Raw genomic sequence first — 115,343 nt, 5'->3', positions numbered from 1 at the left:
TAAAATCAAACGTGAGAACATTAATAATGTTGTAGTCGTAGACGGTACGATCGAGAAAATCCCTTATGAGGATAATTCCTTCGATATTGTGATGTCGGGGCATGTAGTCGGCGACAATTATGACGTTGAGATTGCTGAACTGTCTAGGATTGTTAAAAACGGTGGTTACATTATTGATTGCATCGGGGAAGATAATAGGAAAAGGGAACCCGATGAAGAATTAATAAAAAGAGGTTTTGAGTCGTTTTATCATGTTAGTAAATCTGGTGGCGATATATACAGGTATCGTAAGCTAGTTCGTAAATAAATGCGTGTCATTGATAACGTGTTAGCAGGCTCTGTATTTACTGACAGAGCCTTTTTACTTTTCAATCATTCCGAAAATTATAGAGCTTTCCTTGCATGAAAAAAAGGACTCGCGTTAAGCCAAGTCCTTATGACCTTCCAATCTGCTACTCCCGCATCAAAAACGTCCGCGTCCGCTCCAGCTTTGGACTGCCGAAGATCTCCTCCGGGGTGCCGGATTCGGCAATGTCCCCGTTGTCCATGAAGAAGACGCGGTCCGCGACATCGCGGGCGAAGCTCATTTCATGGGTGACGATCATCATCGTCATGTTCTCCTCAGCCAGCTGGCGGATGACGCGCAGCACCTCGCCGGTCAATTCAGGATCGAGCGCCGAGGTAGGCTCATCGAACAGAAGAATATCCGGGCTGAGCATCATCGCTCTGGCGATGGCGACCCGCTGCTTTTGCCCGCCTGACAGCGTGGAGGGGTAGACATCTGCTTTGTCAGCCAGACCTACCTTGGCGAGCAGCTCCCGGCTCTTGGCCGTGATCTGCTGGACACTTTCCCGCTTCAGTGTGCGCGGGGCAAGCTCCAGGTTGTCCCGCACACTGAGATGCGGAAACAGATTGAAATGCTGGAACACCATCCCCATGCTTGAGGTGATGTCTCTAATCGCCGCCGTACTGGCGTAGCGTCCGTCCTCAACCAGCGTTTTGCCGCAGATAGCGATGCTGCCCCCGGTGACCTCCTCCAGATGCACGAGACTGCGCAGCATGGTGCTTTTGCCGGAGCCAGAGGGTCCGATCACCGCAACGACTTCGCCAGGCTTCACGTCAAAGCTTATCTGGTTCAGCACGCTGAGGCTGCCGAAGTCCTTCTTCAATTGCCGTACTTCAATCATGCTACTCATAGCCATACAGCCCTTCTACTCAAATTTGAAACGTTTCTCCAGCAGCTTGAAGAACAAGGTCAGCACCAGGGTCATCAGCAGATAAATGACGCCCGCTACGACAAAAGGAGTGACCGTGAAATCACGGTTCACCGCCGTCTTGGCGAAATTCAGCAGCTCCGGCACGGCCACGGCATACAGCAGAGCGGTATCCTTGACCAGTGTAATAGACTCATTGGCAACCGCAGGCAGCGCCACGCGGAACATCTGAGCGAGAATAACCTTGCGCAGCGTCTGCCACCGGCTTAAGCCCAGAACCTTGGCCGCCTCATGCTGGCCTTTATCGATCGAGAGCAGCCCGCCCCGGAAAATCTCGGCGAAATAAGCGCCGTAATTCAGGATAAAGCCCAGGCTGGCCGCTACAAAACGGTCCATGACCAGATATTGCCCGATCACGGGAATCTGCGGCAGCCCGAAACAGAAGAAGAACAATTGCAGTAAGAGCGGCGTTCCGCGCATGACGTAGATATAAGTGTGTGCGATCCAAGCCAGCGGCTTGAGTGTGCTTTTGGCCATCAGCGTGACCACCATCCCGAGCGGAATGGACAGCACGATCACGATCAGGAACAGCAGCACCGTAGTCCGGGCGCCTTCCAGCATCGGTCCGGAAATTCTAATAATATAATCAATATCCATGGCTTAACCGGCTCCTAGTTCAATACTTTATTCTCTCCGAACCACTTGGTTGAGATCTCGGCGGCTGTTCCGTCACTGCTCAGTTCATCCAGCGCCTTCTGCAGCTCATCGAGCAGTGCTTCATTGCCTTTCTTAATTCCGATGCCATATTGCTCAGGGGCCAGCGATTCTTCCATCAGCTTGTACGTATCCGGTTCCTTAGCTATGTAATATCTGGCAACAACCTCATCGATGACTACCCCGTCCAGACGGCCCGACTTCAGGTCGGTCAGTGCCAGTACATTATCGGTGAATTCAGACACGCCGCTAAGTTCGGCCTTGATCGGATTCGCATCCAGGGCATCGGCGGCAGAGGAGAGGCTCTGCAGTCCGACCTCTTTGTCTGCCAGATCCTGAAGCTTCGTAAGCGCTGAGCCCGCCAGCACGACAACCACCTGGCTGTTCTCCAGATAAGGCTTCGTGAATAACACCTTGTCCTTGCGCTCGTCCGTGATCGTGTATCCGTTCCAGATCATATCGATCCGTCCGCTGTTCAGCTCAGACTCCTTGGCGGACCAGTCAATCGGCTGGAAGGTAACCTCCCGGCCCATCTTCGCGGCAGCCGCCTTCGCATAATCAATATCGAAGCCGACAATGTCATTGTTATCATCCCGGAAGCCCATCGGAGCGAACTTGTCGTCGATGCCGATCACCAGCTTCCCGTCCTTACCGCCTGAACTGGAGCAGCCAGTGACCACTGCAAGTGCCATAATTACGAGTAGAACCCATATTCCCTGTCTCTTCATCTCTCTAATCCCCCTAGTAGATTGCCTGCCGCATCCGTTGCTTTAGTTCGTTAATACGTTATCAGTGTATCATAATAACATATCATGTGAGTTCATGTCGATAGAGTTGAGAGAGGCAGATGTGTCCAAAATAAATCTAACTTCTCCTTCCCGGAGCTGATCGTGTTCATGTGTGCTTGGCTATCCGTTTGAACGGCCAACCGCCTCCATCCCGGCAGTGCCGGAATGAAGGCGGTTTCAGATAACAGCTATATGCGGTAAGGCTCAGACTGCCGTATTTACACCAGCTTCTCTACCTGTTGCTTCAGTATTGCGTGTTGCCTGATTGGCTGGTCTTGCCTGAGGCAAAGCCTTTGAACAGGGTGGGGACACTGCGGTAGCGGGTGTTGGTAATTTTGGCAGAGCTGCTGCTGCTGTCTGTGCGGAAGATGGAATCCTTGACGTTCGAGATGTCAGAGTTATCCAGAGTGAAGTTCACCGTGTACGAGGTTCCGCCATTCTGGCGGGCCAGCTTGCCGATGTCATTCGCTTTGAAATTCTTGATGTTGATCGTGCCCGCAGCGTTCGCCTGGAACACTTTATCGTAGGCTTTGTACGCACCCCCGCCTGTAATATTGACGGTGCCGGAGGCCTTCAGGGTCAGGGCATCCTCGCCGACATCCTGCCAGGTCACATTGGAGATGGTAGCATTCCCGTAACAGTGAACCCCGTCTGCGCCGGGAGCGCCGATAATTACATTTTTGAGTGTAGCATTCTTTTCCAGCCGGAAGATGGGCTTCTGGTTCTCTGCCTGACTGCCGTCTCCTAGCGTGCTCGGATTGGCGACAAACGTCTGGCCGCTGCCGTCATACGTCTGCCCGGCCGGTACGACAATCGTCGAATTCACCACAATCGGCGTTGCGGCAGATACCTCGGGGGGACTGGCAACATAGAACGAAGACAACAGTGCAACCGACAGGAGCAAGCCAACTACCTTTTTCAAAAACATTCCGCCCTTCAGCTGTAGAATTAGGTCCGGCGCACCGGTCCCTTGTGGCATACCAGCCAGATGTGCACCTCTGACGGCACCCGATATCTAGCCTATTCAGAACACGTGTGCATAGAACAAAATCCTTTTAATGAGAATGATTTACATATTTCAGACACAATTAGGCAAGGGTTGCAAGCTGAGAGATAAAGGATAACAATAGTAGAATAATAGAGCCGTAGAAACGGGGGAATTGAGAATGACTGAGGAAGAGCTTGACGCAATGTGGGAGAAGCAGATGCAAGAGGAGAAAGAAGAGAAGGTGAAGAAGTACAGCATTCTGAACACCTTGGCGCTACAAGGGCAGACTGTACTGGCGGGCTCCTCGCTGATGGAGTTTTTTCCGGTGAATGAATTGCAGCAGACGCTGGAGAAGCGGACCATCATCTATAACCGCGGGATTGCGGGCTATGTGACCAGGGAATTGCTCGATTCGCTGGAGGTATGTGTGCTGGCGCTTGCGCCTTCGCGGCTGTTCATTAATATCGGCACGAACGATATCAGTTCAGCGGACGGGGAGTATGAGCTAGGGAAGCTGCTTGCGAATTACAATGAAATTCTGGCCCGGATCGGGGCCAGGCTGCCGGAGTGCAAGGTGTACGTCATGGCCTACTACCCGGTCAACGCCAAGGCCGACTTTCCCGGCATGGATGAGGAGCTGCGGGCGAGCTACTTCCGGACGAGAACCAATGCGGCACTGCTGGAAGCGAACCGGGCCGTGGAGGAACTGGCGGTCAGGCACGGCTATGAGTTCATCAATGTGAATGAGGGACTGATGGACACCGAAGGAAATCTGAAGGAAGAGTACACGATGGATGGCGTTCATATGTATGCTAACGGGTATGCGGTGGTGCTGAATAATCTTAAGGGGTATTTGTAAAAGGCAGGCACAGAGACGTAAAAATAGCGCTGTCAGGTTGAAGTGCCATGCCTGTTTTGTCTACTTCTTTTTTTATGTCTTCATCGGTCATTGTTATTTTTAATATTTGCCTTTATTAAGGTTTTCTTTGTCTGTTGGGGATCGATAATAATCGATTTTTTATCTAAAGAAGTTTCATTCAGATCAATCCCTACATCAATAACCTTAATATCTCTCTGATCAACTACTTTGCCGGAACCATAGGAAGTTTGATAATGAGTAGTTTTTACAAATGAAAAATAGAGTTCCTTGTATAGTTACTGATGCTCCAATTTCAGAGCCGTCGCTGCCATCAGGTGTTCCGCATTGGCAGGTATTACTCCAATTGTTAATGCCAATAGTGCAGTGGAGAGTAAAGCAGCTATTCTTTTCATTGCATAGAATAGTACCTTGGCCAATGCATAGTCTATACCTTACATTAAATCCCTTAATAGCCCCGTCCCTCAAATCAACTCCCGCCGCCGCTTCAAATACACATACAGCACGATGCCCGACAGGGAGCAGACGGCGGCGCATAAGCCGATGAATCCGTACCCTGCCTGGAGTCCGCGGAGCAGGCCAAGCTCGGTAGTGGAGCCGTAGAATGCTTTTACGGCTTCAATCACCCAGCCGATAATGTAGTTGCCGATGACGCTGCCGAGACCCATCAGAGTCACGACGAAGGTAATTGCGGTGTCGCTCCCGTTCGGGTACCTGCGGGCAATGAAGGCCATAACGGTAGGATAGATAATAGCAATTCCGGCCCCGGAGAGGGCGAACAGAAAGGCGAGACGCTCCCCGCCGGCCAGGGCGGCGAAGGTGCAGACCGCTGAGAAGCAGGAGAAGATAATCAGCGAGAGTACGAAGCCGATCCGGTCTGTCAAAGCGCCGAGCAAGAGCCGGCCTAGAGAGAACACCAGGAAGAAAGCAGAGAGCAGGCCGGAAGCCCGGACGGTGTCCCAGGCATAGGCTTTTTCCAGAAAGTTAACCAGCCAGCCGCCCACTGCCAGCTCCGAGACCACGCCGAAGGACAGGATCATCACCATCATCCAGAGCGCGGGATCACGCGTCAGCGTGCGGAAGGAGGTGCGGTCCTCCTGCGGCAGATCATCCCCGGGATACGTGCTGCGCAGCGCCGAGAGTATCGGCAGCAGACAGAGCGACAGCATGACCAGATACATCCCCCGCCAGTCCAGCAGATGTCCGAACACGCTCAGCGACATCACTCCGGTTGCGAGCAGCGGCGCCACAGTTGAGCTTAATCCATAGAAGAAGTGGGATAGGTTCATCATCATCCCCGTGTTTTTGACGAAAATACGTGCCCCCAGAATCGCCAGTCCGATCTCCAGCATCCCGTTCCCGATATACATCAGGAAGTAGGAGGAAGCAAACAGCGGATAGCTGTGCGACAGGTAGATCAGCACCCCCGAGAGGACCATGGAAGCGAATGAAATGATAGTGACGGCCTTGATGCCCCATTTGCGGACAAGCACAGCGGTGAAGGAGCAGGCGATCAGATATCCCAGCGCATTCAGTGAGAGCAGGGTGCCGAGCTGGCCTTCGTCCAGATTGAACGACAGCTGAATCCGCGGAATGGCGGGCCCTTTAATATTCTCCGAGATGCCAAAGACGACAAAGCCCAGAAAGATTGTTACGAGCTGCATGATATAGACGGTGTTACGTTTACTGCGTGGTGCGCTGGCGGAATTGCCGGATTGAGCTTTCACAGTAAATAGCCTCCTGGATGATTCAAAATAGTTGTGCCTTACTTACGTTCAACCAGGCGGAAGCGGTAATTCAGGCTTTCCGTGGTTGTGGTAATTAGTCCGCTCATGTATTCCTGCCGGGTGTCCCGCTGAATCATAAGCTCAGGCATATGCTCAGGCGGAATAATGTCCAGGCATCCGCTGCGCAGATCCTCCAGCATCTCCGGCGAGATATTATCACCCGTGATAACGATGGTGGCCGGGTTGATGATGCTGATGATCGATACCAGTGCGTGCACAGCCAGCTTGCGGGGATCCCCCATTCCTTGGAGCAGCCGGAGCTGTTCTTCTCTGGGTATGCCGTAAGGCAGATAAGACACCTCACCGCTAAAAAAGCTGTTGCCGTTCAGCAAACGTCCGTTCACCATGAAGCCGGCCCCCGGATAATGATTCTTGGGGAAGGTCAGCACGGCAAAATGACTCTCTTCATCCAGCAGCAGCTTCTGGTACAAGCCATACACCGTCAGATTCATATCATTCTCAATAATGATCTCAACCTCTTCATATCGTTCCTTCAGGAAAAGTCCGAGCGGCTGCTCTGCAAGCGCAGGGACATCGCAGATGCCTATGCGGTCATGCTGCACTACCCCAGGAATGCCTATGCCGATCGCCTGCACATTCGGATGGTCCGCAATCATCTCATCCAGCCAGTCTCTAAGGGTATCTGGAGTAATCTCTTCACATTCCTTGACAGCTTCCTCTTTGATTTCACCGTTCAGATTGGCAAGCGCACAGGTAATGGATTGACGGCCGCCCTCCGAACGCACAATCATACAGATAATAGAAGAGTAATCTGCGTTGTACTGATATTTTCTCGCCGGTCTGCCGCCACTGGATTCTTCCCAGCCCAGCTCCAGAATTTCACCGGTCTGAACCAGTTCATTCAGAATGGTGCCGCAGGTAGCCACGCTCAGCCGCGTCTGCCCAGCGACAGAGGCTTTGGTGCCGGTACCGGAGGTGCGCAGCGCATTTTTCACCAGCTCTACGTTTATTTTCTTGACCAGTTGTGTATTATGAGACGGCTGTGTCATAGCGGATTTCCCCTCCCGGATGATTCTACCGATGTTATTAAAAGAGTTATAATAAGTGTATTGTAGTCAGTTTCCGGTGAAAGGGCAAGATATAATTGGTGGAGCAGATTGCTGCATTGTTTCATAACAAAAAAGCCTACTCCGCATGGAGTAAGGCTTCTTACCGAGTATTACCAATAATATAACCTGAAGCCCCTATGCCACTGTACCAGGAGGGCCGCTGATTCCAGGCCTCCTTGAAGTGGGGTTCTTCTATCATATTCCTGGAAAATCCGCGCTGAGACGGTAACAACCTAGGCGTATCCAATATTTCGCCAATCCTCTGTACAAGAGGCAGCACAGTACTAACGCAGCTCACTCGGTGTCCGCAGCTTGACCTGCTTGAACACCCGGTTGAAGGTGCGGATATTGGTGAAGCCGCATTCCAGGGCGATATCCAGAATGCTTTTATCGGTGCCCAGCAGCAGTCGTTCAGCCTGGTTGATACGGATGCTGTTCAGGTAGGCGATGTAGCTCATACCTGAGATGCTTTTGAAGAAGCGGGAGAAGTAGAACAGACTCATATTGGCATGCCGGGCGGCATCGGCCAGGGTGATAGGGTGCATGTAATGGACATCCAGGTACTCCAGCACCTCCTGCATAATCTTCATATTCGTAATGCGCCGCTTATCCTTATGCGGATTCACGACATCCAGCGGCATCTGCCGCAGAATCAGCGCACACAGCTCGTGCAGCAGGCCGGTCACCAGCTGTTCATGATGCGGGGGCTTCTCCAGATGCTCCTCCAGCAGCTCCTGCATAATTGCAGGCAGGCGGGGGTTAATCTGTTCTGAAGCAGACTGGCTCTGGTCCAGAAAAGGAGACATCAGCCGCTTATTCAGGAGCCAGCCTGCCGGATATCCGATCAGTGAAGGATTGAAAATAATCATCAGCAGCTTGGACTCGCTGTTCCTGCTGTCATAATAATGGATATCTCCGCTGCTGCATACGGCCAGATCCCCGGCGGTCAACACCCGTGTCTCGGAGTTGATCCCCATCCTTATCGACCCCTCCAGACAATAGACAATCTCCAGATCATTGTGCCAGTGGGCCAGGAAATTAATATTCCGGCTCACAAAGGCCGTGAAGGGAAACGCGTAGCCGTACGTCCGGTTCTCATGAAACGCTCTCATGGTTACTCCTGTTCTCGTCCTCCCGGCAGTTCGTCAGGAAGCGGTTTCAGTGATTAGATGCTTATCGCATCCTGCAGTCTTAAATTTAGCAAAAATTGACCATTCTCACAAGCAAAATGACGAGCAGAAACGCCAGCAATGGATTACAATTTCTTCAGGAAGACCTGATATTAATCGATCTATAACCCGAACTTGGATAAATAGGACAAAAAGGAGAGCTTGATATGGCAAAGAAGGCATTGATTGTAAAAGGTGGATGGGACGGGCATGAACCGAATGAGGTAGCGGCGATTTTTGCAGATATCCTTACGAATGAAGGCTTCAAGGTTGAAGTCTCGGATACGCTGGACAGCTTTAATGACGCGGAGGCGCTGAAGGCGCTGAACCTGATTGTACCGGTCTGGACCATGGGTGAAATCAAGGGTGAGCAGTGCTCGGCGGTTCTGGCGGCTGTGGCTTCCGGCGTAGGGATCGCGGGCTGTCACGGCGGGATGTGCGACTCCTTCCGTAACAATACGGAATGGCAATTTTTGACCGGATCGCAATGGGTGGCGCATCCCTTCAATGACGGGGTGGATTATGAAGTGAACATCGTGAAATCCGGCTCCAGCCCGATTGTGGAAGGCATGCAGGACTTCATGGTGAAGTCAGAGCAGTATTATCTGCATGTCGATCCGGCGGTGAATGTACTGGCTACCACCACTTTTGTCATGAGTGAAGGGGAGCATTCGGCTAATGGCGTCATCACGATGCCGGTGGTCTATACGAAGAAATGGGGCCAAGGCAAGGTATTCTATAATGCGCTTGGACATCATGCGGATGTGTTCGATATCCCGGAGGCCAAGGAACTGATGCGCCGGGGCTTCTTGTGGGCAGCCAAATAAACGAAGGACAAGGTGGGAAACAGCGTGCGTAAAGTAAAAATCGGGATTGTCGGCTGCGGGAATATCAGCGGCATTTATTTTGAGAATTTGACGGGAACCTTCAAGAATACTGAGGTCTACGCTTGCTCGGATCTGAATCTGGAGCGGGCGCAGCAGGCTGCAGAGCAGTACGGGGTTCCGAATGTATGGACGACAGCGGAGCTGCTGGCTTCGGAGGAGATTGAGATTGTCGTGAATCTGACGACGCCGAATTACCACTTCGAGGTGTGTAAGCAGGCGCTGCTGTCAGGCAAGCATGTATATGTAGAGAAGCCGCTGTCGCTGTCGCTTGAGCATGGGACTGAGCTGGTGGAGCTGGCTAAGGAAAAAGGATTGTTCATCGGCTGTGCGCCGGACACCTTCCTCGGAGCGGGCCTGCAGACCTGCGCGAAGCTGATCGCGGACGGGTATATCGGTGAGCCGGTAGCGGCGACAGCCTTCATGCTCTGCCACGGGCATGAGAGCTGGCACCCGGACCCTGAGTTCTATTACCAGGCCGGCGGCGGCCCGATGTTCGATATGGGACCTTATTATCTGACGGCTCTGGTATCCTTGCTGGGCCCGGCGGCTACGGTATGCGGCATGACCAAGACCTCGTTCCCTACCCGGACCATCACCAGTGAGAAGAAGTTCGGCAAAGTGGTGGAGGTCGAGGTGCCTACACATGTGGCCGGAACGATCCAGTTCGCCAGCGGTGCTGTTGCAACGATGATTACCAGCTTCGATGTCTGGCACAGCACACTGCCGCGCATCGAGATCTACGGCTCGCTGGGCACCCTGATTGTGCCGGACCCGAACACCTTCGGCGGCCCGATCCTCTTGCGCCCGGCGCATAGCGCAGAGTTCAAGGAGATTCCGGTGGTGCACAGCTATGAGGGCAACAGCCGGGGAATTGGCGTGGCAGACATGGCCCGCTGCACCCAGACCGGAGAGACCCCGCGCGCTAACGGTGAGCTGGCCAATCATGTACTGGAGATCATGCACGCCTTCCACACCAGCTCCGATTCGAAGCGTTATGCCGAGCTGACCACCACCTGCGAGCAGCCGAAGCCGCTGGCTCCGGGACTGATTAAGGGATATTTGGAGTAGCGGAAACATTTCAACAGGCAGCGTTCTGTCCCCGGTTGCGGGGAGGGGCGCTGTTTTTTTGTGAGGTTCCACTTTGTTTGAACTTGTATATACAAGTGTAATGTATGTCAACAAGTTCTTCATGGAGGTGCTTCAATTGAATCAAGAGAGTAAGGCCCGGCCAGCGGAATGGTGGCGGCGGTCCACCGTGTATCAGGTATATCCGAAGAGCTTCAAGGATACGACGGGGAATGGAACAGGCGATATCAGAGGTCTGACGGAGAAGCTGGATTATTTGCAGGAGCTGGGGATTGATATTGTCTGGCTCCAGCCGGTCTATGTCTCGCCCGGACATGATAACGGTTACGACGTGGCGGATTATGAGCGGATCAACCCGGAATTCGGTACGATGGAGGATTTCGACGAGCTGGTAGCGGAGCTGCACGGGCGCGGAATGAAGCTGATGACAGATATCGTAGTCAACCATACCTCGACAGAGCATGAGTGGTTCAAGCAGGCGATCTCCAGCCGGGACAATCCGTACCGTGATTATTATATCTGGAAGGACCCGGCGCCAGGCGGGGGAGTACCGAACAATTGGCAGTCGAAGTTCGGAGGTCCGGCCTGGCAGTTCGATGAGGCGTCAGGCCAATATTATCTTACTCTGTTTGACAAGACACAGGCGGATCTGAATTGGGAGAATGAACAGGTCCGCGGCGCGGTGAACGAGATGATGCTGTTCTGGGCCCGCAAGGGTGTAGATGGATTTCGGATGGACGTCATTAACCTGATCTCCAAGGACCAGCGCTTCCCGGATGATGACGGGAGTGTGCCGCCGGGAGACGGGCGGAAGTATTATACAGACGGTCCACGGGTCCACGAATACATCCGGGCGATGTACGATGAGGTGTTCGGCCCGCATGAGCTGATTACGGTCGGTGAGATGTCCTCTACGACACTTGAGCAATGCGTCCGTTATTCTAGTCCCGAGCGGCGGGAATTCTCAATGACCTTCAACTTCCATCATCTGAAGGTGGATTATCCGAACGGCCGGAAGTGGGAGCTCATGCCTTACGATTTCGAAGCGCTTAAGCGGCTGTTCAGCGAGTGGCAGACCGGGATGCAGGAGGGCGGGGGCTGGAACGCTTTATTTTTCAATAATCACGATCAGCCTCGCGCGCTCTCCCGGTTCACAGACGACACGGCGTACCGCGAGGAGAGCGCCAAGCTGCTGGCGACTACACTGCACGGATTACAGGGCACACCCTATGTCTATCAGGGAGAAGAGATCGGGATGCCGAATCCCAAATGGCGGGGAATTGAAGAATTCCGCGATATCGAGTCGCTCAATATGTACCGGATTCTGTGTGAGCAGGGAGCAAGCTCCGGGGAGGCGCTCGCGATCCTGCAGGAACGTTCAAGGGACAACTCCCGGACGCCGATGCAGTGGGATGACAGCGCGAATGCAGGCTTCACCACCGGAACGCCTTGGCTAAAAGTGGATGAGCGGTACCCGGACATCAATGTGCGTCAGGCGCTGGAACAGCCGGATTCGATCTTCCATCACTACCGCAAGCTGATCGCTCTGCGCAAATCGCACGCTATTTTCGTGGACGGATTATACCGCAGGCTGGACGAAGGACATCCCGAGGTGTTCGCTTATGCACGGACGGGGGATAATGAGGCGCTTGTCGTGGTCTCGAACTTCAGCAGCAAAGAGATTATGTTCCGGCTTCCGGATGATCACTGGGCGAACTTAAGCGCTAAGGGGAAGGGTAAGCTCCTGCTTGGCAATACCGGAGAGCATCCTGCACTTACGGAGGAGCTTCAGCTCCGTCCGTATGCTTCATATCTGTGGCTAGTCAGCCGGGACTAGAAGAGACCGAAATTGCGTGAATGTACGTTGAAATCGGAAAGGCTACTAGGCATTCATCAACTATGCGAGGAGTGACAATATGGCTATAGACCGCAAAAATGTTGAAGACATCGTCCGGGCGGTGGGAGGCAAGGAGAATATTGAGGTGGCTACGCATTGTGTAACGCGCCTGAGATTCTCGCTCTATGACGAGAGTAAGGTGGACGCGGCGGCGCTGGACCGCAATGACCTGGTGAAGGGTCAATTCTCTTCCCAGGGGCAGTTCCAGATTGTCATCGGACCGGGAACGGTAGATAAAGTCTATGATGAGATGATTCAGCTGACCGGCGGTGCCCGTTCCTCCAAGGATCAGGTGAAATCAGCCGCAGCCCGGAACCTGAATCCGCTTCAGCGGATCATCAAGACACTGGCGGATATCTTCATTCCCATTCTTCCGGCCATCGTTACTGCGGGTCTGCTTCTGGGGATCAATAACCTGCTGACCGGCCCGGGGATCTTCTTCAGCGATTCGCTGGTGGATGTCTATCCGCAGTGGAAGGACATTGCTGCTATCATTAATACGATTGCCAGTACGGCATTTACATTCTTGCCCGCACTGATAGGCTGGGCAGCCGTGACCCGCTTCGGGGGCAGCCCGCTGCTCGGGATTGTGCTGGGTCTGATTCTGGTGCATCCAGACTTATTAAGTGCTTACAGCTATGCTAACGCTTCTACGGAAGGTACAGTTCCAACCTGGAATCTGTTCGGCTGGCATCTGGAGCGGATCGGTTATCAGGGACAGGTGCTGCCGGTCCTGGTATCGGCCTATATCCTTGCCAGAATTGAGAAGTTCCTGGACAAGCGCGTCCATGATTCCGTCAAGCTGCTGGTGGTGGCACCGGTGACGCTGCTGATTACAGGCTTCCTGGCCTTCACAATTATCGGACCGGTTACGTTCGGCATTGCCAATGGCATCACCTCCGGCCTGGTGTATATCTTCGATCATTTTGCCATACTCGGCGGATTAATCTACGGCGGATTCTACTCGCTCCTGGTCATTACAGGCATGCATCACACCTTCCTGGCCGTTGACGTTCAACTGATCGGCAGCGAGAAAAGCACCTTCCTCTGGCCAATGCTGGCACTCTCCAATATTGCCCAGGGTGCGGCAGCACTGGCGATGATGTTCGTGGTCAGAGAGCAGAAGACCAAGGGTCTGGCTGCGACCTCCTCCGTCTCGGCCTTCCTCGGAGTTACCGAGCCGGCCATCTTCGGGGTGAATATCCGCTACCGCTATCCGTTCATCTTCGGGATGATCGGCTCCGCGATAGGCGGTGTGCTGCTCACTATGAATCAGATCCGGGCTACATCCATTGGGGTAGGGGGAATTCCCGGCTTCCTGTCGATCTTCCCTAACCAGTGGGGTGTGTTCTTCATCGGGATGGCGATCGTCCTGATTGTGCCTTTTGCCTCCACTGTACTGTATGGCCGGGCGATTGCGCAGCGTGCACTGAACAAATCGGAAGCAACAGCAGGCATAACAGCAGCCGATTCTTCCGTTACAGCCCCTGAGCTAAGCAGCCGCAGCTCCGTTCAAGGCTCGCAGGAGCAGGAACCGGTGAATATCCTGGAACTGGCGTCACCGCTTAACGGAACGGCGGTACCGCTTGCGCAGGTCCCTGATCCCGCTTTTGCTGAGCGGCAGATGGGGGATGGGATTGCCATTGAACCTTCCGAAGGCAAGGTATATGCTCCCTTCGATGCTACGGTAGCTCACGTGATTAAGAGCAAGCACGCGCTGATTCTGGAGCATGCCAGCGGAGTCCAGGTGCTGATCCATGTCGGAATTAACACTGTGTCGCTCAAAGGCGAAGGGTTCACGACAACTAAGCAGATCGGCGATAAGGTGCGTGCTGGCGAGCTTCTGCTGGAATTCGATATGGAGGCCATCCGTGCCGCCGGGTATCCATTAATTACACCTATTATCATCCCTGCCGGGCAGGAGATGGTGGAGCGGATCGAGGAGCAGAGCGGACCGTCCACGGCGAAGCAGACCCGTATTCTAACCGTTCATCTTAAGGGTTGACCCGTGCGGATCAGACATGCAATATAAGGAATGGAGGACAGCCCTGCGGGGCTGTTTTTCTACAATTTAGGGCGGCGGTGATGATCGATGAGAGAGAATATATTTTTGCAGATCTATACGGAATACAGCAGCCGTATCCAGGCTGGCCAGCTCGCGCCTGGAACCAAGCTGCCCTCTGAGAGTGAGCTGGCGGATGCTTATAAGACATCGCGGGAGACGGTGCGCAAGGCGCTGAATCTTTTGTTCCGCGACGGCTATATCAACAAAATCAAAGGCAGGGGCTCGTTCGTGCTGGACCTGACGCGGATGGATTTTCCCGTAACCGGACTAATCTCATTCCAGGAGCTGACCGGGACACTTGGGGTTCCCTCGCGGACACTGGTAGAAGAGACGGTCCTGGAGCCGGCAGGCTCCCTGCTGGCCCGGCAACTGCATATCACTGAAGAGATGCCGGTATGGAAGGTCATCCGCGCCAGAGAGATTGAAGCCGAGCGGATTATTCTGGATAAGGACTATTTCCGGTCAGATATCGTTCCCTTCCTCAGTAAGGAGATCGCAGCAGGCTCTATTTATGAATATCTGGAGGCTGAGCTGGGTCTGAAGATCAGTTATGCCAAAAAGCTGATCTCCATTGAGCCCGCGACTGAGGAGGATCAGCACCTGCTGGACCTGAAGCAATATCAGCACATTGTTGTGGTGCGGAACTATGTGTATCTGGAGAATACCGTGCTGTTCCAATACACCGAATCCCGGCACCGGCTGGACAAGTTTCAGTTTGTGGATTTTGCCAGAAGGGTTAGGCGGTGAACAGTCAGGATCGGGCTGCCAGAAGAGCATTCCTGACCTAGCTGAATATGAAGCACCATAAAGCAGGGCGTTCACGTATAATCGTGCGCTCTGCTTCTTTTTTTGGCTTTTTGCCTGTGTTATCGACATTTTTCGATCATTTGTGAGTATTTTGTGAGAATGATTTGCTTTTATTAGGGATAGGCTTGCATTTCTATGATGAAGAATGGAGTGAGACAATGAAGCGTAACAAGCTGCTTGCACTGCTAATGGTGCCCACAATGCTCCTGTCTATGTTTCCTGCACCCCTTGCTGTACATGCAGATTCAGCAGATTGGGGAGCACGGGCTGCCTATGGCGGAGAAGGTGGGACAGAGCTTTTCCTGGGAGGCAAATTCATTGAACTCGGGATAAGCAACTGGGGAAATTTCGGTACGAAGGGCGATAAGCCCGCTAACTTCCGTGGTACGAATTCAAGAACGAATCTGGGAATGAGTGCCGATCATGACGGTTATGGCACAGGCAAGAATCTGCCGGTCGATTATTATTTGCCGGGCAGACCGGAAGAACGTTTCGCGGTAGGCTACCAGATCGGCGGAAATACATATGCCAAGTCTAATTCGGCGTTGATGAATGTCATGGATATGCCGACCACCGTTGTAAATACCTCGCAGACCGATAAAGGCATTCTAAGTGCGGCTACGGTATCTACTTGGGCGGGCACGATGGAGATTAAGCAGATCATCAGCTTTGGGGAGAACCAGAAATTCTACCGCAATGATGTGACTATTACCAATCTTACCGATAAGAATTGGGACGGGGCGCGGTATATGAGATCGATGGACCCGGACAATACGGTGGATCAAGGAGGAGAATATGTCACTTCTAATATCGTGACCCACACCTTCGAAGAAGACCGCGTTGCAGTCGTGAAGGCAAGTACCTTTAGTGATAATGATCCGCTGTACAAGGCCTTTGGTTCTAGAGCCCCAATCTTCTTCTATTCCAGCGATCCACGGGCTAAGGCTTCCGTCTTCGGGTTCAGCAACAATAACCCCTATGCTCTGGAGGCTTACAACAGTCCGAAAGCGAAGAACGTGGAAGTCAAGGATGATGCGGGGATTACCATGACCTGGGATTCCGGTAAGCTGGCTCCGCATGCAAGCAAGACATTCACCTATTACACGAGTCTCGATGAGCGGGATTTCAGTGAAGTCATCTCAGACATTGAGCTGGATGAAGGCGCCAGCACCGAGCTGGTGGAAGCCAAGGCGAATAATGGGACAGTTGCCGGCAACCAGAAGGTGAATATAGTCGGTGCGACTCTTGCTAAGCCAATTGATCCAAGTCATATCCGCATCAATAATCTGCCGGAAGGACTTGGGTTCGCCGTAACCCGGCTGAGTGATACGGAGCTTAACTTCACGCTGACTGGTGCAGCCGTTGATCATGCTAAGGATGCGACCACGAAGAACCTGTCCGTTACCGTCGATAAAGAGAATCTGCTGGGGATCTCCTCCGGTCTGACGACCAAGACCTTCAGTGTAACGTTCAGAGACCCTGCCACGCTTAGTGTGAACAAAGGGATTGTATCCGAAGCCGTCTACGGCACAGGTGAGATCACCGAGACGCTTGGCGTAACGCTGACTGGCGGCAAGTTCGCCGAAACGGTTGGTGCAGAGGATGTGTTGATTCATGGTCTTCCAGCCGGTCTTGGCACGGAAGTGACCCGAGTTTCCGATACGGAGCTGGAGCTCAAATTCACCGGTGTAGCTACCGTGACCAGCGATGTCTATGGAGCTTATGTGAGCGTGGCTTCCGGGAAGCTTGAGGGAAGTCCGGCGGACTTAAGCACGAACACCTTCAAGTTCGACTTCATGGACAAAGAACCTTATCTCGTAGTCCGGACACCAGTGCTCTACGAATCTGAGGGGAACGACGGCACGATCGGGGATTCCCTTATCCTTGAGCTGAAAAACGGTTCCTTCGATGAATCGGTTATGGATGCCATTGATGCGGCGAATTGGCCGCCGGGCCTTATGCCGGGTAAGATTACCGTGGACAGCCCCACCCAGATTACTGTAGCGATTGCCGGACAGGCAGCCAGCCATAAATCTGCGGACAGCGTGGACCGGGCAGCGGTTACGGTAGCAGGCATTCCTTCAGGAACCTTCGCTATTCTATTCCGCTCTCCGCCTGCAGCGATTACGGCGTCTCCTGATGTGATTCACGATGCAGGTGACGGCTCGGCGGCAGAGACGCTGACGGTAACCCTGCGCAACGGCGCATTTACAGAAGAGGTTGAAGGCGGCGTAAGCGTTAATAATATGCCTGAAGGCTTAAGCTTCAACGTGGTGCGGGTTAGCGGCACGGTACTGGAGATTCATTTTACCGGTCAGGCGGCTGGAAAATACGAGGCTTCTGCTTTTGCTTCAGTCACAGTTGATCCTTCTATTATTGTTGACGGGGTTAAGCCGATGACCTCCAATAACGTTGATCTGCAGTTACCGGGTGCTGGCGCACTGGTGAAACGCGATATGGAAGCATTAACCTGGGATTTGATCCGTAAGGACAATATCGTGCAGAGCTCTGTGCTCAGCGGATTAGATTTACCGCGAACCGGAGCGAGCGGCAGCACGATCACCTGGACATCGACCAATGGAACGGCTGTTGCTACTGACGGCACGGTGACAAGACCGCCGTTCAAAACAGGCGATCAGCCGGTTACATTGACAGCGGTGCTGAAGAATGGGGCATCCGAGCTAACGAAGACCTTCGAGCTGATTGTCAAAAAACAGAACGGAACCAATGAGCAGTCGGTAGCAGAAGATACAGAACTGCTTATCTGGAATACGATCCGTGAGGAGAATATAAAGCAGGAATCCGTAACCTCTGCTGTGTATTTGCCGAAGAATGGCACAAATGGCAGTATAATTACCTGGACTTCCTCCGATGAAGGGGTTATCGGCACAGACGGTACCGTAACGGCACCATCCTATTCAAAGGGAGACCAGACGGTAACCCTGACAGCGGTCATCCGCAAGGGGGATAAGGTACAGAACAAAACCTTCGTGCTCACAGTTATCAAGCGTCCGATAACAGACGAAGAGGCTGTAAATGAGACCTTGGCTAAACTTAACTGGAACATGATTCGGAAAGATAACGAGAAGCAGGAGCAGGTCCTGACGAATCTGGACTTGATTACCGAGGACACGAGCGGCAGCACGATCACCTGGAGCTCCTCGAAGGAATCAGTTATTACTCCAGCCGGTGTTGTGAAGCGTCCTGCTTATACTGCTGGAGATCAGACGGTAACCCTGACAGCGGTCATCCGCAAGGGGGATAAGGTACAGAACAAAACCTTCGTGCTCACAGTTATCAAGCGTCCGATAACAGACGAAGAGGCTGTAAATGAGACCTTGGCTAAACTTAACTGGAACATGATTCGGAAAGATAACGAGAAGCAGGAGCAGGTCCTGACGAATCTGGACTTGATTACCGAAGACACGAGCGGCAGCACGATCACCTGGAGCTCTTCGGAGGAATCAGTTATTACTCCAGCCGGAGTTGTGAAGCGCCCTGCTTATACTGCTGGAGACCAGACGGTAACCCTGACAGCGGTCATCCGCAAGGGGGATAAGGTACAGACGAAAACCTTCGTGCTCACAGTTATCAAGCGTCCGATAACAGACGAAGAGGCTGTAAATGAGACCTTGGCTAAACTTAACTGGAACATGATTCGGAAAGATAACGAGAAGCAGGAGCAGGTCCTGACGAATCTGGACTTGATTACCGAAGACGCGAGCGGCAGCACGATCACCTGGAGCTCCTCGGAGGAATCAGTTATTACTCCGGATGGTAGCGTGAAGCGTCCCGCTCATGGTGATGGAGACCAGAAGGTTACTCTAACCGCTACAGTGACCAAAGGCGGTGTGTCCTATCAGAAAGAGTTCGTAGTGACCGTTAAAGCCCAGCAGGAGAGTATCAATGATCAGCTTGATGAAGCTATGAAACTGCTGAGAATCGGCTACAAAGGACAGGATACAGCCAAGAGCGTAACGCAGGACGTTGAGTTGATCTCGAAGGGCTACTATGACTCCGAGGTCGTATGGACAAGCCATCGCAGCGATATTGTCAGCAGCACCGGCGAGGTTCAGCGTCCGCTGAAGGATACGGTGGTAAGATTGACGGCTCGTGTTGCCAAGGAAGGCTTCTTCCGGGAGCAGGACTTCTACATTACGGTCAAAGGAACGGCCACAGTTGACCTTCCTCAGGATGAAGTCAATGTCAAGATCGGTTATGCTCCTGGAGATTCAGAGGAGTCAGTGACCCGCAATCTCTTCTTGCCGAAGACTGGTGACACCGGCTCAGTCCTGACCTGGACTTCGAGTAAACCGGAGGTTCTCACGAACACTGGCCGGATTAAGAGACCGGGACCCGATGAAGAGGAAGTGACGGTAGAGCTTACCGTGCAGCTGGCAGACCCGGACCATCCGGGCGAGATTTTAATCAAGAAGTTTACTGTAGTGATCAAAAAACTCAGTGACCAGGAAGCAGCAGAGGAAGCTGCAAGAACTACGGGAATCCATCCCGCTGCAACCTTCGCTGAGGGAGATACCTGGGAGAGTGTCACTGAAGCCTTCGTATTGCTTCAGACCGGCAAATACGACACGAAGATTACCTGGACCTCAAGCCTGCCTTCGGTGATTGCTGTCCAGCAGGATGCGGACCAGGCCAAGGGCAATGTAACGCCTCCGGCCCAGGATACGAATGTCATTCTGACCGCAACCTTTACACGGAATGGCAAGAGTGCTGTGAAGCAATATCTGCTGATTGTGAAGGCGAAGGGCGTAGTTAAGGAAGGCGCCGTCCGTGAGGCAACGTCCAGACAAGCCGGACTGTCTACCCCTAATGATGGTAATCCGCTAGAGCAGGGCGTGACCATTCTTAGAACGAACCTGTCGAACGGAACGAAGATTGACACTATTGTGATTGATGAGAATGAAGTGTACAACCTTGTGGAAGGCGTGAATCCGGACGACCCGGATGCAGCCAACCGGAGTGTAACGATCACCCACGTGGACGATCCTGCTGCACATGCGGATGAGATTGCAGTTGAAATTCCATCCACCGCCGTTTCAATTCTGGCCGGGCGCAAAGCTTCACTGGACATTGTAACTGCGCTGGGCTCGATCCATCTGGATGCTGCCAGCCTGGCACAGCTCGATGCCACCACTACCGACCTGTATTTCCGGATTGTACCCGTGAAGAACGCGCAGGCGAAAGCGAATGTCCAGAGCAATGCCATTCTGAACGGTACGTCCAAGCTGTCACTGGCCAGTGACAAGACGCTTCAGAATCTGGGGGCGCCACGCGAGATTGAGACGAACTATAGCAAGATCAATACCATGGTTCAGCTGCCGTTATCCGAGTTCGCGGATCAGATTCCGCTGCAAAGCTCCGGGGTGCGTGATGCTTTCCTGAACAGCTTAAGAGTATATGTTGAGCATAGCGATGGAGAGATTGCAATCTACACTCCAGAAATTGTGTATCATTCCAGCGGTGAACCTGTAGCGCTGGCGATCCAGATTAACAAATTCAGTACGTTCCAGATTGTGCGGATTACGGACAAGGCTCCTGAGCCGGTAAAACCAGCCGAACCCGCATCAACACCAGCACCAGCACCAACCTCTGCCCCTTCCGTCAAAGGTGAGGCGGTGCCATCAAGCACTGTTGAACTGACTGCGGAGCAAGTGAAGGACTTACAGAATAAGGGTGGAGAGATCGTAGTGGAGTCTGGCCTGGGAACAGTTAGACTAGATGCCGCTGCTATTGATCTGACAGAGGTCAGTAAGCAGTTTGGCCTTGCGGATGTGAAGACAGAAAACATTATCTTCTATGCTGAGCTGAGAGCTTCTGCTCCGGGCAACCTGGAGGCCTTCAAGCTTGCAGCCGCGAAGCAGAAGGTGCAGCCTGGTAATACTCTGGTGAACTTCTCCATTAAAGCGAAGTATCAGGGACAGACAGTACAGGTAACCAGCCACGGCTGGGCGAAGTACGAGCTTCAAGTACCGGCAGAGATGAAGATTACCACTGGGGTACTATACCGGGATGGTAGAATCTATCATCAGCCAACCTATGTAACCATCCAAGACGGATGTTATTACGCTACGATTAACAGTCTGGAGAACGGCGATTTCGGTCTGATCTGGAATCCGCTCGAATTCCATGATGTGGCGAAGCACTGGAGCAAGCCGGATGTGAATGACATGGGCTCAAGACTGGTGTCGAGCGGCACGAAGGAAGCGGTATTTGAACCGCAGCGGGCGATCACACGGGCTGAATTCACAGCTATGCTGGCAAGAGCGCTCGGTATTGTTACCCATGGGGAGCAGCCAGTCACGTTCAGTGATGTCTCTACAGGCGGATGGTACGGGCTGGAGCTTCAGGTTGCGACCCAGAACGGCCTGATCTCCGGCTATCCGGACGGAACCTTCAGACCGGACAATAACATCTCCAGACAGGAAGCTATGGCGATTGTCAGCAGAGCCTTAAGTATCACTGAGCTGAAGTCTTCACGCAGCGAAGAGCAGACTCAGCAGCTGCTGAAGTCCTTCGCCGATTCTGCATCCGTAGCCAAATGGGCAATTGCTAATGTGAAGGAGAATCTCTCAGCGGGCATTATTCTGGGCAGAGACGAGCAGCGTCTTGCGCCGAACGAGAATATTACGCGGGCCGAGGCATCGGCAGCGATCCGCAGACTGCTGATCCAATCGGATCTGATTAATCCGTAAGTACAAGCATCGCATAAGTACCATATAAGCAAGATCAGGGTCGTCCCTCAAGCCAGATTATGGCTGGGGGGCGGCTTTTTGCTGTGCGGAGAAGGACTGATATAAAAATCCGCAAAAAATGACCATTAACTCAAGCAAAATGACGAGCAAACGGTGTATTTTTCCAGTACAATCGGATGTAGGCGGGAATAATACATTTTTTCGGGGGAAATTCTTTAGTCTGCGCATAGGAAAGTTCAATTAGGGCTTGTACAATAACACTAGCGATTGTAAACGCTTGCTTTCATTCCAGAGGAGGGTATGATGCATTCTATGAATGTGCGGAATCCCGTAATTGCCGGGTATTATCCGGACCCCAGTGTGGTCCGTGTGAATGAAGATTTCTATCTGATTAACAGTACCTTTGAATATTTTCCGGGTGTGCCTATCTTCCATAGCAGGGACCTGATCGACTGGACCCCGATAGGGCATGTCCTTACCCGCCAGTCCCAGCTGGATCTGCGGACTACGAAGAGCTCGTCCGGCATCTATGCCGCCACGATCCGGTATCACGCCGGGCGTTTCTACATGATTACTACTGATGTGCGGGGCATCGGCAATTTCTACGTGACTGCGGATAAGCCCGAGGGTCCCTGGTCTGATCCGATTCTGCTGCCGCACGGGGGCATTGATCCTTCCCTGTTCTTCGATGATGACGGGCGTGCCTATGTCACGGTGCAGAACGGTGCAGGCTATGAATCGCATATTATCCAGTATGAGATTGATCCATTGTCCGGCGAAGTGCTGTCGGATCCGGTTAATATCTGGAGCGGCGATGACGGCCCTTGGGTCGAAGGCCCGCATCTGTACAAGATCAAGGGCGTCTACTACCTGATGACCGCCTCCGGCGGCACGGCGGGCGATCACCGGGAGATTATTGCCCGCAGCAGCAGCCCTTACGGCCCGTTCGAGGACAAGCCTGAGCCGATCCTGACCCACCGGGGACTGAAGGAGCATCCGGTACAATGCCTTGGACATGCCGATCTGGTGGAGGATACGTCTGGCCAGTGGTGGGCGGTCTTCCTGGGTATGCGTCCCGTGGAAGGCCGGTATTCCCCGCTGGGCCGGGAGACCTTCCTGGCTCCTGTCACCTGGACGGAGGACGGCTGGCCGATGATTGACAATAATGAAGGCACCGTTATTGCTGAGGGCGAGTCCAGCCTGGATGACCAGGTGCTGCACTTTACGCCGGAGGACGGCTTCGGGCCGGAGTGGGCCTTCCTCCGCGCCTATGAAGCGGAGCGTTATTCCTGGACTGAGCGCGCAGGAAGCCTCACCGTGCGCGGGAACAGCTACACGCTGGACGATGAGGCGCCCGCCGTGTTCGCATGCCTCCGCCAGCAGCATCACCGGATGGAGCTGGGCGTCAGCCTTGACTTCACGCCAGTGACCGAAGGCGAGCATGCCGGACTGGCTGCGCGGCTGAACAACCGTGGATATCTTTGCTGGGGACTTACTTGCCGCAGCGGCCGCCGGGTGATGGAGCTTGTAGTGAAGAACGGTGAGGAGCGGCAGGTTCACCAGTATGAGGTAAGCGGTCAAGGTCCCGTTCAGCTTCGCCTCCGTTGCGACGGCAGTTCCTACCTCTGCTCCTATTCGGCAGATGGCGTGTCTTGGAATGAAGTCCCGGAGACGGTTCATGTGTCGGTCCTGTCCCCGGAGGTCAACGGCGGCTTCACCGGTGTCTGCCTCGGCGTACATGCCTCGGGCAACGGTACAGAGGATACCAGCCCTGCTTACTATGAAGGATTCTATTATTCCAATATCAAAGGAGATGCCTTATGAATCAGCAACAACCCCCTAAGCCTAACCAACCGATCGTAACTCACATCTATACAGCGGACCCGTCCGCCCATGTCTATGAAGGCAAAATCTATATCTATCCTTCCCACGATCTAGATCATGATGAGCCTAGCAATGACAACGGCGACCAGTATAAAATGGAAGATTACCATGTTCTCTCGATGGACAGCATCGATTCCCCGGTGGTCGATCACGGCGAAGCGCTGCATGTGAGAGATATTCCATGGGCTTCCAAGCAGCTCTGGGCTCCAGATGCAGCTTATAAGAATAACACCTACTATCTGTTCTTCCCGGCCCGCGATCATGACGGAATCTTCCGCCTGGGTGTGGCAACGTCGGAATCTCCGGCAGGCCCGTTCACCCCGCAGCCGAATTATATGGAAGGCAGCTTCAGTATTGACCCGGCCGTACTAGTGGATGAAGACAACCAGGCGTATATCTATTTCGGCGGACTTTGGGGCGGCCAGCTGGAGAAATGGCAGACTGGCAGCTTCGTAGCGGATGCAGAAGGACCGGCACTTGATCAGCCTGCACTTGGACCGCAAGTTGCGCTGCTTAGCGACGACATGCTGTCCTTCCAGGGTAAGCCAGCCGAGATCTCCATTGTGGATGAAGAGGGGAATCCGATCCTCGCTGGAGATGAAGAACGCAGATATTTTGAAGGCCCGTGGATGCATAAATATAACGGAAATTACTACCTGTCCTACTCTACAGGAACCACGCATAAGCTCGTGTATGCGGTCGGCAAGAACCCGATGGGACCGTTCACGTTCAAGGGCGAGATCCTCTCACCCGTTATCGGCTGGACAACTCATCACTCCATTGTGCAAGTGGAAGACAAATGGTATCTGTTCTATCACGACAGCTCTTTGTCGGAAGGCGTCAACCACAAGCGCTGCGTGAAGTACACCGAACTGAAGTACAACGCCGACGGCACGATCCAGAGTATTAATCCTTATCCGGACGCGGAGTAAGCTGGCGGATAGATTGGCAAAGTAAATAGTGTTACGAGAATAGGCGTGAATAAGGAACATAGGTTGAAACATGAGGCAGCTCTTAACGGGGCTGCTTTTTGGCGTGGCAAGGGTGCGTGGACCGGATGTAATTGGAAACCGATCACAATTGGACTGGGGGCGCCGTGTAGGCCAAATATAATCGAAAAACCGATCACAATTGGACCGGATACGCTGCGTCGGCCAGTTGGAAAGTAGCAGATTGAGCAGACAGCAGGGGAAGAGGCACAGAATGTCCGCCATCTGAGTAACTGTCCAGCATAGCCTGCCGCCACCAGAATGAGCATCCCATCGAATAAGCACGCAGAAACAAATCCGTATCACCGTCCCGGGTCTATCTCACAGGACTTTTCTTTAATTTGACCAGCGAATCTTTAATTTCGCTTCTATCAGTCCCCGCAGGTGCTGCTATATAGTAACCTTGATCACTATCATCCAGTAGGAAGATTCATCCAGTTATTATGAATGCGTTCTCATCAATCTGAAGAATGAGGAGAGTGAACAATGGTAGCTACATCCCGGACACACAGAATTCGTAAGCTGACTTCAGCGGTATTAGGTACAGCGCTGCTGGTGACCCTGCTGCCGCAGACAGTGATGGCTGGAGACACCTGGCCGTTCAAAGGGGAAAGCGCACACGGTGCGAATCAGCCTAGCGTACACGGCTATACCAGCCAGCACATTGCGGACTGGAGTCCGCAGAGAGATCAGGACGCGGCACTGCTGCGCTCCCGGGTTCCCTTGCAGCAGCGGATTGCACCTTTCCAGCAGACTCAGGCCAATCCGGCGCTGAATCCGGCGGTGCAGATGATGAATGTTGCGGGCGATTACGGCAATGCTTTTATTGAGAATGCCCCGTACACTAACAAGTTCGCCCAATACCACTTCAACTTCTGGCAGTACATTGACTATTACTCCTACTGGCATGGAACGGCGACAGCTTATACACCGCCGGAATATTACGACGATCTGGCCCAGTCTGACTGGCAGCAGAAATGGTTCGAGTTCGGCATGCTGAATATTCCCAATCCGACCTATACCGATGCCGCCCACAAGAATGGGGTTATGTCACTGGCCGGGGTGTTCTTCTCGAACAATGACCGGGGACAGCAGACGTATAAGCAGATGATTGTGAAGGACGCGAACGGCAAGTTCCCGGTGGCTGAGAAAATGATTGAAATGGCCGAATACTTCGGGTATGACGGGTATTTCCTGAATCAGGAGGAGCAGAATCCGAATGTGGCGACGGCGGATCTTCCTGACTATATTGCTTTTATGAAAGCGCTACAGGATGGCGGGCTGTATGTGCAGTGGTATGATTCTCTGAATACCGCCACCGGAGCCAATGTCTTCGCCAGAACCTTCAATAACAACAATATCTCCATGCTCTACGATAAAACAGCTCACAAGCAGGTATCGAATTCGTTTTTCTTCGATTATGGCATGGGTAGCTCGCAGATTACCTCAGCAGCGAATTACTTGAATAGCCTCAACGCAGCTCAGGGGACGAGCTACAATCTCTTTGAGACTGGCTTCGCAGGACTGGAAGCAGGGCGCGACCGCTTCAAGAGCGTGCAGGGCTCAGCGCTGAGCAGCAAGCTGTCCGGGGGAATTCCCCGGACCAGCCTGGCGACACTGGGAGCGGACTTTGTACATGCCGGCCTGGATGAGGACATGAATAAGTCCTGGCCCGTCTCGAACCGTACGGATAACCAATACCAATGGATGACGAACCTGCGCGAGCAGCTATGGTGGTCAGGACCGCAGGTCAATCCGAAGAACACAGCGGTATCCTCAGTCAATACGGCAGCCGATGTATACGCCGATACCCGCTACTGGCCGGGGATCGCTTCGGTCATTGCTGAGCGCTCGGTGGTGAAGGATTCTAACTTCTATACCAGCTTCAATACCGGCCACGGCCTCTCCTATTACAAGGATGGAGCGGTATCCAGCGCAGCGGAGTGGTCGAACATGAGTCTTCAGGATGTTCCGGTCACCTGGCAATGGTGGCAGGATACTACCGGTAACCGCCTGAAAGTGGACTTCGATTATGGTCCGGGTTATGACCAGACCGCCAATTCGCGCATGAACTATCAGCAGCTCGGCGGTTACAACGGCGGCAGCTCGCTGGCAGTTAGCGGGAATCTGAACAGCGAGAACTTCCTGCGTCTCTACAAGAGCGATCTTGCCGTTAAGGCTGGTTCCAAGCTGTCCATCGTATACAATAAGCCGTCGGCAGACGACACCTCTGTGCTTAGCGCAGGACTCATCTTCCGCGACAACCCGAATCAAGTGGTGAAGGTGCCGGTTGCGAATAGCGGGAAGCATACCACGGGCTGGACTACGGCAGAGCTTAATCTTGGCGCGTATGCCGGACGGGAGATCGCGGCCTTCGGCCTGGTGTTCGCCCCTGGAGCCACTACAGCAGCCAATTACCAGATGAACATCGGCCAGCTGCGGATTCATGACGGCTCGGCGGTAAGACCATCGGCTCCTGCCGGTCTCTCCATTGTCCAGGCGCTGTCGGGCACGGATGAGATGATCGTGAAGTGGAGCATGGACACCGATTACTCCAAGGTAAAGCAATATAATGTCTACGTGAACGATATCTATATGGGCGGAAAATATGATGAGACCTTCTATATTAAGAAGCTTCCGGCCAAATCCGGCGTGCTGAAGGTGGCGGCAGTAGGTGCAGACGGGCTGGAGGGCGATGCGGCAACGCTGTCCTTCGACCTGAATGCGGCGGTATCCAAGGTGACTGCCGAATCCGCTGCGAATGGAGACTTCCTGGTGAAGTGGACGAATCCCGCCGCCGCTCAGGGCAGCATCAAGGTTACGGTCAAGTCGGTGAACTGGACGACCACGCCGCAGCCGGTATCCAGGGAAATGACCGTGCCGCAGGGGGCGGCCTCAGCGCTGTTCCAGAATATGCCCGTTAACGGAGATGAGTATACGGTTACCGTTCAAGCCGGAAATACCGATAAAATAACCTATAACGGAACGTTCACCGACAAGGTGTCCGAGCCTTATGCAGAGAACTGGTCCTGGAACAGCAATACGCTGAACCTGCCGATGCCAAGCTCCCGGGACTGGCGGTATATGTACATTAATGAAGACGGCCAGAACCGGTCGTTCCCGGTCACCTATCTGTCCGGTGCTGCGGGCATGAAGCCGATGATTATCCGCGGCCGCACGACCAAAGCCGCACTGAGCTTCACCTCTACCGCAGCAGTAGTTACCGTGGTCATGGAAGATTACAGCGGCAACAAGTCGCAGCCTGTATACCTTAAAGGCCAACCAACGCCGTAAGGCGCGGGTAGGGAATAAGTACCGCCCATTCTGCACAACATACACAAAGCGCTCACCCTCTGGCAAAATTAGCAGGGGGGAGCGCTTCTTGTGTATCCCGGCTAGCCGTGCCTGCAAGGCTAGCAACTATGTTAGGAGGTGAATGATGCGAAGCCTTTCGCTGTACCGCAAGTATTTTAAAGACAATATGTTCCTGCGCTTCACGCTGATCGTGTCCTGTATCTTCATAGCCACCATTATCGCCTTCTCCATTCTGGTGCTGATGCTAATCTCGGATTCGGCAGTGCAGCGCCAGATGGATATCCAGCGCAAGAGCATGGAGAGCGTCAGCAATTATGTGGAGAACAAATATCAATCTGTTCAGGACATGCTCCGTGATGTGTACAGGGACGCGAGTCTGGCCAGTAATACGACCTTCCTGCTGGAGAATCCCTTAAGGGATTATATCGAGCACCGGCTGGACCGCTTTCTGCTGGGGGAACAGTCCACCTCGAACGCCATCCAGTATTTCCAGAACAAGATTGACGATGATCCCGATATCCGCGGCCTGATCCTGTACAGCGCCAACCAGCAGGTGATGTATTATTACGACAACCGCCGGCAGTTCGAGCGGATCTCGACCAATGCGGCGCATTCTTTTGTGCCCGATTCGATGGTGCTGGGTGAGGAGAGTGTCGTCTCTGTTCCGAATATCTGGGTGCTGAAAAGTATAGGGATGCCGGCAGCCCCGCTGTTCTCGGTAAAGCTGCCGATCAATAATAAGTCCTCGCTGCTCAATATCGGTCAGCTGCTGGTCTACTTCGATTCTGAGGCTATCTGGCAGGCCATGAATAATTATAAGCAGGACTTCAAAGGCGACCTCCTCGTACTCTCGGCCCAGAATGAAGTCATCTTCGATTCCTCAGGGAAGGGATACGGCCGGAAGCAGCCGAAGCTGCAGGGAATGAACGCTGGCGAGGAGGTTACCGTGGATGGAATGGTTGTCACCAGCCAGACGCAGAGTCAGGCGGGGTATACGGTGGTCAGCCTGATCTCGAAGAAGGAGCTGGCTGAGACTTACAGCAGTGCGCGGAGCACCATTGTGTCCATCGCCCTCGTCTGTATTCTATTTGCCGTGCTGCTGCCGGCGATGTTCATTTCTAATTTTGCCAAACGGACCCACCGCATTATCCGCTTCACCCGCAAAGTCAAGAACGGGGATCTGAACACCCGGATTGTGGACGGCAAGGAAGATGAGTTAGGCCAGATTGCCAAGAGCTTCAACAGCATGCTGGATGAACTGAACCAATATATCGACCAGGTCTATAAGGCGGAAATCAAACAGAAGCATACGGAGATCGCTACGCTGGAGGCCAGGGTGAATCCGCATTTTCTGTATAATACATTAGAGGTTATCCGGATGCGGGCGATTTCGAGCGGGGCGAAGGATGTGGGGGAAATGATCTACAGCCTGTCCATGCTGTTCAAGTCGTACGTCCGTCCGAAGCTGAAATATACGTTCAAGGATGAGCTGGAGGCCTGCCGCCTGTATCTGGAATTATTCCGTATCCGGTACAAGGACAGGTTCGCGTATACCATCGAATGCAGCCCGGAGCTGGAAGAGCTCCCTGTACTCAAAATGTCGCTGCAGCCGGTCATCGAGAACTATGTTCTGCACGGCATGCGGACAGGGCAGACTGATAATGTGATCCGTATTGTGATCACAGCGGAGCTGGAGAATATCCGGGTCAAGGTTACGGATAACGGCAAGGGGATTGCGGAAGAGCGGCTGGCCCGGCTCCGCGAGGTGCTGGAGGATCACGGCGAATTGTCCGGGTCCGAGTCGTTCGGGCTGCGCAGTATTCATGAGCGGCTGAGACTGATGTACGGGAAGCCCTACGGCGTAGAGCTGGAGAGTGAGGAGGGGACTGGAACAGTGGTTACGATTACTTTTCCATACCCGCTGAAGGAGGAGAGCGCAGATGTATAAGGTGTTTATTGTGGATGATGAGCCGTTCATTCTGAGCGGTCTGCAGGATATACTCAATTGGGAGGAGCTGGGCCTCACAATTGCGGGGCAGGCGGAGAACGGGCAGGAAGCGCTGGAGCAGCTGCGGGAGATTCCCGCCGATATTCTGATTACCGATATCTCCATGCCGGTGATGACCGGTCTTGAGCTGATCCGTGCCGTCCGGGAATTCCGCCCGGATCTGAAGGTGGTGGTGCTGAGCGGCTTCGATGAATTCATGTATGTGAAGGAAGGCCTGTCGCTCGGGATCGAGAACTATCTGCTGAAGCCGATTAATCTGGAGGAGTTCCAGCAGACGCTGGAGACGATTGTGGAGAAGCTGAACGTCTCCAGGCTGGATATGCAGTGGTGGGAATATACGAATTCTGTGCTGAAGGATAATGTGCTGCTGCGCTGGCTGCGGGGGCAGATTGATCCGCAGGAGCGCTCCGAACGGCTGAATCTGATCGGCCTGCCGCTCACCAGCCGTTATGTGCAGGTTGCCCTGCTGCAGGTAGAGCCGGCAACGGATGCCTTCAGGAAGAGGGTGTCCGATCTGGCCGGGGCAGAGGCTTCGTTCTTCATGTTCTGGGATTCGGATAATGATCTGGTGCTGATACATAACTATGAAGAAGCCTCTGCCGGTGCGGCGGAGATGGCGTTCATGCTGGAGGAGATTAACGGCTTATGCACCAGCAGTGAGAAGCTGCGCTCGGCAGTGGGCTCGCCTGTGTACGGGGTGGACGCCGCTCCCGCAAGCTACGAACAGGCGAAGCAGGCACAGGAGTTCCTGGAGATTCACCCGGAGCGCAGCAGTATCTATTATGAGCAGCTGAGGGACCGGAAGGAGGATCTGCAATCGGTCCTGCCCGAAGACTGGAGCGATTACGCCAAGCTCATTATGTCTAAGAATGTGGCGGGGCTGTCGGAGCAACTGGATCTATATTTTGCAGCCCCAAGTATGGACGGGTTAACGCCAGCGATGCTGGAGGAGATCTCGCTGGAATGGATTCTTTTCTTCCGGGTGCTGATCAAGGATATCCGCAGTGAAACGGAGCGGGAATGTATTGCCGAGGCCTTGACGGCGATCCGCCGGGCGAACTCGCTGCCTGCACTGTCCGCTGCACTCCGGCAGACCTCAGAGAGTATCATCGAACTGCTGGACCGGGAGCTGAAGAGTCCGGTGGTGAACCAGGTGCTGAATTATATCGCGAAATCGTACAGTGAGGATCTGTCGCTGAAGAAGCTGGGCTTCATGTTCAACATTCATCCGGTGTATCTGGGACAGCTGTTCCATAAGATGACTGGCGAATCGTTTGCGGAGTATATGAACCGCTACCGGATCGATAAGGCCAAGGAGCAGCTCCGTTCGACGAACCTGAAGGTTCAGGAGATCGCCAGGAATGTGGGATACTGGGAAATGGGCTATTTCTACAAGCAATTCAAGAAATATGTCGGCATCTCGCCGACGGAATTCAAGGGGCTGCTGTGAGGCAGCCCTCTTGTGCGTTACAGGAAAGAAGAGTATTCACGTTGATAACGTATTCATTGATTTCTCGCCAGAACATTACAGCCCTTGTAAAAGATCAATAACCTGCCTTTGCAGGTAAGCTTATTTTCTTTATTTCATACCTGAAAAACTATAGTTTCTCTTCTATTTGAAACTGCTTTCATCTTATAAAGTTAAGGTATAGCTCAAGGAAAGCAGCAGCCGGAAAGATCCGGTAAGCCTGAAAGACCAGACAGCTAATTAAAAGGGGGTACGGCAAATGAGTAAGAAAAAGAAACACTTCTCCTTGTTGTTGACAACGCTTTTAACCGTTTCACTGGCGCTAACGGCGTGCGGGGGAAACAGTAAGAACAATGCAGGCGGAGAAGCAGCTTCAGGCGGCAACAAAGCCTCGGAGGCTACAGAGAAACCTGTGGAACTGATCTGGTACACGATCGGGCCACCGCAGAAAGATATGGACAAGGTGCTCACAGAAGTCAATAAATACACACTTGAGAAAATCAACGCAACACTGGATATCAAAATGCTCGACTTCGGCGACTATACGCAAAAAATGCAGGTTATGGCAGCTTCCGGTGAGCCGATGGATATCCTGTTCACCTCCTCCTGGGCCTTCGATTATGTGCAGAATGCACGTAAGGGTGCCTTCCTGCAGCTCGATGATCTGCTGAAGAATCAGGGCAAGGGCATTGTGGATACGATTGACCCGGCCTTCCTGGAAGGCTCCAAGGTAGACGGCCACAATTATGCGATTCCTGCGAACAAAGAGCTTCCGGCTCAAGAGGTCTTCCGCTTCAATAAAGAGCTGCTCGACAAATACAAGCTGGATCTGACCAGCGTGAAGACGATGGCGGATCTGGAGCCGCTGCTCAAAACGATCAAAGAAAACGAGCCTGGAGTCACTCCTTACGCGATGGTCAAGGACTTCATGCCAGTTATGCCTTTTGACTATGTGATTGAGAAGATGCCGATGGCTGTCTATATGGACACCAAGGACTACAAAGTGGTTAACATCCTGGAAACTCCAGACATCAAGGAAGCGCTTAAGACGGTCCGCAAATTCTATCAGGCGGGTTATATCTCCCCTGAAGTAGCGACTACCTCGTCGGTAGATGACTTGTACAAAGCCGGCAAATGGTTCACTGACCGTGCATCCACCCAGCCGATGGCTGACAATCTGTGGTCCGCAAGCTACGGGTATCCGGTCGTGTCCACACCAGCCAGCCAGCCTTATATCTACAACTGGTCCGTAATGGGCTCCATGCAGGCCATCTCCGCTAACTCCGCGTATCCTGAGAAAGCGATGGAGTTCCTGAACCTGCTGAACACAGATCCTAAGCTGCGCAACATGATTGACTCCGGGATCGAAGGCGTGCATTACGAGAAGATCAGCGACAACATGATCAAGAACCTCCCGGATGCGAAGAACTACGATATGCCTACCTTCTCCCTGGGTAACATCATGATCAACTATCTGAATGAAGGCGACCCTGAGAACAAATGGGAAGAATTCAAGAAATTCAATGATGCTGGTATCAACGCACCGCTGCTCGGCTTCAACTTCGATACGTCCAAGGTGACGAATGAAATCGCCGCTGTTCAGAACGTGAAGGAAGAATTCTGGGCACCGCTGATGACCGGATCTGTAGATTCGGAAGAGTACCTGACCAAGGCTAACGAGAAATTAAAGGCTGCTGGTCTGGATAAAATTATTGCCGAAGCTCAAACACAGATCGACGCCTGGAAAGCAGCGAATAATAAGTAGCATTCTATTCAAGATCGGGCGGGTTGATTTAGACTTGGCCCGATCTTTTTGTGAATATAAGAATTTTCCGGCATAGGAGGAACTAGAAGTATGGGGAAAATAGGAAAGTCCGCCAAGGATATATTGAGAAATAAAGTGCTGCTGTTTATGGTTTTGCCGGGCACACTGTGGTTTTTGTTCTTCTCCTACCTGCCGATGGTGGGTACGGTCATTGCTTTTAAGGAGTACCGCTTCAGCCGGGATGGCTTCTGGGCCAGCATCATCAACAGCAAATGGGTCGGCTGGGATAATTTCAAATTCCTGTTCAGCACCAATGATGCCTATCTGATCACACGTAATACTCTTTTGTATAACATAGCCTTCATTGGCCTGGGCCTGATTCTGTCAGTGCTGATGGCGGTGGTGCTGTCCGAGATTGCTAATAAGAAGCTGGCCAAGTTCTATCAGACAGGCATGTTCCTGCCGTACTTCCTGTCCTGGGTCGTTGTGGGATATTTCGCATTCAGCTTCCTGAGCTCGGAGCGGGGACTGCTTAACGCCATGTTCGGCAGCAATATCTCCTGGTATTCGGAATCGAAATATTGGCCGTTCATTATTATATTTGTATTCCTATGGAAGGCCGTCGGCTATAACAGCGTGGTCTATCTAGCCGCAATTATGGGTATCGACAAGTCCCTCTACGAAGCGGCGATGATCGACGGAGCCAGCAAGCTCCAGCAGATCCGCAGTATCACACTGCCGATGCTGAAGCCGATCATTATCATTATGACGCTGCTTGCGATCGGGAAGATTTTCTATGCGGACTTCGGGCTGTTCTATCAGGTGCCGAGAGATTCGGGGACGCTCTACAGCGTGACCAACGTTATCGATACGTATGTATACCGTGGACTCAAGACTACCGGCGAGATCGGAATGAGTACGGCTGCGGGCTTGTATCAATCAGTGGTCGGGTTCGTGCTGGTTCTTACCTCCAATTACATCGTGCGCAAATTCGATAAGGACAGTGCATTATTCTAGGGAAAAAGAAGGAAAGTGAGGTCATCCAAATGTCTGCTAACGCTGCGAAATCGCGCGATTTCCATCGGCTGTCGCCGGTGCTCAATACCATCTTCAACTGTATCGCCGGGGGCTTTGCCATCCTGTGTATCTTCCCGTTCCTGTTCGTTGTTCTCATCTCGTTCACGGACGAAGGGGCGCTTGCGCGGGACGGCTATCGGTTAATCCCGGCCAAATGGAGTCTTGAAGCCTACAAATATGTATTTAGCTCAGGGGACACGCTGCTCCGTTCCTACGGGGTGACGATTGCTGTAACAGTCATCGGTACGATTGTCAGCCTGCTTATTATTTCACTTTACGCCTATGCCATTTCACGTAAAAGCTTCAAATACCGTAATTTCTTCGCGTTTTTTTCCTTTTTCACCATGCTGTTTAACGGCGGGCTGGTTCCGACCTATATTGTCGTGACACAGATGCTGGGCCTGAAGGACAGCATTTGGGCGCTGGTGCTGCCGCTGGCGGTGAATGCTTTTTACATTATGATTCTGCGAACCTTCTATATCACAAGTGTGCCGGATGCGCTGATCGAGTCGGCCAAAATCGACGGCGCCGGAGAGTTCCGAACCTTCCTCGGAATTGTGCTGCCGCTGTCCTTACCGGGTCTCGCTACAATTGGCCTGTTCAGCACCCTGGGGTACTGGAATGACTGGTTCAACGCGCTGCTCTATATTGATAATCCGAACCTGGTGCCGCTGCAGTCGATGCTGATGCGGATCGAGACCAGCATGCAGTTCATTCTGCAGAACTCGCAGAACAGCTCGCTAAGTCTGGAAGCGCTCCGCTCCATGCCGCAGGATACCTCGCGTATGGCGATGGTGGTGCTGGCAACCGGACCGATTATCTTCGCATATCCGTTCTTCCAGCGTTACTTCATTCAGGGTCTTACTGTTGGGGCGGTTAAGGAGTAAGAGATATATAGATTAAGATCAAAGGAGAGGGTGGAGCCAGGATGTTATATAGAGACCGTACACAGCCCGTCAAGGAGCGGACAAAGCATCTGCTCGGGCTGATGACGCCGGAAGAGAAGGTCGGCCAGCTGGTGCAGCTGTTCGGATGGCAGACCTATAATCATACAGATGGAACGATAGAGCTGACCGAAGACTTCAAGCGCCAGATCCGCGAAGGCGGCGTTGGCGCATTATACGGAACCCTGCGGGCCGATCCCTGGACAGGAGTTACACTGGAGAGCGGGCTGGATGCGCGGGCCGGAGCAGAGGCTGTGAATTCGATTCAGCGTTATGTGCTGGAGCATTCGAGACTGGGTATTCCTCTCCTGATCGGTGAGGAATGCTCGCATGGACACATGGCCATCGGGGCCACGGTATTCCCGGTTCCGCTGCTGATCGGCAGCACCTGGAATGTGGACCTCTACCGGGAGATGTCCCGGGCAGTAGCGCGTGAGACCCGGGCGCAGGGCGGAGCCGTGACCTATTCCCCTGTGCTGGATGTGGTACGTGATCCGCGCTGGGGCCGGACCGAGGAATGCTTCGGGGAAGACCCGTATCTCATCGGCGAATATGCCGTAGCTTCTGTAGAAGGACTACAGGGCGAGCGGCTGGACAGCGCGTCCAGTGTGGGCGCAACCCTCAAGCACTTCGTAGCCTATGGCAGCTCAGAGGGCGGCCGGAATGCCGGTCCGGCGCATATCGGCAAGCGCGAGCTGCTGGAAGTCGATATGTACCCGTTCCGCAAAGCGGTGGAAGCGGGAGCGGTCTCCATTATGCCAGCCTATAACGAGATTGACGGCGTGCCTTGTACCACGAACCGGGAGCTGCTTGAAGAGATTCTGCGCGGCGAATGGGGCTTCAAGGGCATGGTCATTACCGATTGCGGTGCCATCGATATGCTGGCCTCGGGTCATGATACAGCGGACAGCGGAGAGGATGCTGCGGTGCAGGCGCTTACTGCCGGAATTGATATGGAGATGTCCGGCGTCATGTTCGGCGGATATCTGCTGGAGGCGCTGCGCTCCGGGCGGCTGGACGAGCAGCTCGTGGATCAGGCGGCGGCGCGTGTGCTGGAGCTGAAGTTCCGGCTGGGCCTGTTTGAACAGCCGTATGCCGATCCCGATGTGGCAGAGCAGGTGATTGGCAGCGCAGAGCATGCAGAGCTGGCGCGCAGTGTGGCGGCAGAGGGAATTGTACTGCTGAAGAATAACGGAGTGCTTCCGTTGTCTAAGGACAAGGGGACAGTTGCGGTTATCGGGCCAAATGCGGATATTGGCTACAATCAGCTTGGCGATTACACCTCTCCGCAGCCGCGAGACCGTGTGGTTACAGTGTTGGCCGGAATACGGGCCAAGCTTGCCGCGCAGCCGGAGCGGGTAGGTTATGCGCCGGGCTGCCGGATCAAGGACAGCTCCACAGAGGGCTTTGAGCTTGCACGTAAGGTAGCTGCCGAAGCAGATATCGTTGTACTGGCTCTGGGCGGGTCAAGCGCCCGTGACTTCGGTGAAGGCAGCATCGATCTGCGGACCGGAGCCTCGAAGGTGACAGAGAATGCGCTTAGCGATATGGACTGCGGCGAAGGCATCGACCGCATGTCGCTTCATTTGTCCGGTGTTCAGCTGGAGCTGATGAAGGAGCTGAAGGCACTCGGTAAGCCGGTAGTCGTCGTGTATATCAACGGGCGTCCCATTGCTGAACCTTGGATCGATGAGCAGGCAGATGCCATTCTCGAAGCCTGGTATCCAGGGCAGGAAGGCGGCCACGCCATTGCGGATATTCTGTTCGGCGATGTCAATCCGTCCGGCAGGCTGACTCTCTCTCTCCCTGAGGATGTAGGACAATTGCCAGTGTATTACTTAGGCAAACGTTCCCGGGGAGTCCGCTATCTGGAAGGGAATTCGCAGCCGCGTTATCCGTTCGGCTTTGGACTCAGCTACACCGAATTCAGCTATAGCGGACTACAGGTCGAGCCTGCGGTGATCGGGACTGACGGAACGGCTGAGGTTACAGTGGAAGTGGAGAATACAGGCTCCCGCAGCGGTGCGGAGGTCGTGCAGTTATATATTTCCGATCTGGTCAGCAAGGTGACTAGACCGGCCAAGGAACTCAAGGGCTTCCGCAAAATCGTACTGGAGCCGGGAGAGAAGCAGAAGGTGAGCTTCACACTGAATGCAGAGCATCTGAGCTATATCGGGACAGACTACAAGCTGGTGGACGAGCCGGGAACCTTCCGCATCGGTGTCGGCAGGAATGTGAATGACACGCTGAATATAGATCTTACGGTTACGGAGGACTAAAGATGGAGCAGATAAACATCGAACGGATTAACCGGTTCATTCGTGAATGCTCGCAGCAGCAGTGGCTGGAATACCGGGTGCTTGATGACTGGAAGGTCTTCTCCACCATCTACCGGCAGCCGGGACACTATGACGAAGCACAGCCTTATTCGGGCAGCGAGTCGTTCGGATTGTTTCCGAGCGTGCAAGGCACCACCTATTACTTCCGCACCACCCTGGATATCCCGGCGGACTGGACCGATAAGGATACCGGGCTGATCTTCCACTCCGGCGGCGAAGGGCTGCTGCGTGTGAACGGAGCCTCCCAGCAGGGGATTGACCGCAATCATACCTATGCTTCCCTGAATCCGGAGACGGGCGGCAGACACCCGGAGATTGAGATTGAGCTCTATGATCCGATCCCTGAGCCGGATGACCCATTGAATAAACAAGCGGTCATTCAGCCGCCGGTCCGGTCGATTACCGCAGCGCTGGTCAGAGTGAACCTGCCTGTACAATCGCTGATGTACACAGTTACCGTCGTCCGGGATTCGATGCTGCTATTGCCGGAGCAGGACTTCCGGCGCGTTCGCATGCTGGAGGCACTGCATCAGGCGATGGATGCTTATGTGAATTTGGGGACTGACGTTTCGCAGGCTGGCAAGGGGATAGAGGCGATTGAGCAGGAGCTGGTGGCAAAAGTGAAGGCCATCGGCGGCAACAGCGAAGGATTCATTCATATGATCGGGCAGTCGCATATCGACATCGCCTGGTTATGGCCTGCCCGGGAGACGGTGCGCAAGACCAGCCGGACCTTCTCGAGCGTACATGCGCTGATGGAGGAGTACCCGGAATACCGCTATGCCCAGAGCCAGCCGCAGCTGTTCGCTTATCTGAAGGACAATGATCCTGAGCTGTACGCGAAGGTGAAGGCACGGATTCAGGAAGGCCGCTGGGAGCTGGTCGGGGGCATGTGGGTCGAGCCGGATCTGAATATCCCGAGCGGGGAATCGCTGATGCGGCAGATGCTGTACGGACAGCGCTTCTACCAGGAGGAGTTCGGCCAGCAGTCCGAGATTGAATGGCTGCCGGACACCTTCGGTTATTGCGCCTCCCTGCCGCAGATTCTGAAGCACGGCAAGGTCCGTTACTTCATGACCACGAAGCTTGGATGGAATGACACGAACCTGTTCCCGTATGATCTGTTCCACTGGGTCGGAATCGACGGGACAGCGCTATTATCCTATATGAACCATGGCGTGAATGAGAATACGCTGCCGAAGGATATCCATGAGCACTGGCAGTCCTACCGCCAAAAAGCCGTTCACAGCGAGCAAATGCTGCTCTACGGACACGGCGACGGCGGTGGCGGCGTGACGCGGGAGATGCTGGAATACCTGTCGCGTTCAGAGCTGATGGTAGGTCAACCTGCCTCTAGCTACAGCACGGCGGCAGATTTCTTCGCAGGCATCGAGCAGGCTGCACCTGAGCTGCCGGTCTGGCAGGGCGATCTATACCTTGAGCTGCACCGGGGGACCTATACGACCCATGCACGGAACAAGCGCAATAACCGCAAGGCCGAGATTCTGTACCGGGAAGCTGAGCTATGGCAGACGCTGGCTGGACACGGGCTGACACCGCAGCGGAGGGAAGAGGTAGGGGAAGCCCTGCATGAAGGCTGGAAGATGATTTTGCTGAACCAGTTCCATGATATTATCCCCGGCTCGTCGATTCCTGAGGTCTATGAGACTTCGGACAAGGAATACAAGAATATCTTCATCCTTGGGGAGAGCTGCCTGAAGTCCGTCATGGAGGCTGCCGTATCGGCTATTGATACCCGTGGAGAGGGACAGCCTTATGTCATCCTGAACGGTCTGGGCTGGACCCGGGATATGGTAACCGAGCTTGCGGTTGGCTCTGAAGTGGTGCCTGCTACTGTCGCCGTCTATGACGGAAACGGAACACGGCTTCCGGCAGAGCTGACTACAGAAGGCAAGCAAACGGTCCTGCGTGTGCGGGTGCCGGAGGTTCCGGCATTCGGGTATGCAACCGTGTGGCTGCGGGAAGAGGCGCAGGGGGCAGACGCATCGGATGCAGGCAATAACTCAATCTCTGCGGCGAACTCCGATACGTTCGAAGATCGTTGGGAGACCGGTTACTACCAGCTCCAGTTCAACGAGCTGGGCGAGATCATCAGCCTGTATGACAAAGAAGCCGGGCGCGAGATTGTGAAGTCCGGGGAAGCGCTGAACCGGCTGCATTTCTTCCATGACCGTCCGATTCTCTGGGATGCCTGGGATATCGACAGCCGTTATGAGGAGCAACCTGCCGGAGCAGCGGTACTGCTGGAGAAGCGGCTGCTGTCCACAGGTCCTGTCTGCGATGTATTGTTCTTCCGCTGGAGTCTAGGCCAATCGGAAATCCAGCAGGAGCTGATCCTGTACCACACCGACAAGCGGATTGACTTCAAGACGAAGGTCGAGTGGCACGAAGCCCACAAGCTGCTGAAGGTTGGCTTCCCGATTGATGTAGTGACCAGCAAGGCTACGTATGAGATTCCGTTCGGCGCACTGGAGCGGACTACGCACCGTAACACCAGCTGGGAGCAGGCGCAGTATGAGGTCTGCGGGCACCGCTATGCCGATGTGTCGGAGCATGATTACGGTGTCAGCCTGCTGAACGACTGCAAATACGGCTATGACACGCAGGGTAGCACCATCCGTTTGTCCCTGCTGCGCGCACCGCGCTGGCCGGATCATTCGGCCGATCAGGGAGAGCATGAATTCACCTATTCGCTCTACCCGCATACCGGAGACTGGCGTTCGGCGCATACCCAGCGCAAGGCCGCTGAGTTGAATCATGCTTCCTACGCGGTAGCCTGCGAGGCGAGTGCGGGACAGCATCCGTCCACCGGCTCCTTCCTTCCCTATGAAGGGAAGCAGGTGGTGCTGGATACCGTCAAGCTGGCGGAAGATGGTAAGGGCAGTATCCTGCGGCTGTATGAATCAGCCGGGGGACGCGAGACCGTTCGGATCAGCTGGCCGCTGCCGCACTCCGCTATCTATCTGTCCAATGCACTGGAGGAAGAGACAGAGTTGCTGCCGGATGAAGACGGCGTGCTGACGCTAGACTTCCATCCATTCGAGATTAAGACGATTAAGATTATTCATCCTACTATAGATTAAGCGAGAAGGAGACTACTACCTTGGAACAATTCAGACTTCCCCGCATTGAGATGCCGGAGCTTACGCTGCCGTCATCCATTCAGGCCGTGCTGGCCGACGCCGAAGCGAAGCTGGCCCACCGGCCTAAGCTGCAGCGCCTGTTCCGCAACTGCTTCCCGAATACACTGGAGACCACTACCAAGCTGCTTGATGACGGAACTACCTTTGTCATTACGGGGGACATTCCTGCTTGCTGGCTGCGCGATTCGGTGGAGCAGGTCATTCATTATGTGCCTTTTGCCGCAGAAGATACTGATCTGCAGCGGATTATCGGCGGGCTGATCAAGCGCCATACGGAGTATGTGCTGATCGATCCTTACGCCAACGCGTTCAATGAATCGGCCAATGACTGGCACTGGAATGCCGCCGATGTGACCGAGATGTCGCCCTGGGTGTGGGAGCGCAAATTCGAGATCGACTCGCTGTGCTTCGTCATCCGCCTGGCCCATGCTTATTGGGAAGAGACGAAGCAGACTGATTTCTTCACCGCCGATTTCAAAAAAATGCTGCGCGTCATCACCGACCTGTTCAAGCGCGAGCAGCATCATGCCGAAGAGTCCCCGTACCGTTTCACGCGGAATAACGGGATTATAGAGGATTCCATCCGTAACGGCGGCCTTGGGATGCCTGTGAATTACACCGGCATGATCTGGTCCGGCTTCCGCTCCAGCGATGACGCCTGCGATTTCCACTACAACATTCCGGGGAACATGTTCGCTGTGGTGGCGCTGCGGCAGATGCAGGATTTTGCCGAATGGGTCTTCCGGGATCTGGATTTCCTCGCCGAATTGAAGGAATTGGAGCTGGAGGTCGATCACGGCATCAAGCTGTACGGCACCTACCGCCATCCGGAATTCGGACCGATCTACGCGTACGAGACAGACGGTTATGGCAATTACAGCCTGATGGATGATGCCGGAACACCGGGCCTAATGTCCATTCCGTACCTGGGTTATTTGAACAATGACGATCCGGTCTACCAGAATACGAGACGCTTCGCGCTGAGCAAGGAGAATCCGTTCTACTTCGAGGGCAAGGCCGCCAAGGGAATCGGCAGTCCTCATACCCCTGCGGGCTACATCTGGCATATGGCACTGTCGATGCAGGGCATTACTGCAAACAGCAAGGAAGAGCGGCTGGCGGTCATCGCCATGCTGGAAGCAACCGATGCCGATACCGGCTATATGCATGAGGGCTTCCACGCTGACGATCCGTCCGTGTTCACCCGCAAGTGGTTCGCCTGGTCGAACAGCTTGTTCTCGCAGTTGATCCTGCGGGCGCTGAAGGAAGGCATTCTCTAACACAAACATACTTTTACACAGATAAAGGAGACCAGATCATGAGTACAATTATTGGAGAAGCACTACCGAACATCCCTTGGCAGGAGAAGCCTGAGGGCACGAATTCCCCAGTATGGAGATATTCCGCCAACCCGATCATTCCGCGCAACGCCATTCCGAACTCGAACAGTGTGTTCAACTCGGCAGTCATTCCGTTTGAAGGCGGCTTCGCAGGGGTGTTCCGCTGTGACTCGCGGTCGGTCAGCATGGATATCTTCGCGGGCTTCAGTGAAGACGGCGTGAATTGGAAAATCAACCATGAGCCAATCGTATTCGAGGGTGATGAAGAGATCACCAAGCGCGAGTACCGCTATGATCCACGCGTCTGCAAGATTGACGACCGTTATTATGTGTCCTGGTGCAACGGGTATCACGGGCCGACGATTGGCCTGGCGTATACATTCGATTTCAAAACCTTCCACCAGCTGGAGAATGCCTTCCTGCCGTACAACCGCAACGGGGTGCTGCTTCCGCGCAAGATCGGCGGCAACTATGCGATGCTTAGCCGTCCTAGTGATACGGGGCATACGCCGTTTGGCGATATTTTTTACAGTGAGAGTCCTGACCTGACCTTCTGGGGTAAGCACCGCTATGTGATGGGTACGGTTGACGGTGATGCTTCCGCGTGGCAGTCCAAGAAGATTGGTCCTGGACCGATTCCGATTGAAACGGACAAGGGCTGGCTGCTGATCTATCACGGCGTTATCAACACCTGCAACGGGTTCGTCTACCGCATGGGGGTAGCGCTGCTGGATCTGGAACAGCCTTGGAAGGTAAAAGCGCGTTCGCGCAACTACATCCTCGGCCCGGAAGAGCTATATGAATGTGTGGGCGATGTGCCGAACGTGACGTTCCCTTGCGCGGCACTGACCGATGCGGCTACCGGACGGATTGCCATCTACTACGGCTGTGCGGATACGGTGACGGGTCTGGCGTTCACAACCGTGGATGAGCTGATCAGCTATATGGATGAATATCCGCTGGAGATTGAGGGGTAACCGGTTATGACCAAACAACAGACGGCACATATTATCTCGCATACGCACTGGGACCGGGAATGGTATCTGCCTTATGAGCGCCATCACATCCGGCTGATTCAGCTCGTGGATACGCTGCTGGACACGCTGGAGCAGAACCCGGACTTCCGCAGCTTTTTCTTCGACGGGCAGACGATTATCATCGAGGATTATCTGCAGGTCCGCCCGGAGAACCGGGAGCGGCTGATACGGCATATCCGGGAGGGCCGGATATTTATCGGACCTTGGTACATTCTTCAGGATGCGTTCCTGACCAGCCCGGAAGCCAATGTGCGTAACTTACAGCTGGGACATCAGGATGCGGCAGTCTATGGTGAAGTGTCCAAAATTGGTTATTTCCCGGACACCTTCGGCCTGACCGGACAGATTCCGCAGCTTATGCAGCAGGCCGGCATTACCAACGCGTTCTTCGGACGCGGCGTGAAGCCGACGGGCTTCAACAATATGGTCTCGGATGACGGCTATGAATCCTCGTTCTCGGAGCTGGTCTGGGAAGGGCCGGACGGCTCGCAGGTGCTGGGCATCCTGTTCGCCAACTGGTATTCCAACGGGAATGAGGTTCCGGTGGAGCTTGAGGAGGCCCGCCGCTTCTGGGAGCGTAAGCTGGGCGATGCCCGGCAGTATGCAGCGACCGATCAGCTGCTGTTCATGAACGGCTGCGATCACCAGCCGCTGCAGACTGACCTGCCGGAGGCGATCCGCACAGCAGAGAAGCTGCACCCGGAGGTCGCCTTCGTTCACTCGAACTTCCCGGACTATATCAAGGCAGTGGAAGCTTCATTGGCTGGCCGCAGCCTGTCTACAGTGAAGGGAGAACTTCGGAGCCAGCGCACGGACGGCTGGGGAACGCTGGTTAATACCGCTTCTGCCCGCGTGTACCTGAAGCAGCTCAACCAGCGCGGTCAGGCCATGCTGGAAAAGGTGGCTGAGCCGCTGGCAGTTATCGCTAAGCTGCATGGCGGGGAGTATCCGCAGCATCTGCTGGATTATGCGTGGAAGACGCTGCTGCAGAACCATCCGCATGATTCCATCTGCGGCTGCAGCGTGGATGAGGTGCACCGCGAGATGGTCACCCGCTTCGACAAGAGCTATCACACGGCCGAAGGCATCGTAGCGGATAGTATGCAGGCGATCACCGCAGCGGTCGACACCACCGGATTCGCCGCTTACGGCGAAGAGGCGCTTCCGCTCGTGGTGACGAATACCAGCGGCTGGAGCCGCACCGGTACGGTTACCGTTGAGCTGGACGCAGCCCGCCAATATCTGCGCGATGGGCTGCCTCTTGAAGAGAATGCCCGGTTGATGAAAGCCGTGGACCTGGCCGGACGGGTTCTGGTCGATGAACAAGGCCAGCCGGTTCCTTGTACAGTAGAGGATCTCGGCCTGTCCTTCGGCTACGACCTGCCGGATGACCGCTTCCGCCAGCCGTATAGCTGCCGCAAGGTGCGGCTGACCTTCGAGGCGGCGGATGTGCCTGCCCTGGGGCTGCGCACCTATGCCTGGGTTCGCCCTGTTGGGGCGGCTGCCGCGGAAGCCGATGCTGCCAGAAGCGCTTCGGAGGGGAACCTGCAAGCTGTGGCTTCCGTCACGGCATCGCTGATTCAAGGCGCGCGCGTATTGGAGAACGACACGCTGCGGGTCGAGGTTATGGCTGACGGTTCCTTCACGCTGGAGCATAAGCCTAGCGGCAAAGTCTACCGAGACCTCGGTGTCTACGAGAATACTGGTGACATAGGAAATGAGTATATGTACAGACAGCCTACGGGTGAAGTACCGCTGACGACTCTGGGGCTTGACGCGCAGATCGCTGTCATTGAAGATACGCCATACCGCGCTTCCATCGAAATCACCCATGCCTGGGAGATCCCGGCTTCGGCCGATGCCTTGCTGGAAGAAGAGCAACGGGCACTGGTCTATTACCCGGAACGGCAGGCTAAACGTAGTGCCGCTACAGTAACCCTTAAGCTGCGGACGGTCTTGAGACTGGAGCGTAGCGGCAAGGGATTGGAAGTAAAGAGCTTCATAGATAACACGGCTAAAGACCACCGTCTGCGGATGCTGTTCCCTGCGGATCTGGCCGCAGCCTCGCACCGCGTGGATTCGATGTTCGAGCTGGCGGAACGTCCGAATGAGCCGGCACCGGAATGGCAGAACCCGAGCAATGCCCAGCATCAGCAGTGCTTCGTGGATGTTGCCGGGGACAATGCAGGCCTGACAGTCGCTAATCTCGGATTACACGAATACGAGATTCTGCGGGATGGCCGTGGTACAATCGCCGTGACGCTGCTCCGCAGTGTCGGCGAGATGGGCGACTGGGGCTGGTTCCCTACACCGGAAGCCCAGTGTCTGGGAGAGCAAACAGCAGATCTGCTGCTCCTGCCACATAGCGGGGATGCCGTAACTTCCGGTACCGCTGCGGCTGCATACCAATTCCAGATTCCTTGGACCTTTGCGCAGGCAGAGGTTCATGCGGGGACAATTCCCGCTGTGTATTCGGCTGTTCGCTGGAGTAGCAAGACCGCTGCCTTCTCCTCTATGAAGCTGAACAAGGAACGCGGCGATGTGTTGCTCCGCTGGTTCAACCTGACGGCTGAGCCTTGCGAGCTGGAGCTGGAATCCGCGCTGCCGGTTGCTGCCTTCTATACTTCGAATGTGCTGGAAGCAGAAGGTGAAGAGCTTCAGACTGAAGGAGATGCTTCGCTCAAGCTGCCGCTTGGCGGACATCAGATTACAACGGTCGGCCTCCGGCTGCGCTGATCCACGCGAAGAAGGGAGAGTTGGGAGGTATGGATATGGATAAGAATGAACCATTAGAGCGGCGCACCTCCAATAACGGCCCGCTCACCAGTGTACAGCAGCAGATTGCGGCAGCATCCGGGGGACAATGGCGGCTGTCTGCCGGGTCCAAAACCCGGATTGTGGACAATGCCAGATCGGATAATAACAGTGTTCTGAACGAAACGGTCTTCATTGTTCTGGGGGAATACGCGGGTATTCTGACACCTGCTGACAGGATCATGACGGTTGCTTACGGGCAAATGGAGGACATGGCTCCCGGGGATATCGTCATTGAGCTGTTGGAGCATGAAGCAGCGGAAGAGATGAATAGCAACGAAGCTTATGTCATTGAGGTCGGGAGTGTGGCTAAGCTCACCGCGCCAAGTGAACGGGCTGTGATGTATGGCCTGCGGACGCTGCTGCAGAGGCTGGCGAATGACGGCTCCTTGCCGTACGGAACCATCACGGATGAGCCGGTCATTGGAGAGCGGGCGCTGCATATTGACATCGGCCGCAAGTTCTACAGCGAAGATTGGCTCCTGGAGCGGATCAGAGAGATGTCCCGGCTGCGGCTGAATACGCTGCAGCTGCATTTCTCCGAGAACGAGGGCTTCCGGCTGATGAGCGAGAGCCATCCTGAGGTGGTATCGGAGCAGGCTTTGACCAAGCAGGAGATAAAGGCGATTATTCTTGAGGCACAGCGTTATCATGTGGATATCATCCCTTCATTGGATTCACCGGGGCATCTGGGACAGGCCCTCCGGATGCATCCGGAGTGGCTGCTCAAGGATGCAGCGGGCAACCCGGCCCCGGGTGCGCTGGATATTACGAATCCGGCAGCCCGCCGGTTCGTGCTGGAACTGATCGACGAATATGCCGAGTTATTTGCCGGCAGCCGCTTTTTTCATATCGGCGGGGATGAATTCATCAACTTCGCGGAGTTCGATAAGTATCCGCAGCTCGCGGAGTATGCCCGGAATGTGTTGAACATCAGCGGCGGCACGGGTGTGGACACGTATATTGATTACCTTAATGAAGTCGCTGAACATTTGGAGTCGATGGGCTGGACGGTCCGCGCCTGGAATGATGGCCTGTACCGTGCGGATCAGACCCAGCGGGTCGCGCCCAAGCCGTCTATTCAGATCACATATTGGACGAAGTGGCACCCGATGATGGCCCCGGTGGAAGACATTCTGGCCAAGGGACATCAGGTGATCAACTACAACGACGGCTACTTGTATTACGTGCTGGGCGAACATGCGGGCTACACTTATCCGACAGCTGAGAAAATCCGCGCCTCCTGGCATCCCGGACTGTTCCCGAACCGTACCGGGGAAGCCAAACAGGAATACACGGGAGCCTATCCGCATGAAATCATCGGCACCACCTTCTCCATCTGGAGCGACAAGCCGGAAGCACAGACCGAAGCGGAAGTGGCCGCAGGCATCCGCGGCCCGCTGCGGGCGATGGCGGAGTTAGCTTGGCTGGGGAAGCAAGATGCGGCTGAGTAGATGGCTGAATAAGCAGCAGAGTAGACAAATCGTATATTCTTGATGATTGCAGCAACGGATACCGTCCGCTTAGGGGGAGGTCCGTTGCTGTTTTTTTTGTATGTAATCGAAAAACCGACCACATTGGGCACGCATAGCATCCATGCACCGGGTGTATGCGTTTTGATTAAGGTAGCATAAATTGAACATGCCATCACGATGTGTAATGATAATGGCGGGTGATAAATGATGGAGGATAACCAAGTGTCAACCGGCGTGAATAAGGTAAGCAAACAGGGCGGGGCACGCAGAGGTGCCGGCCGCAAACCAATCGGTGTTACGCGCAAAATCTCGCTGACGTTGCCGCAGGAAGTTTGGAATGAAATTGACCGTAGCTGCGGCAGAGGTGACTATTCCGTCTCTGAGGTGCTGCGTTCCATCATTGAAGATAATTTGCAGAAGGCAGATCTCCTATAAGGAAGGAGTGGAAGCAATTGTTCAAACCGGGATACATAGAGGTAGAAGGCGGAGCTCTGTTTCATGAGAGAAAAGGTAGCGGCGAGCCTGTTGTTTTCATCCATGGCAATTATAATGACCACCGGATATGGGAGGAGCAGATGGAGAGGTTCTGCACCAGCCACGATGTTATCGGCTATGATCTGCGGGGCTACGGACATTCGGACACTCCCCGCGCTTCGTTCTCTCATGTAGAGGACCTGAAGCTGCTGCTGGACACCCTTGGCCTCACAAAAGTAACTCTAGTTGGTTCATCCCTGGGCGGCAGCGTAGCCACCGATTTCACGCTGGTCTATCCAGGCTATGTGGACCGCCTCATTCTGGCAGCCCCTTCGGTCAGCGGCCGCAGCTATCCCGCCAGGATGCTATGGCAGGGGATCAAACAGCATATTCAGGTCAGGCTGAAGGGTGCTGAACAAGCTATTGACCATTTTATCGCTAATTCTTATTGGGACTATTACTTCCCTGCGGCAACAAAAGAAAAGGCCAGACAGAAAACGATAGACAATGTGCGGAATCCCGGCAACTTCTGTCGGTTCCCTCCAAGCCTATCGCGCGTCCCCAAGCCTTATGCCATTCATAGATTAGCGGAGATTGCTCAACCAGTTCTTATCCTCATTGGCGCATTGGACCACCCATACAATAGAGAGACCGCAGAAATTCTGCACAAAGGCATCAGACGTTCCACGAAAATAATATTCCCGGACGGCCGCCACCTGCCTTTTATAGAAGAACCTGAGAAGTTCTCTGCGCTGACTGTAGAATTTCTGCGGGATAATCATAATGCCTAAATATCTTAAATTCACATTCTATTAATTTATGCTAACATAATACTCAAAAAAGACAGGCGGTGCAGGTGTGCAGAACATCAAAGTCTATCATTACGATGCATTCAGCAGTATTCCGAACAAAGGGAACCCGGCAGGGGTTGTCCTGGACAGCGAGGGTCTTACAGAGCAGCAAATGCAGGAGATTACAGCGAAGGTGGGTTTCAATGAGACGGCGTTTCCGTTAAAATCCAACCAGGCGGATCTCAGAATCCGTTATTTCACGCCGGGGCATGAGATTAATCTCTGCGGTCACGGGACCATGGCGTTGTTGTATGCCCTGAAGACCAAGGGGATGCTGGGGGACAAAAAAGAGTTAACCATCGAGACCAAGGCAGGAGTTTTGCCTATCCGCATCACAGAAGATAGCGGCGAACTCTATATGACGATGAGGCAGGCCAGTCCGCAGTTTGAAGCTTTTAAAGGATCACTTGAGGACTTGGCCCGCTCGATCGGCCTTGAGCCCGGTGATATTGATCAGACCCTGCCGACCATGTACGGCAGCACTGGAACGTGGACCTTACTGGTCCCGATTACAAGCCTTGATGCCTTCACCCGGATGCAGCCTGACAACAAGCGGTTTCCAGAGGTGCTGAAGGAGATGCCCCGCTCGTCCATTCACCCGTTCTGCCTGGAGACGAATGATCCTGAGGCGCATATGCATGCCCGCCATTTCTCCTCCCCCTTCTCAGGGACTATTGAGGACCCGGTTACAGGCACAGCCTCTGGGGTGATGGGGGCTTATTATTCCAGGTACATCGGCGGACAAGCCCCCTCCTTCGAGCTGCTGATCGAGCAGGGCCAAGAGATCGGCAGGGACGGCAGAGTCAGAGTGTCCGTGTCGGACAACGGCAATACTATAGAAGTGACGGGCAACGCCGTTTATGTGAATGAATTTGATGTGACTCTGTGATCTCCCTTATTCCTGCGATTTGTCAGTTTTCCCCTTGCCATAATGTAATCCCGCCTGATAGGCCTGTTCGAGCAATGCCTCACGATGTCCGGGTGCGGAACTAGCAGTATCGTAGAGGAATTCTACTCTGGAGTCCGTGATTCCGCAATAATCGGCAATTCCCACGTTAAGCAGACGGGCGGTTGCTTCATCATAGCTGCGCTTTTTCATCTGCGCCTCTGTTACGCCTGCCAGCGCCAGCCACAGTGCACGATAACCATGCAGATTATTTGTACCGTAGGCAACCCTGTTGTTCACCACCCGGTCGATATACCCCTTCAGCATGGCCGGCAGATGCCACCACCACAGTGGAAACACAAATGCCAGACCGTCATGCTGCCGCACCCGCTCCATTTCCCGCTCTAGTTCAGGTGAATAGGGTTGTTCCTGTTCACCTGCGGTCATATGGAGTTCTTCCCTTCCCTGCAGGACAGGGTCAAACCCTATCCCATGCAAATCCAATATTTCATAGCCGTGTCCGGCTGCGGTAAGTCCCTCTGCGAAACGGCGGGCGACCTGGAAGGTCAGGGAATCCTGTCTCGGGTGTGATACGACGATTAATATGCTCATGCTGGTATCTTCACTACCTTTCTTAACAGCAGGTTTGTAGCCATGTTCCTTGGCTGATGCTATTATATACAGGAATAAAATAATGCGGAAGTACGCACTTTGCTGTTCTATAGGAAGGTGTATGTTCCATAGGAACATTGAGGTACCCTACATAACGGAGGCAGAAGCAATGACTGAACAGAGTGGCGATAGCGTTCCCAAAAAGTATAGAGTCGGCGTGGAGGCAGCGCTCGAAGTGATGGGCGGCAAGTGGAAGCCGCTAATTATCTACCATCTGATGACCGGACAGAAGCGCACCTCCGAGCTGCTGCGGCTCATTCCCGGCTTAACCCAGAAGGTGCTGACCGCCCAGTTAAGGGGTCTGGAGAGCGATGAGATTATCTCGCGGACCATTTACCAGGAGATTCCGCCCAGAGTGGAGTATGAGCTGACTTCCTACGGCTGGGGGCTGAAGCCCTCGCTGGATCTGTTATGCTACTGGGGAGAGGAGCACCTGGACAGGATTCATGGCGACAGGTCCAAGGTGCTGGAGGACTTTTAGGCAGCAGAGAGAGACAGAGAGGAAAGGGGAAAGAGCATGGAGTTTGCAAGTCTAACCACAGTCGTCACCCTCATTAACATCATTCTGGCCCTGGGCTTTCTGTTCATTGAGCGCAGGGAGGCCGGGTATACCTGGGCCTGGCTGATGGTGCTGTTTTTCATCCCGATACTGGGATTTGTCTTGTATATCTTTTTCGGGCGCAATCTCAAAAAGAAGAATTTCTACAAGCTCTTCATCGAAGAGCAGGAATATGTCCAGGCTGAAGCGGACAAGCAGCTGGCAGCTTTTGCGGAAGGGGCGGATGACAGGTCGCAGCTGCTGCAGAACTATGCCCAGCTCATCAACATGAATATCCGCTCGTCGCACGGCTTGTTATCTAACGATAATGATATTGTCATTTACAGTGACGGCCACCAGAAGTTCGCCGCGTTGTTCGCGGATATCCGCTCAGCCCGCGCAGAAATCAATATTCAGTACTACATCATTCAGCCGGACGCTCTGGGCAAGCAGCTGAGGGATGAATTAACCCGAAAGGCGCGGGAAGGCGTGAAGGTGCGGCTGCTATATGACGAGGTCGGCTCGAAGCGGATTTCGCGGCATTTTTTCAGAGAGTTGCGTGCAGCAGGGGGCGAGGTTGAAGTGTTCTTCCCGTCCCTGATCAAGCCGCTGAACTTCCGGATCAACAACAGGAATCACCGCAAGCTGTGCATTATTGACGGAAGCATTGCCTATATAGGCGGGTTCAATGTGGGAGATGAGTATCTGGGGCAGGTTAAGAAGTTCGGCTATTGGCGGGACACGCATCTTCGAATCACCGGAAATGCGGTCAGCCATATCCAGGGCAGATTCATCCTCGACTGGCATCAGGCCGGGAAGCATGAGCGCGGGGATTACGGGGAATTCGTCTTCAACATGGAGCAGCATACAGGGACAAGCCCGGTCCAGATCATTACCAGCGGCCCCAATTCGTCGACGGAGCATCTTAAGAACATGTATATTAAGCTGATTTTGTCAGCCAAGGAGAGCGTGTATATCCAGACCCCATACTTCATACCGGACACAAGCTTCATGGATGCCTGCAAAATCGCCCTGCTCTCCGGGGTGGATCTGCAGATCATGATCCCTAACAAGCCTGACCATCCGTTCGTATATTGGGCCACCTGGGCCTATGCCGGGGATCTGCTGAATTACGGGGCCAAAATCCTGCTCTACGAGAACGGCTTCCTGCACGCCAAAACGATTGTCGCAGACGGGGAGGTTGCCTCTGTCGGGACGATGAATATCGATTCACGCAGCTTCCGGCTGAACTTCGAGGTCAATGCCATTGTGTATGACCGGGCGATTGCCGAACAGCTCCAGGACATTTTCCTAAATGATGTCAGGCTGTGCTCTGAGCTTACCGTGGAGCGTTATGCGCAGCGCTCGCTGGTAATTAAGCTGAAAGAGGGGATTTCCCGGCTGCTGTCACCTATTCTGTAAGGAGAGTGGAGCGCGGGCAGTTGTATTTTATTGAGGGAGGGTATATGAACTATGGTTTGAATATGCAGACCCTTCATCAAACCGACAGCAGATGCCTGAATCTCTGACACCTGCCTGGGGGATTCACGAGAGCTGATAGTTTATGTCTGGTATCGGGTCGCAGGCAAGAACTGTAAGCAGATGGCCCCCTACTGCTTGACAGATGTCCGTTTTTACCGGATCCTTGGGAATTCCATCATTCTTCCTTGATTATTGCTGTTACATTCATACGATGGCTTTTACTAATGCCACTCACTGTGCTCAGAAGATCTTATCCACTGATCCTGATCAATCATGGCCTCGGTACCTCCAGTCTGCTGCTTACCTCGCTTACAAAGAATCAGGAAACAAATAGTTATAATGTAGCGGCTGTAGTTCATACCTACAGTATAACAGCAACTCTATTTTCAGAGGGCACAGTTACCAGATTTTAAGCAACGATTATTTCAAAGCAGTAGATACGCAACTGGGCAAAGTATGAAACGAAGATAATCGCTTTGTCCTGGGCCAATTGAAGTAACGAATTTGTGAATCAACTTGTGCTGGATTTCTTCAACGGGAATTTAAAAGAAAATTCATGAGGAGGGAGAGGATTTCGGGACTGGCAGGCAAGAGGAGGAGGTCACAGCCACAAATATTAAGATCATTACATAATGCTTAAAAAAAAGGGAAGTGATCTTCCGGTGAAATACCAGGAAAGATCACTTCATATTTCAGACTTTTTTATTTATTATTTTTTAACTTAAACTTTCTTAATAATGCACCGACAGCTTTAACGATTGAAAACACCAATATCCCTAAAATAATTAAAGATAATATGAGATTGGGCCATATTATTTCCAAAGTTTTCACTCCGTCTCAGCGATTAAGTTTTTTATTCATTATATTCCATTATCTTCGCTAAATGAACAACTTCATACAAATCATTAATATATAGAGTAGAGTTTTCGTAATTGGACTTATTATTTTTTTTAAGATAGTTATCTATAAATTCTAGCGTTTTCTCTGTGCTCTTAGAATTATTAATTCCATTGATATCTATCAATACTTCATTTGCAAAACTTGTAGAAAAAATATCTCCATATTCGCTGCCATTTATTTCTATCTTTTTCTGCTCTTTAACTGGTAGAAAGAGATAACTGCCGTCAGCAAGTCTTAACTGATTGAGCTTTTCAACTATATCTTTCTCATTTATCGGTATCTCCAGCCATTTTTTTATAAAATAAGTATAATAGATGGCTTTCATACTTTTTTGCTCTATTTGTGTTAAATTATTTTCAACTTTTATTAAATTATCTTCAATAAGATTCATAATAGGTGGAGATATTTTCATATTCAATATCTTGTTAATGAATAAGTAATTGTAGTGGATTTGTAGTTTATATTGATGATTAATATTTATTGTTGTTTGATCAGATTCAGGGGTTTGCTTTAATTCGTTTTTTAAATGTTCTTCTAAGGAATTATTAATTTTATTTTTTAAATCACTATCCAATTGAACCTTTAATTCTTCTGCAAGAGAAATCGTGTTTTTTTCTTCTGCGAGTGACCTAGTAAGATTTTTTTCTTCTGTCATGTTTAATATTTTAGACAACACTACTAACTTGAGTTTTTCTTCATCTATCTTTATTAAATTTCCAAAAAACTGATTGATTTCGAAAGAATAGTATGTCGTAGTAATATCAATTTGATTTGTAAATGTATTTAAAAATCCGGCTACTTGATCATTTTCAAAATAAGTTTCTTGGAGTGATTCAACAAGTCCATTATTGCGACTTGTAGAACTACAGGCAAAAGTAAAGAGCATAAATATAAAGGTTAAAGCGACTAGTAAAATTTTTCTACTCAAAGCATTCATCCTTCTTTAGATAAAGTAGCTATGTCAGAAAATTCGTTCTGACATAGCTCTTTATATAATAATTGTTCAGATTACTATTGTTTTGTCGCTGTTCCAGTTACATTTAGTATCCCACCAGCATGAGTAAAAACAGCTTCGGGATACATCATATAAACAGAAACATTTGCGTATGTGAGTTTTGAAATGCCTACGCTTGCTGATGTACTACCACTTGCTGTCTGAGTCCAGTCTGCAACTTTACCAACATACGGAGACTGCGTTGATAATAAACCGTATGCTACAAACTTGTATTGAGCTACGGTGTTTGTAACAGCCCCACGAACTCTATTCGCTGACAAATTTCCATATACATTTACTGATATTAATCCAACATCAACCGTAACACTCCCTCCAACTTCACCCTCAACTGAGTTATCTCCACTTCGTTTCATACCATATATACTCCAACTATCTGCTGAAGCTATTGAGTATTCTGACTTAGCAGCAGTACTTTCTACCGAATAGCCATTATCAAGAATGAATTTCAGATCAGTTTCAGAGAGTTTATCACCCACATTATATTTATCTGCTATTTTTTTACCTTCAATTTGAATGTTCTCATCTTTAGGAGTTAGAGAATTTGCATACGCCGAAAATGGAAAAACCATTGAAGCGCATAAAAGAACGGATGTGAATAATTTAATTTTTTTCATAATAAAACCTCCTCTCAATAATTTATACTAACTTATTCTGTCTACACAGCAGCATTCGACTGTGAATCCATATATGCAATTAGTATCAATCACCTCCATTATTTTCCTGAATAATATGTTACCCTATATTTTTATTAAAGACAACTTTTTCCATTTAACTTCTATTAATTGTCACATAAAGTGTGCTTCTGAAGATAAATGCCTATGAATATATTTGATATATTACTTTTCATATAGAAATAAGATCTTCCTCTACTCTTCCATATGAGAGAGAATGACTGGAAATGAACATCGATTTTCTCATAAATAAGCTTCTATGCGCTTGGCGTCTGCATTACAGAGACTCTGTTACTGCTAACCCATTGGGGGTATTAATTTCTAGTTGCCTTCTCTTATGGGGAGCTTTCGCCCATACATGTGGATGAAGCCGGTGCGAAGTGCAATGATGCTCTGTTGGGAGAAGCATTTGCAGATTGTGACTACACTTTTGTACAGAATCCGGCGTATGGGGAAATTAGTAGGGATCAATATGTGCTCCATGGCTAGTCCATTTGTGATTTGCTTTAAAGACAATCTCCATTAGTGAAATAGCGGAAACTGAAGTGATCGGCAAAAGGAGGAACTAATATTATACGTGATACTACTTTTTATATTGGTCAGAGTAAATGTCAATTAGCTAAACGCCACAGGGTCGTAGAATTTGAAAATAAGCGGGGAGAAGTTGTGTGGGTCGTGATAGATTTTAGAAAAGAGTTGCTCATGTGATTGCTGAAATCTACAAGGAACGCTGGGAAATTAAAGTTCTTTTCCACTGGATAAAACAGCATCTGAATATGCCATGTTTATTTGGAACTTCAGAAAATGCAGTATACAGCCAGTTACCAGCTATATGTGGCCTTTTGTGACTATGTCCTCTTAAAGTCCCTAAACGATACTGTTCGCCTAAGCTTAAGGTGTCTACAGTTGTTCAACTAAACTTTTGGGAACATGCAGTATTGGCGTATGTTTAATCTTTCGCTGCTGAGAAACTTGTACATTGTTTGTTAATGTATTAGTAAACGAACTATTAAAATAGAATCAAACGTATGTCGTCAAAACACTAAGATAATGATACTCAATGATTAAATTTCAACCTAAATCAACCTTTCCCCAGGCTCAGTTGGTTAGAGTTCCCTGAATAGTGAATATACCATGGATTTCTCCAGGATTTATTAGTCACATATTTGGTTACTAACTCTTTATAATCCAATGCATCTTATATTCCCATACCCCCATAAAATCAACGATTCACTAACAGAGTTTAAGGCGTTTATCCCTTTCCTCTATATTGGTTAGAGCGGTAAGTTTGTAACCGATAGGTCACAGGTTCGAGTCCTGTAGGGCCTAAGTTACTTAACCCCCTTGCCTAGCAAAAGGTTTTTAATTATAGACTCATCGTAGCTCGCAAACGCTTATTATTTCCATTATTTTTTTCTTTAGCTGTCATACTGAAATTTAAGCGACTAATAGTTGTATATTAATTCCTAGAGCCCCGAACCAACATAAGTAAACAAACCATTTAGTAGCGTTTTTCATTATTTTATAATTATTCTATAATAGAATGAGCATGTATCACTTTCAAAAGCATTAGAAACTTGTGCTGAAGTTGCAACCCATTGATGCATGTCAACTTGAACTTTAGAAATCCTTTATTTCACTTATGGAGGAATGACAGATGGGGATGCTGGGTCAATATGTGATGGTCAATGAGGATACGCTGGAGCAGATGATGGAGATGGACGGGGCGGAGCTGTTGGGAACGTTGGAGAAGCTGATTGAAGGCGGAAGTGAACATTACGATATCGACAAGCTGTGGGAGGAGCTGCATGTTGCGCTAACCGGGGTTTCGGCGAGTGAACCTATAGATGGTGACCCGTTAAGCGAAGCAGTTGTTGGCGTCCATGTGTTCGAGGTCGAGGAAGAGGATGGGTTCTTCGCCTGCACGGAGCAGGATGAGCTGGAGGGCATTATTACGGCGATGCAGCAGGTGGACCTAGACAAGCTGGAGATGGGGGGCGTGGCGGAGGCGCTGAGGCAGCAGGTGAAAAGTGAGTTTAGCGGACTATTGGACTTCTACAGGAAGGCAGCGGCTGCCGGGATGCATGTTATTTTCAGCGTAGTATAAGAATTGACGCGCGAAGCGCCGGGCCTTCTCAGGAAGGAGAGGACCCGGTCCTCAGGCGTTTCTGGAGATAGTATTTCGTCTGGCCTTCACTCGGGCAGTCCTTGATTTCACCGAAGATCTCATACCCCTGCTTCTGATAAAAATGCGGTGCCTGCCAGCTCATCGTGGTTAATTCGCTAACCTTACAGCCGCGCCACGAGGCTCTGTGCTCCAGCTCTTCCAGCAGGGCCTTGCCGAGTCCATGGCCTCTGTAGGCGGGGTCAACGGCAAGCAGGTGCACATTCAGAATATTCCAGACGAGGTCTCCGGTAATCCCGCCAACGAAGATGCCGTTCTCGTAGGCGGCGAGGGAGATCACCTCGCGCTGATAGGGCGGAATGCTGCTGTCCATGCGGCGGCTGTGTTCCTCCAGCAAGCGCGAGATTTCCTGCTGATTCTGCGCAAGTTCCAGTTCAATGATGTTCATGGGTATGCCTCCTTAGGATCTGAATTCAATTATAGCCATTATATCAAAATAGAGCCTGCGGACGATGCCGCAGGCTCTATTGAATTTAACCTTCTATTTCTCGCTGAAACGGTACCGTCCTTACTAGGACGGCAATGCCGTTTCTACTTGTTATGTCTGCTCTCGGCGTTCAGCTTGGCAATCAGCTTATCGCCTTCAACGTCAAGGTTCGGCAGCAGGCGGTCCAGCCATTTCGGCAGCCACCAGGCCTTGTCGCCGAAGACGGCCATGACGGCCGGAACGAGCGTCATGCGGATGATGAAGGCATCGATCAGGATGCCGAAGGCCAGGGCGAAGCCAATCTGCTTAATCATCGCATCCGGGGCGAAGATGAATCCTGCGAAGACGGACACCATAATCACACCTGCGGCCAGTACGACCCGGCTGGCAAGATCATAGCCATGCACGACGCTGTCACTGCCATGGCGGCCGTGGACATAAGACTCGCGCATAGAGCTGACCAGAAACACCTGATAATCCATAGCAAGTCCGTACAGAATACCCGTGACCAGGATCGGCATGAAGCTGAGCAGCGGGCCGCCGGTATCGAAGCCGAACAGCGAATGCAGCCAGCCCCATTGATAGACGGCAGTGGTCACGCCGAAGGTAGCAATAATACTTAACACGAAGCCGACGGTTGCTTTGATCGGCACGATAATGGACCGGAACACGAGCAGCAGTATGATCAGCGACAGAATAACAATAATCCCGATGTATACAGGGAAGGCATCGGACAGCTTGGAGGACATATCAATATTGATGGCGGTGAAGCCGGTCACGCCCAGATTAATATTGTTCCCGTCTGCCAGAGCGGAGGCCGGATCACGCAGCTCCTGCACAAGGTCTCTGGTTGCGGTGTCAGTGGGACCCGTCTTCGGAATCAGGCTGATAATAGCGATATCGCCGGTGGGACTGACACCGAGCGGAGAGACCAGGGTCACATTATCGTGCATTTGCAGCTCCTGAACCAGCTTGCCCAGGACCGGCATGGAGATCTTCTCAGACGGATTCTTCGTCTCAGCGACCAGCAGGAGCGGGCCGTTGAAGCCTTCGCCGAACCCTTTGGAGATGACATCATAGCTCTGGCGGGCCGGAGTATCCAGGTTCGCCGAGGCGCCGGATGGAATACCCAGCTCCATCTTGGTCACCGGAATTGCGGCTGTGCCAAGCACCAGCACTACGAGTACAATGATGGCCCAGCGGTATTTCACTGTGGCATTCGCCCAGCGATGGGAGAAGCTGTGCTGTGATTTATTGGCTGCGGTGCTGTGCTTGGTCCGGGCTTTGGCGGTTACGATCCGTTCACCGACCAGTCCGAGCAGCGCAGGCAGCAGGGATAAGGCCAGCAGGACGTTGATCAGAACACTGGCCGCAGCCACAAGTGCCATTGTCGATAAGAAGCCGATGCCAATGACGAGCATGCCGCACAGGGCGATAATAACGGTCAGACCCGCGAAGAATACAGCACTGCCTGCGGTGCCCAGAGCACGGCTGGCTGCTTCGGCTGCGCTTAATTTCTCATCCAGGATCAGACGGCGCTGGCGGTTCACAATGAACAGCGAGTAGTCGATCCCCACGGCGAGACCGATCATCACGGCAAGAACCGGTGTAATATCGTTCATCTGGATCAGGCTGCCGAGGGCAAAGGCACCTCCGACGCTAATGCCGACTCCGAGAAGCGCGGTCAGCAGCGGCAGGCCTGCGGCTACGACTGAGCCCAGCGTCAGGAACAATACGACGGCAGCAACGGCCACGCCGATCGCTTCCGTGGAGCCGATGGCCGGCATGCTTTTGAGCGAGTCGCTTGGAATCGCTGTAATTCCTGAACCGGACTGTTCCACTTCAGTTACAGTATTGATGATGTTATCCGGTACATCCGATGGCAGCGATGTCTGCTGCACAGTGAACTGGAACTGGAACAGGGCAATGCTGCCGTTAGCCGACAGCATCACGCCGGGAACCGGAATGCCGTCAACGATCAGCGGACCGAACGGTGCTGCCTGAGCGGCGGCGGAAGGATCAGCGGCAGCTTGGCCCGCAGCGGCGGAAGGATCAGCGGCAGCTTGGCCCGCAGCGGCGGAAGGATCGGCAGCGGCTTGGCCCGCAGCAGCGGAAGGATCAGCGGCAGCTTGGCCCGCAGTGGCGGAAGGATCAGCGGCAGCTTGGCCCGCAGCAGCGGAAGGATCAGCGGCAGCTTGGCCGGCCGCGGCTGCCGCTGCTTGTGCTGCCAGTTCGGCAGGGTTAATGACATATTCCATGTTGTATACATCATTAATAGCCTTCAGCAGCAGCGCTGTACGCTCAGGCGTATCAAGGCGCTCCCCGTCCGGTACAGTGAAGGCGATACTAGCCTGGCCGCCGGCTGCAGCGGGCAGCTCTTTTGTCAGCTTATCCAGCACTTTTTGCGACTCTGTGCCTTCAATTTTCATCTCGGAGCTGGATTGAATGCCGTTGACTCCAATCAGGGTGCCTACAACTCCGAGTACAATGATCCAGACTGCAATGAAGGCCCAAGGCTTGGCATAAGCCGATTTTCCTAAGCGGTATAGAAAGGTAGACATGTAATGGTTTCTCCTCTTTATCTGTGAATTTAGAAGCCGTTGCGTAAATAAGCAAACATGGAATTCAGGTATTGTTCAAACGGCATGGCATCGGAGCCTTCACTCAGCTGTTCGCCCGGCAGCATGACATTCAGCCGTCCGTCCAAGATAGGCACGAAGGCCCCATAGACGGCACCTACCAGCAGGTGGGTATATCCATCGGCATACCGTCCACGGGTGAACTGCTGCAGCGTCTCCTGGGCGGTGATCTGCAAATGCCGGAAGACATTGAGAATGTAAGGCTCCAGGGACGGATACTGATTCGCCAGGGAGACGAACTGCCGCAGCTTATGCAGGAACTCCGAGGTGAATTGCAGCTTCAGCAGATTGTACAGGGCATCGAGCGGTGTAGCATCCGGCGGCAGAGCAGCCAGCGGGTTATTCTCTTTCTCTTGGACAGCAATAATGCCAATGAAGTAGGCAGCGACTGCTTCTTCTTTACAGGAGAAGTAATTCGCAAAAGTCCGCCGGGAATACCCGGCCTTCTGAACAACATCGTCGACAATGAAGCCGTCCATGCCATGCTCAAGCGCAAGCTCGAAAGCCGCTACGGCTAAGGCGTAGGAGGTGGCTTCCTTTTTTTTGTCCCGCAGATTCAGTTTCGAATTCAAATTTCAACGTTCCTCCTTTCCCTAAGATCTATAAGCTCTATGGAATCTATAGGTTCTATTATTGCTCAAAGGGAAAGATTGCACAATGAGCATTGAGTGGCGGAAATATGAATATTTTAAATTTGTAATAATGAGCTGGAGAAAAAAGGTGGGGGATGAGGGATGAGTTAGGTGGAAGTCATTGTGAGGATAATGAGAAATGGGGGAGTAGGCGAGTAGGCGAGTAGGTGAGTAGGTGAGTAGGCGAGTAGGTGAGTAGGTGAGTAGGCGAGTAAGTGAGTAAGTGAGTAAGTGAGTAAGTGAGTAAGTGAGTAAGTGAGTAAGTGAGTAAGTGAGTAAGTGAGAGGATGAGTAATGTTGGTGTAAACAGACGATAGCGCGAGCAAATTCCCGGGCGGATAAGAGCAGAGCTTAAGAATGCGCCTTCATTCGCGAAGGGACAGCAATTTTGGCTTCTTTTGTCATCTGTGAGGTTTTACATTAAATGGCTGCAGGCGTAAGATTCAATCAACAACCGAATGAAATGACACTGTTCTTGAAATGGCTGAATTCCGTAACGGGAACGGGGGAACCAACTGGTGCAGGCGGCTTAAGGATGGGCTGCTGAGTACCCGGGGTGAATCCTTGCCAGCGTGCTACTATGGCTCTGGTGAGGTAGGGCAATCTCGCTGTCCGAATCCGTCAGCTAACCCCGTAAGCCTCGAAGAGAGAGGATGAGCGCCATGATCGATTAACCGACCACGGAGAGCCCTGCTGCTGCTGTGGTCTTTTTGTTGTGCAGGAGAGGGATAAATCCCTCTGAATGCGCTGAAAGTGAGCTGGAGGTGGAAATGAGAGGGATAAGTCCCTCAGATGCAGCCGAAAGTGGGAGGATGAAGAGCACAAGTGCACCTGAATCCCGGCAATGTTGGCTAAACGAGCAAATGAAGAGCACAAGTGCACCTGAATCCCGGCAATGTTGGCTAAACGAGCAAATGAAGAGCACAAGTGCACCTGAATCCCAGCAATGCCAAGTTGCGTCTCAGCCCCTACTAACCAAGCAGCCTAAAGTGAAAATTAAAGGAAATAGTGGCGGAGAGGAGCACATTTAAATCATATAACAACATTAATTAGTCAATTTAAATACGAATTAGTCTTGTATGTACCACATTAGTCTGTTTCCGCATCGCCACAATAGTCCATTACCGCATCACCCAAATAGTCAGCTAATGCATCATCACATCACATTACATCGAAAGGAGGGGTTACCATCGCTACTGTATTTATCGTCTGCTTCTGGGTGGGTCTCGTGCTTATCCTCAGTGGCAGCATTCATGGGCACGGTCTGGCAGGCCACCTGCATGTCGGGGGAGGTGATAGCGGAGGGCCGGGCTTTCTGCCGATTCTTCCGTTGATGGTGTTTGTTACCGTCTGGGGCGGCACGGGGTATATGCTTGTCAAATACAGCGGGATGCAGCTGCTTGCCGTAGTGCTGGTCTGTACCTTGATAGCCCTGCTGCCGGGCATTCTGCTCTACACCGTGCTGGCCCGGGTGATGACCCGGTATGACAGCAGTATGAGTGAACTGGATTATGATCCGGCCGGCCAGCTCGGCTATATCAGCATCGCCGCAGCGGATGGGGCAGTGGGAGAGATGAAGTATGTGCTGCACGGGACCATGCGCTCCATCGGCGTACGGGCCTACTCCGGTCAGTCGCTGCTGCGGGGCGATCGGGTGATTATTGTGAAGACAGATAAGGGGATCGCAGCGGTCACTCTGTTCGAACGGGCAATGGAACAAAACTAATGGGGAGTGTCGGAGGAATGTTAATTTTATATGTAACCGGAGCTATTGTTGTTGTGATTCTGCTGGCGTTAACCAGTATTGTGACCGCGTATAAAAAGGTTCCGCCCAATCAGGCTATGATCGTATACGGCCTCGGCGGCAAAAGAGTCGTCCAGGGCGGTGGGACGTTCGTCACCCCCGGCTTCCAGAACAATAAAACCATCTCTATGATGCTGATGAGCTTCGATGTTATCCCGGCACAGGCAATGTTTTCCCGCCAGGGCATCAAGCTCAACTTGGAGGCAGTCGCCCAGATTAAGATTAAAAGCGATCCAACCGCTATTCTCACAGCCAGTGAACAGTTCATTGACCGGCCGGAAGAGGACCGTGAGACGATTATTTTGCATTCGGTGGAGGGTCATCTGCGCGGTCTGATCGGCCAGCTCACCGTAGAATCTATCCTGAAGACCCCTGATGAGATCAACAGCAAGATGCGGGAGACCTGCTCGGAGGACCTCGACAAAATGGGGCTGGAGGTGGTCAGCTTCACCATCAAGAAGATTACCGACGACAAAGGGTACATCGATAATATGGGGGTGCCCGAGATTGAGCGTATCCGCCGAGACGCCAGTATTGCCAAGGCCGAAGCCGAACGCGACATACAGATCAAACAGGCCGAAGCGGAGAAGGAGTCCTCCATTGCCAAAGCCAATGCCCATCAGGCGACCATAGAAGCGGGAACCGCCGCCCGTGCGAAGGAATCCCTGTTCGAGAAGGAGCTGAATATTAAGCAGGCGGACTTCAAGCTGGAGACAGAAGTGAAGAAGGCGCAGGCGGATCTGGCGTACGAATTGCAGCAGAATAAGATCAAGCAGTCACTGGTTACGGAACAGGTGAAAATCACTCAGATGGAGGCGGAAGCCAACCGCACAGTCCGGGAGATCGAGGTCGAGCTTAGACAGCGGGAGCTGGAGGCAACGGTAATCAAGCCTGCCCAGGCGGAGAATCAAGCGACGATTATGAGAGCGGAAGCCGCCAAGCAGCGGCAGATTCTGGAGGCGGAAGCCGAAGCTGCTACGACGACTAAGCGCGGGCTGGCAACAGCAGAAGCTGATCTGGCAAAAGGGAAGGCGAATGCGGAGATCGTCCAGCTCGCCGGAGCGGCGGAAGCGGGAGCGCTGCAGAAGAAGGCTGAAGCCTACAAACAGTTCACTCAAGCGGCCTTGACTGTGGAATTCCTGAAAATCCTGCCCGAGCTGGCTGAGAAAATCGCCTCCCCGCTGGCCAAGGTAGACAAGATTACCGTCATCTCTCAGGATGGGGCTTCCGCAGGCGTGAATAAAATTACCGGCGATATCGCCAAAATCATGGCCCAGGTGCCTGAGCTGACCAAGACACTTACCGGCATGAATGTAACAGAGGCGCTCAGCGGGTTACTTGGCCGGGAGCATGAACAAGAACAGGAGTAGGAGAGGAGAGCAGTAGAGTTAGGCAGTAAGTAGGCAGTGAGTAGGCAGTGAGTAGGCAGTAAGTAGGCAGTGAGTAGGCAGTGAGTAGTTAATAAACCGGCAGCAAAGCCGCCTGCCTGACTGCATCTCTCCACAAAAAAACAGGCGTCAATCTCCAAAAGGAGGCTGACGCCTGTGGTATGTCTTAAGCTGTAGATCAGCGCTGCACCGCTCTCAGGCGGTAAGTGCAGCTTGCGTAATCTCCGCGCAGGTCAGAGACTATCAGGCCCATGCGCATCAGGCGGTCGCCGCCGAGCGGTGTGCCGTCAAAGGCTGTCTGGAACGGACCGGAGCTGTCGCCTCCAGCGGCCGCAGAAGCTTCTGCACCGCCATGGACATGCTCGTTGCTGCCGGCAGCCCCGGTCTCGATGACGTAATCCAGCTCCGGGTTCAGTCCCTTGAGCGTAAGGCGCAAGATTGGCGGATTAGGTCTCGCGAGTACACGGAAGTAAGCGACGAAGGCTTCAGTCTTGTCCCCGCTGACGAACATCCAGGCGGTCTCACCGCTGCCCTCGAACGGACTCAGCAGACGGTACATATCTCCTTGCTGTACCAGTGTGCGGATCTCCTTGTACTGTGCAATCTGCCGCGCGGCCAGGTCCTTCTCGGCTTCGGTGAACTTGGTGAGGTCCAGCTCGTAGCCGAAGTTACCGCTCATCGCCACATCGCCGCGCGTAGCGAAGGAGGTAATGCGGTCTACCTGATGGTTCGGAACGTCAGATACATGCGCGCCCATGCTGCTGGCCGGATAGACGATGCTTGTGCCGTACTGAATCGCCAGGCGTTCCACCGCATCGGTGTTGTCGCTGGTCCAGGTCTGCGGCATGTAGAACAGCATGCCCGGATCGAACCGGCCGCCGCCGCCGGAGCAGCTCTCGAACAGAATGTCAGGGAAGCGCGAGGTCAGGCGTTCCAGCAGATGATACAGGCCGAGCATATAGCGGTGGGCGGTTTCTTTTTGCCGCTCCGGGGCAGCCTTCACCGATGCAATCTCAGTCATATTGCGGTTCATGTCCCACTTGATATAGCGGATCGGTGCACTGGAAAAGACAGCGCTTAGCGTCTCATACAGATAGTCACAGACCTCTGGACGGGAGAGATCCAGGATCAGCTGGTTGCGGCCTTCCGTGCGGCGGCGTCCTTCGGCATGCAGGCACCAGTCCGGGTGCTTGCGGTATAGCTCACTGTCCGGCGAGACCATCTCCGGCTCTACCCATAGACCGAACTGTACGCCTTCCTTATTGACCCGGCCTGCCAGATCCGCCAGACCTTCAGGCAGCTTGCGGCGGTCCTCGAACCAGTCGCCGAGCGAGCTGTTATCCTTGTCGCGTCTGCCGAACCAGCCGTCGTCAAGGACGAATAGCTCAATGCCGAGCGGGCCTGCTGCTTTGGCGATGGTCGCGATTTTGTCCGCATTGAAGTCGAAGTAAGTCGCCTCCCAGTTGTTGACCAGAATCGGGCGGGCCTGATCACGGTGAACACCGCGGCAGAGCCGGGTACGGTACAGCCGGTGATAGGTGCGCGACATGCCGCCGATGCCTTCGCTGGAATAGACAAGCACGGCCTCCGGGGTCTGGAAGGATTGGCCCGGCTCCAGCAGCCAGGAGAAGTCGAACGGATTAATCCCGATGCTTACACGGGTCTGGCCGAACTGCTCCACCTCAGCAGTTGCACTGAAGCTGCCGCTGTAGACGAGGCTGAAGCCATAGACGTCACCCTGATCTTCATCTGCACCCGGGCGCAGCAGCGCGAGGAACGGGTTGACCTGATGGCTGCTTGATCCGCGGCGGCTCTCCAGGGACAGCGCGGCTCCGGGGTTAAGCGGGTGGCGCTGAACATGGCGTTCTCTCGCCCATGCGCCACTCAGGTGTAGTGTGTCATAGGCGGAATCGGCAAAATCCACCGAGGCGCTAAGCGCCTGCTCCAGCCGGAGCGGGGCTTCGCCGTTATGCTCAAAGCGGACAGAGCGGGTAATCGCCTGATGGTCAGCGAACACCGTATAGAGCAGTCTGACCGTCAGACCGGCGTAGTCATCCTTCAAGGTGAGTTCAAGCGTGAGCGCTTCTGCTTCGTTCTCTGTATAGACCGCAGGCAGTCCATCCAGTGCCGGTTTGCCCGGTGTAATTACATAGCCTGCATATTGCAGCTCTGAGATTCGCGTGCCGTCCGCAAGCTGAACCTGATAAGCCGGCCGGCGAAAATCACTCGTACCATACTGCGGATACTCCTGCGGGAGGGCATCCAGCGATAGGGAGGGCTTCTGCGGGAGCGGGGTTGGTGAGAAGGAGGCGCGTTCACGCAGCTCCAGTGCTCCGGCCAGTTTGTCATCATGACGGAGCCGTGCGCCCCAGTAGACATGGGCAGGATAACCCTCTACCAGTTGGATGATGTAGCTGGTGTCCTTGGACTGAAGGTGAAACAGCCCTTGCGATTCGTCTGCAAAAATGTTCATGATCATAACACTCCTTGTGTATTGGAATAAGGTCCGGATATCTGGACCAACTTGAGCCTTACTTCTACGGATACCTTGGAAAAAGCAATCTACGATTGCTGTGCAGCCGGGCTGCGTTAATCCGTTGTCCCGCCGCTGGTCTCGCGGACAATCAGCTTCGTGCCGATCATCGTATGCGAAGGGGCTTCGCGTCCTTCGAACCGCTCGGCGAGCAGCTGAACTGCTGCTTTGCCCATCTGCTCGGGATAGGCGCGGACCGTTGTCAGCGGAGGCTGGACATAGGCCGCCATCTCGATATCATCGAAGCCGACGACTGCCATCCCCGCAGGCACCTGTATCCCGTGATCATGCAGGGCGCGCAGGGCGCCGACTGCCAGCGGATCACTGGCAGCGAAGCAGGCCGTAGGCCGCTTTACACCTGACAGCAGCTCGCTCATCATCCGGTAGCCGTCAGCACTGGTCCAGCTTCCCGTGCGGATCAGCGCCGGATCATAACAGCCCTGACTCTGCATGATCCGGGTGTAATGATGCCTGCGGCGCTCTTCCCCGCTGCCGCCTCCGATGAAGGCGATCTCGCGGTGGCCCAGCTCCAGCAGATGGCCCAGCGCCTGATCGACAGCCTGCCGGAAATGCGTGCGCACGGAGTCATATTCCGTGCGCTCGGAGTAATGGTCGACTAGCACGGTGGTGCATGGGTCCTGGTGCAGCTTCGCAAGCTCTCCCGGCTGGAAGCTTCCGCCGACTACAATAAGTCCGTCACCGGCGGAGCGCAGCGGGGCTGGCGAGCTATGTCCGCGCAGCGTCTGGCCCAGCCGGATGCCCAGCTCCTCACAGCGCATCTCCACGCCGCGCCGGATGGAGCCGTAATAAGGGTCGTCCCGTTCCTCTTCGGCTGTACACCAGAGCAGGAGCGAGATCGTCTTACTGCCCAACTCATTCTCCCGCTTCAGCTGCCGTACTCGTGAGGGCTTGTAGCCCAGTTGCCCGGCCACGGTGAATACGCGGCTGCGTGTCTCCTCGCTGACAGCCAGGGACAGGTCATTATTTAGCACTCTGGATACGGTTGCGGCCGATACGCCGGCCTCCCGGGCGATATCTTTAATCGTTGCCAAGCAGATCACGCCTTTTTAGTTAATAAATTTACTAAATTTTCACCTTAATCCTATCATCCCTTAAGGGTTCTTTCAAGCAGATTTTGAAGAGCGCTTACATGGGAAGGGAATTAACTCAGAATCACCGCCGTATCCCCCGCCCCAACATTCTCGCGGACTGGAAAGACCTTATCAGCGCCAGAATACACCATTAAGCAGGCTAGGCGGACTCAGAAGCAGTTAACCAACCCATTACTCCTCATTTATAGCTGCAAATGGAAACATAAGCGCTTCTGAGTCCGCAAACACAAGAAAAGTTGGTTTTTTCGCATAATAGCGTCATCTGAGTCCGCCAGATGCCAAATAAGCCTAAGAGGAGTTTGGAACAAGCTCCAGGTAAGTCTTGCTTTGTTGTTCGGCTCTTTCTCTTCGTAAACGAAAGCCACAGCCCGTTATTCCGTTTGTACGCAAACAAAAAGGCTGCCTATAACGGCAGCCTCTCCACTTTTCCACATTATTACTCTATCTCATCCCTATCATTCTGCGGTACGCTCACCGAATAAATGCCCCACAATCAGATCCGCACACTCCTCAGAAGTGTTCTCATGCGTGTTCACCTTGAAGCTATACCCGATACCATGGGCCATCAGCTTGTCCTGCTCCTCCGACTGGTCTTCACTCCGGTGCTCCCGGGCCAGGTTGCGCTGGCGGCAGATGTCCAGAGGACAGAATACTTCAACAATGGATAACGGGTATCCGCTGAAAATCTCCTTTACCTTCTCATAATGAGGCGCAAGTCCGGGACGTTCCACGATAATGCCGTCAATCAGCACATGCTTGCCATGATCCGAGAATACTTTCGCAGTGTGGTACATCATGATAATCGCTTCGCTAAGGTACTTCCAGTAATCTTCACGCAGGTAGCGTTCCCCGATCGTTTCTTCAAACAGATCATTCGCTACCACATAAAAGAATTCCGGTGATCTCGCTTGTATGGCTTCGACTATTGAGGTTTTGCCGGAGCTGGTCACTCCGTTTAGAAATACGATTTGTCCTTTGTTCATTTGACTTTTCTTCCTTTCGTCCTTCGTTTAGTTGCTTTCTGTATTCCCTTCAATCTGCTGCATATAATCCCGGGGAGAGAGCCCGGTGACCTTCTTGAACACCTTGCTGAAATAGAAGGCGCTCTCATAGCCGAGCTTCTGGGAGATCTCGTAGATCCGGCCTTCGCCGCGGACCATCATCTCCTTGGCGGCGGTGATTTTGGTCTCTGTGATATACTCAACATAGTTTACTTTGGCGACCTTGGAGAACAGGTGGCTCAGATAGTTGGGGCTGAAGTTGAACACATCCGCCACCTGGTTGAGCGAGAGCTTGGTACCGAGATTTCTTTTGATATACTCCTGGACATTCTTGACCACCTGCTCCTTATAGCTCTGTCTGCGGGTGGCGAGCATCCGGACGCAGCCATCCCGGAACTGGACGAGCCAGCCGATAATCTCCTCAATCGTATGCATCTGGTAGATCGCCCGGTAGCCCTCCGGCTCCTGCTCGAAGATCTGCTCCACCATGTTCTCGCCGTCCGCTAGCAGGGAGGTCGCCATGTACAGAATGTTGCAGGCAGCATCGGTGGCGGGAACGAGCAGGTCGTCCCGTCCGTCGAAGCTCTCGATCATCCGGGAGATAATACTGTGCAGGGCGCGGGTATCCATTTCTTCAAAAGCTCTGCGGATCTCCAGCCGAGACTCCGAGAAATCAAACAGAAGCTGCTCCTGCAGCGGGGCTTCGCCTTCCGTGAAGAAGACGAAGGAGCGCTCCTTCACGGCGGCGGGCAGCGCCTTCCGGGCAGCGAGATAGCTCCCCTGCAGCAAAAACGGATCTTCCGCCGCGAAGCCGATCGCCCCGATAATGGTCACATTGAAATAATTATGCAGCACGGAAGCCATATCCGCCAGCAAATTCTGGATGTCAGGCATCCAGAGCTGCGGATCGGGTCCAGCAACCGGCAGAATCAGCGCGAAGTTACGCAGATCCAGACTGGTTACATAGCAGGCGCTAAGCGAAGAGAGCGTATCCTTCGCCATCTGTACCGTGCTTGAGCATAAGGCTACCAGCTTATCCCCGCGCGGCGGGACGGTGTCCGGCCCGAGAATACGGCAGGTACAGACCAGATAGGCCGGCGCGGAGAGGTCCACCTCCAGATCCTCCTTTTGCAGCAGATACTGGTTCTTGTTCTCGAACAGACCGCTTAACAGCCGGATGAAGAATTTATCCCGCTGGGCCTGGAGATTGCCGCGGTGGACCAGCTTCGGATAGCTCTCCATGGTCTGGTACTCCTCCAGCATACTAATGGCCCGGCGGATCGATTCGGCCAGCGCCTCCGGGGTCAGCTCCAGCTTCACCAGGTAATCGGTGGCCTGGACCTCAATCGCTCCGCGCGCATACTGGAATTCCTCATAGCTGGTCAGCATGATGAACAGCGGAAGCCGCCCGTACTTGCGGCGGACCGAGCCGGCGACCTCGAGGCCGCTTTTGATCGGCATTTTGATATCGCTGATTACAATATCCGGGCGGAGGGTGTCGATCATCTCTTCCTCCTGCGCACCGTTGTGGGCGATGCCGACGATTTCAATGTTATATTGCTCCCATTTCAGCATGGACTGGAGTCCGATGCAGACCAGGGCTTCATCATCTGCGATTAATAATTTGATCAAGCTCATCACATCCTTGCTCAGTTTGCAGGGCGCCGGGGGCTATTCTCTCTGCCGGAAGGGCAGCAGCAGCTTCATCCTGGTGTAACGGCCGACCTCGCTCTCAATCGACAAGCCGTACTCCCCGCCAAAAGCAAGCTGCAGCCGCTCGTTCACACTGCGCAGCCCGATATTCTCCAGCATTCCCTTAGCCTCGTCCCCGGGAACGGTTAGGATGGTGGAGATCTGCTCCTCCTTCATCCCGACCCCATTGTCCTCGATCGTGATGAGCAGATCCGCGAAGCCGCTCTTCGTGACCCGGACCACAATATCGCCCCGGCCTTTGGGCTCGATGCCGTGGAAGATCGCATTCTCGACCAGCGGCTGGAGGGTGAAGCGCGGAATAAGCCCGGCGAGCAGCGCTTCCTCTTCAATCTCTGTGACCATGGTAACCGTGCTGCCGTACCGGTATTTCTGAATCAGGAAATAATCATCCAGCAGGCTCAGCTCATCCTTCAGCGGCATCAGCCGCCGGTTGTCCTTGGCGATGCTGCGGAGCAGCCGGGACAGGGAGGTCGTCATCTCTGCAATGCCGGTGGCGTTCTGGATCGTAGCCATCCATTTGATCGAATTCAGGGTATTGTACAGGAAATGCGGATTAATCTGGTTCTGGAGCATCCGGTACTCCAGCTCCTGCTTCTGCTTCTCGTCTGCGAGCCGGCTGTCCATGAGGGCCACGATATCCTGGGACAGCCGGTTAATGCCCCGGCCGACATCGCCCAGCTCGCTGTTCCATTCAATACCCGAGTCCAGCAGGAAGTTGCCTTGGGCAATCTTGTCCATGCGCTTCTTCAACTTCTCCACCGGAAGGCTGATTGTGCGGGTCAAATACAGCGTAATGATCGCGCTTAAGACAAGCACGAGCAGACAGACACCGAGCAGGACGAGAATCCATATATTGCTCCGGGGCGCGAACTGGTCGCTGGACAAGGTCTGCGAGAGCATGACACCGCTGCGTACCGGATACGATACCACGATATGGCTTTCCCCATCATTCTGCATTTTCACCATGGACAGCTCGGTACCCGGGCCGACAGGCTTGTCACTGGTATAGGCTACCGGCTCATACGGCTCTTCAATGGCTTTGACCTGATCGCCGGTAAGCTGATAATGATGCTCGCCGAGCGTGAGGAGCAGCCGGGAATGCTCCGGCAGGGCATAGCCCTTCAGCTTGTCCGTAATGACGGAGGTATTCGCGAGCAGGTAGACGGTGCCCATCCGGGTGGCCCCCCGGCCGTAGATCGGGAACACAAAGGGAATTCCGTAGGAATTGGAGAGCGGGTCCTTAATGACCCGGTCCCATTGCTCTTCGGCCTCATTCGTCAGACCGGTGACTTGACCGATATTATGGATCGTTAGCGGAACGGAGGTGCCGAAATTCTCCACCTGCAGGAACTTTCCGCTGTTATCCGTGGCAATCAGGCGGCGTACATAGCTGTAGGAACGGTTGATCCGCACATCGTCCTGCATCGCGTTGAACACATTCAGCGCCTGCTTGGGGCTAGCCTCCGCCGACCCGAAATATTCGGTAAGCAGGGTGTTCGTAGACGAGTTAGTGCTGCTGGTCATCGCCAGCGTAGTCAGATCAATCAGATCCTGTTCAATAATATGGGAGACGAGCTGGAGGTTGAATTCCGTCGCCTGGATCGTCGTTTTGCGCTGGTAATACGTAATCAGTTCGTAGCTGAACCAGGACAGCAGCGTGGCAATCAGCAGTGCAAAGGCGGTCATGAGCAGAATAATGCGGCTTTTAATAGTAGATTTACGTACCGTGGTGAACACTCCTTCATCTATAACTGGACCTATATAAAGCGTTTTCAACTACCATAGCATATTCCTGCGTTTCATTATAGAGTCAGGGGGAGAAGCTGAGAATTTTACAGGTTTCGGATAAGAAATTACAGGTTCGGGGCAGGCCGTGCGGAGAAAAGCACAGAATAGTGAATGAACTGTGTTTGATTTTGCATCCCCATCGGGTCTGAAAAGGCTTACACTTTGAACTAAGGCCGGATAAGCAAACGTGCCGGCTATGATAGACCATAAGAAGATAAAGGGGATACTTACATGAACTTGAAAAGATTCTACGGCATGACCCTTGCCACTGCGCTCTCCGTGAGCATGCTGGCCGGATGCTCCGGCAATAACAATACGAAAGACGCCGCTGCAACGGCCTCACCTGCTTCGGGCAACGCTGCAACCGCTTCCTCCGAACCAAGCCAGGAGCCGGTAACACTGAAATGGGCGCTGTGGGACTGGGAAGCGACTGCATACTACAAACCGCTGATCGATGCTTACAAGACTGCACATCCGAACGTAACCATTGAATACGTCGATCTGGGCTCCACCGACTATATGACCATGCTCAGCACACAGCTCTCGGGCGGGGCGGATCTGGATGTCCTGACAATCAAAGACATTCCGGGCTACTCAAACCTTGTGAAGCAGAATCATCTGGAGCCGCTGAAGACCTACATGGGTGACAAATCCATCGATCCTTCGGTATACGGCGGTACGGTCGAGCAAATTGAAGTGAACGGCGAGGTGTATGCGCTTCCGTTCCGCAGTGACTTTTGGCTGATCTACTACAACAAAGCCTTGTTCGACAAAGCGGGTGTAGATTATCCGACCAACGATATGACCTTCGACCAATATGATGAGCTGGCCCGCAAGATGACCTCCGGCAGCGGCTCCGAAAAGGTATACGGCGCCCACTACCACACCTGGCGCAGCGCGGTTCAACTGTTCGGTATCCTGGACGGCAAGAACACTGTGGTCGGCGGCAACTATGACTTCCTGAAGCCTACCTATGAGCGGATTCTGAAGGAGCAGGAAGATGGCATCGTTATGGATTACGCTACCCTTAAGACCTCCAGCACGCATTACTCCGGCGTATTCTACAACAACTCTGTTGCGATGATGAACATGGGCAGCTGGTTCATTGCCACCCAGATTGAGAAGGTGAAGAGCGGGGAATCCCAGTCGAAGGAATGGGGTATCGTGAAGTATCCTCATCCGGACGGCGTTGAAGCTGGGACGACTCTGGGAACGATTACTTCCCTGGCCGTTAACCAGAAGTCGAAGCATAAGGAAGCAGCTCTTGATTTCATGAACTTCGTAACGGGTGCGGAAGGCGCTAAGGTGATCGCTTCTACCGGTACGATTCCGGCGATTAAGAATGACGAAGTTATCAATTCCATCACCTCCATCGACGGCTTCCCGGCAGATGATAACAGTAAGGCTGCACTGAATACCGTTCAGACTTATCTGGAAATGCCGATTCATGAGAAGAGTGCGGACATTGAGGTTATTCTGAATGAAGCGCATGACAACATCATGACCAAGAACGCTACGATTGACGAAGGCTTGAAGGATATGAATGACCGTGTAGGCCAGCTTTTGAACAATTAAGGTGAACGTGTAACGTTAGTGTCCTGAAGGAAGGGCGGGCGGAGGCCCGCCTTCCATATAAATAGCGGACCTCACAGCACTCACATTAACAGGCATCGATGTAAATCCCACTTTACGGGGATGTTAGATAAGGTTTGGAGGAGAACGAATGCAGAACGAAACCATATTGCGTACAAATAAGAGCCCAAAAAGCCGGTTGTCGCGCGGACTCCGGGATAACCTGGTCGCGTATAGCTTTATTGCGCCGAACTTTATCGGATTTGCCCTGTTCACCCTGGTACCGATGATTTTTGCCTTTATTCTGGCGTTTGTGAAATGGGACGGGGCCAATCCGATGAAGTTCATCGGGCTGGACAACTTCTCCCGGCTGATCTCGGATACCACCTTCCACAAAGCCTTGTGGAATACGATTGTCTACACCATTGGTGTCGTGCCGCTGACCATGATCGTAGCGCTGGCGCTGGCGATTCTGCTCAATCAGAAGATCATGGGCCGTAATTTCATGAGAACGGTCTTCTTCTTCCCTTACGTGGCTTCGCTGGTAGCGGTTGCGGCGGTATGGAACTTCATCTTCAGCCCGACCATGGGTCCGGTGAACAACATCCTGCACCTGATTACCGGCATTCCGCTGGAGGACCTGCCCCGCTGGGCGGCGGATAAGCAGTGGGCGATGTTTACGGTAGTGCTTTTCACCGTGTGGAAAAATATGGGCTACTACATGGTCATCTATCTGGCCGGTCTCCAGGGGATTAACCCGGAGCTGTATGAGGCTGCTGAGCTGGACGGCGCAGGCCCGTGGAGAAGATTCCGCAACGTGACTGTGCCGCAGCTGGCACCAACCACCTTCTTTGTCCTGATGATTCTGGTCATCAACTCGTTCAAGGTCTACGATATCTTCATCAACCTGTTCGCCGGCGCGGATAACCAGCTCAACAATGCTACACGGGTCATGGTCTATCAGATCTACAACACGGCGTTCCGCTCGCTTGATTACGGATATGCCAGTGCCATGGCGATTGTACTCTTTCTGCTGGTACTCGGCATCACCATCGTCCAGTTCCGCGGCGAGAAGAAATACGGACAATAGGGGGATCTATAAGATATGGTTGGTAAAAGTAAAGGACTTAAAATCAGCTTAATGGTGCTTGTATATGCCCTGTTAATTCTGACCGTGCTGGCGATGCTGGTGCCGTATATCTGGATGCTGTCGTCTTCACTCAAGTTGAATAAGGATGTCTTCTCCTTCCCGATGCAGTGGATTCCGGCGAATCCGCGCTGGGAGAATTTCCAGGATATCTGGACCCGGATTCCACTCGGACGCTTCATCTACAATACAGCGAAATTATCCATTATTGTTACGATCCTGCAGCTGCTGACTTCCAGCTTCGCGGCGTATGCTTTCTCCAAGCTGCATTTTAGAGGCAAAAATGTGATCTTCCTGGGATACATCGCGACGATTGCGATTCCTTGGCAGGCTTACATGGTGCCGCAGTTCATTCTGATGCGCTATATGGGCTTGAACAATACCCACCTGGCAATCATTCTGCTGCAAGCCTTCTCGGCCTTCGGGGTGTTCATGATGCGCCAGTTCTATCAAGGGGTGCCGGATGAATTATGTGAAGCCGCCCGGATTGACGGACTGAGCGAATATGGAATTTGGGCGAGAATTATGCTTCCGCTATCCAAACCTGCGCTGTCCACGCTGACTATCTTCACCTTTGTCGCCACCTGGAATGACTTCCTCGGGCCAATGATCTATCTGACCGATACGAAGCTCAAGACCATCCAGATCGGTCTGCGGATGTTCATCTCACAGTACTCCGCGGAATACGGATTAATTATGGCGGCGAGTGTGGTGTCAATCATTCCGGTAGTGATTGTGTTCCTGGCGCTTCAGAAGTACTTTGTGCAGGGCGTTGCTGCTTCGGGAATTAAGGGATAGTGGATTGAGGTTAGTTGAGTAACAGCCTGGCAGTTGCAGCTTTTTGCAGTTTGCCAGGTATTTTTATACCCGAGGAGATGAGATAGTGAATAGAAAGAACCGCGTTAAGAAAAGGCTATTTTCCGTGCTGTTATCGACTGCACTTGTAGCCGGAATGTTCCCTGCACTTGGTATGCCTGTAGCCTCTGCGGCTGCCGCTGATCCGGTCTATGCTGCGGCTTATATGGGCGCGAAGTCGGCAGCAGGGACCACACTGCCAGCCAGTGTCCGTATTGGAGGACAGGAGGCGCCGGTGAGCTGGAATATCGGAGAAGATACCTTCGATGTGCCGTATGATACGGTGGCAGTTACCGGAACTGCAAATGGCGGCCCGGTTACCGCAAGTGTGGAAGTCATTCCGCCAGCGGACAGTCCGCTCGTCTACTTCGTGGACAGCGGCAGAGGAGGCGATTCTTTTGGCTATGGACCGGCTCCCTCACCACTGTATGAAGCGGTCAGAACACTGACTGGCAGTGAACTGCTTAACTCGTCGCCGGACCAGAAATATGTCGCTGGAACCACTGACTGGGGATTCGATGATTCCATCCATAAAGTAAAAAATTCTAAGAATGGCAACCTCACCGATCCCGCCACTGATCCAAGCCTATGGGTGGTAGGACTGCGCGCAGACCCTGCCAGCAACGATATTATCTATAAATTGAAAGCGCTTCAATCCGGAGTATATACCCTTAGCAGCGGTTTCTATGACTGGTACGGCACCCGTGACCGGGCCATTCAGCCACGGCTGGAATATGTGAATACGGCAGGAGTCGCCCAGACGATTTCTTTTACACCGTTCAACACGAACAAGACGAAGTTCATCTCCGGTGAATTTACCGTTCCGGGAGATATTGACACCAGCAGTTCGATGACACTAACCTATGCCAATGTCGGCGGGGAGAAGCCGATCCTTAGCTGGTTCGCTGTTGCCAAGGGCGCGATCAAGCAGAAGTTAGACAATGCCCGCGAGACGGCTGCTTCTACGGTCCGAATTCAGCTGGACGGCAAGGACATCAAGGACGGGAATGTTAACGGGCTGACCTTCAAGGGCTTCGGCGTACTTAGCGGCAACAGTACCAGCGCCCTGCTGATGGACTATAAGTCCGAGCAGCCGGAGGCCTATGCGCAGCTGCTCCAGATTCTGTTCGGGGGCGACCGCCCCTTGATCGACCATGTCAAGATTGAGATGGGCAATGACCGCAATAACTCTACTGGTCCCGACCCTTCAACGATGCGCACGGAAGATGAAGAGGCCAATGTAGCCCGGCACCCCGGCTTCCAGCTTGCGGCCGATGCCAAGGCTGTCAATCCGGCGGTCAAGGTAAGCTTCCTGCGCTGGAATGCTCCGGCTTGGGCTAACAATAACGACAAGATTTATACCTGGTACAAGAAGACCATACTGGCTGCTTACCGCCAGTACGGCTATATGGTGGATTATGTGAATCCCCATATCAATGAGCACGCGCCGGATCTGGCCTGGACGAAGGAGTATGGCGAGAGGGTCAAAGCGGATGCGTCAGACTTCAAGGATGAGCAGGAAAAGGAACTGTATCACAGCATCAAGCTGGTTATTTCCGATGAAGTAGGCATCGGTTCCTTCGGCGATGCGCTGGTGAATGACCTGTCACTGCGGGAAGCTGTGGCCGCTGCCGGGTATCATTACAACACCGATGACGACAGCCAAGGCAATTTCAAGCGGCTGGCGGATGAGTTCGACAAGGAGATCTGGAATAGTGAAGCACAGGCCACCTTCAGTAATTCGGCCTTCCGTCCTCACAATAATATGAAGGACCCTTCTGTGCCCGGGACGGGGATCGGCGGCACCGGCGGACCGCTGGAGATGGGCAATACCATTATTAAGGGCTTTGTGAATTCGCGCCGGACGCATTTCATCTATCAGCCGGCGATCGGCTCCTTCTATGAAGGCGGGCAGTACTCGTTCAAGGAGCTGCTCAGCGCACGCGACCCGTGGTCGGGCTTCATTCATTATGACGCGGGACTGCTGGTCCTGAAGCATTTTGGCGGGTTCGCCAAGACCGGCTGGGAGAACGAAGACAATACGGCAGGAATCTGGCGGGCCGTTCCCCAGGCGAGCTACACCGGAGCAACCGGCACGAACCCGGTAAGCGGGCGCAACGGAACACCGAGCTATATGACCCTGGCTTCACCTGACAAGCAGGATTTCTCGACGGTGATTATCAATGACAGCGAGGTTGAGAAGATCTACAAGCTTAAGGCTGTCAACATGGCCTATACCGGCAATCCTTCCTTGGAGATGTGGGAGACCCGTGCGGCGGAGTCAGGTCAGGCCTTTAACAGCAACTATATGAAAGATCTTGGAGATGTTCAGGCAGACGGCAGCGGTGTGTATACCATCCGTGTGAAGCCGTTCTCTATTGTCACTGTCACCACGCTGGATAACCGCAATAAGGAAGGGTTCAGTACACCGCTTCCGGTGGAAGGTGAACGCACAGTGCTGGATACCGATGTCACCGGGTCGGTTCAGAATACAGAGGATCAGACGCTGTATGCGGATGACTTCAATTATGGCGGCCGGAGTGTTCCTGTGATCGGAGAGGGCGGACAGATCACTGGCGTGCAGAGCTATGCCAGCTCGCGCGGTGGCCCATATAGCGTCATGCCGCGTTATACGCAGGACCTCAACGGGGCATTCGAGGGCTATCTGGTCGATGGCACGGATAACTATGTGCTGCGGCAGCAGCTGGACCAGACGACCACCGGAGTAGGAGGGGCCTGGAACGGTGGTGACCCGGTTACTGCTATCGGGGATTACCGCTGGACCAATTATAAGGCGAGTGCCGATGTGTCTTTTGATCAGAATAGCACGTATGGAGGGAACAATTACGCAGCGGTTGGAGCCAGATACCAGGGCGGACCGCAGACGATTAACGGCACCCCTTATGCGTTCAAGTTCTGGTTCGATGGCGGTTGGCAGCTACTGTCCAGCGGGACCGTTGTGGCCAGCGGCAATGCAGCAACCGGCACCGGCGGTGTGAAGATTCCTGATTTCAATACGGCATATGACGCGTGGCATAACATTGCCATTCAGGTAGCTGGTGACACGGTCACTGCATATCTGGATCAGGTGGAGCTTGCCTCCTATACCGATTCGAATGCGAAGCTATCCGGGCGCGTGCAGCTCGCCAGCGGCTTCTATCATGTCCGCTTCGATAATCTGAAGGTAGAGAAAGTAGACGGTCACACCCCTTATTACTCCGAGCAACTGGATAATCTGGAGATGACTGATCTGGCAGAAGTCCCTCGGGCGAAGCTGGTCTATGAAGGCAATTGGGCCCATGAGAATGGAAAAGGCATGTATGTCTATCAGCGTTCTCTCTCTACCAGCCAAGGCGCTGGTGCGGTGCTGAAGTATACTTTTACCGGCACGGGCCTTGATATTCTGGGGCCGAACGACGGATCAGCGAAGCTGGAAGCCGTGGTGGACGGTGAGACGCTGGTAGTCTCGGGCGCTGCGGGCGCAGCGAAGGAGCTGTACCAGACTTTCACGCTCCGTGGACTGAATTACGGTGAGCATACGGTTCAGATCAAGGTGCTGAGCGGAACCCTCGCTGTGGATTCCGTAGCGGTCATTGGCGGGGAAGGCGCAGGCAACCCGGATACAGCGGAGCTTAAGCAGGCGGTGAGTGCTGCTGTTGCGGTCAGCAGGGAAGACGACTACCCGGAGCAAGACTGGAGGATGTTCAAGAATGCCCTGGATACCTCCCAAGCAGCACTGAATGATCCGGTTCTCTACCGGCTGGACCAGGAAGGGGCAACGCAGCTGGCGGAACGTCTGTCTTCTGCCCTTAATCTTCTGCTGTTGGGAGATGTGAGAGAGCTTGCGTCCATTCCAGATAGGGCTACCTACGCAGGTCAAGTGCCGGAGCTTCCGGCCAAGGTAGAGGCCACACTTGCAGACGGTACGACCACACAGGTGGCGGTGAAGTGGAATCTCGATGCGGTCAGCTTTGATACTCCATATGAACGGGTAGCGGTCACCGGCACCTATGGAAGCCTGAAGACCATTGCCTATGTTGAAGTGGTTCCAGCGGGGCTGGTGTACTTCCTGGACATGGGTCTTGCCGGAGATAGCGACACCCCGCCGTATACAGCCATCCGGGATCTCGCAGGCGACAGCCTGCTGAATCACAAGGCGGATCAACTGTCCACAGGGGATACTGTATGGGGACATACGAATACAGGCACAAACTATAGTGTCAAAGGGCTGGGCGGGGATGTAGTCACCACCAATAAAGCCCAGACCGGAGTGTACAGCTCGAATACGAAGAATACGCCGCTGGTCTATAATCTGCCTCTGAGTGCTGGCAAATACACGGTTACTTCCTATCATCTGGACTGGTGGAATAACCTGAACCGGACGATGGATATTACACTCAGCTATCCTGACGCTGAGGGAGAGATTGTGACCGAGACGGTGAAGACAGGCCTTGTTGCCGGTGCGGGCGGGGCGGGTGTTCAATACAATTTCACACTGCCGGTCAACGGTACGGTGAAATACTCGGTGAACAATACGTTCAGCCAAGCCTCGCTAATCAGCTATCTGGCTGTAGCAAGAGATAAGACCAGTGTGGACAATGAGCAAGCTGTTGCTGAAGCGAAGAGCATAATTGAAGGAGCGTCTTACAGCGTCAAGAAGGCGCAAGCGAATAGTGAAGAAGCTGTACGGAGCTGGCTGGCGCAGACCATTAGCGGGATGCCGGGCTTCAAGGGCACCGGGGTTACCCTGGGGGACATTACCTTGTCTGCCTTCCAGGCAGCCACTGAGGATACAGAGGGCAGCTTCACTTTCTCGGTAACCCTAAGCAAGGGAGAAGCAGCGGCAGAAGCCACTGCCAGCGGAACAATCACACTGCCGGTAACGGATACGGTTCCGCCGGTTATTACCCTCATCGGCGAGGCGACAGTCAATCTGCCAATCGGTGCAGAATACACCGATGCCGGAGCTACGGCCTATGATGATCAGGACGGAGATATCACTGGCCGTATTACGACAACGGTGACTAGTGAAGTATATGGCTTGACGGAGCTGGATACGTCCAAGGAAGATATCTATACCTTCCATTATAATGTCACTGATAAGGCAGGCAACACAGCTGCTGAGGTAACCAGACGGGTCGTAGTTGCGCTGGACCCGGATGTAACGAAGCCGGTAATTACTCTGCTGGGTGAAGCAACTGTTCAATTGGAAAAGGGTGCAAGCTATGCAGATGCCGGAGCTACAGCGGCGGATGATCGAGACGGTGATATTACAGAGCGTATCGTCGCAACGATTACGCAGGGTGGGGAGACAGTGCCGGCGCTGGACACTTCGGCCTCAGGCAGCTATGTCTATCACTATAATGTGACTGATACAGCAGGCAATGCGGCTGCTGAAGTGACAAGAACGGTCACAGTAAGAGAAGAGGAGCTGCCGCCGGAAGTGAATCCAACCAAGGCGCCAACTCCGGTACCGACAGCAACACCGGCTCCTGCAGAAGTGCCAGTATGGATATCAGCACCGGCTGCAACGCCTTCGCCAACAGTAGCACCATCCCCTTCGCCGCAGAAGGAGAAGGTTCTTACAGCGGCTGATTTCCCGGCACCGGCTGGTGGGGCTATAACCGTTCAGCTTACAGATGCTACAGAATCGGTACTGCTTCCAGCCGGTTTAGCCGGAATTATAGGAGAGAACACCCTGCATCTTGCCTGGCACACATTTACTGTTGATCTGAGTCCGGAAGTGCTGAAGAGCATCCGGGAAAAGACAGCCGGTGCTGGAGGACAGCCAGAGGGAATGGCAATCCGGCTCTCCGCAGTGAAGACAGCGAGAACAGCTGCGGAGCAGCTGATCAATAACCCTGCGCTGAGCGGGTCCGTCCGGTTATCGGCGGCAAGTGATGTGATCCGCTTTGGCCTGGAAACTGTTGCTGCGGATGGAACTGCCGTACCGGTCGCAACGTTCAATGAGCCGTTGACGCTTACCTTCACGGTTGATCCTGGTGCTAACCGCAGCGTACTGGGTATCTACTATATTGCTGCCAATGGTGCCCTTGAATACATGGGCGGCAGGCTGACAGACAGTAAGCTTAGCGCCGGAATAAGTCATTTCAGCCAGTATGCGGTACTCGAATATGACAAGACATTCTCGGATGTCAGCAGCAACAGCTGGGCCAGCGGCGTTATTAAATCTATGGCTGCGAAACATATTATTGAAGGCATCTCCAGCTCCGAGTTCCAGCCGCTAGGGGAAGTCACAAGGGCACAATTCGCCGCGATGATTGCACGTGCGCTTGGGCTGAAGACGGGAAGCCCATCCATATTTGCTGATGTGGACTCGGGGCTGTGGTATGCCGAATCCGTAGCGGCAGTGAATGAGGCGGGCATCGTACTTGGACGCAGCAAGGACGCCTTCGCTCCGAATGAACTCATTACCCGTGAGGAGATGGCAGTAATGATAGTCCGGGCATATGAACATTTGAAGGGAAGCAAGAGCAGCAGTGAATCAGCTTCCAGTTCGTTCAGTGATCATACCCTGATTCGTGACTGGGCTAAGAATGCTGTAAGCACCGCTGATCAGGCAGGGCTGATCAAGGGACGCGGCAATCAGCAATTTGCGCCGCAGGCGACTATGACCCGCGCCGAGAGCGCACAGGTCATCTTCAATCTGCTGGAGCATATGTAATTTCAAACTAACTATAAAGTAAAAAAGAGCAGCGGTTCTCCGGCTATGGGAGGACCGCTGCTCTGTGTTTAGAGGAATTCATTATCCCTTCACCGCTCCAGCCGTAAGTCCGCTAACAATGTACTTTTGGCAGAAAATATACAGGATTAGCACGGGAAGGGAAGTTAACACCAGGTCTGCGAAGATCAGATTCCAGTCCCGGCTGTACTTGCCGTAGAAATTGTACACTGAGAGCGGCATCGTCCAGTCTGAGCTGTCGGTCAGGAAATAGAGCGGAATGGTAATGTCGTTCCAGACAGACATGAAGACCATAATCGCTACGGTGGCGTTCACTGGGACGATCAGCGGGGTAACGATCTTGAAGAACACATCGAATGTATTCGCCCCCTCCAGAAAAGCTACCTCATCCAGCGCCTTCGGAATAGACCGGATGAATCCGCTGTACAGAAACACGCTGAACGCCGTATTCAGCGAGGCGTAGATCAGGATGACGCTGGTGATGCTGCCGTAGAAGCCCATCCACTGCACGACACGGATCGTGGTGATCGTGGACATCGGCGCGATCAAGCCCATGAAGAAGAACATGTACAGGAAATTCGACCACTTGGTCTCCCGGCGCACCAGAATGAAGGAGGCCGCTGACGAGGTGAAGATATTCAGAATAGAGGATACGCCGGTAATCAGCATCCCGTTCAGGAACGCGCGTCCCAGTCCCCCTTCACGGAAGACCGTTGTATAGTTGGAGAAGTTCCACTTCTCCGGGAGCCGCAGGGAGAACTTCAGCACCTCAGAGCTGGTCATGAAGCTGCCGAACAGCATAATCAGCAGCGGCAGGATAATCAGCAGGGAGGCTAGCAGCAGCAGCCCTTCTACCACATAGTTACGCCAGGCCAATTTGCGAGAAAAGCTCATTATTCCGAGACCTCCTTGCGCCGCATGAAGATCAGCAGGGGAATAGCGATGACCGTTACGGCTGCGAACAGCAGGGTGTTGACGGCTGTGCCCAGCCCCCAGCTGCCTTCCCCGAAGGAGCGGAGGATGATCGTGCCAACCACCTGGGAGGCATTGCCGGGCCCCCCGCCGGTGAGTACGAACACCTCGGAGAATACCTTGAGGCCGCCGATCAGCGTCAGCATTAGGTTGATGTTGATCGCAGGGAGCAGCAGCGGAATCGTGATGCTGCGGAAGCTCCGCCAGGAGCCGGCGCCGTCAATGGTGGCGGCTTCATAGTATTCCTTGGAGATGGACTGCAGCCCGGCCAGGTAGATCGCCATCTGGAAGCCGGTATGCTGCCAGATGGAGACGGCGGCAACGGTCCAGATGACGATAGCCGGATTGGTCAGCCAGGCCTGGCTCAGTGACGGCAGGCCCACGGCTTCGAAGATGCGGTTAATCGTTCCGTCAGAGCGCAGCATCGGCGTGAACACTATGCTGATGACCAGTACGCTCAGGATCGACGGAGAATAGAAAATCGCGCGCAGCAGGTTTTTGGACTTCAGCTTCATGTTCAGGCCGACCGCAAGCGCGATGCCGAGCAGATTTTTGCCCAGTACGGTAACGATGGCGAAGATAGCGGTGTTTTTCATCGCAAGCAATAGGGTTCTATCCGTGAAAATCCGCTCGAAGTTGTCCCAGCCGATGAACTTAATGGCTTCCCGGTCCAGCCGCCAGTCCGTGAAGGAATAGAAGAGTCCGATCAGCGCCGGCAGCACGAAGAAGATAGAGTAGATGAGCAGTGCAGGCCAGATCAGGTAATACGAGTATAACTTCTTGGTTACATTCATTTCTTCACACTCCTAAAAGCCTTCTACGCCTTTGTCCTTCATCAGCTGGCTAAATTTCTCATCCCAGGCCTTGAGTACGCCCTTGGCGTCCAGTCCGCCGGCGAATTCATCCTGAAGCAGACGGTACAGCTCGCTGCGGTCCACGATCATGTAGGCATCGGTGGTCAGCGTAGTCTTTTTAGGCGTGATATATTGATCGACAATCTCTTGCTTGTAGTCCGGGAGCTTCGGTGTCGTCACATCGCTGAAGTTGGATACGGAGCCTTGGCTGTCGACCATTTTCTGGGCAACCTCTTTGCTGGCGAGGAACTCCAGGAATTTCTTCGCTTCATCCATGTGCTTGGCTTTCTTCGGAATGAACAACTGGCCGCCCAGCGGGCTTGCGCCCAGATTTGCATCCTCAGAGGAAGGGATGGCGAACAGGCCCAGATGCACATTCGGATCTTTCTCCGCCACGTTCACAATCAGCCAGTCGCCCATGAACATCATCGCCGTTTCCTTGTTCAGGAATTTGCCCACGGCCATATCGTAGCTGTCGCTGAGGATGTCAGTGTTGGTGTAGCCTTTCTTGTAGACCTCATACTGCTGGTCCAGGAAGGTGGCGAACTCGGGAACATCGGACCACTTTTTGCGGCCGGCATTAATGTCCTCGAACAGGGAAGGCTCGTTTTTGGAAGCCCAATCGGCAAAAGCAGCTGCAGGCCAGATATTCGCCGCCCAGTTATCCTTGAACGGCATGAAGACCGGCGTGATGCCACTGGCCTTAATTTTCTCGCAGACAGCCAGGAATTCCTCATAATTCTTCGGTATGGCAAGACCCAGGTCTGCGAATATATCCTTGTTATAGACGACTCCCTGCATCCCTGTATCCTGGCTGTAATGGAAGCTGTAGACATGATCGTAAGCCGAGAGCACATCCTTATTCAGCAGCCGGCTCACCCAAGGCTCGTTATCCAGAATCTCGAAATTGCGCTCCAAATTCAGGTCCGTAGTCGCACTGGCGAGATTGTATTGAATCAGATCAGGCACCTCGTCGACAGCCAGCTTGGTCTGAAGTACGGTGGCGGTCTGCTCTGCCGGAAGCAGCTGCAGATTTATTTTGATATTGGTTTTCTGCTCGAACTCATCCAGCACATCCTGGGCCACGAACGCCGAATCCTGCGAGCTTTTGGAGATGGCCAGCTCAATGGTTACCTTTTTGCCGCTGCTGCTGCCACTGCCGCTGTTTCCGTTTCCGCCGCTGTTGGTAGCCGCAGCATTGCCGGAGCCTGAATTGTCAGACCCGCATGCCGCCAGCGTGAAGGTCATGATTCCAGCAAGCAGGCCTGTTGCGATTTTCCTCATTTGCTTACTCATGTGATCGCCCCCGTAGTGAATTTTCCGTGAACTGAATCCGTTTACATTGCCCATTATAGAATGAGGACGGCGCAAGGTACATGTTTGTACTTGACACTTTCTGTGTAATATTCTGAACTCCGGGACGGCTTGTCAATTCGCCCGATTGGTTGTAAAGTAGGCAGCATCCTAAGGTTCAGGGGGGCTTTAGCTTGGCAACTTTTTACGACAGACTACGCAAGGGCAGGGTTCAGGCCAGTCTGCAAACGAAGTTCTTCTTCACCTTCATGCTGCTGCTGCTGATTGTGCTGGGCTGCTTCCTGGTCTATGTGAATTATATGGTGATCCAGCCGCTCAAGGACAAGACGGAGAACGAAATGAAGCTGGCGGCTGTCCAGGTCAGCGACCAGCTGAACCTCTATATCAATAACCAGAACCAGCTCTCCCAGCGGATTCTGTCGAACAAAGAGGTGTTCACGCTGCTGTCCGCAGGTGATTACTCACAGCTTACCCTTGAAGGGCTGACCCGAAGCCGCAGGCTTAAAGACATCATGTTCCAGGCACTGGGGCCGAGTCTGAACATTGAGGATATGATGATCTATGATCTGACAGGGGAGCGGGTTGCCTCTTATATCGGGTACGCGGATAGCCCGGCGTCGCTCAGGCCGTTTCTGGAAGAGAGCAGCAAGCTGCCGACCTGGAATGCAAGCGGTTACGCACTGTACCGGCAGGGGGCGGATACCCTATCTTTTGTGCGGGCGATCAGGAACCAGAATGGTCAGGTGTTCGGCTATCTGGCGGTGCAGCTGGACCAGCGGTACTTGAACAGATCTGCTGCGGGCCTGGCGGGCGGCAAGGTCTATATTATGGATCAGGAGCAGCGGCTGGTCTCCAGCTCTCCGGCACTACGTGAAGGGGAGAAGGTCCCGGAATTCGCAGCGTCTCCCTCTGAATCTGCAGCAGCTAACGGAATCTATCTGAGCAGCGGCCAGAACTATGTGGCTTACCACCGCTCTGCCGAGACGGGCTGGACTACCTTTGTGGTTAATCCGAGGAGTGTGGTGCTGGGCCCGGTCAATTCCGTAAAATACATTTCCATTCTGCTGATCACCGCGCTAATTCTGTTCTCGTTCATTTTCATTTACTTCTCGACCCGGAACCTGCTGCTTCCGATCCGCAAGCTGCGCAGCCAGATTCTGCGGATGAACTACAGCAACCTGAATATGAAGGCGGGCCCGCGTACCCACAACAATGAGCTGATTCAACTGAATAGCGCTTTTCAGGAGCTGCTGGAACGGTTACAGGAATCTATCGAACGGGAAAAGCTTGCGCTGCACGAAGAAGTGAAGTCGCGGAATTCCGCCCTGCAGGCCCAGATCGCGCCCCATTTTATCCACAATGTCCTGTATCTGATCAGTATTGCCGCCCAGGAAGGGAAGAATAGCGTGGTGACCGAAATGTGCAAGCATCTCTCGGACAGCCTGCGTTATATTGTGTCCTCCCCTTATCAGCATGTGGCGTTGACGGAGGAGCTGAAGCATACCCGGCATTATTTGTCCCTGATTCAGCATAATTTCGAGGACGATCTGGAGTGGGAGATTGACGGGGACGGGGGGCTTGAGCAGATTGAGCTGCCCCGGCTGGTGATCCAGCCGTTCGTGGAGAATTGTATTGAACATGCATTTAAAAATACGGACCCTCCTTGGAGGATTGAGGTGCGGGTGAAGGTATATAACGGCCTGTGGGCCATCGAAATCCGGGATAACGGAGAAGGCTTCGCGCCGGGCAGGATCAGGGACATTCTGGATAACATTGAGAGCTCCGATTCCGGGGTTAACGAGCTTAGGCATGATACCTCAGGGATTGGCAATATGGGGATTGTGAATACGGTGAACCGGCTGAAGCTGATGTACAGGAACCGGCTGTTCTTCAACATCTACAACCACTTAGGCGGGGAAAAGGGTGCTACGGTCCAGATTATCGCATCTATGAGTAAAGACTTCTACTAGAACCGGGGAGGGACCGCTATGTATACCGCTATCATTGCCGAGGACAGCAAGCCGATTCTGCGGAATATCGAGGCTCTTATGCAGTCCATGGAGCTGCCTGTCCGCATCGCCGCCACCGCACCGAACGGACTGGATGCATTGGAATACATCAAGGCTAACCCAGTGGACATTCTGCTGACCGATATCCGTATGCCTAAGCTGGACGGGCTTGCGCTGATCGCGGAGTGCAGGCTGGTGAATCCGGCGCTCAAGGCGGTGCTGATCAGCGGGTACAGCGATTTCGAGTATACGCGCAAGGCGCTGAATCTGCAGGTGTTCGATTATCTGCTGAAGCCCGTGGAGCGGCAGCAGCTTGCTGAAGTGATGCAGCGGCTGGTAGCCCATCTGCAGGAGCAGGAGGGCAGCAGAACAGGATTGCCGGAGGGATTGCCCTCACCTGGGCAGCAGCGGCCGAAGAGCAGCGAGGAGTTGTTCCGGCAGCTGGAGCAATATTTGCAGGAGCAGCTCTACGCTCCGCTCTCTATTACGGAAGTCGCGCTTAAGTTCCACGTAAGCCCTTCCTATGTCAGCCGGATCTTCAAGCGGTACTCACACCAGACCTTCGTGCATTACAGCATGCGGCTGAAGATAGCCGAAGCCTGCCGGCTGATTACGCTGAGGCCGGAGCTGAAGGTGAAGGAGCTATCTGAGCTGCTATCCTTCGGCGACCAGCACTATTTCTCCAAGGTGTTCAAGGATTATACGGGCGTAAGTCCTACGGAGTATAGGGGAGGGGAACGGTAGCGCTGCGGATAGGCGTTGCCGTTTTTATTTGCCGTATTTTCCCGGAGGAATGCCCGTGATGTTCTTGAAGGTGCGGATGAAGTTGGCATAATCATTGAAGCCGGACAGGTAGCAGGTATCAGACACGGAGTTGCCGGCGGACAGGAGCTGCTTGGATAACGCGATCTTTTTGAGCAGGACATAACGGTAGATGGTGCCTCCGGTCTGCTGCTTGAACAGATGGCTGAGATAATATTTATCCAGATTCAGCTCCCCGGCGATGTGCGCCAGCGACAGATTCAGGTGCAGGTGGTTGTCGATATAGCTCATAGCAGATTGAATATGGGAGGAGATAATGCTGGGCACTGCGGAACGGGTGCGGCTGTACAGCTCGTTGATCAGCACCAGAATCTGAATGAGATACGTCAGGGCCAGCACCTCGCTGCCGTACTGCTTGCGCTCCAGGGCTGTGATCAGCTGAGAGGAGAGGGCGGTATACTCCGAGAGCAGCGGCTCCTCCATCCGGGCCAGGTTATTCTCCCCGGGCTGGCGGTTCTGGAAGCAGGCCAGCAGATTCGTGGTCGCCGTACAGAACGGGTAGACCAGCGGTGCTTTGAAATGAATGGTCAGCCGTTCATAAGGCTCGGGGGAGCGGTTGATGATTTTATGAATCTCATGATTGTTGAATAACAGGACGTCGCCGCGCTCCAGCGGATAGCTGTACTGGTCCACGAAGCCGTTCACGCTGCCGCCAAGGAACAGGAAGATTTCATAGTGGTCATGGATATGGAAATCCCTCGTCGGAGAGATCGGAGAATTGCCGATACCGGCCAGAATATCTCCGTCGAACGTTTCATAATACCGGGCATGCTTCATCGTCACAGCCCCTTTCATGTTGATCACAACATATGCAATAAATCATCATTATTCGCAAAGACATTGCAATAATACCACAATACACTAGAGAAGAAGAATACCTGAGAGGGTGGAATGATGGATGAGTGGGATAGAACAGCGTAAATACTGGCTGGATACAATGCTGCGGATTGGAACGCCGGTCCTGGAGGCGCTCGCTGCACGGAAACTGAAAGAGCGGTTACCTGCGGAGTTTCATAGCGGGCGCAGCCAGTTTGCGCATCTGGAAGCTTTTGCGAGGCTGGCCTGCGGGATGGCTCCCTGGCTGGAGCTTGAGGGATTAGATGGTGAAGAAGAGCGCTTAAGAGCCCGTTATGCAGGGCTGCTGCTGGAAGCGATTGATGCGGCGGTCGATCCGCAGTCGCCTGACTATATGGAATTCAAGACCGAAGGCCAGCCGCTGGTCGATGCGGCATTTCTGGCCCATGCGCTGGTGCGTGCACCGAGAGCGGTTACAGCCCGGCTGGACGCACGGGTCACAGGCAATCTAATTGCAGCGCTCAAGCAGACGCGGCGGACTGCTCCGAGCGGCAGCAACTGGCTGCTGTTCAGTGCGATGGTGGAAGCAGCCTTATATCTGCTGGGCGACCCGGATTATGACCGGATGCGGGTGGGCTATGCGGTCCACATGTTCATGGACTGGTACAAGGGTGACGGAGTCTACGGGGACGGGAAGGATTTTCACTGGGATTATTACAACAGCTTTGTCATTCAGCCGATGCTGGTGGATGTTGTTACCCTTTTCGAGCAGGAGAATGAGGAGTATGCCCGGCTTAGACCCTTGGTCCTGCAGCGGGCGCAGAGATATGCCTCCGTGCTGGAGCGCAGCATCGCTACGGACGGGACGTATCCGTTCCTCGGGCGTTCGATTGTCTACCGGTTCGGGGCGTTTCAGCTGCTGTCGCAGGCGGCGCTCCAGCATTTCCTGGAAGACTCGCTGCCTCCGGCCCAGGTGCGCTGCGCATTAACCGCTGTCATTAGCCGTATTATGCAATACCCAGGCACGCTGGATGAGAACGGCTGGCTGCAGCCGGGGATCTACGGCTATCAGCCGGAGCTGGCCGAGAGCTACATTAATACGGGCAGTCTGTATCTGTGCGCCGCTGTTTTTCTGCCGCTGGGCCTGCCTCCTGCTGACCCCTTCTGGTCGGGCGAGGACATGAAATGGACGGCAAGGAGAATCGCAGACGGCGAGAACGTGATGCGGGACCATGCTTTGGAATAAGGGATAGAGACAGACTGAACCAGAGAGGAAGCTCAGGCATGAACATACAGGAACTTAAGGCAATCGTAGAGAACATGAAGCCGGCAGATCTCAGCTTATATTATCCGCAAGGGGATTCGGCTGCTTTTTGGAGTGAGTCGGCATCTTCTGAAGTCTTGCAGGCCAGTATCAGTGAGATTCGTGCAGAGGCACAGCGGCTGGAAGGGCAGCCTATACAGCTGCTGACGTATCGTTTGTTTACCCTTTTCCGGCAGACGGGGTCGAGACTAGAGTATGAGCGGCCTTATTTTGAACGGAGAAGAAGGCTGAATACGTATGTATTCCTTAGTCTGCTGGAGCCGGAGAACGCCGCAGCTCTGGAGCAGCTTACAGATATTCTATGGGCGATCTGCGATGAGTACACGTGGTGTGTTCCCGCTCATCTTCCTGAGAAGCATGATGCTGCTGAGATCAACCGGCATATCGATCTGTTCTCCTCCGAGACAGGCTTTACCTTAAGCGAATGTCTGCTGCTGCTCGGGGAGCGTCTCCCGCTGCTGCTCCGCTCCCGGATACGCAGTGAGGTGGAGCGCAGAATCTTCCAGCCGTTCCTTGCGCATGGCCCTTATTTCTGGGAGACCTCGACTCACAATTGGGCAGCGGTCTGTGCGGGCTCTGTGGGTGCGGCTGCACTGCTCCTTGTGAAGGACAAGGACATGCTGGCGGAGATTCTCCTTAAGACAGAGAGAAGCATGAATTATTATCTGCAGGGCTTCGGGGCAGACGGGGCCTGCCAGGAGGGGCTGGGCTACTGGAATTACGGGTTCGGCTATTTCACTTATTACAGCGATCTGCTCCGTGCAAGAAGCGGAGGCAGGCTGGACTGGTTCAAGCAGGAGAAGGTGGCACAGATCGCCCGCTTCCAGCAGCAATGCTTCATTGACGGCAGCTATGTCGCCAATTTCTCTGATTCCGTCCCCCGCGTACGGGTGCATATGGGACTCTCCCATTATCTGGCGGACGTCTATCCGGATGTCCTGCGCCCGCCGTCTGCGCTGCGCGCCCCGTTCACGGAAGATCACTGCAGCCGCTTCGCACCGGCGCTGCGCAATCTGATCTGGACAAGAGCCGGGCAGGAGAAGGAGTCCTGGGAGGCAGGCAGCAGCTATCTGCCCGATGCTGCTTGGCTCATCTCCCGGCATATCTCTGCTGCGGGCGCCTTCGGCTTCGCGGCCAAGGGCGGCCACAACGACGAGCCTCATAACCATAATGATCTGGGCCAATTCATTCTGAGCGGCCGGGGGGAGATCTTCGCGGCCGATCTGGGCAGCGGAGAGTATACGGCGGACTATTTCGGTGCCGGCCGTTACGGTTATGACTGCAACGGGTCGCAGGGCCATAACGTGCCGATTATTGACGGCCAGTTCCAGGGAGCCGGACGGGAGTTCCAGGCTACGGTGCTGCATGCATCGGCAGCATCGGCGAAGGATGAGCTGACGCTGGAGCTGACGCTGGAGCTGGCCCGGGCGTACCCGGTAGCCGGACTGCAATCCCTGGTCCGTTCGCTGGTCTGGCATAAGGAAGAGCTGCCCCGTCTGGAGCTGACAGACACCTATCAGTATGATGGGACCCCGGCAAGCTGGACGGAACGGTTCATAACGTGGTGCAGACCGGAGCTGTCGGGTTCAGGGCGAGTATTGCTCCCAGGGACTGAAGGACGCGGTGTCCAGGTAACCTACGATCCGCAGATCGTCCGGCCGGAGATTACTGCACATGTGTATCAGGACCATTATGGCCAGGATACGGTGTGGCATAGTCTGGACTTCCAGGTTCTCCAGCCCGGGGCAGAGGGCGTATTGGTGTTTACTTTTGAGTTTATGTAAGACGCACGGCACGGGTACTACATTCACATAAAGGCGGGATTCAAATGAACAGAACTATAGATCAGACATGGGTAGATGAGGCTTGGAGTAAGGCGCTGGAGAAAACTAGAACGAACAGCATCAGCATCGGGGCTGAGTTCCCGCATGCCAGTCAAGGCGGTAAGTATGTACTGGAAGTGCCGAGCTGGTGGACTGCCGGCTTCTGGCCGGGAATGCTCTGGCAGCTCTATGCCGGGAGCGGAGAGGAGAGCCTGAAAGCGGTAGCTGAGCGCTGCGAGGAGCGGCTGGATGAGGTGCTGGACGGCTATGTGAAGCTGGACCATGACCTTGGCTTCATGTGGCTGCTGACCAGTGTTGCCAACTACAAGCTGACGGGCAGAGAAGAATCCCGCGTCCGCGGGCTGAAGGCCGCCAACTATCTGGCCGCCCGTTTCAACCTGAAGGGCCGCTATATCCGGGCCTGGAATCCCTGGAGAGAAGGCGAGGACAACAGTGGGGTCGCCATTATCGACTGCAGCATGAACACGAGCCTGCTGTTCTGGGCCTCCGAAGTCACCGGAGACCCGCGTTACCGGCATATTGCGGAGGCACATATGGATACGGTGCTGGAGCATTTTATCCGTCCGGACGGCTCCGTCTATCATATTGTCAACTTCAACCCGGAGACGGGCGAAGTGGCAGAGAAGCTGGGCGGACAGGGCTATGCGCCGGAATCGGCCTGGTCGCGCGGCGCGGCTTGGGCACTATACGGGCTGGCGCTGGCCTATCATCATACCGGCAAGCTGAGCTACCTGCATGCGTCCAAGCAAGTCGCGCATTTCTTCCTGACCCGTCTGCCTGAGGATCAGGTGCCGCAGTGGGATTTCCGCGCTCCCGGCGATGTTGGGGAGATCCGCGATACTTCTGCCGGTTCCTGCGCGGCAAGCGGTCTACTGCTGCTGGCTGGGCTGGTGGAAGAATCAGAGGCTCATATCTACCGGAATGGGGCGCTTAGAATCACGGAATCTCTCTACCGCAATTACGGAACTTGGGATAATCCCGGCGAACAGGGGCTGCTGCTTCACGGCACCAGCAACTATCCTGAGGACCGGAATATCGATGTGCCGCTGATCTACGGGGATTTCTTCTATGTCGAGGCACTGGCCCGGATCAAGGGAGCAGGCCCGTTCTATTGGGAGTAGGAGGAGTATGACAATGACGAACAATAAGAGGAATCCGGGGATTCAAAGCAATCCGCTGAAGACACGCGGCGACCTGCTGGCTGCCCTTGACCAGCTGACAGAGCCGCTTCGGCCGCTCTATAGCAGAGGAAGCGCCAGACTTGAGATAGGGATTACGGGAGCGAGCTATCCCGCAGCCACCGCCGGAATGGAGGGCTTCTCCCGGGTGCTATGGGGACTGATCCCGTTGCTTGCCGGAGGCGGGAACAATGAGCTATGGGCCACTGTGCTGGACGGCATCCGGCACGGCACCGATCCGGCCCATGAGGAGTATTGGGGTGATGTAAGGGACTATGACCAGCGTCTGGTCGAGATGGCTGCCTTCGGCTTCGCGCTGGCGGCTGTGCCGGAGCATATCTGGTCGCCGCTTGCTCCGCAGGAGCAAGAGCATCTATACAACTGGCTGAATCAGATCAATTCCCGTCCCTGCTACGACTGCAACTGGCTGTTCTTCAATGTGCTGGTGAATGTCGGCTTCCGCACAGTAGGACGGCCTTATGATGCGTTACAGCTGGAGAGGAACCTGACACGGATGGATGCGTTCTATCTGGAGGATGGCTGGTACAGCGACGGCGTTAACGGCCACTGTGATTATTATGGGCCCTTCGCCATCCATTACTATTCGCTGCTGTATGCGAAGCTGATGGAACGGGAAGACCCGGAGCGTTCCCGGCTGTTCAAAGAACGCGCCCGGCTGTTCGCCGCTGAATTCATAGGCTGGTTCGCCCCGGACGGCGCTGCACTTCCTTACGGCCGCAGTCTGGCCTACCGGTTCGCCCAGTCTGCATTCTGGAGCGCACTGGCTTATGCAGAGGTTGAGGGCTTCCCTGCCGGAGTGGTTAAAGGCATCATCCTGCGCAACCTGCGCTGGTGGTTCCGCCAGCCCATCTTCGATGCTGCAGGTGTGCTGACGATCGGATACACGTATCCGAATCTGGTCATGGCGGAGAATTATAATGCTCCCGGTTCGCCTTACTGGGCGATGAAGACCTTTCTGCCGCTCGCCCTCGGCGCGGAGCATCCGTTCTGGAGCGAACCGGAGCTGCAGCTGCCGGGGCTTCCGGCGGTGAGTGTACAGCATCCGCCGCATCTTGTTCTAGTCCGCGAGCCGGCTTCCGGTCATGTGGCCGCCTTCAATAGCGGACATCTATCTACCAATGAGCATACGCATACCTCAGCCAAATACGAGAAATTCGTCTATTCCACGGGCTTCGGGTTCAGCGTTCCCCGCTCAGAATGGGGATTGTCACAGGGAGCCTATGATTCTATGCTTGCGCTAAGCGAAAGAGGAGATAACCTCTACCGGGTACGGCGCCGGAATCTGGAATCGGAGATTACGGACAACGTCCTGCGGTCGGTCTGGAAGCCTTGGGCGGACGTTGAGGTGCGCACCTGGGTAATTGCGGGTCTGCCCTGGCATATTCGCATTCACCGGCTGGAGACAGGGCGCGCGCTGGATGCTGCCGAGGGCGGGTTCGCGCTGGGACAGGAAGCGGAGCCTTCGCAGCAGCTCAGCGGAATTGGCGCAGCGGCAGCTACAGCATGGGGAACGAGCGGCATCAAGGGGCTAACAGGCTACTCGAAGGCCGAGCTGATCTGGCCGAATGCGAATACGAATCTGCTTCGTCCCCGTACGGTACTGCCAACCTTAACAGCCACTATAGAACCTGGGGTTCATTGGCTGGCCTCCGCCGTGTACGGTGATCCTTCGGCGGATTCTCCAGCGGATGTGATCCGCACTCCCGGTCCGATTCTGGACCAATCGCCTGAAGACCTGCTGAGGGTTAAGTTCAGCGGGGAGCGCATTTCAATTACCACTACTGGCGGGTCAGAGATTATAATTCCGTTACAATAAGAACATTAGCTGCATCTTCAATAGGACGTCGGCTTTGGATTTAATATAGTGGAAATAGCAAGTGGTTTCGTCTCTGAACCCATTCATTAGTCTAATCAAGCTCTATGTATAAGTGCCATCTGTACAACTAAATCGTCTGATGTATAGCCGAATAACCGTTTAGGTGTATTTCGTACAATTAAACTGCCCCAATAATCGGGTTTTCACATATTGGGGCAGTTTTAGCTGTACAGAATACAACTAGATGAGTAATTCCGTCCTTTTCACTGTTTTTAAATGTACAGAATACAACTATCACCGAATATTCGCTTCGAACGCCCCTATTTACCCGAACCTCCCCAACACCCCCAAGCTCCCCTATCTCTTTCATCCACCTGAACGTCTCAAGCCGCCCAACCTCCCCAAGCCCGCCTCCTTTACAAATTACAAACTCTTGCTAGTTAGACCATGGAGTCTGTAACCGCTCTCCCGATATAATGTGATAAGTATGCGAAGACGAAAGAAGCGGAGGATATGAGAGCATGACATCGAACGAGGAATTTATCATTGCCGCCCCGGAAGGGGCGGTTCAGCTATATCTGGACCCGATGGGGACTGACTATAAAGGGCTGCGCCGGGTGGCGGAGTCTTTGTGTACGGATATCAGACTGGTTAGCGGGATAGCGCCTGCAATACTCACCCAAGCGGAGCAGCTCACGGGCACTGTTATTATCGCCGGGCCGGTCGGCGGGAATGGGCTGATCGGCAGGCTGATTGCAGAGCGCCGTCTCGATGTCGCTGCTATTGAAGGCAAGCGGGAATGTTACCGGCTGCAAATCATAGAGCAGCCTCTGCCGGGAGTCGAGCGGGCGCTGGTCGTTGCGGGCAGCGATAAACGCGGGACGATTTACGGTATGTACGCTATTTCTGAGCTGATCGGAGTGAGTCCGTGGGTGTATTTTGCCGATGTGGTTCCGCAGCAGGTGGAGCGTCTGGCCCTTCCCGCAAGCAGGCTGAACAGCAGCTCGAGAGAGCCGTCTGTGAAATACCGGGGAATCTTCCTCAACGATGACTGGCCTTCGCTCGGCTCCTGGGCGACTCATGCCTTCGGGGACTTCAATGAGCATTTCTATGATAAGGTATTCGAGCTGATCCTCAGGCTGAAGGGGAATTTCATGTGGCCGGCGATGTGGAGCGCGGAGTTCAGCCTGAACGGGGCAAGCAGTCCTATCGCAAATGCGGTGCATGCGGATGAATATGGTATTGTGATGGGCACCTCGCATCATGAGCCGCTGTTCCGGGCCGGCAGTGAATGGCAGAAGGTCTATGCGCAGTTCGGGACAAGTAACCTGTGGGATTTCCGCCGGAATTCCCAGGCGATTACCGCGTTCTGGGAGGATGGGCTCAAGCGCAATGGGGCGTATGAGAGTCTGGTGACGCTCGGCATGCGGGGCGAGAGCGACTCGGCACTGGAAGGCTCGGACCAGGAGAACATTGAGCTGTTGAAGCAGATTATACTGACCCAGAAGGCGCTGCTGAAACAGTATAACCTGGAGCATCTGCCGCAGGTTCTGGCCGTCTACAAGGAGGTTGAGACCTACTGGTACGGTACATCCGAAGCGGAGGGGCTTAAGGACTGGGATGTTCTGCAGGATGTGATCATTCTGCTGTCGGACGACAACTTCGGCAATCTGCGCAAAATCCCGGAAAAGCATGAGCAAAAGCGCTCTCCCGGCTGGGGGATCTACTACCATTTCGACTATCACGGCGGTCCCCACTCCTATGAATGGGTGAATACCACTCCGCTGGAGAAGGTGTGGGAGCAGATGACGATGGCGTTCGATTATGGCATCCGTGAGCTCTGGGTGGTGAATGTAGGTGATCTGAAGCCGATGGAGTTGCCGGTCTCTTATTTCCTGGACCTGGCTTATGATTACGAGGCTTGGGGAACAGATGCGGTTAACCGGACGGCGGAGTATACGGAGCACTGGACCCGGCAGCAGTTCGGGGCGGGAGCCCAGCCGGAGATGGTTGCCGGAATCGCCCAAGTACTTGCAGATTATACCCGGATGAACGGGCGCCGCAAGCCGGAGATTATCAGGCCGGACACCTTCAGCCTGCTGCATCATCAGGAGGCGCAGAGAATGCTTGCAGAGGCGCTCCGTCTGGAGCGGGCAGCGGCAGCGTATGAGCTGGAGCTGCCTGAAGCGCTCAGGGATGCATATTACCAGCTGGTGTATTATCCGGCAGCCGCTTCTGCCAATGTGAACGCCATGCAGATCTATGCCGGACTGAGCAGGCTGCATGCAAGGCGCGGGAGTGTATTTGCGAACAGCTATGCCGTTCTTGCAGAGGAGGCCATTCAGCGCGACAAGCAGCTGGAGCAGCGCTATAACACAGGAATTTCGAATGGCAAATGGCAGGGCATGATGAGCTCTCCGCATGTCGGCTATGTCCGCTGGGACGCGGAAGGGTGGAGCTATCCCGAGGTCAGTAGGATCATTCCCGGCCCGAAGGCCGCAATGATTGTAGGGGTGGAGGGAGTAGAGCAGGGGTACACCGCAGGGACCGCCGCGCTCCCGCCGTTCACCAATCTGCTGCAAGAGCGATACCTGATTACCGTCAGCACGGGCGGAGCAGGGTTCCAGTATCAGGCGGTAAGCAGCGCAGACTGGATCAGGCTGGAGCAGGAGCAGGGCTGGATAGGCAGCGGGGCGGAGATTGGCGTAACTGTGGACTGGACGAAGGTAACGGGAGCGGTAACAGGCGAGATTATCCTGACAGGTGCCGGAGGAAGCGTAACGGTTACTGTTGCTGTGGACTGGACAGATATTGAGGGATTCGAGCCGGCGACTTTTATTGAGGCTCATGGAGTGGTGTCTATAGAAGCGGAGCATGCCATCAGCCGCGTATCGCGCAGCGGGGTGGAATGGAAGATTATAGAGAACTACGGACGGACGCTGTCAGCTGTCAAAATGCTCCCGGCCGGCGTCTCCTTCGGCCAGCCGGAGAAGGCCCCTTACCTGGAGTACCGTCTGTTCGTCCGGCATGAGGGTGAATACCTGCTTAGCGTCTTCCTGGCGCCGACGAATCATTTGTCGCCGGTCAGCGGACTGAGGTATGCTGCCGGGTTCGACGGGGAAGCGCCGGTCACCGCCGATGCGCTGCCGCCGGATTACGAAGGCGGCAATCACAGCAACGGGCCATGGTGCCGCGCAGTAATGGACAATGCCCATGTCTCCGTGACCCGTCACCCTCTGACTGCGGGGCAGCATACCTTGCGCTTTTACGGCCTGGATGCCGGGCTGGTCCTGCAGAAGCTGGTGCTGTCCCGCGGGCCGCTGCCGGCATCCTGTCTGGGGCCGCCGGAGAGCTTCCTGACCCCTCACTCCGTATTGCTGCGGAACTGATTGGGCGTGAGCCCTTTATACTTTTTGAACACCTGATAGAAATATTTCGTATCATTATACCCGGACTGCAGAGCGATATCCTCGATCCGCATTCCGGGATCTTTAAATAGCTGGCAGGCATGCTCGATGCGGACCTTGTGCAGATAATCGATGAAGCTGATCTTAAGCTGCTGCTTGAACAGCAGGCTTAAATATCCGGGGGTAATATAGATCTCCCTGGCGACGATCTCGCGGTTGATATCCTTCATGAAGTGCTCCCCGATATAGCTCTTGGCCGCTTCGAGCAGCTTGTTGCTGTTCTTCTTGGACGTCAGATGCTCACTGACCCGCTGGGCTGTCTCCAGCAGCGACTGGAACAGGTTATCCAGACTGGAGCGGGACAGGACATGGATCAGCTCGGTCAGATTCTGCCCGAAGACTTTATTTACATTGACATTGTTCTCAATACATAATTTATACAGGGCGAAGAACAGGGCGAAGCTCGACTTGATCACCTGGTCCCTGGACACGGTCTCGGGCTGCAGGGCTACATTGAACAGTGTGAGCTTATCGGCAATGTCGCCGGGAGAACCGCCGCGTACCGCCTTCAGCACCTCCTGCTCCTCATGCAGAGGATAGGAGGATTGAGAGGACTCGGCATCGAATTCCCCGCTGTACTCCACGATTTTAGCAATGCCGGTGTAGTTGGTTGTATTCAAAGCCTGGCAGGCCTCCACGAAGGAGTGGCGCAGATGCTCAATATTCTTGTCAATACTTCCGATCCCGGCGGACACAGTGAACTTCAAGAAGCTGGCGATATTCTCCTGAATAATCCGGATATAACCGCTTAATTCCTCCTGATCCGGCAGCTCATCCGTATTCAGAATCAGCACAATATCGTCCTGATGCTCGAAGGCAACACATAGCACAGCCTCTGGCAGCGACTCCTCGCAAATATTCTTCAGCCCGTACTTCAGCAGTTCCGTATCCTCATGCATATACTTCTCATGCAGCAGCTGGAAATTGTCGATCCGCAGCAGAATGATGCCATACAGCAGATAAGGGAAAACCAGCTGGTTCATCTTCAGATTAGCCAGCAGCCTGGAATACGAGGGACTCTCGGTAAGAATGAGCTGGCTTAACGTCTTCTCCTTCAGCAGGGGCAGACTCTCCCGGAAGCCTTGCCGCAGATGCTCAAGCGAAGTAATCTCCAGCTTCTCCGATTGAATCTGCTCCGTGATGGCCAGAACAGTGCTTAGAATCTCCTGCCGGCGGCTCGGCTTCAGCAGATAATTGCTGACTCCCGACCTTATGGCTTGCTGGGCATAGCCGAAATCATCGTATCCGCTCATAATGACTGATTTGACGCTGGGGTATTTCTCAGAGACAACCTTGATTAACTCCAAGCCGTCCATTTGCGGCATCCGGATATCCGTTAGCATGATATCGACGGCATAGGTATCCAGGAGTTCAAGGGCCTCGAGTCCGTCTCTGGCTTCTCCTGCAATATGGATGCCGTGCGAATGCCAGTCAATCAGGGTCGTTATGCCTACCCGCGCCCGCTCTTCATCGTCCACAATAATCATATTATACAAGGGACATCCCCTCCGATCTGTCTTCGTATTCTTTATCCGCCCGGCTTTGTCTATTCTTGCATGTCATTTATAATCACCGGAATCACAATTTCCACACGCGTGCCCTCTCCGGGAACACTGGTATAATTCAAGGCATAGTCACCTTTATAAAAATGCTTCAGCCGTGCCTGTACATTCTGCACCGCATAGCCGCCGACATCCCGGGCAGTGTACACATCTGTCTCGTCAGGCATGGCAAGAATCTTCAGCAGTGTCTCGCTGCTCATCCCGCCCCCGTTATCCTCAATCACGAACCTCAGCTGGTCTCCGGTACGCTGTCCGCTGATGCTTACCCGTCCGCCGCCGCGCTTGCGTTCAATGCCGTGGATCAGCGCGTTCTCAATGAACGGCTGCAGGCTGAGCTTCAGAATGACATAGGAGTACAGCTCCTCAGGTATGTCGATCACATACTCGAGCGATTCCTGGAACCGCATCTTCTGGAGCGTCAGATACAGCTCAATCAGCTCTTTTTCCTTGGCTACACTGGTGAAGCTCTTGCCCTGGTTAAGACTTAACCGGAACAGCCGGGAGAGGTTGATGACCATCTCGCTGATCTTATCCTGTCCTGCCGCCTCCGCTTCCCAGAAGATCGTGTCGAGCATGTTGTAGAGAAAATGGGGGTTAATCTGGGATTGCAGCGCCTTCAGCTCCGCTTCCTGCTCCTTCAGCTTCAGCAGATAGGCATCGTCTACAAGCGTCTTGATGTTGCTGACCATATTATTGTAGCCCCGGCTCAATTGGCCGATCTCATCCCAATATTTGATGTCCACCTTCTCCTCGAACTGTCCGTTCTGGAAGCGCCGCATGGACAACAGCAGCGTCTTGATCGGCGCTGTCAGGAAGGAGGAGAAGAACATGAGCAGAGGAATACTAAGCACCAGGCTGGCTAATACCATCACGAGCACTGCCGATTTGATGGAATTCAGCTCCCCAGTCAGCGAAGAGAGCGGAACACTGTACAGGGTGATCCAGCCATCCTGGTTGATGTTGTAATTGAGCAGCGTATCCTTGCCCTCCAGGCTGACGATGGTGTTGCCGGAGCGAATGCCGGCCTTGGCTTGCTTCATTACGAACTGTGCGGCTTCTGGGCTATAAGTCTCTTTGCCTGCCGACAGAAGCTGTGTACCTTGTTCGCTCAGAATGAGGATGCCGTGATCCTTGTCATACAGATTCGTCAGATAGGTTCTGCGGATCGTCTCCAGATTAATGCCGACGAATACGAAGCCGATCCGGTTCCCGTTCACAATATCGCGGATAATCCGGGTCATGCCAAGCTTGTCATTGCGGTTGCTCTGAATGAATACATTGTTCTCTTCCGTCAGCGGGAACCAGTAGGAGGCACCGTTTAAGGCAACGGTCTGTTTATAAGTATCATTTGAGGTAATTTTGCTCAAACTATACGCACCGCTGCTGTCATCGGTGGCAACCTGAAACAGCGGCTCGGACAAGCTGCCGTACAGAGCCAGATAGTCGAAGCTTCCGGTCACCAGCATCTGGTTCATGATCGACGCAGTGGGTCCGTTATAGAGCTGGTTCTCGATCTTCGCCGAATCCGGGGTATTGCTCCTCAGGGTATCCTGAACGACTGGAGCGAGGCTGAATACCGTGACCCAGTCGGCTAAGGTCTTTTGCATACGGGCGAGATTACTGTCAATCTGCTTGAGCACACTCTGGTTGGAGTTGCTCACCTTATTGATGATCTGCTGCTTGGAGATGTTATAGGAATATGCGCCCAGCGTGCAGGCCACCCCGGTAATCAGCAGGAAGATCAGTATGGTTATCTTGTATCGCAGGTTCATATTCAAGTAGTAGCGCAGCACAGGATCACTAACCTTTTTGTTTTTTATCTTATGCGCAATGCCGAATATACACAAGGGAGCTGACATTCGAAGTCGACAATTTTCAACATTACTCTCTTTTTCTCTACTGACCCTGGCTCTGGTACTCTGGTACGATGTGTTCAGAAACAAAGAAAGCAACCCACGATCCATAACAAATAGGGGGAATTGACATGGTTATGAATTCAAAATCCACACGTAATATACTGCTGGTTACGGCCCTTGCGGCAGTCTCGGTGCTTAGCGCATGCGGAGGCGGTAATGACAAGAACAATAATGCAGGCAGCAGCACGAACGGCGGTACAGCCGGATCTGCGGACAAGGAAGTGACGCTGCGTCTGTTCTCGAACCTTCCCGACCGTAAATCCGGCCAGGGGCTGGCAGAGCAAATGGTAATCGACAACTATATCAAAGCGAATCCCAATGTCAAGATCGATATCGAAACCCTCGCCGAGGAGCCGTTCAAAAACAAGCTGAAGGCGTACATGGCTTCCAACGAATCGCTGGACGTCACGATGGTTCACGGCGGAGCAGAGCTGAATACGCTGGTACAAGCCGGCTATGTGAAAGAGCTGAACCCTGCGGAATACGAAGGAGACACTTACAAATTCCTGCCGGGCGTGTACAAATCCTTCACCTTCAATGACAAGCTCTATGGCTTGCCCCGCAACAGTGACTATGAAGTGATCTATTATAACAAAAAGCTGTTCGATGACAATGGCATCAAGATTCCTACCACCTACGCCGAATTGCTGGAAGCGGGCAAGCAGTTCCGTGCCAAAGGCATTGAGCCGATGTCGATGAACGGTAAGGACCTGTGGAGCTTCGCGGCCTTCTTCCAGGATCTTGTCGTACGCCTCACCGGCGATCAGAACCTGATGCTGGATGCGGTAGCGAAGAAGAAGAATTTCACCGGCGATGAGAACTTCCTGGCTGCGGCCAAGCTGCTGGCAGAAGCCAGAGACACCAAGCTGTTCCAGGAATCGTTCATGACAGCGGACTATGGCGCTTCCCAGAACCTGTTCACGCAAGGCCGTGCAGCCATGTGGTATATGGGCTCCTGGGAAGCGGGTATGGCTACCAATGACAAGCTGCCGGAAGACTTCCGCAACAATGTGAATGTACTGAAATTCCCGGTTGTTGATGGCGGTAAAGGCAAGAACACCGACCTTCTGGCCTGGAACGGCGGCGGATACTCGCTGGTCAGCAGCTCCAAGCATCCTGAAGAAGCCAAGAAGTTCTTCGACTATATGATGTCCGCCGATCAATGGGCCAAGATTGTATGGGATACCGGAGCGGCTGTACCGGCACAGAAATATGAGCTTAGCGGCAAAGAGAGCGAACTGCAGAAGCAACTGACTGAGGTTCTGACAGGGGCTACCAGCACAGCAGGTTCTATCGCCCTTGACTCCGGTACACCTAAGTTCAAGGATGATGCACAGAATGCCTTCGGCAAGTTCTTCGCCGGCGGATCAACACCTGAGCAGCTGCTGGCCGATCTTCAAAAGGCTGCGGAAACTCAATAACAGATCACCACTATAGAGAGTGAAAGGAGACGGGGCGGGAAGCATTCTTGCCCCTCTCTAATCTTAAGGATGGAGTTGGAGTTCCATGCAAAAAGTATTTAACAACAAAATGGCAATCTTTCTGTTCGTCTTTCCGGGGATTCTCCTGTTCTCCCTGACCTTTCTCGTGCCGATTGTACTCAGCGCGTATTACTCTTTCAGAGACACCCTGTCTCCGGGAACGCCCTCGGCATTCATCGGATTCGCCAACTATACGGAGCTGTTGTTCCACGATTCACGGTTCTGGCTGGCACTTAGAAATGCCGTACTGCTCGGTTTGGGCTTTATCCTGATCCAACATCCGATTGCTATCTTTTTTGCCATTATGCTGGACCGCCTGGGCGGTAAGGCAGAGAAGTGGTTTAGAACGATTTTCTTCATCCCATGTGTCATTTCTGTAGTCGTTATTTCAAAAATGTGGCTGTCCCTGCTGGACCCTACCTTCGGCGCCTTCAACAAAATGCTTGATTCCCTGGGGCTTGGAATGCTAAAGCATGCCTGGCTGGGGGATAGCAGCACCGCGCTGATCTCCATGCTGTTCATCCTGATCTGGGCCGGCTTCGGCTGGGGATTGCTGTTCTATTATGCAGGACTCAAAGGCATTCCCGATGATTTGTATGAAGCCGCTTCACTGGACGGAGCCTCCGGCTTCCGATTGCACTGGCGGATTACAGTTCCGCTGCTGTCACCGGTTATTACGGTGCAGATTACTTTGGCTATGATTACCGCCTTGAAACAGATGGAAACCGTGTTCCTGACCACTAACGGCGGTCCCGGCGATTCCACCCAATTCCTGGCCGTGTATCTCTATAACAAGGCGTTCTCGGCCAGCCAATATGGTTATGCCAACGCCATCTCGATTCTGTTCATCATTGTCTGCCTGCTTGCCACCTATCTCAGCAACAAACTGACCCGCAGTGATGCGACGGAATTCTAAGGAGGAATCACCATGACAAAAAGCACAAAAACCATACTATGGGTGTTCTTCCTGATCGTCGCCCTGGTCCAGCTGTTCCCGCTCATCTGGCTGATTGATTTCTCATTCTTAAGCAGCAATGAGTTCTACTCCTCCAGCGTCCTGAAATGGCCAAGTGACCCGCAGTGGCAGAACTATATCAATGCCTGGGTGGACGGTAAATTCCTGCGCTACTTCATTAACAGTGCCTTCGTTACCTCAGTAACCATTCTGTTAACGGTGATTCTGTCCCTTACGCTGGGCTATGCCTTTACCCGTATGCAGTGGAAGCTGCGCCCCATCTTCTTCACCATTATCCTGCTGGGGATTATGATTCCGATTCATGCGACTCTTCTGCCTAACTTTGCCATCTTCAAGGCGCTGGGCTTAACGAATTCCTATCTAGGGCTTATTCTGCCATACACCGCAGTGTCTGTACCGCTGGGAACCTTCATCCTGACCGGCTTCATGCGGAGTATTCCGAAGGCGATGGAGGAGTCCGCAGTAGTAGACGGCGCGAATATTTACCGGATTGTCTTCCAGATCATTGCTCCGCTTACTGCGCCTGCTCTGGTTACGGTCATCGTTACAACATTCCTGAACTGCTGGAATGAATTCATTATGGCATCGACCTTCCTCAGTAAAGATGCGCTGAAGACGCTGCCCTTCTCGGTCATGAACTTCGCCGGCCAGTATTCCTCAGACTACGGCTCACAATTTGCGGTCATGGTGCTGACATCGATCCCGGCCATTGTCATCTACGCTATTTTCAACGAACAGATCACCAAGGGCGTGACAGCGGGTGCGGTAAAAGGCTAAACTCAAATTATCAAAACTTTCAGGAGGACTATAATGGATCACTTGTTATACGGCGTTGCTTATTATGATGAATACATGCCTTATGACCGTCTTACGCAGGACATCCAAATGATGAAGGATGCGGGTATTAATACCGTCCGGATTGCGGAATCCACCTGGAGCACGCATGAGCCGCAGAACGGGGTATTCGACTTCTCTTCTGTACAGAGAGTGCTGGATGCGATGCATGAGGCCGGAATTCATGTCATTGTGGGAACACCTACGTATGCGGTACCGGCCTGGATGGTCAAGGAGCACCCGGAGGTGCTGGCCGTGACTGTGAAAGGGGAAGGGAAATATGGCGCCCGACAGATTATGGATATCACTAGTCCGGCGTATCTGTTCTACTCGGAGCGGATCATCCGCAAGCTGATGGCTGTGGTACATAAGCATCCGGCAGTCATCGGCTACCAGATCGATAATGAGACTAAGCATTATGAGACAGCCGGACCGAACGTCCAGCTAAGATTCGTCAAATACATGAGGGAGACCTACGGAACGCTCGAAGCCATCAACCACCAGTTCGGTCTGGATTACTGGAGTAACCGGATCGACAGCTGGGAGGACTTCCCGTCCGTGGTGGGGACGATCAACGGCAGCCTGGGGGCTGAATTCGCCCGGTTCCAGCGGGGGCTGGTGAATGAGTTCCTGGCGTGGCAGGTCGGAATTGTGAATGAGTATAAGCAGCCGGGACAGTTCACCACCCATAATTTCGATTTCGAGTGGCGGGGCTATTCGTTCGGCGTTCAGCCTTCGGTGGATCATTTTGCGGCGTCGCAGCCTTTTGACATTGCCGGTACAGATATTTATCACCCGTCCCAGGATCAGCTTACAGGTGCAGAGATTGCCTTCGGGGGAGATATGACCCGCTCGCTGAAGCAGGATAACTACTTCGTGCTGGAGACCCAGGCGCAAGCATTCCCCGAATGGACGCCATATCCCGGCCAGCTGCGGCAGCTGGCGTTCAGTCATCTGGGCTCAGGCGCTTCGATGGTCGCTTACTGGCATTGGCATTCGATTCATAATTCCTTCGAGACCTATTGGAAGGGCTTGCTCAGCCATGATTTCCTGCCGAATCCGGTATATAAGGAAGCCCAGACTATCGGCGCGGACTTCAAGCGGCTAAGCGATCAGCTTATTGGACTGAAGAAGACCAGCAAGGTAGCCGTTATGGTTAGCAATGAAGCGCTGTCGGCGATCGAATGGTTCAAGCTGCCCGGCGGATTGATCTATAACGATGTAGTCCGCTGGATGTACGACGAACTCTATAAGATGAACATTGCTTGCGATTTCATCCAGCCGGGAAGCCCCCGTCTGAAGGAGTATGAGCTGGTTGTAGTGCCGGCCCTGTATGCCGCCTCGGACGAAGCGCTCCAGCAGTTGAATGACTATGTCCGCAGCGGCGGCCATGTGGTCTATTCCTTCAAGAGCGGGTTCACCGATGAGCAGGTGAAGGTTCGTCATACGGCACAACCTGGGGTCATTCATGAGGCCTGCGGGATTGCTTACAGTCATTTTGCCACGCCGAATGCGGTTACGGGACTTACGGGCAAGCTGTTCCCTGAGGGAGCTGAAGCAGGCGTTCACACCGTCCGCACCTGGATGGAGATGATTGTTCCCGGTTCAGCGGAGGTGCTGGCCAGCTACGATCATCCCCAGTGGGGCGAATATGCTGCCGTCACCCGCAATACCTTCGGCGAAGGAACAGCCACCTACATCGGTTGTATGACCGGACCTGACGCACTTGCGGAAATCCTGCGCGATACGCTCCAGGTGGCCGGGTTATGGGGAGCGGACCAGCAGCTGTCGTTCCCGCTCATCGTGAAGTCCGGTATGAACCGGCAGGGCCATACCATCCGTTACTACTATAATTACTCAGCCCAGCCGGTCAGCTTCAAATATTCGTATGAAGCCGGCCAGGAGCTATTGTCCGGCAATGCGGTAGAGCAGGATCAGGAACTGACGCTTGATGCTTGGGGCGTTATGATTATTAAATAGACTGGGCACTTTTGCTATACAATAGCTCCACCATGCCGCCGTCATCCCTTCAGAGCCGATGACGGCGGATATCCCTTCAGGCTCTTGAACACATTGCTGAAATACGCCACATCGTGATACCCGCAATGCTCAGCCACCTCCGATACATTGAAGCCCCCCGCAGACAGAATCATTTCGGCGTTGTTCACCCGGATCTTGTTCAGGAACTCCTTGCAGGTGTACCCCGTATTCTGCTTGAATAGTTTGCCGAGATAGACCGGACTCAGTCCGATGCCTTCCGCCAGATCCCTGATCGTAACCTCCTCCGAATAGTGATCCATGATATAGGCCATTACCTTATGGATTCGCGGATCAAGCAGCGGGGCCTCCTGATGATAGGCAATGTTAAGCAGACGATAGATAATCAGCTGAAAAATCGCCCGGGCCTTCATCCGGAAGAGCGGCTGTGAGCCCATCCAGATATGCGAGAACTCCCTGATATCCTCCAGGATTTCTTTGGTCATCCAGCCCCTGGTTACGGCCGCAAACGGCAGATGTACCGGATTGTCCGCTCCTTCCCAAAAGAAGTTGAATGCATAGGAATGGATAGGTGCCTCTGCGAACGTATGGGCTTCCCGGATACTGCCGGAAGGGACGTAGAGAATATCACCGGCTTCCACCGGGAACTGCTCCCCGTTAATGGAATAGACCGCTTTGCCTTCCACAATGAACGTCAGATCATGGAAATCGATAGGGCTGCTGACAATCTCCCACTCTGCAAAAGACCTGCGGTCCACGAACAGCACGATGTTCGGCACAAGCGGTTCGTATGTATGAATGTCCATACCGGACCTTCCTCCTCACTGCTGTAACGCTGATGCACACCACATTATTTTACCACCGGGCTTATGCTCTGCACACCTGTCATATCATAGTACCTTGAGAATCATTCAGGGAAATGGAATTGTTCCGTCCGTATTTTCCTGCTATACTTTTGACAAGTTAGTTTGATAGGGGGTTACACGGATGGCTACGAATTGCTCATTAGCTAGGCAGTCCTCATGCAGAGCCTGATCCGGGGCGATACTTTGCGTGGGGTGCGGCAGGACAATCTTGATCGCCCAAACAGATATTATCGTTTCTAATCGCAGGCTCTGCACCTTATTGCTGTAATCAATCATAATAAGGGGCTGAAGAGCTGTGAAACCAACATTTATTAGAAACCATCAATATAATTATATTAAGAAACAAGCAGATTTTGTGCTGAAAACACTTCGTTCGGTAGCGGACCGCCGTGTCCTGGAGACTGTAAGATACAGCGCCGAGCTCAACGTGACGGGGGCCTTTGCTTCACTGACCGAGGGTCAGGAGCAGATGCTGCGGGCAATCTCCACCTTCGAGAAGGCCGAGGACTTCCAGCAGTATACCAGCGGGCTGGAGCCTTATCTGGAGCCGTTTCCGCCGATTACGCTGAAGCAGATTCAGAAGCTGTTTCCCAAGAATAAAAAGATGAAGCTGCCTGACCTGCAGTCATTTGATTTCCGCTATGTCACGTATCTGGCCTGGATGGACATCGCAGCGAACAAGCTGTTCATCGTCTATCCGCATGAAGGGCAGTTCATTGGTGTGGAAGGCCGGATGCTGCCGTTGCACAAGAAGGGCTACTGCCTGTTCTGCAACCGGCAGCAGGAGCTAGCCTTTCTGAACGTCAAGACCAAGCCGGAGCTTGCGGCGGCAGATAATCTTGCTTCCGTGGGCCAGTACGTATGTATGGATAGTCAGGGCTGCAATCAGAGCATTACGGATATAGGTGCGCTGGAGCGGTTCATCCTCTCGGTGCGCAAATAGCAGAATAAATAGTTAGTTTAACAAAAGCAGAGCAGCGGTTCCCGGTTGGGGACCGCTGCTCTGTTTGTTTTGTATTGTAGAGAATCTATCTGCTAGGTTGCGTCATCCTCGTCAAATCTGCCAGCTCCTCCAAAAGCTGCTCCTCCAGGCGGATGATCTCACACATATTCCTGTGAAGCTTCACCCGCGCGGCGGGCTTGTTACCCGAGCACATCCCCTTAATCATGAACTGATTCACCAGATCCCACTTCTCGCCTGCCTTACGGTAGCCTTCAGCTGCCCGGGAGAGAGCAGGCGCCGGACCTTCGCGCTCAAGCAGCTGCAGGAACTGGCTGAACCGGATTCGGCTGATCGGCAGGGCGTTGGCATAGATTTTGAAGGCCGAACTGGCTGCAGCAGTGTTATCAGGCTGTATCCCGGTCTCCAGATAGGCCTGGGCATACGCCCTGAGCTGGACACCCACCTGATCTGGACGAATCTGAGGGGCTGGGCTGGCAAGCACCTCTTGAAGGATCGTCTGCCAATCTGAGCAGGAGCGGGAGGTTTCGCACCGCCCGAATAAAGCATAGAAATGACAGGCTCCTTCAAGGATGCTGAAATCCACTACCTCAAGTTCCCTTCCATAGTAAGCATCGGTCAGATAGATCAGGTTCTTCTCCCGGTCCAGACCTACGGCAAGACAAGCATGGCTCGTATGCAGACTGCGGTAGGCTACACACCAGGGACAGTCATAGGAATCGAAGCCGACCAGCACCGGCATGCCTGAGGACAGCTGATTCTCCAGTAAGTCAAGCATGTAGCTTCGATCCATCGCCGGTTCAGTCCGTTCGATATAACTGAAGGTAAGGCCATGGTACGCAGACAGGTAGCTGGTATTGATCCGGGGCAGACGTATCCGCTCAATCAGCGGCTGGTCCGGGGCTTGCGGCTCATCCAGGGACATCTGCCAGGCATCGCCGTACATGCCTTTGCTGTCCAGGCCCTGCCACTGCGCTACAGACTGGATGCAGTCATCAATACAGCTGCGCAGCTTAGGGTATGGGGTACTCTTAACAGGAGCAATGTTCAACACTGCTCATCATCTCCTTCGCCGAGCAGAAGTGGCTGTGCAGCCGGTCGCGATAAGAAGCGGGAGTCATGCCGCTGAATTCGCGGAAGAGCCGGTAGAAATATTTCATGTCGTAAATGCCTACCTCAAGGGCCACGGACTGCACGCCAAGCTTCGTGAACAGGAGCAGGATGCAGCTGTATTTCATCCGGATTTCCTGGTAGATCTGGATGTAAGATCTGCCGGTCTTATTCTTGAGCAGACGCTGGAACTGGCGGGAGCTCATCGCAAGCTGGCGGCTCATTTCATTCAGCGTGATCCGCTCACTATAGTTACTGATCATATATAGGAGGACATCATGCAGCGGGTCATACTGAAGGACCGGGCGTTCTTCGAAGGGAAGGTCTGCTGCGGTCATAATCAGCTTCGCCAGCTCCAGCAGCGGCGGGTATAGCCGCTGCTCATCTATGAGCAGGCCAGAGTTCAGCATCCCGTGCAGCCGGCCTAGCAGGAAGAGGATTTCCTTGTTCTTCTCCATGTATCCGAACCAATGCTGAACCTCCAGAAGCTTCAGCAGCGGCAAGAGGACCTCTTCGGACAAGGTCCCGGGCAGCTCTCTAAGCACCTTGTCAAGTCCGGGCCTGAGCATACAATTCAGGATCAGCAGCGGCTCGGTACCGCTCAGATCCTGCGGATGAAAGACATGGGACACCCCCGGCGGAATCACCAGCACATCCCCCTGCGTCACCTGCATTTTATCCTCACCAGCCAGATGAATGCCTGTCCCTTGAACCACGTAGGCCAGCTCTACGAAGTCGTGCTGATGACGTACGGAAGTGACCGTTTTTTGAGTCAGGAGCATTTGAACGGGTGAACAGGAGTCGAATACATAATCCCCCCTGAATACCGGAAAAGCTTCCATAAACAAACCTCCGTTTCCTGTTTCCTTATGTTGGCAACTGGAATCCATCCTAGTATATCTCAATATTTTGGCGTATTCAACCATATATTAACAACTTAAAATTTGGTATATTCATGCTATTCATTCCAATTATGCAACCTGAAAGGGGTAGACACATGCAGCATAAAGTCATTGAGATTATCGCCGAAATCAAGGAGGAACCAGGCCTGCTTCAGACGCTCAGCGGAGCTTCTGACCTGACCCTGGACGCCGCACTTGACTCCCTGCAGATCATTAATTTTATTCTGAGAGTCGAGGATGAATTCAATATAGAGGTAGATTTCGACACCTTTGATCTGGAGCACCTGAAATCAGTGGACCGGTTCTCCGCTTATGTCGCCGGGCTTGCCGTACAATGAGGAATGCTGTGCACTGCGGCAGCCTGGAGTCGGAGCGGTACTGGCGGGAGGAGGATCTGGCCTCCTTGCCGGCCATTCCCGATGCGAAGGCGCTGGCTATCGTGCAGGCGATGGATGAAATGCTGTTTGTCTTTTGCGGGAGCGGCGATGTTCTCTTAACCCGCCAGGGGATGAACCGGGCACAATATGACTATCTGCAATCGCTCGGTTATGCATTCAGCACCAATATGGATACGCTCAGTCTGGAGGCAAAGGAATCTGTTCCCGCACAGGCGGCGCTGAATGTATTTGAACTGCTGGGCCGGATGGACGCCGGGCAGGAACCGGACCGCTTAATACCGGAAGGAGCGCTGCTGGAGCCCTTCGCCGTGCTTCCCGGGACACAGGAGGCGGTTAGCCGGTACAAGCTTTTGCCTACGTTGCCTAATGAAGATATTGTACGGGCAGTGAATACCAAGAGCTATTCAACGGCGATGCGGGACCGGCTGGGGCTGCCGAATATTGCGTTAGTGGTCAACAGTATGGAGGAGCTGCTGCAATCGGGACAAGCGCTGCTGGAGAAGGGAGCTTTTCTGATCAAGGACGAGTATGGGGTATCCGGTAAAGGGAATCAGCTGGTGGATTCAGAGCGTATGCTGCGCCGGATGGCCGGGCATCTGGAGTCGAGCCGCAATCAGGGGAAAAGAATCCGGTTTGTCCTTGAGCCTCTGCTGGACCGGGAGACAGACTTCTCCTGCCAGTTTCAGATTGAACCGGAAGGCCGGATCAACCTGTTGTCTGTTCAGCAGCTGGTGAACCAGGGCTTCGCTTTTGGAGAATCTCACTCCCCGCAGCCGTCTCTGCTGGACAAGCTGGACAAGGAAGGCTATTGGGAGACCATGCGCAGCATAGGACGGGAGCTGTACTCTGACGGATATTACGGTGAGGTGTGTGTCGATTCGATGCTGCTGCGTGACGGAAGTCTGGCGCCTCTGGTAGAGATCAATGCCCGCAAGTCGATGAGTCTGATTAAGCATTATGTGGACCGCCGGTTCAAGCAGGAGGGTATGCACACCTGCCTGATACAGGTGCCGCTGGCAGCTATGGGCAAGGTTCATTATGAGGAGCTGCTGGAGAGGATGGAGGCAACCGGGATTTTATTCTCGCTGGAGACGGGGGAAGGTGTGATGCCCTTGACCTCTAGCGCGCTCCAGCCGCTGGACCCCGCCCGTACTGCCGGTTCCGTGAAGGGCAAGCTGTATGCGGCCCTGACTTACCGGAGTGAAGACAGCAAGCACATGCTTATCCGTACGCTGGACGAGTCTCTCGTGCGCACGGGCTATACTATCCTGCGATAAAGAAAGGAACCCTCCAATGAATAACACCGTGACGATTCTATGCTCAGGCTTTGGCCTGGGCTTCTATGTCCCTGGTCTGCTGCTGGAACGCAAGTTAACCGCGCTGGGCCTTCAGGCGGAGATTGAGGTGTTCGAGACCTTAATGCCTGAGCACAAAAAAGAACAGACAGACAACAGCCGCAGGGCATACCAGCATAGCTTCGCCGTTGCCCTGACTTCACAAAAAATACCGTCCGATATCAGAAGCAGCCTTGATCCCGCAGCCGTTGAGCATTTGCTGCAGCAATGGAAGCAGGAGGAACGGCAGCACTTCATCGTCTTGTCCGGGCACTGGGTGCATGTCATGGACCAGTACCGTGAGCTGGCGGGGGTAAGCGTGTATGCTGACCTGCTGTATATTGACGCTGACCTGTCGCCATCGTGGAAGAATCTGCGCAAGCTGAATCCGGCTTACGCGGAAGGCTACCGTGAAGTAAGCCTGTATGATCCCGGGAAGCAGGAGATTCTGTTCAGCATCGATGCCGGATCTGGGGAAGCACTGCCTGCTGCGGCGAGAAACGGGCGGCTGGTCGTTCATGGGGGCGGCTGGGGGATCGGAACCTTCCGCGAGAAATTTGACGCGCTGGAGTCGGCGGGGTTCGAGCTGGATATTGCCGCTTACAGCACTCAGGAGATCGGCGGGCCGGTCCGCGGCAGACGTTATTATATGAATGATCCGCAGTGGAGGACCTGGACGAAGGACGGCAGCGGGCAGTATACCTTCCCGCCATTTGCAGAGGTAACCGGTAACCGGACGGAGCGTTTCCCGCCCTGCAAGAGCTACGGGGAGGGGATGTACGGAGTCATCCGGCAGGCGTCCGCTGTCATCAGCAAGCCGGGCGGCGGCGCTTTGATAGATTCCCTGGCTTCGGGTACACCGCTTGTGCTGCTCGACCCCTTCGGCCCGCATGAGAAGATCAACAGTAATCTGTGGGTCGGGCTTGGTTACGGCATCACTTACGGGGAGTGGGCCGCGTCAGGATATGATGATGATAAACTGCGCAAGCTGGCGAATAATCTCAGAGCCGCTAGAGCTCAATACCCGGACTATGCGGCAAGCTATGCCGGACAATTATCCACAGCAGGAGGGAGAAGCTAATGCAACCTACCAGTAGAGTGAGCCTGGACGCTAAGTCCTTCGAGGCTTTGAAGCGTACGATTCGAAATGTCGTGGTACCGCATAGAGAGCGCAAGCTTGATCCGGGATTCCGGACCGTAATGCCGGAGATTATGTCCCTCAAGCTGACCAACCGCTGTAATCTGCGGTGCAAGCATTGCTATCAATGGAATGAAGATGGCTACCATCATGATATGGATACCGCCGAGCAGAATCTGGATATGGATCTGGGAATGATCCAGAGGCTGCTGGAGGAGACGGACGAAGCGCAGTCCCGCCTGTATTTATGGGGAGGGGAGCCGCTGTTTCACCGGCAGGCCAAGGAGATTCTGGAGCTGCTGAAGGAGCATCCCCGGGACACGACCATCTGCACCAATGCCTATATGATCCCGAAGTTTGAAGAGGAGCTGTGCGCGATCTCCGACAACCTGGAGCTGCTGATTCCAATCGAGGGCTTCCAGGAGGAGCATGATTTCCTGCGCGGCAAAGGGTCCTTTCAGAAGGTGGTCCAATGTGTCGAACGGCTGCTGGAGCTGCGCGAGCAGGGCCGCTTCCGGGGCCGGATCTCTGTGCACAATGTCATTAATGATAATATGATCGGCCGATTGTATGAGCTGGTGGAGTTTTTTGAGCGCAAGGGTGTAGATCTGGTTCTGCTCTGCTTCCCCTGGTATATCTCGGAAAACACCAGTCTTGCGATGGACCGCTTCTACGATGAACACTTCCAGTGGCTGGCCGAGCTTCCGCCGGATCACCGGAGCAGCTGGCATGCGTTCAAATACCATATTAAGCCGGAGAATATCACCAGATTGACCGAAGAC

The 115,343-nt window shown here is 53.6% G+C and carries 78 protein-coding genes and 1 riboswitch (2 of these 79 cut by a window edge); of the genes, 50 read left to right on the top strand and 28 right to left on the bottom strand.

Going from position 1 to position 115,343, the window contains the following annotated elements:
- On the top strand, positions 1–307 hold the end of the coding sequence (locus tag NYE24_RS10365; protein ID WP_076154339.1) for a class I SAM-dependent methyltransferase. 500 nt of this gene lie to the left of the window's left edge; the window shows 307 of its 807 coding nt (coding positions 501–807); the start codon falls outside the window, past its left edge; its stop codon occupies positions 305–307.
- 145 nt (positions 308–452) lie between these two features.
- On the opposite strand, the gene NYE24_RS10360 is transcribed toward NYE24_RS10365, so the two are convergent.
- From NYE24_RS10360 to NYE24_RS10345, 4 genes are all read right to left on the bottom strand, one after another.
- On the bottom strand, positions 453–1,196 hold the full coding sequence (locus tag NYE24_RS10360) for an amino acid ABC transporter ATP-binding protein (protein WP_076154340.1): 744 nt from the start codon (positions 1,194–1,196) through the stop codon (positions 453–455).
- A 15-nt stretch (positions 1,197–1,211) separates the two neighbouring features.
- Positions 1,212–1,871: an amino acid ABC transporter permease gene (locus NYE24_RS10355; protein ID WP_036699575.1), complete on the bottom strand. Its 660-nt coding sequence runs from the start codon at positions 1,869–1,871 to the stop codon at positions 1,212–1,214.
- Between the two features lie 14 nt (positions 1,872–1,885).
- Positions 1,886–2,656, bottom strand: a complete 771-nt coding sequence (locus NYE24_RS10350; RefSeq protein WP_076154341.1) for an amino acid ABC transporter substrate-binding protein — start codon at positions 2,654–2,656, stop codon at positions 1,886–1,888.
- A gap of 304 nt (positions 2,657–2,960) precedes the next feature.
- Entirely contained in the window at positions 2,961–3,644 is a 684-nt protein-coding gene (locus NYE24_RS10345; protein WP_036699681.1) for a pectate lyase, read from the bottom strand.
- Between the two features lie 238 nt (positions 3,645–3,882).
- Here NYE24_RS10345 and NYE24_RS10340 point away from each other — a divergent pair, with 238 nt between their 5' ends.
- Positions 3,883–4,563: a GDSL-type esterase/lipase family protein gene (locus NYE24_RS10340; protein WP_036699570.1), complete on the top strand. Its 681-nt coding sequence runs from the start codon at positions 3,883–3,885 to the stop codon at positions 4,561–4,563.
- A 482-nt stretch (positions 4,564–5,045) separates the two neighbouring features.
- Here the strand turns inward: NYE24_RS10340 and NYE24_RS10335 are convergent, their stop codons facing one another.
- From NYE24_RS10335 to NYE24_RS10325, 3 genes are all read right to left on the bottom strand, one after another.
- Positions 5,046–6,245, bottom strand: a complete 1,200-nt coding sequence (locus NYE24_RS10335) for an MFS transporter (RefSeq protein WP_051493971.1) — start codon at positions 6,243–6,245, stop codon at positions 5,046–5,048.
- A 101-nt stretch (positions 6,246–6,346) separates the two neighbouring features.
- On the bottom strand, positions 6,347–7,378 hold the full coding sequence (locus NYE24_RS10330) for an ROK family protein (protein WP_341026130.1): 1,032 nt from the start codon (positions 7,376–7,378) through the stop codon (positions 6,347–6,349).
- A 344-nt stretch (positions 7,379–7,722) separates the two neighbouring features.
- Positions 7,723–8,550: an AraC family transcriptional regulator gene (locus NYE24_RS10325; RefSeq protein WP_342478605.1), complete on the bottom strand. Its 828-nt coding sequence runs from the start codon at positions 8,548–8,550 to the stop codon at positions 7,723–7,725.
- Positions 8,551–8,774: 224 nt separating this feature from the next.
- Between NYE24_RS10325 and NYE24_RS10320 the strand changes: the two genes are divergently transcribed.
- From NYE24_RS10320 to NYE24_RS10210, 23 genes are all read left to right on the top strand, one after another.
- Complete coding sequence (locus NYE24_RS10320; RefSeq protein WP_036699564.1) at positions 8,775–9,434, top strand: ThuA domain-containing protein; 660 nt, start codon at positions 8,775–8,777, stop codon at positions 9,432–9,434.
- Between the two features lie 24 nt (positions 9,435–9,458).
- A complete protein-coding gene (locus tag NYE24_RS10315) occupies positions 9,459–10,562 on the top strand; it encodes a Gfo/Idh/MocA family oxidoreductase (RefSeq protein WP_076154343.1) in 1,104 nt (367 codons plus the stop codon).
- Between the two features lie 136 nt (positions 10,563–10,698).
- Positions 10,699–12,417: an alpha,alpha-phosphotrehalase gene (treC, locus tag NYE24_RS10310; protein ID WP_342478604.1), complete on the top strand. Its 1,719-nt coding sequence runs from the start codon at positions 10,699–10,701 to the stop codon at positions 12,415–12,417.
- A gap of 79 nt (positions 12,418–12,496) precedes the next feature.
- Complete coding sequence (treP, locus tag NYE24_RS10305; RefSeq protein ID WP_036699561.1) at positions 12,497–14,482, top strand: PTS system trehalose-specific EIIBC component; 1,986 nt, start codon at positions 12,497–12,499, stop codon at positions 14,480–14,482.
- An 87-nt stretch (positions 14,483–14,569) separates the two neighbouring features.
- Entirely contained in the window at positions 14,570–15,289 is a 720-nt protein-coding gene (gene treR / locus NYE24_RS10300) for a trehalose operon repressor (RefSeq protein ID WP_342478603.1), read from the top strand.
- 218 nt (positions 15,290–15,507) lie between these two features.
- Positions 15,508–22,062: an S-layer homology domain-containing protein gene (locus NYE24_RS10295; protein ID WP_342478602.1), complete on the top strand. Its 6,555-nt coding sequence runs from the start codon at positions 15,508–15,510 to the stop codon at positions 22,060–22,062.
- A gap of 300 nt (positions 22,063–22,362) precedes the next feature.
- Positions 22,363–23,886 carry a glycoside hydrolase family 43 protein gene (locus NYE24_RS10290; RefSeq protein ID WP_342478601.1) on the top strand — a complete coding sequence of 508 codons (1,524 nt, stop codon included), beginning with the start codon at positions 22,363–22,365 and terminating at the stop codon, positions 23,884–23,886.
- Positions 23,883–24,878 carry a glycoside hydrolase family 43 protein gene (locus tag NYE24_RS10285; protein WP_036699555.1) on the top strand — a complete coding sequence of 332 codons (996 nt, stop codon included), beginning with the start codon at positions 23,883–23,885 and terminating at the stop codon, positions 24,876–24,878. Before NYE24_RS10290 ends, NYE24_RS10285 begins: the two co-directional genes overlap by 4 nt.
- 543 nt (positions 24,879–25,421) lie before the next feature.
- A complete protein-coding gene (locus NYE24_RS10280) occupies positions 25,422–28,229 on the top strand; it encodes a hypothetical protein (protein WP_342478600.1) in 2,808 nt (935 codons plus the stop codon).
- Positions 28,230–28,371: 142 nt separating this feature from the next.
- A complete protein-coding gene (locus NYE24_RS10275) occupies positions 28,372–30,198 on the top strand; it encodes a sensor histidine kinase (RefSeq protein ID WP_305954406.1) in 1,827 nt (608 codons plus the stop codon).
- Positions 30,191–31,708 carry a response regulator transcription factor gene (locus NYE24_RS10270; RefSeq protein WP_036699549.1) on the top strand — a complete coding sequence of 506 codons (1,518 nt, stop codon included), beginning with the start codon at positions 30,191–30,193 and terminating at the stop codon, positions 31,706–31,708. Before NYE24_RS10275 ends, NYE24_RS10270 begins: the two co-directional genes overlap by 8 nt.
- Positions 31,709–31,985: 277 nt before the next feature.
- Entirely contained in the window at positions 31,986–33,491 is a 1,506-nt protein-coding gene (locus NYE24_RS10265; protein ID WP_036699547.1) for an ABC transporter substrate-binding protein, read from the top strand.
- 90 nt (positions 33,492–33,581) lie between these two features.
- Positions 33,582–34,508 carry an ABC transporter permease subunit gene (locus tag NYE24_RS10260; protein ID WP_076084393.1) on the top strand — a complete coding sequence of 309 codons (927 nt, stop codon included), beginning with the start codon at positions 33,582–33,584 and terminating at the stop codon, positions 34,506–34,508.
- Positions 34,509–34,537: 29 nt separating this feature from the next.
- The gene (locus tag NYE24_RS10255; RefSeq protein WP_341184689.1) at positions 34,538–35,455 is read left to right on the top strand and encodes a carbohydrate ABC transporter permease; all 918 of its coding nucleotides are present in this window, start codon (positions 34,538–34,540) and stop codon (positions 35,453–35,455) included.
- Between the two features lie 41 nt (positions 35,456–35,496).
- Positions 35,497–37,791, top strand: a complete 2,295-nt coding sequence (locus NYE24_RS10250; RefSeq protein WP_342478599.1) for a glycoside hydrolase family 3 N-terminal domain-containing protein — start codon at positions 35,497–35,499, stop codon at positions 37,789–37,791.
- Between the two features lie 17 nt (positions 37,792–37,808).
- The gene (locus tag NYE24_RS10245; protein WP_342479223.1) at positions 37,809–40,955 is read left to right on the top strand and encodes an alpha-mannosidase; all 3,147 of its coding nucleotides are present in this window, start codon (positions 37,809–37,811) and stop codon (positions 40,953–40,955) included.
- Between the two features lie 20 nt (positions 40,956–40,975).
- A complete protein-coding gene (locus NYE24_RS10240; RefSeq protein ID WP_342478598.1) occupies positions 40,976–42,295 on the top strand; it encodes a glycoside hydrolase family 125 protein in 1,320 nt (439 codons plus the stop codon).
- A 38-nt stretch (positions 42,296–42,333) separates the two neighbouring features.
- Positions 42,334–43,332 (top strand): glycoside hydrolase family 130 protein, encoded by a 999-nt coding sequence (locus NYE24_RS10235; RefSeq protein WP_036699537.1) that lies wholly within the window; start codon positions 42,334–42,336, stop codon positions 43,330–43,332.
- Positions 43,333–43,338: 6 nt separating this feature from the next.
- A complete protein-coding gene (locus tag NYE24_RS10230) occupies positions 43,339–46,128 on the top strand; it encodes an alpha-mannosidase (protein WP_342478597.1) in 2,790 nt (929 codons plus the stop codon).
- A gap of 35 nt (positions 46,129–46,163) precedes the next feature.
- Positions 46,164–47,660, top strand: coding sequence for a glycoside hydrolase family 20 protein (locus NYE24_RS10225; RefSeq protein WP_342478596.1), 1,497 nt, complete (start codon positions 46,164–46,166; stop codon positions 47,658–47,660).
- A gap of 243 nt (positions 47,661–47,903) precedes the next feature.
- Entirely contained in the window at positions 47,904–48,116 is a 213-nt protein-coding gene (locus NYE24_RS10220; protein WP_256707900.1) for a ribbon-helix-helix domain-containing protein, read from the top strand.
- A 17-nt stretch (positions 48,117–48,133) separates the two neighbouring features.
- Positions 48,134–48,946: an alpha/beta hydrolase gene (locus tag NYE24_RS10215; RefSeq protein WP_342478595.1), complete on the top strand. Its 813-nt coding sequence runs from the start codon at positions 48,134–48,136 to the stop codon at positions 48,944–48,946.
- Between the two features lie 67 nt (positions 48,947–49,013).
- A complete protein-coding gene (locus NYE24_RS10210; protein ID WP_342478594.1) occupies positions 49,014–49,895 on the top strand; it encodes a PhzF family phenazine biosynthesis protein in 882 nt (293 codons plus the stop codon).
- A gap of 6 nt (positions 49,896–49,901) precedes the next feature.
- Here NYE24_RS10210 and NYE24_RS10205 read toward each other — a convergent pair whose 3' ends face one another.
- The gene (locus NYE24_RS10205) at positions 49,902–50,504 is read right to left on the bottom strand and encodes an NAD(P)H oxidoreductase (protein ID WP_342478593.1); all 603 of its coding nucleotides are present in this window, start codon (positions 50,502–50,504) and stop codon (positions 49,902–49,904) included.
- A 169-nt stretch (positions 50,505–50,673) separates the two neighbouring features.
- On the opposite strand from NYE24_RS10205, the gene NYE24_RS10200 reads away from it, so the two are divergent.
- Entirely contained in the window at positions 50,674–51,045 is a 372-nt protein-coding gene (locus NYE24_RS10200; RefSeq protein ID WP_342478592.1) for a helix-turn-helix domain-containing protein, read from the top strand.
- A gap of 36 nt (positions 51,046–51,081) precedes the next feature.
- Positions 51,082–52,524: a cardiolipin synthase gene (cls, locus tag NYE24_RS10195; RefSeq protein ID WP_036699529.1), complete on the top strand. Its 1,443-nt coding sequence runs from the start codon at positions 51,082–51,084 to the stop codon at positions 52,522–52,524.
- 913 nt (positions 52,525–53,437) lie between these two features.
- Here the strand turns inward: cls and NYE24_RS10190 are convergent.
- The gene (locus NYE24_RS10190) at positions 53,438–54,412 is read right to left on the bottom strand and encodes a hypothetical protein (protein WP_342478591.1); all 975 of its coding nucleotides are present in this window, start codon (positions 54,410–54,412) and stop codon (positions 53,438–53,440) included.
- Between the two features lie 83 nt (positions 54,413–54,495).
- Entirely contained in the window at positions 54,496–55,113 is a 618-nt protein-coding gene (locus NYE24_RS10185; protein WP_076161650.1) for a hypothetical protein, read from the bottom strand.
- Between the two features lie 1,714 nt (positions 55,114–56,827).
- On the opposite strand from NYE24_RS10185, the gene NYE24_RS10180 reads away from it, so the two are divergent.
- Positions 56,828–57,277 carry a DUF1877 family protein gene (locus tag NYE24_RS10180; protein WP_342478590.1) on the top strand — a complete coding sequence of 150 codons (450 nt, stop codon included), beginning with the start codon at positions 56,828–56,830 and terminating at the stop codon, positions 57,275–57,277.
- Positions 57,278–57,305: 28 nt separating this feature from the next.
- Here the strand turns inward: NYE24_RS10180 and NYE24_RS10175 are convergent, their stop codons facing one another.
- The 3 genes from NYE24_RS10175 to NYE24_RS10165 all read right to left on the bottom strand — a co-directional run bounded on the left by NYE24_RS10175 (position 57,306) and on the right by NYE24_RS10165 (position 60,993).
- Positions 57,306–57,743 (bottom strand): GNAT family N-acetyltransferase, encoded by a 438-nt coding sequence (locus NYE24_RS10175; RefSeq protein ID WP_342478589.1) that lies wholly within the window; start codon positions 57,741–57,743, stop codon positions 57,306–57,308.
- A gap of 143 nt (positions 57,744–57,886) precedes the next feature.
- A complete protein-coding gene (locus NYE24_RS10170; RefSeq protein WP_342478588.1) occupies positions 57,887–60,343 on the bottom strand; it encodes an MMPL family transporter in 2,457 nt (818 codons plus the stop codon).
- A gap of 29 nt (positions 60,344–60,372) precedes the next feature.
- On the bottom strand, positions 60,373–60,993 hold the full coding sequence (locus NYE24_RS10165) for a TetR/AcrR family transcriptional regulator (RefSeq protein WP_036699527.1): 621 nt from the start codon (positions 60,991–60,993) through the stop codon (positions 60,373–60,375).
- A 532-nt stretch (positions 60,994–61,525) separates the two neighbouring features.
- A riboswitch (cyclic di-AMP (ydaO/yuaA leader) is annotated at positions 61,526–61,708 on the top strand.
- Between the two features lie 573 nt (positions 61,709–62,281).
- On the opposite strand from NYE24_RS10165, the gene NYE24_RS10160 reads away from it, so the two are divergent.
- Complete coding sequence (locus tag NYE24_RS10160; protein ID WP_036699525.1) at positions 62,282–62,779, top strand: hypothetical protein; 498 nt, start codon at positions 62,282–62,284, stop codon at positions 62,777–62,779.
- 17 nt (positions 62,780–62,796) lie between these two features.
- The gene (locus NYE24_RS10155; RefSeq protein ID WP_342478587.1) at positions 62,797–64,227 is read left to right on the top strand and encodes an SPFH domain-containing protein; all 1,431 of its coding nucleotides are present in this window, start codon (positions 62,797–62,799) and stop codon (positions 64,225–64,227) included.
- A gap of 196 nt (positions 64,228–64,423) precedes the next feature.
- On the opposite strand, the gene NYE24_RS10150 is transcribed toward NYE24_RS10155, so the two are convergent.
- The 5 genes from NYE24_RS10150 to NYE24_RS10130 form a co-directional block, all read right to left on the bottom strand.
- On the bottom strand, positions 64,424–66,718 hold the full coding sequence (locus NYE24_RS10150; protein ID WP_342478586.1) for an alpha-galactosidase: 2,295 nt from the start codon (positions 66,716–66,718) through the stop codon (positions 64,424–64,426).
- A gap of 116 nt (positions 66,719–66,834) precedes the next feature.
- The gene (locus NYE24_RS10145) at positions 66,835–67,830 is read right to left on the bottom strand and encodes a substrate-binding domain-containing protein (RefSeq protein WP_036699521.1); all 996 of its coding nucleotides are present in this window, start codon (positions 67,828–67,830) and stop codon (positions 66,835–66,837) included.
- A 515-nt stretch (positions 67,831–68,345) separates the two neighbouring features.
- Complete coding sequence (locus NYE24_RS10140; RefSeq protein WP_342478585.1) at positions 68,346–68,873, bottom strand: AAA family ATPase; 528 nt, start codon at positions 68,871–68,873, stop codon at positions 68,346–68,348.
- A 27-nt stretch (positions 68,874–68,900) separates the two neighbouring features.
- Positions 68,901–70,523, bottom strand: coding sequence for a response regulator (locus NYE24_RS10135; protein WP_341026095.1), 1,623 nt, complete (start codon positions 70,521–70,523; stop codon positions 68,901–68,903).
- Positions 70,524–70,562: 39 nt separating this feature from the next.
- On the bottom strand, positions 70,563–72,341 hold the full coding sequence (locus tag NYE24_RS10130; RefSeq protein ID WP_342478584.1) for a sensor histidine kinase: 1,779 nt from the start codon (positions 72,339–72,341) through the stop codon (positions 70,563–70,565).
- 282 nt (positions 72,342–72,623) lie between these two features.
- On the opposite strand from NYE24_RS10130, the gene NYE24_RS10125 reads away from it, so the two are divergent.
- The 4 genes from NYE24_RS10125 (at position 72,624) to NYE24_RS10110 (ending at position 82,651) form a co-directional block, all read left to right on the top strand.
- Positions 72,624–73,967 carry a sugar ABC transporter substrate-binding protein gene (locus NYE24_RS10125; protein WP_342478583.1) on the top strand — a complete coding sequence of 448 codons (1,344 nt, stop codon included), beginning with the start codon at positions 72,624–72,626 and terminating at the stop codon, positions 73,965–73,967.
- Positions 73,968–74,115: 148 nt separating this feature from the next.
- Complete coding sequence (locus NYE24_RS10120) at positions 74,116–75,054, top strand: sugar ABC transporter permease (RefSeq protein WP_036699514.1); 939 nt, start codon at positions 74,116–74,118, stop codon at positions 75,052–75,054.
- A gap of 15 nt (positions 75,055–75,069) precedes the next feature.
- On the top strand, positions 75,070–75,909 hold the full coding sequence (locus NYE24_RS10115; protein WP_051493958.1) for a carbohydrate ABC transporter permease: 840 nt from the start codon (positions 75,070–75,072) through the stop codon (positions 75,907–75,909).
- An 85-nt stretch (positions 75,910–75,994) separates the two neighbouring features.
- Positions 75,995–82,651, top strand: coding sequence for an S-layer homology domain-containing protein (locus NYE24_RS10110; RefSeq protein WP_342478582.1), 6,657 nt, complete (start codon positions 75,995–75,997; stop codon positions 82,649–82,651).
- An 81-nt stretch (positions 82,652–82,732) separates the two neighbouring features.
- Here NYE24_RS10110 and NYE24_RS10105 read toward each other — a convergent pair whose 3' ends face one another.
- From NYE24_RS10105 to NYE24_RS10095, 3 genes are read right to left on the bottom strand one after another with little or no spacing between them, the layout of a single operon-like run.
- Entirely contained in the window at positions 82,733–83,563 is an 831-nt protein-coding gene (locus NYE24_RS10105; RefSeq protein WP_342478581.1) for a carbohydrate ABC transporter permease, read from the bottom strand.
- Entirely contained in the window at positions 83,563–84,435 is an 873-nt protein-coding gene (locus tag NYE24_RS10100; RefSeq protein ID WP_342478580.1) for a sugar ABC transporter permease, read from the bottom strand. The genes NYE24_RS10105 and NYE24_RS10100 overlap by 1 nt, the downstream gene beginning before the upstream one ends.
- A gap of 12 nt (positions 84,436–84,447) precedes the next feature.
- Positions 84,448–85,791: an ABC transporter substrate-binding protein gene (locus NYE24_RS10095; protein ID WP_342478579.1), complete on the bottom strand. Its 1,344-nt coding sequence runs from the start codon at positions 85,789–85,791 to the stop codon at positions 84,448–84,450.
- A 191-nt stretch (positions 85,792–85,982) separates the two neighbouring features.
- Here NYE24_RS10095 and NYE24_RS10090 point away from each other — a divergent pair, with 191 nt between their 5' ends.
- Positions 85,983–87,779 carry a cache domain-containing protein gene (locus tag NYE24_RS10090; RefSeq protein WP_342478578.1) on the top strand — a complete coding sequence of 599 codons (1,797 nt, stop codon included), beginning with the start codon at positions 85,983–85,985 and terminating at the stop codon, positions 87,777–87,779.
- Between the two features lie 18 nt (positions 87,780–87,797).
- Positions 87,798–88,562: a response regulator gene (locus tag NYE24_RS10085; RefSeq protein ID WP_036698695.1), complete on the top strand. Its 765-nt coding sequence runs from the start codon at positions 87,798–87,800 to the stop codon at positions 88,560–88,562.
- A 24-nt stretch (positions 88,563–88,586) separates the two neighbouring features.
- Here NYE24_RS10085 and NYE24_RS10080 read toward each other — a convergent pair whose 3' ends face one another.
- A complete protein-coding gene (locus NYE24_RS10080) occupies positions 88,587–89,435 on the bottom strand; it encodes an AraC family transcriptional regulator (RefSeq protein ID WP_083677742.1) in 849 nt (282 codons plus the stop codon).
- Between the two features lie 103 nt (positions 89,436–89,538).
- On the opposite strand from NYE24_RS10080, the gene NYE24_RS10075 reads away from it, so the two are divergent.
- From NYE24_RS10075 to NYE24_RS10060, 4 genes are read left to right on the top strand one after another with little or no spacing between them, the layout of a single operon-like run.
- Entirely contained in the window at positions 89,539–90,681 is a 1,143-nt protein-coding gene (locus NYE24_RS10075; RefSeq protein WP_342478577.1) for a DUF2264 domain-containing protein, read from the top strand.
- A 38-nt stretch (positions 90,682–90,719) separates the two neighbouring features.
- Positions 90,720–92,543, top strand: a complete 1,824-nt coding sequence (locus tag NYE24_RS10070; protein ID WP_342478576.1) for a hypothetical protein — start codon at positions 90,720–90,722, stop codon at positions 92,541–92,543.
- Between the two features lie 44 nt (positions 92,544–92,587).
- On the top strand, positions 92,588–93,724 hold the full coding sequence (locus NYE24_RS10065) for a glycoside hydrolase family 88 protein (RefSeq protein WP_076154494.1): 1,137 nt from the start codon (positions 92,588–92,590) through the stop codon (positions 93,722–93,724).
- A 13-nt stretch (positions 93,725–93,737) separates the two neighbouring features.
- Positions 93,738–95,618 carry a DUF2264 domain-containing protein gene (locus NYE24_RS10060; protein WP_342478575.1) on the top strand — a complete coding sequence of 627 codons (1,881 nt, stop codon included), beginning with the start codon at positions 93,738–93,740 and terminating at the stop codon, positions 95,616–95,618.
- Positions 95,619–95,796: 178 nt separating this feature from the next.
- On the opposite strand, the gene NYE24_RS10055 is transcribed toward NYE24_RS10060, so the two are convergent.
- On the bottom strand, positions 95,797–95,988 hold the full coding sequence (locus NYE24_RS10055) for a hypothetical protein (RefSeq protein WP_143804215.1): 192 nt from the start codon (positions 95,986–95,988) through the stop codon (positions 95,797–95,799).
- A 151-nt stretch (positions 95,989–96,139) separates the two neighbouring features.
- Here NYE24_RS10055 and NYE24_RS10050 point away from each other — a divergent pair, with 151 nt between their 5' ends.
- Positions 96,140–99,007, top strand: a complete 2,868-nt coding sequence (locus NYE24_RS10050; protein ID WP_342478574.1) for a glycosyl hydrolase 115 family protein — start codon at positions 96,140–96,142, stop codon at positions 99,005–99,007.
- Here NYE24_RS10050 and NYE24_RS10045 read toward each other — a convergent pair.
- Entirely contained in the window at positions 98,983–100,572 is a 1,590-nt protein-coding gene (locus NYE24_RS10045) for a response regulator (RefSeq protein WP_342479222.1), read from the bottom strand. The genes NYE24_RS10050 and NYE24_RS10045 overlap by 25 nt on opposite strands.
- 59 nt (positions 100,573–100,631) lie before the next feature.
- The gene (locus NYE24_RS10040) at positions 100,632–102,506 is read right to left on the bottom strand and encodes a sensor histidine kinase (RefSeq protein ID WP_342478573.1); all 1,875 of its coding nucleotides are present in this window, start codon (positions 102,504–102,506) and stop codon (positions 100,632–100,634) included.
- Positions 102,507–102,631: 125 nt separating this feature from the next.
- Between NYE24_RS10040 and NYE24_RS10035 the strand changes: the two genes are divergently transcribed.
- The 4 genes from NYE24_RS10035 to NYE24_RS10020 all read left to right on the top strand — a co-directional run bounded on the left by NYE24_RS10035 (position 102,632) and on the right by NYE24_RS10020 (position 107,834).
- Complete coding sequence (locus tag NYE24_RS10035; RefSeq protein WP_051493887.1) at positions 102,632–103,984, top strand: extracellular solute-binding protein; 1,353 nt, start codon at positions 102,632–102,634, stop codon at positions 103,982–103,984.
- Between the two features lie 85 nt (positions 103,985–104,069).
- A complete protein-coding gene (locus NYE24_RS10030) occupies positions 104,070–104,960 on the top strand; it encodes a sugar ABC transporter permease (protein ID WP_036698677.1) in 891 nt (296 codons plus the stop codon).
- A gap of 12 nt (positions 104,961–104,972) precedes the next feature.
- Positions 104,973–105,797 (top strand): carbohydrate ABC transporter permease, encoded by an 825-nt coding sequence (locus NYE24_RS10025; RefSeq protein WP_036698676.1) that lies wholly within the window; start codon positions 104,973–104,975, stop codon positions 105,795–105,797.
- A 33-nt stretch (positions 105,798–105,830) separates the two neighbouring features.
- The gene (locus tag NYE24_RS10020; protein ID WP_342478572.1) at positions 105,831–107,834 is read left to right on the top strand and encodes a beta-galactosidase; all 2,004 of its coding nucleotides are present in this window, start codon (positions 105,831–105,833) and stop codon (positions 107,832–107,834) included.
- Between the two features lie 41 nt (positions 107,835–107,875).
- Here the strand turns inward: NYE24_RS10020 and NYE24_RS10015 are convergent, their stop codons facing one another.
- Entirely contained in the window at positions 107,876–108,658 is a 783-nt protein-coding gene (locus NYE24_RS10015; RefSeq protein WP_084649030.1) for a helix-turn-helix domain-containing protein, read from the bottom strand.
- Between the two features lie 355 nt (positions 108,659–109,013).
- On the opposite strand from NYE24_RS10015, the gene NYE24_RS10010 reads away from it, so the two are divergent.
- On the top strand, positions 109,014–109,661 hold the full coding sequence (locus NYE24_RS10010; protein WP_036698669.1) for an elongation factor G-binding protein: 648 nt from the start codon (positions 109,014–109,016) through the stop codon (positions 109,659–109,661).
- Between the two features lie 85 nt (positions 109,662–109,746).
- Here the strand turns inward: NYE24_RS10010 and NYE24_RS10005 are convergent, their stop codons facing one another.
- Together NYE24_RS10005 and NYE24_RS10000 are read right to left on the bottom strand one after the other, a co-directional pair.
- Entirely contained in the window at positions 109,747–110,733 is a 987-nt protein-coding gene (locus tag NYE24_RS10005) for a hypothetical protein (RefSeq protein ID WP_036698667.1), read from the bottom strand.
- On the bottom strand, positions 110,711–111,631 hold the full coding sequence (locus tag NYE24_RS10000) for an AraC family transcriptional regulator (RefSeq protein WP_036698664.1): 921 nt from the start codon (positions 111,629–111,631) through the stop codon (positions 110,711–110,713). Before NYE24_RS10000 ends, NYE24_RS10005 begins: the two co-directional genes overlap by 23 nt.
- Before the next feature lie 155 nt (positions 111,632–111,786).
- On the opposite strand from NYE24_RS10000, the gene NYE24_RS09995 reads away from it, so the two are divergent.
- The 4 genes in view from NYE24_RS09995 to NYE24_RS09980 are tightly spaced (at most 16 nt apart) and all read left to right on the top strand, a layout consistent with a single transcriptional unit that may run on beyond the window.
- Complete coding sequence (locus NYE24_RS09995; RefSeq protein WP_036698660.1) at positions 111,787–112,029, top strand: acyl carrier protein; 243 nt, start codon at positions 111,787–111,789, stop codon at positions 112,027–112,029.
- The gene (locus NYE24_RS09990) at positions 112,026–113,366 is read left to right on the top strand and encodes a hypothetical protein (RefSeq protein ID WP_036698657.1); all 1,341 of its coding nucleotides are present in this window, start codon (positions 112,026–112,028) and stop codon (positions 113,364–113,366) included. The genes NYE24_RS09995 and NYE24_RS09990 overlap by 4 nt, the downstream gene beginning before the upstream one ends.
- Before the next feature lie 16 nt (positions 113,367–113,382).
- A complete protein-coding gene (locus tag NYE24_RS09985) occupies positions 113,383–114,504 on the top strand; it encodes a hypothetical protein (protein WP_036698654.1) in 1,122 nt (373 codons plus the stop codon).
- Positions 114,504–115,343, top strand: partial view of a radical SAM protein gene (locus NYE24_RS09980; RefSeq protein WP_342478571.1) — the 5' portion only. The gene runs 354 nt beyond the window's last position; the window shows 840 of its 1,194 coding nt (coding positions 1–840); the start codon lies at positions 114,504–114,506; its stop codon lies beyond the right edge, outside the window. The genes NYE24_RS09985 and NYE24_RS09980 overlap by 1 nt, the downstream gene beginning before the upstream one ends.

The sequence above is a fragment of the Paenibacillus sp. FSL H7-0350 genome (assembly GCF_038593195.1).
Taxonomy (GTDB): Bacteria; Bacillota; Bacilli; order Paenibacillales; family Paenibacillaceae; genus Paenibacillus_AQ.
This window is presented reverse-complemented; position numbering and strand designations above follow the sequence as displayed.

Bases quoted from the DNA above. Each gene is read 5' to 3' on its own strand.
- NYE24_RS10125 (WP_342478583.1), top strand. From the start codon at position 72,624: ATGAACTTGAAAAGATTCTACGGCATGACCCTTGCCACTGCGCTCTCC.
- NYE24_RS10065 (WP_076154494.1), top strand. From the start codon at position 92,588: ATGAACAGAACTATAGATCAGACATGGGTAGATGAGGCTTGGAGTAAG.
- NYE24_RS10000 (WP_036698664.1), bottom strand. From the start codon at position 111,631: ATGGAAGCTTTTCCGGTATTCAGGGGGGATTATGTATTCGACTCCTGT.
- cls (WP_036699529.1), top strand. From the start codon at position 51,082: ATGGAGTTTGCAAGTCTAACCACAGTCGTCACCCTCATTAACATCATT.
- treP (WP_036699561.1), top strand. From the start codon at position 12,497: ATGGCTATAGACCGCAAAAATGTTGAAGACATCGTCCGGGCGGTGGGA.
- NYE24_RS10050 (WP_342478574.1), top strand. From the start codon at position 96,140: ATGACATCGAACGAGGAATTTATCATTGCCGCCCCGGAAGGGGCGGTT.
- NYE24_RS10335 (WP_051493971.1), bottom strand. From the start codon at position 6,245: ATGCAGCTCGTAACAATCTTTCTGGGCTTTGTCGTCTTTGGCATCTCG.
- NYE24_RS10115 (WP_051493958.1), top strand. From the start codon at position 75,070: ATGGTTGGTAAAAGTAAAGGACTTAAAATCAGCTTAATGGTGCTTGTA.
- NYE24_RS10350 (WP_076154341.1), bottom strand. From the start codon at position 2,656: ATGAAGAGACAGGGAATATGGGTTCTACTCGTAATTATGGCACTTGCA.
- NYE24_RS10025 (WP_036698676.1), top strand. From the start codon at position 104,973: ATGACAAAAAGCACAAAAACCATACTATGGGTGTTCTTCCTGATCGTC.
- NYE24_RS10150 (WP_342478586.1), bottom strand. From the start codon at position 66,718: ATGAACATTTTTGCAGACGAATCGCAAGGGCTGTTTCACCTTCAGTCC.
- NYE24_RS10340 (WP_036699570.1), top strand. From the start codon at position 3,883: ATGACTGAGGAAGAGCTTGACGCAATGTGGGAGAAGCAGATGCAAGAG.
- NYE24_RS10075 (WP_342478577.1), top strand. From the start codon at position 89,539: ATGAGTGGGATAGAACAGCGTAAATACTGGCTGGATACAATGCTGCGG.
- NYE24_RS10085 (WP_036698695.1), top strand. From the start codon at position 87,798: ATGTATACCGCTATCATTGCCGAGGACAGCAAGCCGATTCTGCGGAAT.
- NYE24_RS10185 (WP_076161650.1), bottom strand. From the start codon at position 55,113: ATGAAAAAAATTAAATTATTCACATCCGTTCTTTTATGCGCTTCAATG.
- NYE24_RS10095 (WP_342478579.1), bottom strand. From the start codon at position 85,791: ATGAGTAAGCAAATGAGGAAAATCGCAACAGGCCTGCTTGCTGGAATC.
- NYE24_RS10275 (WP_305954406.1), top strand. From the start codon at position 28,372: ATGATGCGAAGCCTTTCGCTGTACCGCAAGTATTTTAAAGACAATATG.
- NYE24_RS10360 (WP_076154340.1), bottom strand. From the start codon at position 1,196: ATGAGTAGCATGATTGAAGTACGGCAATTGAAGAAGGACTTCGGCAGC.
- NYE24_RS10355 (WP_036699575.1), bottom strand. From the start codon at position 1,871: ATGGATATTGATTATATTATTAGAATTTCCGGACCGATGCTGGAAGGC.
- NYE24_RS10330 (WP_341026130.1), bottom strand. From the start codon at position 7,378: ATGACACAGCCGTCTCATAATACACAACTGGTCAAGAAAATAAACGTA.
- NYE24_RS10320 (WP_036699564.1), top strand. From the start codon at position 8,775: ATGGCAAAGAAGGCATTGATTGTAAAAGGTGGATGGGACGGGCATGAA.
- NYE24_RS10080 (WP_083677742.1), bottom strand. From the start codon at position 89,435: ATGAAAGGGGCTGTGACGATGAAGCATGCCCGGTATTATGAAACGTTC.
- NYE24_RS10200 (WP_342478592.1), top strand. From the start codon at position 50,674: ATGACTGAACAGAGTGGCGATAGCGTTCCCAAAAAGTATAGAGTCGGC.
- NYE24_RS10120 (WP_036699514.1), top strand. From the start codon at position 74,116: ATGCAGAACGAAACCATATTGCGTACAAATAAGAGCCCAAAAAGCCGG.
- NYE24_RS10045 (WP_342479222.1), bottom strand. From the start codon at position 100,572: ATGATTATTGTGGACGATGAAGAGCGGGCGCGGGTAGGCATAACGACC.
- NYE24_RS10180 (WP_342478590.1), top strand. From the start codon at position 56,828: ATGGGGATGCTGGGTCAATATGTGATGGTCAATGAGGATACGCTGGAG.
- treR (WP_342478603.1), top strand. From the start codon at position 14,570: ATGAGAGAGAATATATTTTTGCAGATCTATACGGAATACAGCAGCCGT.
- NYE24_RS10140 (WP_342478585.1), bottom strand. From the start codon at position 68,873: ATGAACAAAGGACAAATCGTATTTCTAAACGGAGTGACCAGCTCCGGC.
- NYE24_RS10035 (WP_051493887.1), top strand. From the start codon at position 102,632: ATGGTTATGAATTCAAAATCCACACGTAATATACTGCTGGTTACGGCC.
- NYE24_RS10270 (WP_036699549.1), top strand. From the start codon at position 30,191: ATGTATAAGGTGTTTATTGTGGATGATGAGCCGTTCATTCTGAGCGGT.
- NYE24_RS10235 (WP_036699537.1), top strand. From the start codon at position 42,334: ATGAGTACAATTATTGGAGAAGCACTACCGAACATCCCTTGGCAGGAG.
- NYE24_RS10020 (WP_342478572.1), top strand. From the start codon at position 105,831: ATGGATCACTTGTTATACGGCGTTGCTTATTATGATGAATACATGCCT.
- NYE24_RS10055 (WP_143804215.1), bottom strand. From the start codon at position 95,988: ATGAAAGAGATAGGGGAGCTTGGGGGTGTTGGGGAGGTTCGGGTAAAT.
- NYE24_RS10155 (WP_342478587.1), top strand. From the start codon at position 62,797: ATGTTAATTTTATATGTAACCGGAGCTATTGTTGTTGTGATTCTGCTG.
- NYE24_RS09985 (WP_036698654.1), top strand. From the start codon at position 113,383: ATGAATAACACCGTGACGATTCTATGCTCAGGCTTTGGCCTGGGCTTC.
- NYE24_RS10255 (WP_341184689.1), top strand. From the start codon at position 34,538: ATGTCTGCTAACGCTGCGAAATCGCGCGATTTCCATCGGCTGTCGCCG.
- NYE24_RS10345 (WP_036699681.1), bottom strand. From the start codon at position 3,644: ATGTTTTTGAAAAAGGTAGTTGGCTTGCTCCTGTCGGTTGCACTGTTG.
- NYE24_RS10290 (WP_342478601.1), top strand. From the start codon at position 22,363: ATGATGCATTCTATGAATGTGCGGAATCCCGTAATTGCCGGGTATTAT.
- NYE24_RS10250 (WP_342478599.1), top strand. From the start codon at position 35,497: ATGTTATATAGAGACCGTACACAGCCCGTCAAGGAGCGGACAAAGCAT.
- NYE24_RS10285 (WP_036699555.1), top strand. From the start codon at position 23,883: ATGAATCAGCAACAACCCCCTAAGCCTAACCAACCGATCGTAACTCAC.
- NYE24_RS09990 (WP_036698657.1), top strand. From the start codon at position 112,026: ATGAGGAATGCTGTGCACTGCGGCAGCCTGGAGTCGGAGCGGTACTGG.
- NYE24_RS10265 (WP_036699547.1), top strand. From the start codon at position 31,986: ATGAGTAAGAAAAAGAAACACTTCTCCTTGTTGTTGACAACGCTTTTA.
- NYE24_RS10040 (WP_342478573.1), bottom strand. From the start codon at position 102,506: ATGTCAGCTCCCTTGTGTATATTCGGCATTGCGCATAAGATAAAAAAC.
- NYE24_RS10060 (WP_342478575.1), top strand. From the start codon at position 93,738: ATGACGAACAATAAGAGGAATCCGGGGATTCAAAGCAATCCGCTGAAG.
- NYE24_RS10170 (WP_342478588.1), bottom strand. From the start codon at position 60,343: ATGTCTACCTTTCTATACCGCTTAGGAAAATCGGCTTATGCCAAGCCT.
- NYE24_RS10015 (WP_084649030.1), bottom strand. From the start codon at position 108,658: ATGGACATTCATACATACGAACCGCTTGTGCCGAACATCGTGCTGTTC.
- NYE24_RS10205 (WP_342478593.1), bottom strand. From the start codon at position 50,504: ATGAGCATATTAATCGTCGTATCACACCCGAGACAGGATTCCCTGACC.
- NYE24_RS10175 (WP_342478589.1), bottom strand. From the start codon at position 57,743: ATGAACATCATTGAACTGGAACTTGCGCAGAATCAGCAGGAAATCTCG.
- NYE24_RS10230 (WP_342478597.1), top strand. From the start codon at position 43,339: ATGACCAAACAACAGACGGCACATATTATCTCGCATACGCACTGGGAC.
- NYE24_RS09995 (WP_036698660.1), top strand. From the start codon at position 111,787: ATGCAGCATAAAGTCATTGAGATTATCGCCGAAATCAAGGAGGAACCA.
- NYE24_RS10100 (WP_342478580.1), bottom strand. From the start codon at position 84,435: ATGAATGTAACCAAGAAGTTATACTCGTATTACCTGATCTGGCCTGCA.
- NYE24_RS10105 (WP_342478581.1), bottom strand. From the start codon at position 83,563: ATGAGCTTTTCTCGCAAATTGGCCTGGCGTAACTATGTGGTAGAAGGG.
- NYE24_RS10225 (WP_342478596.1), top strand. From the start codon at position 46,164: ATGGATAAGAATGAACCATTAGAGCGGCGCACCTCCAATAACGGCCCG.
- NYE24_RS10260 (WP_076084393.1), top strand. From the start codon at position 33,582: ATGGGGAAAATAGGAAAGTCCGCCAAGGATATATTGAGAAATAAAGTG.
- NYE24_RS10295 (WP_342478602.1), top strand. From the start codon at position 15,508: ATGAAGCGTAACAAGCTGCTTGCACTGCTAATGGTGCCCACAATGCTC.
- NYE24_RS10325 (WP_342478605.1), bottom strand. From the start codon at position 8,550: ATGAGAGCGTTTCATGAGAACCGGACGTACGGCTACGCGTTTCCCTTC.
- NYE24_RS10030 (WP_036698677.1), top strand. From the start codon at position 104,070: ATGCAAAAAGTATTTAACAACAAAATGGCAATCTTTCTGTTCGTCTTT.
- NYE24_RS10280 (WP_342478600.1), top strand. From the start codon at position 25,422: ATGGTAGCTACATCCCGGACACACAGAATTCGTAAGCTGACTTCAGCG.
- NYE24_RS10070 (WP_342478576.1), top strand. From the start codon at position 90,720: ATGAACATACAGGAACTTAAGGCAATCGTAGAGAACATGAAGCCGGCA.